The organism is Pseudomonas sp. D4002, assembly GCF_013385665.1.
Classification (GTDB): domain Bacteria; phylum Pseudomonadota; class Gammaproteobacteria; order Pseudomonadales; family Pseudomonadaceae; genus Aquipseudomonas.
Genome location: NZ_JACAPN010000003.1, coordinates 1 through 115,343, shown reverse-complemented (window position 1 = coordinate 115,343; position 115,343 = coordinate 1). Strand labels below are relative to the sequence as shown.

At 60.7% G+C, this 115,343-nt stretch carries 101 protein-coding genes (1 of these 101 running past the window's edge); 58 read left to right on the top strand and 43 right to left on the bottom strand.

Going from position 1 to position 115,343, the window contains the following annotated elements:
• On the bottom strand, positions 1-804 hold the 5' portion of the coding sequence (gene aroE, locus HX824_RS01510; RefSeq protein ID WP_177054057.1) for a shikimate dehydrogenase. 15 nt of this gene lie to the left of the window's left edge; the window shows 804 of its 819 coding nt (coding positions 1-804); it begins with the start codon at positions 802-804; its stop codon lies beyond the left edge, outside the window.
• Positions 804-1,733 (bottom strand): oxygen-dependent coproporphyrinogen oxidase, encoded by a 930-nt coding sequence (hemF, locus tag HX824_RS01505; protein WP_003213625.1) that lies wholly within the window; start codon positions 1,731-1,733, stop codon positions 804-806. Before hemF ends, aroE begins: the two co-directional genes overlap by 1 nt.
• A 158-nt stretch (positions 1,734-1,891) precedes the next feature.
• On the opposite strand from hemF, the gene HX824_RS01500 reads away from it, so the two are divergent.
• Positions 1,892-2,869 carry an NADPH:quinone reductase gene (locus HX824_RS01500; protein ID WP_076013283.1) on the top strand — a complete coding sequence of 326 codons (978 nt, stop codon included), beginning with the start codon at positions 1,892-1,894 and terminating at the stop codon, positions 2,867-2,869.
• A gap of 145 nt (positions 2,870-3,014) precedes the next feature.
• Here HX824_RS01500 and HX824_RS01495 read toward each other — a convergent pair whose 3' ends face one another.
• The 3 genes from HX824_RS01495 to HX824_RS01485 form a co-directional block, all read right to left on the bottom strand.
• Positions 3,015-3,572, bottom strand: coding sequence for an L-threonylcarbamoyladenylate synthase (locus HX824_RS01495; protein ID WP_003213622.1), 558 nt, complete (start codon positions 3,570-3,572; stop codon positions 3,015-3,017).
• 54 nt (positions 3,573-3,626) lie between these two features.
• A complete protein-coding gene (gene dprA / locus HX824_RS01490; protein ID WP_003213620.1) occupies positions 3,627-4,721 on the bottom strand; it encodes a DNA-processing protein DprA in 1,095 nt (364 codons plus the stop codon).
• A gap of 63 nt (positions 4,722-4,784) precedes the next feature.
• Positions 4,785-5,573 (bottom strand): hypothetical protein, encoded by a 789-nt coding sequence (locus tag HX824_RS01485; RefSeq protein WP_008439565.1) that lies wholly within the window; start codon positions 5,571-5,573, stop codon positions 4,785-4,787.
• A gap of 150 nt (positions 5,574-5,723) precedes the next feature.
• Here HX824_RS01485 and def point away from each other — a divergent pair, with 150 nt between their 5' ends.
• The 5 genes from def to HX824_RS01460 are packed head-to-tail and all read left to right on the top strand — an operon-like array spanning position 5,724 to position 10,280.
• Positions 5,724-6,230 (top strand): peptide deformylase, encoded by a 507-nt coding sequence (gene def, locus HX824_RS01480; protein WP_003213617.1) that lies wholly within the window; start codon positions 5,724-5,726, stop codon positions 6,228-6,230.
• Between the two features lie 57 nt (positions 6,231-6,287).
• A complete protein-coding gene (gene fmt, locus HX824_RS01475) occupies positions 6,288-7,247 on the top strand; it encodes a methionyl-tRNA formyltransferase (protein ID WP_177054056.1) in 960 nt (319 codons plus the stop codon).
• Positions 7,244-8,554: a 16S rRNA (cytosine(967)-C(5))-methyltransferase RsmB gene (gene rsmB / locus HX824_RS01470; RefSeq protein WP_102604438.1), complete on the top strand. Its 1,311-nt coding sequence runs from the start codon at positions 7,244-7,246 to the stop codon at positions 8,552-8,554. Before fmt ends, rsmB begins: the two co-directional genes overlap by 4 nt.
• Before the next feature lie 22 nt (positions 8,555-8,576).
• Entirely contained in the window at positions 8,577-9,950 is a 1,374-nt protein-coding gene (gene trkA, locus HX824_RS01465) for a Trk system potassium transporter TrkA (protein WP_003213611.1), read from the top strand.
• An 18-nt stretch (positions 9,951-9,968) separates the two neighbouring features.
• Positions 9,969-10,280 (top strand): lipopolysaccharide assembly protein LapB, encoded by a 312-nt coding sequence (locus HX824_RS01460; protein ID WP_134325483.1) that lies wholly within the window; start codon positions 9,969-9,971, stop codon positions 10,278-10,280.
• A gap of 134 nt (positions 10,281-10,414) precedes the next feature.
• On the opposite strand, the gene HX824_RS01455 is transcribed toward HX824_RS01460, so the two are convergent.
• The gene (locus HX824_RS01455) at positions 10,415-11,302 is read right to left on the bottom strand and encodes a lysophospholipid acyltransferase (RefSeq protein WP_003213605.1); all 888 of its coding nucleotides are present in this window, start codon (positions 11,300-11,302) and stop codon (positions 10,415-10,417) included.
• A gap of 40 nt (positions 11,303-11,342) precedes the next feature.
• Positions 11,343-11,900, bottom strand: a complete 558-nt coding sequence (locus HX824_RS01450; protein ID WP_087694571.1) for a DNA-3-methyladenine glycosylase I — start codon at positions 11,898-11,900, stop codon at positions 11,343-11,345.
• Positions 11,901-11,981: 81 nt separating this feature from the next.
• Between HX824_RS01450 and glyQ the strand changes: the two genes are divergently transcribed.
• The 4 genes from glyQ (at position 11,982) to HX824_RS01430 (ending at position 16,380) form a co-directional block, all read left to right on the top strand.
• On the top strand, positions 11,982-12,935 hold the full coding sequence (gene glyQ, locus HX824_RS01445; RefSeq protein WP_003213601.1) for a glycine--tRNA ligase subunit alpha: 954 nt from the start codon (positions 11,982-11,984) through the stop codon (positions 12,933-12,935).
• On the top strand, positions 12,932-14,986 hold the full coding sequence (gene glyS, locus HX824_RS01440) for a glycine--tRNA ligase subunit beta (RefSeq protein ID WP_003213599.1): 2,055 nt from the start codon (positions 12,932-12,934) through the stop codon (positions 14,984-14,986). The genes glyQ and glyS overlap by 4 nt, the downstream gene beginning before the upstream one ends.
• A gap of 2 nt (positions 14,987-14,988) precedes the next feature.
• The gene (gene gmhB / locus HX824_RS01435) at positions 14,989-15,525 is read left to right on the top strand and encodes a D-glycero-beta-D-manno-heptose 1,7-bisphosphate 7-phosphatase (protein WP_166742131.1); all 537 of its coding nucleotides are present in this window, start codon (positions 14,989-14,991) and stop codon (positions 15,523-15,525) included.
• Positions 15,526-15,609: 84 nt separating this feature from the next.
• Positions 15,610-16,380 (top strand): 1-acyl-sn-glycerol-3-phosphate acyltransferase, encoded by a 771-nt coding sequence (locus HX824_RS01430; RefSeq protein WP_087694572.1) that lies wholly within the window; start codon positions 15,610-15,612, stop codon positions 16,378-16,380.
• Between the two features lie 180 nt (positions 16,381-16,560).
• Here the strand turns inward: HX824_RS01430 and HX824_RS01425 are convergent, their stop codons facing one another.
• The 3 genes from HX824_RS01425 to HX824_RS01415 all read right to left on the bottom strand — a co-directional run bounded on the left by HX824_RS01425 (position 16,561) and on the right by HX824_RS01415 (position 20,387).
• On the bottom strand, positions 16,561-18,852 hold the full coding sequence (locus tag HX824_RS01425) for a CHASE2 domain-containing protein (protein ID WP_177054055.1): 2,292 nt from the start codon (positions 18,850-18,852) through the stop codon (positions 16,561-16,563).
• An 18-nt stretch (positions 18,853-18,870) separates the two neighbouring features.
• Positions 18,871-19,866: a FecR domain-containing protein gene (locus tag HX824_RS01420; protein WP_256343976.1), complete on the bottom strand. Its 996-nt coding sequence runs from the start codon at positions 19,864-19,866 to the stop codon at positions 18,871-18,873.
• Between the two features lie 269 nt (positions 19,867-20,135).
• The gene (locus tag HX824_RS01415; protein WP_003213590.1) at positions 20,136-20,387 is read right to left on the bottom strand and encodes a hypothetical protein; all 252 of its coding nucleotides are present in this window, start codon (positions 20,385-20,387) and stop codon (positions 20,136-20,138) included.
• Positions 20,388-20,560: 173 nt separating this feature from the next.
• Between HX824_RS01415 and HX824_RS01410 the strand changes: the two genes are divergently transcribed.
• Positions 20,561-21,283, top strand: coding sequence for a response regulator transcription factor (locus HX824_RS01410; protein ID WP_003213588.1), 723 nt, complete (start codon positions 20,561-20,563; stop codon positions 21,281-21,283).
• A gap of 98 nt (positions 21,284-21,381) precedes the next feature.
• Here the strand turns inward: HX824_RS01410 and gyrB are convergent, their stop codons facing one another.
• From gyrB to dnaA, 4 genes are read right to left on the bottom strand one after another with little or no spacing between them, the layout of a single operon-like run.
• Positions 21,382-23,805: a DNA topoisomerase (ATP-hydrolyzing) subunit B gene (gyrB, locus tag HX824_RS01405; RefSeq protein ID WP_003213587.1), complete on the bottom strand. Its 2,424-nt coding sequence runs from the start codon at positions 23,803-23,805 to the stop codon at positions 21,382-21,384.
• A gap of 4 nt (positions 23,806-23,809) precedes the next feature.
• Positions 23,810-24,913 carry a DNA replication/repair protein RecF gene (recF, locus tag HX824_RS01400; RefSeq protein ID WP_177054054.1) on the bottom strand — a complete coding sequence of 368 codons (1,104 nt, stop codon included), beginning with the start codon at positions 24,911-24,913 and terminating at the stop codon, positions 23,810-23,812.
• A 20-nt stretch (positions 24,914-24,933) separates the two neighbouring features.
• Positions 24,934-26,037, bottom strand: coding sequence for a DNA polymerase III subunit beta (dnaN, locus tag HX824_RS01395; protein WP_003213582.1), 1,104 nt, complete (start codon positions 26,035-26,037; stop codon positions 24,934-24,936).
• A 39-nt stretch (positions 26,038-26,076) separates the two neighbouring features.
• Entirely contained in the window at positions 26,077-27,597 is a 1,521-nt protein-coding gene (gene dnaA / locus HX824_RS01390; protein ID WP_032868695.1) for a chromosomal replication initiator protein DnaA, read from the bottom strand.
• A 585-nt stretch (positions 27,598-28,182) separates the two neighbouring features.
• On the opposite strand from dnaA, the gene rpmH reads away from it, so the two are divergent.
• The 5 genes from rpmH (at position 28,183) to mnmE (ending at position 32,112) form a co-directional block, all read left to right on the top strand.
• Entirely contained in the window at positions 28,183-28,317 is a 135-nt protein-coding gene (gene rpmH / locus HX824_RS01385) for a 50S ribosomal protein L34 (RefSeq protein ID WP_003213577.1), read from the top strand.
• 16 nt (positions 28,318-28,333) lie between these two features.
• Positions 28,334-28,738, top strand: a complete 405-nt coding sequence (gene rnpA, locus HX824_RS01380) for a ribonuclease P protein component (protein WP_010168490.1) — start codon at positions 28,334-28,336, stop codon at positions 28,736-28,738.
• Entirely contained in the window at positions 28,731-28,976 is a 246-nt protein-coding gene (yidD, locus tag HX824_RS01375) for a membrane protein insertion efficiency factor YidD (protein WP_003213574.1), read from the top strand. Before rnpA ends, yidD begins: the two co-directional genes overlap by 8 nt.
• A gap of 2 nt (positions 28,977-28,978) precedes the next feature.
• The gene (yidC, locus tag HX824_RS01370; protein ID WP_003213572.1) at positions 28,979-30,661 is read left to right on the top strand and encodes a membrane protein insertase YidC; all 1,683 of its coding nucleotides are present in this window, start codon (positions 28,979-28,981) and stop codon (positions 30,659-30,661) included.
• 80 nt (positions 30,662-30,741) lie between these two features.
• Positions 30,742-32,112: a tRNA uridine-5-carboxymethylaminomethyl(34) synthesis GTPase MnmE gene (gene mnmE / locus HX824_RS01365; protein ID WP_134327611.1), complete on the top strand. Its 1,371-nt coding sequence runs from the start codon at positions 30,742-30,744 to the stop codon at positions 32,110-32,112.
• Between the two features lie 22 nt (positions 32,113-32,134).
• On the opposite strand, the gene HX824_RS01360 is transcribed toward mnmE, so the two are convergent.
• From HX824_RS01360 to HX824_RS01350, 3 genes are all read right to left on the bottom strand, one after another.
• Positions 32,135-34,576 carry a TonB-dependent siderophore receptor gene (locus tag HX824_RS01360; protein WP_102370204.1) on the bottom strand — a complete coding sequence of 814 codons (2,442 nt, stop codon included), beginning with the start codon at positions 34,574-34,576 and terminating at the stop codon, positions 32,135-32,137.
• Positions 34,577-34,669: 93 nt separating this feature from the next.
• Positions 34,670-35,614, bottom strand: coding sequence for a FecR domain-containing protein (locus HX824_RS01355; RefSeq protein WP_087694576.1), 945 nt, complete (start codon positions 35,612-35,614; stop codon positions 34,670-34,672).
• Positions 35,614-36,120, bottom strand: coding sequence for a sigma-70 family RNA polymerase sigma factor (locus tag HX824_RS01350; protein WP_008439546.1), 507 nt, complete (start codon positions 36,118-36,120; stop codon positions 35,614-35,616). Before HX824_RS01350 ends, HX824_RS01355 begins: the two co-directional genes overlap by 1 nt.
• A 586-nt stretch (positions 36,121-36,706) precedes the next feature.
• Between HX824_RS01350 and mnmG the strand changes: the two genes are divergently transcribed.
• The 18 genes from mnmG (at position 36,707) to HX824_RS01260 (ending at position 54,429) form a co-directional block, all read left to right on the top strand.
• On the top strand, positions 36,707-38,599 hold the full coding sequence (gene mnmG, locus HX824_RS01345) for a tRNA uridine-5-carboxymethylaminomethyl(34) synthesis enzyme MnmG (protein WP_177054053.1): 1,893 nt from the start codon (positions 36,707-36,709) through the stop codon (positions 38,597-38,599).
• Positions 38,596-39,240, top strand: coding sequence for a 16S rRNA (guanine(527)-N(7))-methyltransferase RsmG (gene rsmG / locus HX824_RS01340; protein ID WP_003213561.1), 645 nt, complete (start codon positions 38,596-38,598; stop codon positions 39,238-39,240). The genes mnmG and rsmG overlap by 4 nt, the downstream gene beginning before the upstream one ends.
• An 18-nt stretch (positions 39,241-39,258) precedes the next feature.
• The gene (locus HX824_RS01335) at positions 39,259-40,056 is read left to right on the top strand and encodes a ParA family protein (RefSeq protein ID WP_003213559.1); all 798 of its coding nucleotides are present in this window, start codon (positions 39,259-39,261) and stop codon (positions 40,054-40,056) included.
• Between the two features lie 9 nt (positions 40,057-40,065).
• Positions 40,066-40,938 (top strand): ParB/RepB/Spo0J family partition protein, encoded by an 873-nt coding sequence (locus HX824_RS01330; protein WP_003213558.1) that lies wholly within the window; start codon positions 40,066-40,068, stop codon positions 40,936-40,938.
• 148 nt (positions 40,939-41,086) lie between these two features.
• Positions 41,087-41,494 (top strand): F0F1 ATP synthase subunit I, encoded by a 408-nt coding sequence (locus HX824_RS01325; RefSeq protein WP_003213556.1) that lies wholly within the window; start codon positions 41,087-41,089, stop codon positions 41,492-41,494.
• A gap of 16 nt (positions 41,495-41,510) precedes the next feature.
• Positions 41,511-42,380: a F0F1 ATP synthase subunit A gene (gene atpB / locus HX824_RS01320; RefSeq protein WP_003213554.1), complete on the top strand. Its 870-nt coding sequence runs from the start codon at positions 41,511-41,513 to the stop codon at positions 42,378-42,380.
• 133 nt (positions 42,381-42,513) lie between these two features.
• Positions 42,514-42,771, top strand: a complete 258-nt coding sequence (gene atpE, locus HX824_RS01315; protein ID WP_002555987.1) for a F0F1 ATP synthase subunit C — start codon at positions 42,514-42,516, stop codon at positions 42,769-42,771.
• A 56-nt stretch (positions 42,772-42,827) separates the two neighbouring features.
• Positions 42,828-43,298, top strand: coding sequence for a F0F1 ATP synthase subunit B (locus HX824_RS01310; RefSeq protein ID WP_008439543.1), 471 nt, complete (start codon positions 42,828-42,830; stop codon positions 43,296-43,298).
• A 12-nt stretch (positions 43,299-43,310) separates the two neighbouring features.
• Positions 43,311-43,847 carry a F0F1 ATP synthase subunit delta gene (locus HX824_RS01305; RefSeq protein ID WP_003213551.1) on the top strand — a complete coding sequence of 179 codons (537 nt, stop codon included), beginning with the start codon at positions 43,311-43,313 and terminating at the stop codon, positions 43,845-43,847.
• Between the two features lie 21 nt (positions 43,848-43,868).
• The gene (atpA, locus tag HX824_RS01300) at positions 43,869-45,413 is read left to right on the top strand and encodes a F0F1 ATP synthase subunit alpha (protein WP_003213549.1); all 1,545 of its coding nucleotides are present in this window, start codon (positions 43,869-43,871) and stop codon (positions 45,411-45,413) included.
• Positions 45,414-45,463: 50 nt separating this feature from the next.
• On the top strand, positions 45,464-46,324 hold the full coding sequence (gene atpG / locus HX824_RS01295) for a F0F1 ATP synthase subunit gamma (RefSeq protein WP_003213547.1): 861 nt from the start codon (positions 45,464-45,466) through the stop codon (positions 46,322-46,324).
• Positions 46,325-46,351: 27 nt separating this feature from the next.
• Positions 46,352-47,731, top strand: coding sequence for a F0F1 ATP synthase subunit beta (atpD, locus tag HX824_RS01290; RefSeq protein WP_003213545.1), 1,380 nt, complete (start codon positions 46,352-46,354; stop codon positions 47,729-47,731).
• A 44-nt stretch (positions 47,732-47,775) separates the two neighbouring features.
• The gene (locus HX824_RS01285) at positions 47,776-48,201 is read left to right on the top strand and encodes a F0F1 ATP synthase subunit epsilon (RefSeq protein WP_008439541.1); all 426 of its coding nucleotides are present in this window, start codon (positions 47,776-47,778) and stop codon (positions 48,199-48,201) included.
• A 115-nt stretch (positions 48,202-48,316) separates the two neighbouring features.
• The gene (gene glmU / locus HX824_RS01280) at positions 48,317-49,684 is read left to right on the top strand and encodes a bifunctional UDP-N-acetylglucosamine diphosphorylase/glucosamine-1-phosphate N-acetyltransferase GlmU (RefSeq protein WP_102370203.1); all 1,368 of its coding nucleotides are present in this window, start codon (positions 48,317-48,319) and stop codon (positions 49,682-49,684) included.
• A 225-nt stretch (positions 49,685-49,909) separates the two neighbouring features.
• Positions 49,910-50,680 carry a DeoR family transcriptional regulator gene (locus tag HX824_RS01275; protein ID WP_177054074.1) on the top strand — a complete coding sequence of 257 codons (771 nt, stop codon included), beginning with the start codon at positions 49,910-49,912 and terminating at the stop codon, positions 50,678-50,680.
• Positions 50,681-50,690: 10 nt separating this feature from the next.
• Positions 50,691-52,523, top strand: coding sequence for a glutamine--fructose-6-phosphate transaminase (isomerizing) (gene glmS / locus HX824_RS01270; protein ID WP_003213537.1), 1,833 nt, complete (start codon positions 50,691-50,693; stop codon positions 52,521-52,523).
• A 161-nt stretch (positions 52,524-52,684) separates the two neighbouring features.
• A complete protein-coding gene (locus HX824_RS01265; RefSeq protein WP_003213535.1) occupies positions 52,685-53,266 on the top strand; it encodes a LemA family protein in 582 nt (193 codons plus the stop codon).
• Positions 53,263-54,429 (top strand): hypothetical protein, encoded by a 1,167-nt coding sequence (locus HX824_RS01260; RefSeq protein ID WP_177054052.1) that lies wholly within the window; start codon positions 53,263-53,265, stop codon positions 54,427-54,429. The genes HX824_RS01265 and HX824_RS01260 overlap by 4 nt, the downstream gene beginning before the upstream one ends.
• On the opposite strand, the gene pbpC is transcribed toward HX824_RS01260, so the two are convergent.
• The 3 genes from pbpC to HX824_RS01245 form a co-directional block, all read right to left on the bottom strand.
• Entirely contained in the window at positions 54,430-56,727 is a 2,298-nt protein-coding gene (gene pbpC, locus HX824_RS01255; protein ID WP_177048270.1) for a penicillin-binding protein 1C, read from the bottom strand.
• Positions 56,708-62,551 (bottom strand): alpha-2-macroglobulin, encoded by a 5,844-nt coding sequence (locus HX824_RS01250; protein ID WP_177054051.1) that lies wholly within the window; start codon positions 62,549-62,551, stop codon positions 56,708-56,710. The genes pbpC and HX824_RS01250 overlap by 20 nt, the downstream gene beginning before the upstream one ends.
• 79 nt (positions 62,552-62,630) lie before the next feature.
• A complete protein-coding gene (locus HX824_RS01245) occupies positions 62,631-63,260 on the bottom strand; it encodes a LysE family translocator (RefSeq protein ID WP_177054050.1) in 630 nt (209 codons plus the stop codon).
• Between the two features lie 145 nt (positions 63,261-63,405).
• On the opposite strand from HX824_RS01245, the gene HX824_RS01240 reads away from it, so the two are divergent.
• Positions 63,406-63,879 carry an Lrp/AsnC family transcriptional regulator gene (locus HX824_RS01240; RefSeq protein ID WP_032899927.1) on the top strand — a complete coding sequence of 158 codons (474 nt, stop codon included), beginning with the start codon at positions 63,406-63,408 and terminating at the stop codon, positions 63,877-63,879.
• Positions 63,880-64,133: 254 nt separating this feature from the next.
• On the opposite strand, the gene HX824_RS01235 is transcribed toward HX824_RS01240, so the two are convergent.
• The 6 genes from HX824_RS01235 to HX824_RS01210 are packed head-to-tail and all read right to left on the bottom strand — an operon-like array spanning position 64,134 to position 69,821.
• A complete protein-coding gene (locus HX824_RS01235) occupies positions 64,134-65,066 on the bottom strand; it encodes a phosphatidate cytidylyltransferase (protein ID WP_003213523.1) in 933 nt (310 codons plus the stop codon).
• A 1-nt stretch (position 65,067) separates the two neighbouring features.
• The gene (locus HX824_RS01230) at positions 65,068-65,688 is read right to left on the bottom strand and encodes a 1-acyl-sn-glycerol-3-phosphate acyltransferase (RefSeq protein WP_003213522.1); all 621 of its coding nucleotides are present in this window, start codon (positions 65,686-65,688) and stop codon (positions 65,068-65,070) included.
• 9 nt (positions 65,689-65,697) lie between these two features.
• Positions 65,698-66,141, bottom strand: coding sequence for a hypothetical protein (locus HX824_RS01225; protein WP_003213520.1), 444 nt, complete (start codon positions 66,139-66,141; stop codon positions 65,698-65,700).
• Entirely contained in the window at positions 66,131-67,429 is a 1,299-nt protein-coding gene (locus tag HX824_RS01220) for a phosphatase PAP2/dual specificity phosphatase family protein (protein WP_177054049.1), read from the bottom strand. Before HX824_RS01220 ends, HX824_RS01225 begins: the two co-directional genes overlap by 11 nt.
• Before the next feature lie 3 nt (positions 67,430-67,432).
• Positions 67,433-69,187 carry a bifunctional alpha/beta hydrolase/class I SAM-dependent methyltransferase gene (locus tag HX824_RS01215; RefSeq protein WP_177054048.1) on the bottom strand — a complete coding sequence of 585 codons (1,755 nt, stop codon included), beginning with the start codon at positions 69,185-69,187 and terminating at the stop codon, positions 67,433-67,435.
• 10 nt (positions 69,188-69,197) lie between these two features.
• The gene (locus HX824_RS01210) at positions 69,198-69,821 is read right to left on the bottom strand and encodes a CDP-alcohol phosphatidyltransferase family protein (RefSeq protein ID WP_003213515.1); all 624 of its coding nucleotides are present in this window, start codon (positions 69,819-69,821) and stop codon (positions 69,198-69,200) included.
• 184 nt (positions 69,822-70,005) lie between these two features.
• Here HX824_RS01210 and hflK (HX824_RS01205) point away from each other — a divergent pair, with 184 nt between their 5' ends.
• From hflK (HX824_RS01205) to cfaB, 8 genes are all read left to right on the top strand, one after another.
• Positions 70,006-71,937, top strand: coding sequence for a protease modulator HflK (hflK, locus tag HX824_RS01205; RefSeq protein WP_177054047.1), 1,932 nt, complete (start codon positions 70,006-70,008; stop codon positions 71,935-71,937).
• Positions 71,938-71,946: 9 nt separating this feature from the next.
• Positions 71,947-72,945 (top strand): protease modulator HflC, encoded by a 999-nt coding sequence (gene hflC / locus HX824_RS01200; protein WP_177009123.1) that lies wholly within the window; start codon positions 71,947-71,949, stop codon positions 72,943-72,945.
• Positions 72,942-73,976 carry a protease modulator HflK gene (gene hflK, locus HX824_RS01195; protein ID WP_003213508.1) on the top strand — a complete coding sequence of 345 codons (1,035 nt, stop codon included), beginning with the start codon at positions 72,942-72,944 and terminating at the stop codon, positions 73,974-73,976. The genes hflC and hflK (HX824_RS01195) overlap by 4 nt, the downstream gene beginning before the upstream one ends.
• Positions 73,973-75,868 (top strand): cation-translocating P-type ATPase, encoded by a 1,896-nt coding sequence (locus HX824_RS01190; protein WP_177054046.1) that lies wholly within the window; start codon positions 73,973-73,975, stop codon positions 75,866-75,868. Before hflK (HX824_RS01195) ends, HX824_RS01190 begins: the two co-directional genes overlap by 4 nt.
• Positions 75,869-75,975: 107 nt before the next feature.
• Positions 75,976-76,227 (top strand): hypothetical protein, encoded by a 252-nt coding sequence (locus HX824_RS01185; protein ID WP_003213503.1) that lies wholly within the window; start codon positions 75,976-75,978, stop codon positions 76,225-76,227.
• A 66-nt stretch (positions 76,228-76,293) separates the two neighbouring features.
• Entirely contained in the window at positions 76,294-77,139 is an 846-nt protein-coding gene (locus HX824_RS01180) for a DUF692 domain-containing protein (RefSeq protein ID WP_177054045.1), read from the top strand.
• Complete coding sequence (locus HX824_RS01175) at positions 77,130-77,915, top strand: DNA-binding domain-containing protein (RefSeq protein WP_177054044.1); 786 nt, start codon at positions 77,130-77,132, stop codon at positions 77,913-77,915. Before HX824_RS01180 ends, HX824_RS01175 begins: the two co-directional genes overlap by 10 nt.
• Positions 77,916-78,002: 87 nt before the next feature.
• On the top strand, positions 78,003-79,187 hold the full coding sequence (cfaB, locus tag HX824_RS01170) for a C17 cyclopropane fatty acid synthase CfaB (protein ID WP_008439517.1): 1,185 nt from the start codon (positions 78,003-78,005) through the stop codon (positions 79,185-79,187).
• A gap of 145 nt (positions 79,188-79,332) precedes the next feature.
• Here the strand turns inward: cfaB and cls are convergent, their stop codons facing one another.
• A complete protein-coding gene (cls, locus tag HX824_RS01165) occupies positions 79,333-80,772 on the bottom strand; it encodes a cardiolipin synthase (RefSeq protein WP_134327562.1) in 1,440 nt (479 codons plus the stop codon).
• Between the two features lie 130 nt (positions 80,773-80,902).
• Between cls and HX824_RS01160 the strand changes: the two genes are divergently transcribed.
• On the top strand, positions 80,903-81,424 hold the full coding sequence (locus tag HX824_RS01160) for a DUF3617 domain-containing protein (protein ID WP_003213494.1): 522 nt from the start codon (positions 80,903-80,905) through the stop codon (positions 81,422-81,424).
• A gap of 142 nt (positions 81,425-81,566) precedes the next feature.
• Here the strand turns inward: HX824_RS01160 and HX824_RS01155 are convergent, their stop codons facing one another.
• The 7 genes from HX824_RS01155 to folE2 are packed head-to-tail and all read right to left on the bottom strand — an operon-like array spanning position 81,567 to position 87,209.
• Entirely contained in the window at positions 81,567-82,904 is a 1,338-nt protein-coding gene (locus tag HX824_RS01155; RefSeq protein ID WP_177054043.1) for a dihydroorotase, read from the bottom strand.
• A gap of 2 nt (positions 82,905-82,906) precedes the next feature.
• A complete protein-coding gene (locus HX824_RS01150) occupies positions 82,907-83,467 on the bottom strand; it encodes a carbonate dehydratase (RefSeq protein WP_177054042.1) in 561 nt (186 codons plus the stop codon).
• Positions 83,464-83,889: a phosphoribosyl-AMP cyclohydrolase gene (hisI, locus tag HX824_RS01145; protein ID WP_177009033.1), complete on the bottom strand. Its 426-nt coding sequence runs from the start codon at positions 83,887-83,889 to the stop codon at positions 83,464-83,466. Before hisI ends, HX824_RS01150 begins: the two co-directional genes overlap by 4 nt.
• Positions 83,886-84,770, bottom strand: a complete 885-nt coding sequence (locus tag HX824_RS01140; protein WP_003213485.1) for a metal ABC transporter substrate-binding protein — start codon at positions 84,768-84,770, stop codon at positions 83,886-83,888. Before HX824_RS01140 ends, hisI begins: the two co-directional genes overlap by 4 nt.
• 11 nt (positions 84,771-84,781) lie before the next feature.
• Positions 84,782-85,648, bottom strand: coding sequence for a metal ABC transporter permease (locus HX824_RS01135; protein WP_003213483.1), 867 nt, complete (start codon positions 85,646-85,648; stop codon positions 84,782-84,784).
• A complete protein-coding gene (locus HX824_RS01130; protein WP_177048288.1) occupies positions 85,648-86,316 on the bottom strand; it encodes a metal ABC transporter ATP-binding protein in 669 nt (222 codons plus the stop codon). Before HX824_RS01130 ends, HX824_RS01135 begins: the two co-directional genes overlap by 1 nt.
• On the bottom strand, positions 86,313-87,209 hold the full coding sequence (gene folE2 / locus HX824_RS01125; RefSeq protein ID WP_008439504.1) for a GTP cyclohydrolase FolE2: 897 nt from the start codon (positions 87,207-87,209) through the stop codon (positions 86,313-86,315). The genes HX824_RS01130 and folE2 overlap by 4 nt, the downstream gene beginning before the upstream one ends.
• A gap of 128 nt (positions 87,210-87,337) precedes the next feature.
• Here folE2 and HX824_RS01120 point away from each other — a divergent pair, with 128 nt between their 5' ends.
• On the top strand, positions 87,338-88,561 hold the full coding sequence (locus HX824_RS01120) for an N-acetylmuramoyl-L-alanine amidase (protein WP_003213478.1): 1,224 nt from the start codon (positions 87,338-87,340) through the stop codon (positions 88,559-88,561).
• Here the strand turns inward: HX824_RS01120 and HX824_RS01115 are convergent.
• Positions 88,558-88,926, bottom strand: a complete 369-nt coding sequence (locus tag HX824_RS01115) for a hypothetical protein (protein WP_003213476.1) — start codon at positions 88,924-88,926, stop codon at positions 88,558-88,560. The genes HX824_RS01120 and HX824_RS01115 overlap by 4 nt on opposite strands.
• A gap of 127 nt (positions 88,927-89,053) precedes the next feature.
• On the opposite strand from HX824_RS01115, the gene dksA reads away from it, so the two are divergent.
• The 4 genes from dksA to HX824_RS01095 are packed head-to-tail and all read left to right on the top strand — an operon-like array spanning position 89,054 to position 92,343.
• Complete coding sequence (gene dksA, locus HX824_RS01110; protein ID WP_003213474.1) at positions 89,054-89,458, top strand: RNA polymerase-binding protein DksA; 405 nt, start codon at positions 89,054-89,056, stop codon at positions 89,456-89,458.
• A gap of 27 nt (positions 89,459-89,485) precedes the next feature.
• Positions 89,486-90,691 carry a zinc metallochaperone GTPase ZigA gene (gene zigA / locus HX824_RS01105; protein WP_087694589.1) on the top strand — a complete coding sequence of 402 codons (1,206 nt, stop codon included), beginning with the start codon at positions 89,486-89,488 and terminating at the stop codon, positions 90,689-90,691.
• Positions 90,691-91,335, top strand: coding sequence for a DUF1826 domain-containing protein (locus HX824_RS01100; RefSeq protein ID WP_177054041.1), 645 nt, complete (start codon positions 90,691-90,693; stop codon positions 91,333-91,335). Before zigA ends, HX824_RS01100 begins: the two co-directional genes overlap by 1 nt.
• Positions 91,336-91,380: 45 nt before the next feature.
• Positions 91,381-92,343 (top strand): GTP-binding protein, encoded by a 963-nt coding sequence (locus HX824_RS01095; protein WP_102604035.1) that lies wholly within the window; start codon positions 91,381-91,383, stop codon positions 92,341-92,343.
• On the opposite strand, the gene HX824_RS01090 is transcribed toward HX824_RS01095, so the two are convergent.
• Positions 92,337-92,735 (bottom strand): DUF3301 domain-containing protein, encoded by a 399-nt coding sequence (locus tag HX824_RS01090; protein ID WP_003213466.1) that lies wholly within the window; start codon positions 92,733-92,735, stop codon positions 92,337-92,339. The genes HX824_RS01095 and HX824_RS01090 overlap by 7 nt on opposite strands.
• Positions 92,736-92,852: 117 nt before the next feature.
• On the opposite strand from HX824_RS01090, the gene pdxY reads away from it, so the two are divergent.
• Together pdxY and HX824_RS01080 are read left to right on the top strand one after the other, a co-directional pair.
• Positions 92,853-93,725 carry a pyridoxal kinase PdxY gene (pdxY, locus tag HX824_RS01085; RefSeq protein WP_003213465.1) on the top strand — a complete coding sequence of 291 codons (873 nt, stop codon included), beginning with the start codon at positions 92,853-92,855 and terminating at the stop codon, positions 93,723-93,725.
• 81 nt (positions 93,726-93,806) lie between these two features.
• Positions 93,807-94,853 (top strand): hypothetical protein, encoded by a 1,047-nt coding sequence (locus tag HX824_RS01080; protein ID WP_177050695.1) that lies wholly within the window; start codon positions 93,807-93,809, stop codon positions 94,851-94,853.
• Positions 94,854-94,880: 27 nt separating this feature from the next.
• Here HX824_RS01080 and HX824_RS01075 read toward each other — a convergent pair whose 3' ends face one another.
• Positions 94,881-95,366 (bottom strand): acyl-CoA thioesterase, encoded by a 486-nt coding sequence (locus HX824_RS01075; protein WP_003213461.1) that lies wholly within the window; start codon positions 95,364-95,366, stop codon positions 94,881-94,883.
• A gap of 295 nt (positions 95,367-95,661) precedes the next feature.
• On the opposite strand from HX824_RS01075, the gene HX824_RS01070 reads away from it, so the two are divergent.
• The gene (locus HX824_RS01070) at positions 95,662-97,425 is read left to right on the top strand and encodes a cation:proton antiporter (protein WP_177054040.1); all 1,764 of its coding nucleotides are present in this window, start codon (positions 95,662-95,664) and stop codon (positions 97,423-97,425) included.
• A gap of 80 nt (positions 97,426-97,505) precedes the next feature.
• Here HX824_RS01070 and HX824_RS01065 read toward each other — a convergent pair whose 3' ends face one another.
• From HX824_RS01065 to uvrD, 3 genes are all read right to left on the bottom strand, one after another.
• Positions 97,506-97,913, bottom strand: coding sequence for an SMI1/KNR4 family protein (locus HX824_RS01065; RefSeq protein WP_003213456.1), 408 nt, complete (start codon positions 97,911-97,913; stop codon positions 97,506-97,508).
• Positions 97,914-98,049: 136 nt separating this feature from the next.
• The gene (locus HX824_RS01060; protein WP_003213454.1) at positions 98,050-98,925 is read right to left on the bottom strand and encodes a Tim44 domain-containing protein; all 876 of its coding nucleotides are present in this window, start codon (positions 98,923-98,925) and stop codon (positions 98,050-98,052) included.
• 191 nt (positions 98,926-99,116) lie between these two features.
• Entirely contained in the window at positions 99,117-101,300 is a 2,184-nt protein-coding gene (gene uvrD, locus HX824_RS01055) for a DNA helicase II (RefSeq protein ID WP_177054039.1), read from the bottom strand.
• Positions 101,301-101,579: 279 nt separating this feature from the next.
• Between uvrD and HX824_RS01050 the strand changes: the two genes are divergently transcribed.
• The 3 genes from HX824_RS01050 to HX824_RS32470 all read left to right on the top strand — a co-directional run bounded on the left by HX824_RS01050 (position 101,580) and on the right by HX824_RS32470 (position 105,902).
• Complete coding sequence (locus tag HX824_RS01050; protein WP_008439498.1) at positions 101,580-104,453, top strand: GGDEF domain-containing phosphodiesterase; 2,874 nt, start codon at positions 101,580-101,582, stop codon at positions 104,451-104,453.
• Between the two features lie 162 nt (positions 104,454-104,615).
• Positions 104,616-105,482 (top strand): transcriptional regulator HexR, encoded by an 867-nt coding sequence (gene hexR / locus HX824_RS01045; RefSeq protein ID WP_003213447.1) that lies wholly within the window; start codon positions 104,616-104,618, stop codon positions 105,480-105,482.
• Positions 105,483-105,704: 222 nt separating this feature from the next.
• Positions 105,705-105,902: a PA3496 family putative envelope integrity protein gene (locus tag HX824_RS32470; RefSeq protein ID WP_003213445.1), complete on the top strand. Its 198-nt coding sequence runs from the start codon at positions 105,705-105,707 to the stop codon at positions 105,900-105,902.
• Here the strand turns inward: HX824_RS32470 and HX824_RS01040 are convergent.
• Positions 105,832-106,806: a LysR family transcriptional regulator gene (locus HX824_RS01040; RefSeq protein WP_003213443.1), complete on the bottom strand. Its 975-nt coding sequence runs from the start codon at positions 106,804-106,806 to the stop codon at positions 105,832-105,834. The genes HX824_RS32470 and HX824_RS01040 overlap by 71 nt on opposite strands.
• A gap of 194 nt (positions 106,807-107,000) precedes the next feature.
• Between HX824_RS01040 and HX824_RS01035 the strand changes: the two genes are divergently transcribed.
• The gene (locus HX824_RS01035; RefSeq protein ID WP_003213442.1) at positions 107,001-108,416 is read left to right on the top strand and encodes an acetyl-CoA carboxylase biotin carboxylase subunit; all 1,416 of its coding nucleotides are present in this window, start codon (positions 107,001-107,003) and stop codon (positions 108,414-108,416) included.
• Between the two features lie 11 nt (positions 108,417-108,427).
• Positions 108,428-110,236: a sodium-extruding oxaloacetate decarboxylase subunit alpha gene (gene oadA / locus HX824_RS01030; protein WP_003213440.1), complete on the top strand. Its 1,809-nt coding sequence runs from the start codon at positions 108,428-108,430 to the stop codon at positions 110,234-110,236.
• A gap of 69 nt (positions 110,237-110,305) precedes the next feature.
• Here oadA and HX824_RS01025 read toward each other — a convergent pair whose 3' ends face one another.
• The gene (locus HX824_RS01025) at positions 110,306-111,634 is read right to left on the bottom strand and encodes an autotransporter domain-containing protein (protein WP_177054038.1); all 1,329 of its coding nucleotides are present in this window, start codon (positions 111,632-111,634) and stop codon (positions 110,306-110,308) included.
• A gap of 111 nt (positions 111,635-111,745) precedes the next feature.
• Positions 111,746-114,718 carry an autotransporter domain-containing protein gene (locus tag HX824_RS01020; protein ID WP_177054037.1) on the bottom strand — a complete coding sequence of 991 codons (2,973 nt, stop codon included), beginning with the start codon at positions 114,716-114,718 and terminating at the stop codon, positions 111,746-111,748.
• A gap of 87 nt (positions 114,719-114,805) precedes the next feature.
• Between HX824_RS01020 and HX824_RS01015 the strand changes: the two genes are divergently transcribed.
• The gene (locus HX824_RS01015; protein WP_087694596.1) at positions 114,806-115,081 is read left to right on the top strand and encodes a helix-turn-helix domain-containing protein; all 276 of its coding nucleotides are present in this window, start codon (positions 114,806-114,808) and stop codon (positions 115,079-115,081) included.
• Positions 115,082-115,343: the final 262 nt, after the last annotated feature.

Sequence of the window (115,343 nt, the reverse complement as noted above, 5' to 3'; positions counted from 1 at the left end):
ACGCAATTCAGCCAGCACCGGCGCCGAATCCGGGCGCACACCGCGCCACAGGAAGAACGCTTCCGCGGCCTGTTCCACCAGCATCCCCAGGCCATCCATTGCCACCGCCGCGCCCTGCTCACTGGCCCAGCGGCAGAAAGCCGTAGGCTCTTTGCCGTACATCATGTCGTAGCAAAAAGTCTTTCCGGGTTCGATCAGGCTGCCGGCAATCGGCGGTACATCGCCTGACAGGCTGGCGGACGTGGCATTGATGATCAGGTCCACCGGTTCACGCAGCCAGTCGAAACCGCTGGCGGACACCGGGCCGAGATCGTCGAACAGCTCGGCGAGCAATTCCGCTTTTTCCACGGTGCGATTGGCAATGATCAGCGAAGCCGGCTGCTCAGCCAGCAATGGCTCCAACGCGCCGCGCACCGCACCACCGGCGCCCAGCAACAGGATGCGTTTGCCTTGCAGGCTGAACCCGGCATTCACCGTCAAATCCCGCACCAGGCCGGCGCCGTCGGTGTTGTCTCCCAACAGGCTGCCATCGCCGAGCTTGCTCAGGGTATTCACTGCGCCGGCCCGTTGGGCGCGTTCGGTCAGGGCGTTGGCCAGGCGATAGGCCTCTTCCTTGAACGGTACGGTGACGTTGGCGCCACGGCCTTGTGCGAAAAATGCTTTTGCACAGCCGGTGAAATCCTCCAACGGCGCGAGCAAGGTGCTGTAGTCCAGTTGCTCGCCGGTCTGTTCGGCGAACAGACGGTGAATCAGCGGCGACTTGCTGTGGCCGATGGGGTTGCCGAAGACGACATAACGATCCATCAGACCGCCGCCTTGGGCAGCACACCCAGCCAGTCGCGGTCTTGCAGGAAGTAGTCGGTTAGGCGCGCTTCTTCGCTGTCGGGGGCGGCTTTCCAGTCATAGCTCCAGCGCACTTGCGGTGGCAGCGACATCAGGATCGACTCGGTACGCCCGCCCGATTGCAGGCCAAACAAAGTGCCACGGTCGTAGACCAGGTTGAACTCGACGTAGCGGCCACGGCGGAATTCCTGGAATTCGCGCTGCTGCTCGGTATACGCCATGGCCTTGCGGCGCTGGACGATTGGCAGGTAGGCGTCAATGTAGGCGTCGCCGATGGCGCGCATGAAGGCGAAGCTGGTGTCGAAGTCCCACTCGTTCAAATCATCGAAGAACAAACCGCCGATGCCACGCGGTTCGTTGCGGTGCTTGATGTGGAAGTAGGTGTCGCACCAGGCCTTGTAGCGCGAATAAACGTCCGGGCCAAACGGCGCGCAGGCCTGTTCGGCGACGCGGTGCCAGTGGATGCAGTCTTCTTCGTTGCCGTAGTAGGGCGTCAGGTCGAAGCCGCCGCCAAACCACCACACCGGCTCTTCGCCTTCTTTTTCAGCGATGAAAAAACGCACATTGGCGTGGGAGGTCGGCACATGCGGGTTGTGCGGGTGGATCACCAGCGACACGCCGAGGGCTTCAAAACCGCGACCTGCCAATTCCGGGCGATGGGCACTGGCGGACGGTGGGAGGCCGCTGCCAAACACGTGGGAAAAGTTAACGCCGCCTTTCTCGATTACCGAACCGTTTTCGATCACACGGGTGCGACCGCCGCCGCCGGCAGGCCGGGTCCAGGCGTCTTCGATAAAGCGAGTGTCCGTCTCGAAGGTTTCCAGGGCGCTGCAAATGCGGTCTTGCAGGTCAAGCAGGTAGGCTTTGACAGCCTCGGTGCGGGTAGTCATGACATCACCTTGAATCGGGCAACGCTACACGAGGCCATTGGGCATCGGCGGCAAATGGGCGCACAGGATACCACTGCACCCACTGCTGCCACAGTTGACGAAGATCAAGCTTAGGAGTCCGATAGGGGGCTACGCGAAATGACTTAAGGAGAGTGCAGATGGCCAAACGTATCCAGTTCCGTGCCCATGGCGGCCCCGAAGTGCTTGAGTATGTGGACTACACCCCGGCAGAACCCGGCCCGCAGCAGGTTCGCGTGCAGAACAAGGCCATTGGCCTGAACTTCATCGACACCTATTTCCGCAGCGGCCTATATGCACCACCGGCCTTGCCGTCGGGCCTGGGCGCAGAAGGTGCCGGCGTGGTTGATGCGGTGGGCAGCGAAGTCACTCAATTCAAGGTCGGCGATCGCGTGGCCTACGGCAGCGGCCCGCTGGGCGCCTACAGCGAATTGCATGTGTTGCCGGCTGCCAACCTGGTGCACCTGCCGGACGACATCAGCTTCGAACAGGCCGCCGGCGCGATGCTCAAGGGCCTGACGGTGCAGTACCTGTTGCGCCAGACCTATGAGTTGAAGGGCGGCGAAACCATTCTGTTCCACGCCGCTGCCGGTGGCGTCGGCTCCCTGGCTTGCCAATGGGCCAAGGCCTTGGGCGTGAAGCTGATCGGTACCGTGAGTTCGCCGGAAAAAGCGGCGCTGGCCAAATCCCTCGGCGCCTGGGAAACCATCGACTACAGCAAGGAAAATGTCGCACAACGCGTGCTGGAACTGACTGACGGCAAGAAGTGCCCAGTGGTGTACGACGGCGTAGGCAAGGACACCTGGCTCACCTCCTTGGATAGCGTTGCGCCACGCGGATTGGTGGTGAGTTTTGGTAATGCTTCGGGGGCGGTGGATGGGGTCAACCTGGGGATTCTGGCGGCCAAGGGCTCGCTGTATGTGACCCGGCCGACATTGGCGACCTATGCCAACAACCCGGAAAACCTGCAGGCGATGGCGGATGATCTGTTTTCGATGATCATCAGCGGGAAGCTGCAGATTGATATTAACCAACGGTTTTCGTTGGGGGATGCGGCGAAGGCGCAAATTGAGTTGTCGGCGCGGCGGACGACTGGGTCGACCATTCTGCTGCCATAGGGCGTTGGATTTTCAGCGGCTTTGAGGGCCTCTTCGCGAGCAAGTCGAATCGTCGCACCGCCGCTCCCACATTTGACCGTGTTCCAAAAGTTGGACTCGGTCAAATGTGGGAGCGGGCTTGCTCGCGAAAGCAGGCGGCTCGGTCTCAGGAAGGCCGCACAACCTCACCCGTCGCCAGATCCCGAATCAGACTCGGGTTCTTGCGCCCCCCCAGATTCCCCCCCAATACCAGATCCACCTGCCCGCGGAAGTACTGCTCCACACGAATCCGCGTGCGCGCCGCCGGGCGGCCCTGCGGGTTGGCCGAGGTGGAAATCAGTGGCCCGACGAGCGAGCACAGATCCCGCACTTGCGGATGATCAGTCACCCGCAACGCCACCGTGTCATGCACCCCGGTAATCCACTCGGGCAGCAAGTCCTGATGGGGCACCAGCCACGTATTCGGACCAGGCCAGGTACTGGCCATGCGGTCCATCCACTCATCGGGAAAGTCTTCGAAGAGAAAATCGAACTGACGGATATTGTCGGCAATCAGGATCAGCCCCTTATCCACAGACCGGCCCTTGATCGCCAGCAACCGATCCACCGCTTCTTCGTTCCAAGGGTCACAGCCCAGGCCCCAGACCGCCTCGGTTGGATAGGCAATCACTGCGCCTGCGCGAATTTCTCGTGCGGCTTCTCGCACACGCCACCTGTTGACCATTACTCACTCTCCGGACTAAAGCTCTGCGCAGTTTACCGATCTTCGTTACAAAACCTAGCCGCGCGCAAGCCAGCGCCCGCTTTCGCAGATCACCCGGCCTTCCAGTTCCAGCTCCGTCAGGCTGGCCAGCACCTCGGACAAGGCCCTGCCACTGGCAATCGCCAGGGCTTCACTGGTGTGGGGCGCCGCGTGCAACAGCGCCACCAGCGGATGATTGACCGCAATCGGCGCCGGGCGGGAGAGGGCCTGCCAGCCACGCAGGTTTTCGAGAATGTGCTCGATGGTTTCCACCAGCACCGCGCCATCGCGGATCAGTTGATGGCAGCCTTTGGCCCCGGGGTGATGGATGGAGCCGGGGATGGCGTATACCTCGCGCCCTTGCTCCGCCGCCAGCCGCGCGGTGATCAGCGAACCGCTGGCCATGCTGGCCTCCACCACCAGTACCCCAAGCGACAGGCCACTGATAATACGGTTGCGGCGCGGGAAGTTGCCGGCCTGGGGCGCGGCGTCCAACGGAAACTCGGAAACCACGGCGCTGCCTTGGGCAATCATCGCCTCGGCCAAGCGTCGATGGCGCTGTGGATAAAAATTTTCGAGCCCGGTGCCCAGCACGCCGATTGTATGTCCACCAACATCCAAAGCCGCCTGGTGAGCAGCACCGTCGATACCCAGGGCAAGGCCACTGGTGATGACAAAACCGGCACTCGCCAGGCTGCGGGAAAACGCGGCGGCGGTATCCATTCCTGGCCTGGAGGCGCGACGGCTGCCGACCATCGCCAGCTGCGGTTTCTCCAGAATCGCCGGGTTGCCGGCGACGAATAATAGCGGGGGTGCGTCATCCAATTCTGCAAGCAATGCCGGGTAGTCGGGTTGGTCCCACATCAGCAAATGCTGGGCCGGACGCTCCAACCAGGCCAATGCCGCACTGGCACCATCACGTACTTCCTCGCAACGCCGGGCATCGGCGCTGGCCACCTTGAGCCCCAGGGAGCGCCAGGCACTGGCCGGTGCGCTGATGGCTTTTGACGCAGAACCAAAGGCCTCGATAAGTTTTTTAAAGCCCTTGGGACCCAGTTCCGGCAGCCTGTGCAAGCGTAGTCGGGCTTCCAGTTCTGCCGGGGAAATTTCACGGTCATTCGTCGGTAACATATGATCGTCCTTGATCGGAACAAGCTGTGGATAACTCTGTTGGTAACTTATTTAGCAACCTAATTATTGTCTTCGTTCAGGCGCCTCAAAACGGTCCATTACCGCCAGCGAACGCGACGCGCTGAGCACCAGGCCGTAGCTGAGCTTTTCGTAGGTGCGGAACACCAATAGCGTCCCGGCCGGCTCGTCGGGCATCTTCACCGGAGCACCGGTCACTCGGTCCCGAACGGTTTCCCCGGTTTTCACCACGGCCAGCAAATGGCCTTCCGTCAGGCCGTCACGACGGCCCTTGTTCAGCGTCACCGCGTCCAGCACGCCGATCTGCGTCACGCCCCGTGGCACGTCGATGATGTGCCCGGCAGTGGCGCGAGCAGGCATCTGAATCACCAGGCTGGCGAGGTCGGTGGGCGCTTGCTGGCTGAGCAAACGATCCCCGGGACGCACCTCCTGGGTGACGCGCCGCACACCCAACGTGCTGACATCGCCCACCGTCACAAAACGTGCGGTGCCAATGTCGTCGACGTTGATACCCAGCAATTCCTGGCTTTGCGGGTCGGTATAGGCCTTGCCGCGACGGAAGATCCCGTAGCTTTCGGCGGTAGGGTCCAGGGCACCTCGCGCATAAATACGCTCGCCATCGGCGCCCAATACTCGTCCGGCATCTGCTGCAACAATATAGGGAGCGTGCTCCAGTTCCTGGGGGGTATCGAGAATGCGGTTGTGCAGTAAAAAGCGCTGGATGGCCTGCTGCGTATGAAGCAGCAACGGTTGGCCGGCCTGTGGATAGCTCTCGGGAACCTGGCCAACAACGGCCTGGGCCCACAGCAGCAAGACGAGTAGCGATTTCCTCATGGGGTGAATCTCCTTTATTATGTGCATTCGCGTGAAACGCCTTGGCCTTCGCGGCTTTCGGACGTTTTCCCACGGCACTTATTCCGGCACATCAAGGGTCCATCCCCGGCGCCGACTTGCCTTTACCTCACATGTGCAGCAATTACGCTTATGGCTATTTTGAACATCCTCGAATTTCCGGACTCACGCCTGCGCACCATCGCCAAGCCAGTGGCCGTAGTGGACGCCAAGGTTCGTCAGTTGGTCGATGACATGTTTGAAACAATGTATGAAGCCCCGGGTATCGGCCTCGCCGCGACCCAGGTCGACGTGCATCAGCGCGTCGTGGTCATGGACCTGTCCGAAGACCGCAGCGAGCCCCTGGTGTTTATCAACCCTGAGTTCGAAACCCTGACCGACGAGATGGGCCAGTACCAGGAAGGCTGCCTGTCGGTGCCTGACTTCTACGAGAACGTCGACCGTCCCCAGCGCGTCAAGATCAAGGCCCTGGACCGTGACGGCAAGCCGTTCGAGATGATTGCCGAAGGCCTGCTGGCGGTGTGCATCCAACACGAGTGCGACCACCTCAACGGCAAGCTGTTTGTCGATTACCTGTCCACGCTTAAACGCGACCGGATCAAGAAGAAGCTGGAAAAGAAGCATCGCCAGCAAGCTTGATTCCCTTCTTTCAAAGGCTTGCTCCGGCAAGCCTTTTTCTTTTGTGAGACGTTTCCCATGACCGAGCCACTGCGCATCGTTTTTGCCGGCACCCCCGAATTCGCCGCCGAACACCTCAAGGCCCTGCTCGCCAGCCCGTATGAAATCGTGGCGGTCTACACCCAGCCCGATCGCCCGGCCGGTCGTGGGCAAAAGCTGATGCCCAGCCCGGTCAAGCAGCTTGCACTTGAGAACAACATTGTCGTGCTGCAGCCGCCAACCCTGCGCAACGCCGATGCCCAAGCCGAACTGGCTGCGCTGAAGCCGGACCTGCTGGTGGTAGTGGCTTATGGTTTGATCCTGCCTCAAGCCGTGCTGGATATCCCGCGCCTGGGCTGCATCAACAGCCACGCCTCGCTGCTGCCTCGCTGGCGCGGTGCGGCACCGATCCAACGGGCCGTTGAAGCCGGTGACGCCGAAAGTGGTGTGACCGTAATGCGCATGGAAGCGGGCCTGGACACCGGCCCGATGCTGTTGAAAGTCACCACCCCGATTACCGCTGAAGACACCGGTGGCAGCCTGCACGATCGCCTCGCCGAGATGGGCCCGCCGGCTGTCGTCCAGGCCATCGCCGGCCTGGCTGCTGGCACTCTGCAAGGCGAAGTGCAGGACGACAGCCTCGCCACCTACGCCCACAAATTGAACAAGGATGAAGCTCGCATCGACTGGAGCCGCCCGGCCGTTGAGCTGGAACGCCTGGTACGCGCCTTCAACCCGTGGCCAATCTGCCACAGCACCCTCAATGGCGAAGCCCTGAAAGTACTGGCCGCCACCCTGGCTGAAGGCAAGGGCGCCCCCGGCGAGATTATCGGCGCCAGCAAGGACGGCCTATTGGTAGCGTGCGGTGAACAGGCGCTGTGCCTGACCCGTCTGCAATTGCCCGGCGGCAAGGCGCTGAATTTCAGCGATTTGTTCAACAGCCGTCGTGAGAAATTTGCCGTGGGTATCGTCCTGGGCCAATCGGTGGACGCTCAATGAACCCACGTCTGGCCGCCGCCAAGGCCCTGGCCGCCGTACTCAACGGCAAGGCTTCCCTCAACAGTTCGTTGCCGACCCAGCTGGATAAAGTCGAAGACCGCGATCGCGGCTTCACCCAGGACCTGGCTTTCGGCACCGCCCGCTGGCAGCCGCGGTTATCGGCTCTGGCGGCCAAGCTGCTGCAAAAGCCATTCAAGGCGGCAGACGCCGATGTCGAGGCGCTGCTGCTGGTGGGCCTGTATCAACTGCTCTACACCCGCGTGCCGGCCCACGCAGCCATCGGCGAAACCGTCGGTTGCGCCGACAAGCTGAAAAAGCCTTGGGCCAAGGCCCTGCTCAACGCCGTGCTGCGCCGCGCCCAGCGCGAAAGCGAAGCGCTGCTGGCCGAGCTGGAACATGACCCGGTGGTGCGCACCGCCCACCCGCGCTGGCTGCAAAAATCCCTGAAGGCATTCTGGCCCGAGCAATGGGAAGCCATCTGCGCGGCCAACAACGCGCACCCGCCGATGATCCTGCGGGTCAATCGCCGTCATCACACCCGCGACGCTTATCTCACATTGCTTGGCGAAGCCGGTGTAGCGGCCACGGCCTGCGTCTACAGCCAGGACGGCATCGTTCTTACAGAACCGGGCGATGTACGTAACCTGCCCGGGTTCGCCGAAGGCTGGATCAGCGTGCAGGACGAAGCCGCTCAACTGGCCGCCGACCTGCTGGACCTGGCCCCGGGCCAACGCGTACTGGACGCCTGTTGCGCCCCCGGCGGCAAGACCTGCCACATCATGGAAGTGCAAGCAGACCTGGCCGGTGTCGTCGCCGTCGACCTGGAAGCCAAGCGCCTGGTGCGTGTGCGGGAAAACCTCGCCCGCCTGGGCCTCAGCGCCGAGCTGATCGCCGCTGACGGCCGCGACACCGCCACCTGGTGGGACGGCAAGCCGTTCCAGCGCATCCTGCTGGACGCACCGTGCTCCGCCACCGGCGTGATCCGCCGCCACCCGGACATAAAGCTGACCCGCCAACCCGACGACATCGCCGCCCTGGCCGTGCTGCAAGGCGAGTTGCTGGACGCGTTGTGGCCGACCCTCGAAGTAGGCGGCATCCTGCTGTACGCCACCTGCTCGACGCTGCCTACCGAAAACACTGAAGTCATCGAAGCCTTCCTTGCTCGCACCAGCGGCGCACGGGAACTGGACCTCGACATCCAGGCCGGGATCAAGCAGCCTCATGGCCGCCAGTTGCTGGCCCAGGAAGGCGGCCACGACGGGTTCTATTACGCCAAGCTGATCAAGATTGCCGCCGCTCGCGGCTGAATGGTTTTAAGGGAGTGACCGGATGAAAATCATCATCCTCGGCGCAGGGCAGGTTGGCGGTACGCTGGCCGAGCATTTGGCCAGCGAAGCCAACGACATCACCGTGGTCGACACCGACGCGGAGCGCCTGCGGGATTTGGGCGACCGTTTGGATATCCGTACCGTACAAGGCCGCGCCTCGTTTCCTACAGTGCTGCGCCAGGCCGGTGCCGACGATGCCGACATGCTGGTGGCAGTCACCAACAGTGACGAGACCAACATGGTTGCCTGCCAGGTCGCCCACACCCTGTTTCACACTCCGACCAAGATCGCCCGAGTGCGTGAGGCGGCCTACCTGACCCGCGCCGGACTGTTCGACAACGACGCGATCCCGGTCGATGTGCTGATCAGCCCGGAACAGGTGGTGACCCATTACATCAAGCGCCTGATCGAACACCCGGGCGCCTTGCAGGTGATCGACTTCGCCGAAGGCAAGGCACAGCTGGTGGCGGTCAAGGCCTACTACGGCGGGCCGTTGGTGGGCCAGCAACTGCGCCAGTTGCGCGAGCACATGCCCAACGTCGAGACGCGGGTGGCGGCGATCTTCCGTCGCGACCGGCCGATCCTGCCCCAGGGCGATACGGTGATCGAGGCTGACGACGAGGTGTTTTTCATCGCCGCCAAAGCGAACATTCGCGCGGTGATGAGCGAAATGCGCCGTCTGGATGAGACCTATAAACGCATCGTCATCGCCGGCGGCGGGCAGATCGGTGAGCGCTTGGCCGAGGCCATCGAAAGCCGCTACCAGGTGAAGATCATCGAGATGAATCCGGCACGCTGCCGGTATTTGTCCGACACCCTCGACAGCACCGTGGTCCTGCAGGGCAGCGCCTCGGATCGTGATCTGCTGCTGGAAGAAAACATCGCCGACGCCGATATCTTCCTGGCCCTGACCAACGATGACGAAGCCAACATCATGTCGTCGTTGCTGGCCAAGCGGCTGGGGGCGAAGAAGGTGATGACCATCATCAACAACCCGGCCTACGTCGACCTGATCCAGGGCGGCGATATCGACATCGCCATCAGCCCGCAACTGGCGACCATCGGCACCTTGCTGGCCCACGTGCGCCGCGGCGATATCGTCAGTGTGCACTCGTTGCGCCGGGGTGCGGCGGAAGCCATCGAGGCGATTGCCCACGGTGATTCAAAATCGAGCAAGGTGATTGGCAAGGCGATCCGCGATATCGGCCTGCCGCCGGGCACCACCATTGGTGCAATCATTCGCGATGAAGAAGTGATCATCGCCCACGACGACACGGTGATCGCCACGGGCGACCACGTGATTCTGTTCCTTGTGGATAAAAAACATATCCGCGATGTGGAGAAGCTGTTCCACGTGGGCCTGAGCTTTTTCTGATCAAACGGAGTGACCGACATGCTCGAATCCCTGGAAAAAATGCTCGCCAAGGGTGTGGATAACTCACTGCTGCGGTTTGGTTTGGGCAAGGGTTATCTTGATCTGAAGGACAACGCCAAGGCGGCCGAGCATTTGCAGAAATGCGTCGAGTTCGACCCGAAGTATTCGGCGGCGTGGAAGCTGTTGGGCAAGGCGCAGTTGGGGCAGGGTGATAACGCTGCAGCGCGGTTAGCTTGGGAGAAGGGTATTGAAGCGGCCCTGGCACATGGCGACAAGCAGGCCGAAAAGGAAATGACCGTATTCCTGAAGAAACTCGACCGCCAAGTTTAAGCAGAACCCAATGTGGGAGCGGGCTTGCTCGCGAAGGCGTCGTGTCAGTCACCGAATTTGTGTCTGATACACCGCCTTCGCGAGCAAGCCCGCTCCCACATTTTGTTTTGTGCCAACCTTGAGTCAGCCGTAAATCAATACCACCGCGCCTCACCCGGCGGGCGTTTCTTGAAGCGTTTCATGCTCCACATGTACTGGCTCGGGTAAGCCCCCACATAGCGCTCCACCACCTTGCTCATCGCCGCACACGAAGTGGCGGTGTCGGTGCTGTACATGTCTTCCGGCGCCGCTTCCAGGATCACTTTGTAGCCCGAGCCATCCGGCAGCCGCAGGGCATGCAGGAACACCCCGACCGCCTTGTGCCCCGCCAGCATGTTCGGCACGAACTTGCTGGTCAGCGCCTGGGTGGCGAAGAACGGCACGAAGATCCCGGCCGATTCCGCCGGCTCCGGATCCGCAGGAATGCCCACCTGGCCGCCTTTGCGCACTTCCTTGATGACACTGAGGATGCCTTCCTTGGTGGACGCCGCCACGCGGTTACCCAGTTGCACCCGCTGTTTGCGCAGCAAGTCATCCACCGCCTTGAGCTTCGGCGGGCGGTAGAAAATGATCGGTTTGCATTGGCTGCAATAGAAGTGGTTCAACACTTCCCAGTTGCCCAGGTGGCTGGTGATGCCGACCACGCCTTTGCCCGAGGCCAGGGCTTCGTGCAGCACTTCCAGGCCTTCGACCTCGCGCACCAGGTCGATGGAACGCTGGGCCGGCCAGATCCAGGCGCAGGCGCTTTCGGTCAGGGACTTGCCGATGTCCATCAGGCTGCGTCCAACGAGACGCTCGCGCTCGGCCGGATCCATGTCCGGGAAGCATTTGGACAGGTTGATCCGCACCGTCTCACGGGAACGGTTGGGGGTTTTCCACATGATCCAGCCAATTGCCGAACCGACCGCTTGCACCGCGCGCCAGGGCAGCAGGGCAAACAACCGAAGAGCGCCTACCAGCAAGGCGCCTTTAAACTTTTCCACAGGTCACTCCTGATCGTGTGTGGTGCGCAAAGCCGCCATTCTAACCGGCGTTGGCGAGGTCCGCGTAACGGTCGCAGTCCTGAGTGTGGTCCATGACCATGCCCGAGGCCTGCATGAACGCGTAGCAGATGGTCGGCCCGACGAAGGTGAAGCCGGCTTTTTTCAAGGCTTTGCTCATGGCCTCAGCCTCCGGCGTAATGGCCGGGACCTGGCTGCGGTCCTTGAAATGATTGACCTTGGGCACGCCGCCCACAAACGACCACAGAAACTCCACGGGGTCCTGCAGCGCCAGCCAGGCGGCGGCATTGCGCCGGGTGGCATTGAGTTTCAGGCGGTTACGCACGATGCCCGGATCGAGCATCAGCGCTTCGATCTCGGCATCGCTCAGTTGGGCCAGACGCTGCGCATCAAAGCCGAACAAGACCTTTCGATAATGCTCGCGTTTGCGTAAAACGGTGATCCAGGACAGGCCCGCCTGGAACCCTTCGAGCAAAAGCAACTCGAACAGTCCCTGCGCATCGCGCAGCGGCGTTCCCCACTCCTGATCGTGATAAGCCATGTACAGCGGATCTTCAGAACACCAAAAGCAGCGTGGCATAAGGCTCCAGGGGATGGTGGCGCGGCCGAATCGGGTATACTCCCGCTCTTTAAATCGCAGCCCAAGTAACAGGTGAATTTCGTGAGCCAGCCTACGCCAGCCGTGCGTACCTTCCAAGACTTGATCCTCGCCCTCCAGCAATACTGGGCCGAGCAAGGTTGTGTGGTACTTCAGCCCTACGATATGGAAGTAGGCGCCGGCACTTTCCACACCGCTACCTTCCTGCGGGCCATCGGCCCGGAAACCTGGAACGCCGCTTATGTGCAGCCCAGTCGTCGCCCGACTGACGGCCGCTACGGCGAAAACCCGAACCGCCTGCAGCACTACTACCAGTTCCAGGTGGTTCTGAAGCCAAACCCGGACAACTTCCAGGAGCTGTACCTGGGCTCGTTGAAACATGTCGGCCTGGACCCGCTGGTCCACGACATCCGTTTCGTCGAAGACAACTGGGAATCGCCAACCCTGGGCGCCTGGGGCCTGGGCTGGGAAGTCTGGCTCAACGGCATGGAAGTGACACAGTTCACTTACTTCCAGCAAGCCGGCGGCATCGAGTGCTACCCGGTGACCGGCGAGATCACCTACGGTCTCGAGCGCCTGGCCATGTACCTGCAAGGCGTGGACTCGGTCTACGACCTGGTGTGGGCTGACGGCCCGTTCGGCAAGGTGACCTACGGCGACGTGTTCCACCAGAACGAAGTGGAGCAGTCGACCTACAACTTCGAACACGCGAACGTCGAGAAGCTGTTCGAACTGTTCGACTTCTATGAAAGCGAAGCCAAGCGCCTGATCGAACTGGATCAGCCGCTGCCGTTGCCAAGCTATGAAATGGTTCTGAAGGCATCCCACACCTTCAACCTGCTGGACGCCCGTCGTGCCATCTCGGTAACTGCGCGCCAGCAATACATCCTGCGTGTACGCACCCTGGCGCGTTCCGTCGCCCAAGCCTACCTGTTGGCTCGCGCCAAGCTGGGCTTCCCGATGGCCACCCCGGACCTGCGTGATGAAGTGTTGGCTAAGCTGGAGGCTGCACAATGAGTGCTCAAGATTTCCTGGTTGAACTGGGCACCGAAGAGCTGCCACCCAAGGCACTGAATACCCTGGCCGACGCATTCCTGGCCGGTATCGAAAAAGGCCTGCAAACCGCTGGCCTGAAGTTCGCCGCAAAAAAAGTCTACGCCGCGCCGCGCCGACTGGCTGTGTTGCTCACCGCACTGGAAACCCAGCAGCCGGACCGCAGCATCAACCTCGACGGCCCGCCACGCCAGGCCGCCTTCGACGCCGAAGGCAACCCGACTCAAGCCGCCCTTGGTTTTGCCAAGAAGTGTGGCGTCGAGCTGAGCGAGATCGACCAGAGCGGCCCGAAGCTGCGTTTCAGCCAGGTCATCACCGGCAAGCCGACCGCCAGCCTGTTGCCGACCATCGTTGAAGACTCGCTGAACGACCTGCCGATTCCCAAGCGCATGCGCTGGGGTGCCCGCAAGGAAGAGTTCGTGCGCCCGACCCAATGGCTGGTGATGCTGCTCGGTGACCAGGTCATCGACTGCACCATCCTCGCCCAGAAGGCCGGCCGTGATTCACGTGGCCACCGCTTCCACCATCCTGAAGCCGTGCGCATCACCGCGCCCGCCAACTACCTCAATGACCTGCGTGCAGCCTATGTGCTGGCGGATGCCAATGAGCGCCGCGAGCTGATCAGCAAGCGTACCGAAGAGCTGGCCCGCCTGCAGGAAGGCACCGCCATCGTGCCGCCAAGCCTGCTGGACGAAGTGACCGCTTTGGTTGAATGGCCAGTGCCGCTGGTGTGCTCGTTCGAGGAGCGTTTCCTCGACGTGCCGCAGGAAGCGCTGATCACCACCATGCAGGACAACCAGAAGTATTTCTGCCTGCTGGACGTCGACGGCAAGCTGCTGCCGCGCTTCATCACCGTGGCCAACATCGAAAGCAAGGACCCGCAGCAGATCATCGCCGGTAACGAAAAAGTCGTTCGCCCGCGCCTGACTGACGCCGAGTTCTTCTTCAAGCAAGACAAGAAGCAGAAGCTCGAAGACTTCAACCTGCGCCTGCAGAACGTGGTGTTCCAGGAAAAACTCGGCAGCGTATACGACAAGGCCGTACGGGTTTCCAAGCTGGCGGCCTACATCGCGCCACGCATTGGTGGCGATGCTGCCTGGGCTGCGCGTGCCGGCCTGCTGTCCAAGTGCGACCTGGCCACCGAGATGGTCGGCGAGTTCCCGGAGATGCAAGGTGTTGCCGGTTACTACTACGCCCTGAATGATGGCGAGCCGCAGGACGTCGCCCTCGCGCTGAACGAGCAGTACATGCCGCGCGGTGCCGGCGCCGAGCTGCCGACCACCCTCACCGGTGCGGCCGTGGCCATCGCTGACAAGCTGGATACCCTCGTCGGTATCTTCGGTATCGGCATGTTGCCTACCGGCAGCAAAGACCCGTATGCGCTGCGCCGTGCGGCCCTGGGCGTGCTGCGCATCCTGATCGACAAGAAGCTCGACCTCGACCTGACCCAGGCCGTGGTGTTTGCGGTTGGCCAGTTCGGTGCCAAGGTCAAGCAAGCGGGCCTGGCCGAGCAAGTGCTGGAGTTCGTGTTCGACCGTCTGCGTGCGCGTTACGAAGACGAAGGTGTGGACGTTTCGGTGTACCTGTCGGTACGTGCCCTGCAACCAGGTTCGGCGCTGGACTTCGACCAGCGTGTGCAGGCCGTACAGGCCTTCCGCAAGCTGCCGGAAGCCGGTGCCCTGGCCGCCGTGAACAAGCGTGTGTCGAACCTGCTGAGCAAGGCCGACAACCTCGGCAATGCCGAAGTCGACCCGGGCCTGTTTGCCGATGCCAAGGAGTTCTCGCTGAACTCGGCCATCGCCAAGGCAGAAAATGCAGTGAAGCCGCTGATCGCCGAACGCAACTACGCCGAAGCCTTGGCGCGCCTGGCCACCTTGCGTGAGCCGGTGGATGCGTTCTTCGAAGCGGTGATGATCAATGCCGAAGACGCGGGCGTGCGGAAAAACCGCTACGCCATGCTGGCGCGCCTGCGCGGCCTGTTCATCAATATCGCTGACATTTCCGTACTGAGCTGACCATGTTGAAACTGCTAATTCTCGATCGGGACGGAGTGATCAATTACGACTCCGACGCTTACATCAAATCGGTGGCGGAATGGATTCCACTGCCCGGCTCGATCGAGGCCATCGCGCAGTTGAGCAAAGCGGGCTGGACAGTGGCCATCGCCACCAACCAGTCCGGCATCGCCCGCGGCTACTACGACATCGCCACCCTCGACGCCATGCACGCGCGCCTGCGCACGCTGGTGGCCGAGCAGGGCGGTGAAGTAGGGCTGGTGGTGTATTGCCCGCACGGCCCGGATGAAGGCTGCGATTGCCGCAAGCCCAAACCGGGTATGCTTAAAACTATTGCTGAACATTACAACGTGCCGTTGGCTGGGCTATGGTTTGTCGGGGACAGCCTCGGTGACCTGGAAGCCGCCAAAGCCGTCGACTCTCAGCCAGTTTTGGTAAAAACCGGGAAAGGCGAAAAGACCCAGGCTAAAACCCTGCCGGTAGGTACTTTGATTTTTGACGATCTGGCGGCGGTTGCCGCAGAACTTATCAACAACTAGCAGCCCTTCTGACTTCCTGACCAAGGACTGTTCGGGAGCGCGCTTTTAACAGGCGGGCGTTGTCCCGCAACGGTAAATGCCGCCATGTCGATTTTGCAGGCCATCAGAACCTTCTTCTTTTACCTGCTGTTGGGCACCAGCTCCTTTCTCTGGTGCACCCTGAGCTTTTTTATCGCGCCTTTCCTGCCGTTCAAGGCGCGCTATCGTTTCATCAACGTCTTTTGGTGCAACTGCGCGCTGTGGTTGACCAAGGTGTTCCTGAACATTCGTTTCGAGATCAAGGGCGCCGAAAACGTCCCGGACCAGCCTTGTGTGATTCTGTCGAACCACCAGAGCACCTGGGAAACCTTTTTCCTGTCTGCGTATTTCTCGCCCCTGAGCCAAGTGCTCAAGCGTGAGCTGCTGTACGTGCCATTCTTCGGCTGGGCCATGGCCATGCTGCGACCGATCGCCATCGACCGCGACAACCCCAAGGCCGCACTCAAGCATGTGGCCAAGAAGGGCGATGAGCTGTTGAAGGATGGGGTTTGGGTGCTGATCTTCCCTGAAGGCACACGCGTGCCCTACGGCACTGTGGGCAAGTTCTCACGTGGCGGTACGGCCCTGGCGGTGAACGCCGGGCTGCCGGTGCTGCCGATTGCCCACAACGCCGGCAAGTTCTGGCCAAAGACCGGCTGGGCCAAGCGTCAAGGCACCATCACTGTAATCATTGGCGAGCCCATGTATGCCGAGGGCGAAGGCCCACGTGCCATTGCAGCGCTGAACGACCGTGCCCAGGCATGGAATGAAGCGCAACAAAGGGCCATGGGTTCGTTGCCGCCGGAGCCGGTTGTGGTCGACACGCCGGTGATTTGAGTTTCTGTGGATAACCTGTGTACGGTTTGTTGGCGAATTGCTCTTTTTAGCTCATAGGCTGCTGATTTACTTACATATTTCCCAAGCTCATAAAACAGCGGAAAAGGTGCATAAGTTTTTCCCGCATTAAAAAACCGGTCCCTGAGACCGGTTTTTTATGCACAGGTGAAAAGCCGCGATTCAGTCTCGCCACAATGGCAGCTGAAGGATGAAGGTCGTACCTTTATCCACCTCGCTTTCGCAGCGAATTCTCCCACCGTGACGATCCACGACGGCCTTGACCATGGTCAGCCCCAACCCCAATCCTTCACTGCCCTGAGCCGAGGCGAAGCGCCGGTATTGAGCGAAGAGTTCGGGCAAATCCTGCGGGGAGATTCCTCGCCCCTGGTCGCTGATGCGGCACTCCAACGCGTCTTCATGGCGGGTCAGGCTTAACGTAACGGTGGTGCCCGATGGGCTGTATTTCACCGCATTTTCCAACAGGTTGAATAAGGCGCGGGTCAGCAGCGATTGATCCGCCCACACCATTTCTTCGCCGTCTTCATCCAGGTGATGGACCAGGCGAATGCCTTTCAACTGGGCGTGCACTGCGACTTGATCAAATGCGTCGAGCACCAACATGGCGAACAGGCTGGGCTGGAATTGGTAGCCATCGGATTCGGCTTTCGCCAACTGCACGAATGATTCGGTCAGGTTCAGGGCACGGCGGACTTGTTGTTCGATCTGCGCAAATATCGGCGCGGCGGTGTCCTGAACATCCAACAGGGCCAGGATCGCCGAATGCGGCGCACGCAAGTCATGGGACAGAAAGCGCAACAGGGTCTCCCGTTGCTGCTGGGCATCACGCTCAATGCTCAGGTCTGTGAGGCTCAGCAGCCAGCCCAGGGCCACGTCACCGTCTGCGGGCAGCAGCGGCGCCAGGTCGAGGCGCAGGCTGCGGTCAAGGGTGTCGCGGAACTCGACAATCTCCAGCGTCGACAGGGCAGGGCGAACACCGTCCTGCAGCGGTGGATAACCTAATGCGGCGAGCTGATCCAAGAGGTTTTCGGCCACCAGTTCATTGCCGAACACATCGCGGGCAATTCGATTGGCCAGCAGGATGTTGCCCTTGGGATCGGTAATCAAGGTTGCTACAGGCAAACATTCCAGCCCATCGGCCATGAAGCGACGAGTGTCCCGGGTACGGCTGACCGCTTGTTCGAGGGCGAAGATTCGTCCCTGCAATACATCACCCTGGCTGGCGGGCGCTCGACGGCGCTCCGGGAGCACTTTGGGCTCGTTGTCCAGGCGTGCCAGTTCCCAGCCGAAGTAGGCCAGGATCACGCTCAGGCGCCGCCAGTTCCAGATCAGATAACTGAGCAACATGCCAACCAGACTTGCTGCCGGCGACCACCAATGGCCCAGGCGCAACAGGCCCCAAGAACCCAGAAGCGCAGCCCCCATGCAACCGAGGGTCAGCCACAGTGCATAACGCGGGCGAAACAGCAGAAGGCCCAACAGCACCGCGACCATCGCGGTGGCCAGTAGCGTCGCCATCCACACGGGCAGATCGACAATACTGCGCCCTTGCAGCAAGCCATTGAGAATATTTGCCTGGATCTCCACGCCCGGGGTGGTGCCGACACTGGCCGAAAGCGGCGTAACATAACGGTCGCCCATGCCCGGTGCCGTAGCGCCAATCAGGATCAAGCGGTCGCGCAGCAACTCGGATGGCACCTCCCCGCGCAAGACACTGATATACGGCACGCTGGGAAAGCCGGCATGACTGGCAATAAAAGGAATTCGAATGGCATTTTCCCGCTGCCAGCTGGAGCTTTCCGACGGACCAGGTGCGCCCGGCATTCCGGATGGCTGGCCGCTCAGTTCAAACGCCAGCCAGGCTAACTGCGGTGTCAAATTACCGGGTGGACCTTCACGCAAATACAGGCTTCGAACGATGCCGTCGCTGTCCGCTTCCACGTTGATATGGCCGACGCTACGGGCGCAATCACGCAAGGGCAACACAGGCAGGATTTGCGCCACAGGCTGGCCGTAGCGCGGCGAACCTTCACGAATCAAAGGCAACAGGACGTTGCCAGCGTTGCACATAGCCTCGGCCAGGCGCAGGTCATTGGCTGGCTCCCGGGCGGGCTCGCTGAAGATCACATCAAACAGGATGCCGGCAGGCTTGGCGGCGCTCAGCCGATCAAGCAGGTCGGCATGCACACGTCGGGACCACGGCCATTGGCCGAGCTCCTTCAGGCTTCGGTCGTCGATCGTTACCAGCAGGATGCGTGGATCCACCGATAAAGGCGCCAGCCGGCGGAGGCTATCATACAGCAGGTTATTGAGGGCCAGGCCAGGGCTCAGGGACAGGAAGGCCGTGATGGGTAATAGCAACAGGCTGACCCACAGCCATTCGCGCACCAGGCCATTGAACAGCCGCTGAGCCTGAGTCGGTTGGCGCTTTTCAGCCCTGTGCCACAGCCTCACCGGCTCGCGTCCAGGGCACTACTGCACGCGGTTCGCGGGTGGGTAATAGAAAATGTCATAAACCCCGGTTTCTCCCTCAAGCCCGTGTTCATCATATGCCGACAAGCGAACGTGATAGAACGATGCTTTCAGCCCAGTGAAGCGCATTTGCGGCTTGTCGGAGAAGTTTTCCTGCTTGATGTTCAGAAACTCCTTATCGGTCGCGACCTGGGCCCGGTAGCGCTGGGCCCCGGCCAATGGCCGCAGGAACAGGGTCCAGACAGGCGCATCGCCCTTTTGGCCGTCCTGGCCGACCAACCGTGGCGCATCAAGCAGTTCCACGGGTTTGAGTTCGCCTTGTTTCTTGAAGGCCAGGCCCTGCCGCGCACCAACCTTTACTTCACCAGAGACTGGACCGGTAATGGGCTTCTTCTTGATAGGGCGCGGGCTCGGTGGAGCGTCATCACGATTGACCGCCACTTGCCCGTTGAGTACTTCCACCAGCGATTGTTCGCCATCGTTACGCACACGGAAATGCGTGCCGCGTACCCCCAGAACGCCCACCGGGGTCATGATCTGGAAACGGTCATAGTCGCTGGCACGCTTGATCACGTAAGCCTCGACCTGACCTTCTTCAAGAATCACCTGGGGAATGGATTGCTCCTCGACCAGATGCAATCGGACCTGGGAGCTGGAGGGCAAGACAATCCGCGAGCCGTCCCCTAGCATCAGGCTGACAAATGCGCCCGATGAGGTTTTCACGCTTTCTTGTTCATCGATGAACATGCCTTCTTCCAGAGCCGTGGACACACCCTTGGCATCCAGTTTCCAGGCTTCGCCCGTGAGGTGCTGCACCACCGCCGGAAGCGGTTGCGCGCGGCACATCCGGTTGTCGTCGATATAGGGTGCACGGGGAGGGGCAGGGCGTGCCAAGGCCGGAAGACTCACTACGCCAAGCGTAACGATCAGGCCCGAACTCAACAGCGTAGAAGCGGCAGAGCGGAATCGGCAGGGGAAAAAGGTCATGGCGCTCATCAAGATTCTAGTTCTAATGGGTCATCAGAAAGCACTTTCAGGCAGCGTCTTGCAGCGGGAAGACCTTGAGTACCGTCTACGATACTCGATGAGGTATCCAGTCGATAGCCGAAATATCTGGGGGCGTGAGATCCATTGCAGAAGATGACACGTCCCTGTGTCGGAGCACTTCCGTCGCTCCAATCCGTGTGTCATCCAGCGAGAGCGAATTTACCTACAACATAGGTGCATCGGACCGATTCGCAACATTTGTTCAGATTTGCGGGTACTTAAAATACCCAACGTTGGGTCTGCTGCTGTTCGCTGAGTTGCTGAAACGGTGAACGGGCGAAGCCCATGCCATTGCCGGGCTCACTCAAAGTCTGCCTTTCCTCGAACGGCATAGGTATCGCCGGCTTATTGGCCCCGACCGTTTCCGTGCCCAGCGTAGCAACCATCACCACCAATACCAGTCTTCCCCATACATCAACCTTCCCCAGAACGGCCATACGTCTCGAAACAGCATAAAACCAGATTGCCATTGATCCTTTTCCTGAAGGTCTCGAGCCGGTATCTTCCCAGCTTGGGTGTTGACGATTTCCAATGGCTTGCGGCCATTTGATATCAGCGTACCGAGAGATTCAGAGGGCCTGAGAATCTGGCCATAATTGTTCAGATTCGATGCCCGCATTCTTCAATAAGAAAGGACCCTGCCATGCGTGTCGCAATACTGGATGACGAACCTGCTGAACTGCGGCGGGTGGAACAGACACTGCGACAAATCCCCAGCGCTGCGGATCAGCCATGGACCCTGCACTGCTTCGAGCGTGGAGAAGACCTGCTGCGACAACTGCGCCGCGAGACCTTCGACTTGCTGATCCTTGACTGGCAACTGCCCGACCTCAGTGGCCTGGCATTGCTGCGCTGGACCCGCGAGCACATGGAAGCGCCGCCAGCCGCCATCATGCTTACCAGCCGCGATGCCGAGAGCGATATCGTCCAGGCGCTGAACAGTGGTGCCGATGATTACGTCAGCAAGCCGTTTCGTCCCAATGAGCTTAAGGCTCGGGTGAATGCCGTTCTGCGTCGCCACGGGTTGCAGAAGTCTGCAGCCAGTGAGGTGCATACCTTCAATGACCTGACCTTTGATGATGCTGAACTCACGGTGAGCAGGGCGGGAAAACCCATCAGCCTGACGGAGCGCGAATACCGCCTGGCGCGGTGCCTGTTTGAGAACCTGGCGCGGCCGCTGTCTCGAGAGTACCTGTATGAACGGTTCTGGACCCATGAGGAGATGGTGTCGTCGCGGCCGCTGGATACGCATATTTATCGGCTGCGGAATAAGCTCGGGCTGACGGCGGATCGGGGTTGGCAGTTGCTGACGATCTATGGGTACGGATATCGGTTGGAGAGTGTGACGGCGGCTTCCGAGGACTGAGATGTTCCACGTGGAGCATTTATAAAATGCTCATATCCAGCCCATAAAAAAGGCCAACGCTAAGCGTTGGCCTTTTTTTTTTTTGCGCTGCAACCTGATCAGAAGTCCAGGTTGGAAACCGCCAGGGCATTGCTCTCGATGAAGTCACGACGAGGCTCGACCGCATCACCCATCAGGGTGTTGAAGATCTGGTCCGCGCCAATGGCGTCTTCGATGGTCACGCGCAGCATGCGACGCTGGGCTGGGTCCATGGTGGTTTCCCACAGCTGATCCGGGTTCATTTCGCCCAGACCTTTGTATCGCTGAATGGTATGGCGCTTGGTGCTTTCCGCCATCAACCAGTCCAGGGCTTCCTTGAACTCTTTGACCGCTTTCTTGCGCTCGCCACGCTGAATGTAAGCACCGTCGTCCAGCAGGGTGCTCAGTTGCGCGCCGAGGGTAACAACCGTCTTGTAGTCGTTGCTGCCGAAGAAGTCGCGGTTGAAGGTGACGTAGTTCGACAGGCCGTGGGAGATCAGTTCGACCTCTGGCAGCCAGACGTTACGTTCACGGTCTTCACGCAGGCTGGCTTTGTAGACCAGGCCGGATTTTTCAACGGTACGCAGGCGGACTTCGTACTGGGCCAACCAAGCCTGCATGTGGGCATGATCACCCAACTGCTCCAGGCTGACGGATGGCAGGTAGATGAAGTGCTCGGTCAGCTCCTGGGGGTACAGGCGCGACAAACGCTTGAGGGTCTTCATCACCATGCGGAAGTCGTTTACCAGGCGCTCCAACGCTTCACCGGAGATGCCCGGGGCTTCGTCGTTCAAGTGCAGGCTCGCATCTTCCAGGGCCGACTGCGTCATGTACTCTTCCATGGCGTCGTCGTCTTTGATGTATTGCTCTTGCTTGCCTTTTTTCACTTTGTACAACGGCGGCTGGGCGATGTAGATGTAGCCACGCTCGATCAACTCCGGCAACTGACGGAAGAAGAACGTCAGCAGCAGGGTGCGGATGTGCGAACCGTCAACGTCAGCATCGGTCATGATGATGATGTTGTGGTAGCGCAGCTTGTCGATGTTGTACTCATCGCGGCCGATGCCACAGCCCAGGGCGGTGATCAAGGTGCCGACTTCCTGCGAGGAAATCATCTTGTCGAAACGCGCCTTCTCGACGTTGAGGATCTTACCCTTCAACGGCAGGATGGCCTGGGTGCGACGGTTGCGACCCTGCTTGGCGGAACCGCCAGCAGAGTCACCTTCCACCAGGTACAGTTCGGAGAGGGCAGGGTCTTTCTCCTGGCAGTCAGCCAGTTTGCCCGGCAGGCCGGCGATATCCAGCGCACCTTTACGACGCGTCATCTCACGGGCTTTACGCGCCGCTTCACGAGCCCGTGCTGCGTCGATCATCTTGCCGACAACCAGCTTGGCTTCGTTCGGGTTTTCCAGCAGGAAGTCGGAGAAGTACTTGCCCATTTCCTGTTCGACCGCTGTCTTCACTTCGGAGGACACCAGCTTGTCTTTGGTCTGGGAGCTGAACTTCGGATCCGGAACCTTGACCGAGATAATGGCGGTCAGGCCTTCGCGGGCATCGTCACCGGTGGTGGCGACTTTGTGTTTCTTCGCCAGGCCTTCCGCTTCGATGTAGGTGTTCAGGTTACGCGTCAGTGCAGAACGGAAACCCACCAGGTGAGTACCGCCATCGCGCTGAGGAATGTTGTTGGTGAAGCACAACAGGTTCTCGTTGAAGCTGTCGTTCCACTGCAGGGCGATTTCTACGCCGATGCCGTCTTCACGCTGGATGTTGAAGTGGAACACCTGATTGACCGCGGTCTTGTTGGTGTTCAGGTATTCAACGAACGCACGCAGGCCGCCTTCGTACTTGAACAGCTCTTCCTTGCCGCTGCGTTCGTCCTTGAGGACGATACCCACACCGGAGTTCAGGAAGGACAGTTCACGAATCCGCTTGGCCAGAATGTCCCAGCTGAAGTGGATGTTCTTGAAGGTTTCAGCCGAAGGCTTGAAGTGAATCTGCGTACCAGTGCTTTCGCTGTCACCGACGATTTTCATCGGTTCCTGTGGAACACCATGAACGTAAGTCTGTTCCCAGATCTTGCCGCTACGACGTACAGTCAGGATCAGCTCTTCAGAAAGGGCGTTTACTACCGAAACACCTACACCGTGCAAACCGCCGGATACTTTATAGGAGTTATCGTCGAACTTACCGCCGGCGTGGAGCACGGTCATGATGACCTCTGCCGCCGAAACGCCTTCTTCTTTATGCACATCTACCGGAATGCCGCGACCGTTGTCGCGTACGGTGATGGATTCGTCCGGGTGGATGATGATGCTGATGTCGTCGCAGTGACCGGCCAAAGCTTCGTCGATCGAGTTATCGACCACCTCGAACACCATGTGGTGCAGACCGCTGCCATCATCGGTATCACCGATGTACATACCGGGACGTTTGCGTACGGCATCCAAACCTTTAAGCACTTTAATGCTGGTCGAGTCGTACGTATTCGTATTTTCTTCGCTCATGCCTTCACTCCCGATGGTCGTGGGTCTGGGTGATACGGCCTTGTTCCACGTGGAACAAAGCGACTGGCGTTTCCGTCTGCCAGCCTTCCCTCAATAATTCGTGGTCTACACAGGTGATAAACACCTGGCAGCGTAAGTCTTCCAACAAGCGGCATAACGCGCGGCGGTGCTGCTCGTCCAGTTCGGACGGCAAGTCATCCACCAGATAAATACATTGCCCGCGCCGGGCCTGGCTAACCAGATGCCCCTGGGCGATACGCAAAGCGCAGACCACCAACTTCTGCTGACCGCGGGACAAGATATCCGCAGCATTATGTGCGCCCAATCTAAGGCGCAAATCAGCCCGTTGTGGTCCGGCCTGGGTGTGACCAATTTGCTGGTCCCGTTGCAAGGACGTCGCGAGCACTGCACTCAGTTCCCGGTCTTTGTCCCAACCACGGTAGTAGCTCAACGTCAGCCCCTCGAGTTCAAGTAACTCGCTCAAGGTCTGCTCAAAGACTGGTTTCAAGGCTTTGATATAGGCGCGGCGGTATTCATCTATTTCAGCGCTGGCCAGGCACAGTTCCCGGTCCCAAGCAGCTTGCGAAGCGGCGTCAAGTGTACCATGCCGCAGCCATGAGTTCCGCTGCCGCAGGGCCTTCTGCAGGCGCTGCCAAGTGGCCATGAAACGCGGTTCCACGTGGAACACTCCCCAATCGAGGAATTGCCTGCGGATTTTTGGCGTGCCTTCCAGCAAGCGGAAGCTGTCCGGGTTGATCAGTTGCAGCGGCAGGATTTCTGCCAGCTGCGCAGCACTACGAGCATTCTGCCCATCGATGCGGATTTGAAACTCCCCCTGACGATCACGAGAAATCCCCAGGCTGCTATGACCGCCTTCGGCCAATTCGACTTGGCCAAATACTGTGCACGCCAGTTGCTCGTACTGAATCACCGGCAACAAGCGGGCACTGCGAAAGGAACGAGCGAGCCCCAGCAGGTGAATGGCTTCCAGCACGCTGGTTTTGCCACTGCCGTTGGCGCCGTGGAGGATATTGATGCGGGGGGAGGGGGAGAAGGTCACCGGGTGCAAATTGCGCACCGCGGTGACCGAGACGCGACTGAGGGACATCTAGCTTCTGCTGAACATGATTACAGGCGCATCGGCATGACAACGTAAGCCGAGTCATCGTTGTCGGATTCTTGTACCAGGGCGCTGCTGTTGGAGTCAGACAGAATCAGGCGAACCTGTTCAGTGGTCATCACGCCCAGCACGTCCAACAGGTAGCTGACGTTGAAGCCGATTTCCAGGTTGCCGCCGTTGTAGTCGACGCCCACTTCTTCTTCCGCTTCTTCCTGCTCAGGGTTATTCGCCTGGATTTTCAGTTGGCCGTTGGCCAATTGCAGGCGGATACCACGGTATTTCTCGTTGGAAAGAATAGCGGTACGGCTGAACGCTTCACGCAGGGCCTGACGATCACCGATCACCAGCTTGTCGCCGCCTTTTGGCAGAACGCGCTCGTAATCCGGGAACTTGCCGTCAACCAGCTTGGAAGTGAAGGTGAACTCGCCAGTGGTCGCGCGGATGTGGTGCTGGCCCAGCACGATACTGACATTGCCATCCGGCTCGGTCAGCAGGCGCGCGAGTTCCAGAATACCTTTACGCGGCACGATCACCTGGTGGCGATCCGGCTGACCGATATCGGCCTTCATCGAGCACATGGCCAGACGGTGACCGTCGGTGGCTACGGCGCGGATGATGCCTTCGGAGACTTCCAGCAGCATGCCGTTAAGGTAATAACGCACGTCCTGCTGGGCCATGGCGAAGCTGGTGCGCTCGATCAAGCGGCGCAGTCGGCTTTGTTCCAGGCTGCAGGTCAGCGAGCCTGGGCCTTCTTCCACGGTCGGGAAGTCGTTGGCCGGCAAGGTCGACAGGGTGAAACGGCTGCGACCGGCCTTGACCACCAGCTTTTGCTCATCAACCTTGATGTCGATCAGCGCGTCGTTGGGCAGGCTTTTGCAGATGTCCATCAGCTTGCGCGCCGGCACGGTGATCTCGCCAGGTTCGGCGGGCTCTTCGAGCTGGACGCGACCGACCAGCTCGACTTCCAGGTCGGTACCGGTCAAGGACAATTGCTGGCCTTCGACAACCAGCAATACGTTGGAAAGCACCGGCAAGGTCTGTCGGCGCTCGACGACGCCTGCGACCAGTTGCAGGGGTTTCAACAGGGCTTCGCGTTGAATGGTGAAATGCATGGTCTAGTCCCTTGCCTTAATAAGCTGCGCTGGTGTTCATCAAGTAGTCAGTGTACGCAGCAGGTTCTTGTAGTCCTCGCGAATATCCGCGTCGGATTCCTTAAGTTCGTTGATCTTGCGGCACGCGTGCAAGACCGTGGTGTGGTCGCGACCGCCAAACACATCACCAATTTCCGGCAGGCTGTGGTTGGTCAGCTCTTTGGAGAGCGCCATCGCTACCTGGCGGGGACGTGCTACCGAGCGCGAACGGCGCTTGGACAGCAGGTCGGAAATCTTGATCTTGTAATACTCGGCCACGGTGCGCTGGATGTTATCCACACTCACCAGCTTGTCTTGCAACGCCAGCAGGTCTTTCAGGGATTCGCGAATCAGCTCGATGGTGATGTCACGCCCCATGAAGTGCGAGTGAGCGATGACCCGCTTGAGTGCGCCTTCCAGTTCACGCACGTTGGAGCGAATGCGCTGGGCGATAAAGAACGCGGCGTCGTGCGGCAGGTCGACTTTGGCCTGGTCGGCCTTTTTCATCAGGATCGCGACGCGGGTTTCAAGCTCCGGCGGTTCTACCGCTACGGTCAGGCCCCAGCCGAAGCGCGACTTCAGGCGCTCTTCCAGGCCTTCGATTTCCTTCGGATAACGGTCACTGGTCAGGATGACCTGCTGGCCACCTTCGAGCAACGCGTTGAACGTGTGGAAAAACTCTTCCTGGGAACGTTCCTTGCGGGCGAAGAATTGAATGTCATCGATCAGCAAGGCATCAACGGAACGGTAGAACCGCTTGAACTCGTTGATGGCGTTGAGCTGCAACGCCTTGACCATATCGGCCACGAAGCGCTCCGAGTGCAGGTACACGACCTTGGCATTCGGGTTCTTCTTTAATAGGTGGTTACCCACGGCGTGCATCAAGTGAGTTTTACCCAAGCCAACGCCACCATAAAGGAAGAGCGGGTTGTAACCGTGCTTGGGATTGTCGGCGACCTGCCAGGCAGCCGCGCGGGCCAGCTGGTTGGATTTACCTTCGACAAAGTTCTCAAAGGTGAACGTGCGGTTCAGATAGCTGGTGTGCTTGAGCGCACCCTCTACCTGGACGGTGCGCTGTTCGGCACGAACCGGGGCCTGTTGTGAGCTGGCGCCGGCCATTGGGTCAAAGCTGTCGCGGGACGGCTCTTCATTTATAGGCGCGTTTTTCTGCGACGAGGATTTCGAAGGCGTCTGGGCGACCGGGGCTGGCGAGTTATTAACAGGTGCCGCAGCGGCCTGAGCCTGGGAGGCACTGGCAGCCAACGGTGCATTCGGCGCAGCACGAGGTGCCGAGCTACGTTTGCTGCCTATTAATAAGGAGAGCACCGGAGCAAGCCCGTTGCCGTGTTCGTCGAGCAATTCGAGAACGCGGCTCAGGTATTTCTCGTTGACCCAGTCGAGAACAAAACGATTGGGTGCGTAGACACGCAACTCGTCGCCTTCGGCTTCGACCTGTAGCGGACGGATCCAGGTGTTGAATTGCTGGGCAGGCAGCTCATCGCGCAAAAGCTCCACGCACTGCTGCCAAAGTTCCACTGACACGGATATCCCCTAAGTTGAAAGCCGGTGAGGCAAAAACAGCCGCCATTGTAGCGGCCAGCCGCCCACTTATCCACATGTAGGTTGCTCACAGGGCGCCAAGAATCAATGCCTTAACCGTAAAAAAGGCGACAAATGGTCTGTGCATAAGCTCTGTGGATAAGCGCCCCTAAGCTCGTTGTACAAGTGGGGTCGAAAGTCTGTGGGTAACTGGCCTGTGGATAACTAGCCATTCCACACACAGCTTATCCGATAGCGCAGCACAGGCAGAGCACCGTTTCTCCCCCGTGTTGTCATTCTCTGTACAGCCCGTAGAATATGGCCTCAAGGCAGTTATCCACAGAAGATGGGGTGCCTAGCTTTTATAAGCTTTACAGAAAAGCTTTAAATAACTTCCTTCTTTATTTTTATATCTATGGCATTGCTCGTGAAAGGCGAATCGCCCGGATTCGGTCCGCAGGCCTCCAGATATCTAATTAAAGGAAAAGCTGGTTGGAAATTGACCTAGAGGCTTGCTTTCTCTAGAATCGCCGGTCTCTTAAAACGGGGGCCATTCCGGCCCGTTGTGGACGAACCAGGTAACACGCCATGAAACGTACTTTCCAACCAAGCACCATCAAACGCGCCCGTACTCACGGCTTCCGTGCTCGCATGGCCACCAAGAACGGCCGTGCTGTCCTGTCGCGTCGCCGCGCCAAAGGTCGTGCGCGTCTGGCAGTTTGATAATCCGGTACTGGTGGTGAGTCAGGACTTCAGTCGGGAAAAGCGTCTGCTAACCCCCCGGCATTTCAAGGCAGTCTTTGACTCCCCCACCGGCAAGGTTCCGGGGAAAAATCTCCTGCTCCTTGCGCGTAACAACGATCTGGATCACCCCCGTCTCGGGTTGGTGATCGGCAAGAAGAGCGTAAAGCTCTCCGTTGAGCGCAATCGCCTCAAGCGTCTGATGCGCGAATCGTTTCGCCTCCACCAGGAGACTCTGGTTGGTTGGGATATTGTTATCGTCGCGCGCAAAGGCTTGGGGGACGTAGAAAACCCCGAATTGATTCAGCATTTCGGCAAGCTCTGGAAACGTTTGGCTCGTACCAACAAGCCAGCACCAGCTGTCAGCACCGAAACTGTAGGGGTAGACAGTACTGATGCGTAAACTGGCCCTCGTTCCGATCCAGTTTTACCGCTATGCCATTAGTCCCCTGATGGCAAACCACTGTCGTTTCTACCCCAGTTGTTCCTGCTACGCGTTGGAAGCCATAGAAAATCATGGCCTTCTGCGCGGTGGCTGGCTGACCTTTCGTCGTTTAGGTCGCTGTCATCCGTGGAATCCCGGTGGTTATGACCCGGTTCCGCCTATCCCTACCTCCCGTTCTTCTTCGATGGCCGAGTAATCATGGATATTAAACGCACGATCCTGATCGTCGCCCTGGCAATCGTGTCCTACTCTATGGTTCTTAAGTGGAACCAGGATTATGGCCAAGCTGCCCTGCCGACTCAGAATGTTGCTACCAATCAGTCGGCGCCGGCTATTCCGGATACGCCACTGGGTAACAATGCTGCCGCCAGTGCCGATGTACCCAGCGCGAATGCCGATACCAGTACCCCGGTAGAAACCCCGGTCGTCACCAATAAAGACCTCATCCATGTAAAAACGGATGTACTGGACCTGGCAATCGACCCACAGGGTGGTGATATCGCCCAGCTGAAGCTGCCGCTGTATCCACGTCGCCAAGACCATCCGGACGTTCCGTTCCAACTGTTCGATAACGGTGGCGAACGTGTATATCTGGCGCAAAGTGGCCTGACCGGTACTGACGGTCCGGATGCTCGTGCTACCGGTCGTCCGGTTTATTCGACCGAACAGAAGACTTATCAACTGGCCGATGGCCAGAACCAGTTGAACGTCGACCTGAAATTCAGTCACGACGGCGTCAACTACATCAAGCGTTTCAGCTTCACCCGCGGTTTGTACGATCTGAAAGTCACTTACCTGATCGACAACGAAAGCGCGAAGCCGTGGACGGGCAACCTGTTTGCCCAGCTCAAGCGTGACAACAGCGCCGATCCTTCTTCCAGCACCGCCACCGGCACCGCGACGTACCTGGGCGCAGCCCTGTGGACAAGTAGCGAGCCGTACAAAAAAGTGTCGATGAAAGATATCGACAAGGGCGCGCTGAAAGAAACCGTTCAAGGTGGCTGGGTTGCCTGGTTGCAACACTACTTCGTGACCGCATGGATCCCGAACAAAGGTGATGCCAACCTGGTTCAAACCCGCAAAGACAGCCAAGGCAACTACATCATTGGCTTTACTGGCCCGACGTTGACCGTCGCGCCGGGTGCCAAGGCTGAAGCCAGCGCCACGTTGTACGCCGGTCCGAAGAGCCAGGCAGTCCTCAAAGAGTTATCCCCAGGTCTGGAACTGACTGTGGATTACGGCATTCTGTGGTTCATTGCCCAGCCGATTTTCTGGCTGCTGCAACATATCCACAGCATTGTGGGTAACTGGGGCTTCTCGATTATCCTGCTGACCATGCTGATCAAGGGGATCTTCTTCCCACTGTCGGCTGCCAGCTACAAGTCGATGGCGCGTATGCGTGCCGTGGCCCCGAAACTGGCCGCGCTGAAAGAACAACATGGCGATGACCGGCAGAAAATGTCCCAGGCCATGATGGAGCTGTACAAGAAAGAGAAGATCAACCCGTTGGGTGGATGCTTGCCGATTCTGGTGCAGATGCCGGTATTCCTGTCGCTGTACTGGGTACTCCTGGAAAGCGTGGAAATGCGCCAGGCTCCGTTCATGCTGTGGATAACTGACCTGTCGATCAAAGACCCGTTCTTTATCCTGCCGATCATCATGGGCGCGACCATGTTCATCCAGCAGCGTCTGAACCCGACTCCGCCGGACCCGATGCAGGCCAAGGTAATGAAAATGATGCCAATCATCTTCACCTTCTTCTTCCTGTGGTTCCCGGCTGGTCTGGTGCTGTACTGGGTGGTCAACAACTGCCTGTCGATCTCCCAACAGTGGTACATCACACGTAAAATCGAAGCGGCTACCAAAAAAGCCGAGGCGTAATTTACTCTGTGGATAACACCACTCAAGACGCCCCCTAGTGGGGCGTTTTGCTTTCTGTCACTTTTATCCGGGTACCCGCCATGAGCGCTCCTCGTGAAACCATCGCCGCTGTCGCCACCGCTCAAGGTCGTGGTGGTGTCGGTATCGTTCGTATTTCCGGGCCGCTCGCCAGCGTGGCGGCCCAGGCCATCAGCGGGCGGGAACTGAAGCCGAGGTATGCGCATTACGGGCCGTTTTTAGGTGCTGATGAAGAAGTGCTGGATGAAGGTATCGCCCTTTATTTCCCGGGGCCGAACTCCTTTACCGGCGAAGACGTCCTCGAGCTGCAAGGCCACGGCGGCCCGATCGTTCTGGACATGCTGCTGCAGCGTTGCCTGCAGTTGGGTTGCCGCCTGGCACGTCCGGGTGAATTCAGCGAACGCGCGTTCCTCAACGACAAACTCGACCTGGCCCAGGCCGAGGCGATTGCCGACCTGATCGAAGCCAGCTCTGCACAAGCTGCGCGCAATGCGTTGCGCTCGTTGCAGGGCGCGTTTTCCCTGCGTGTGCATAACCTCACCGAGCAATTGATCAGCTTGCGCATCTACGTGGAGGCCGCGATTGATTTCCCGGAGGAAGAAATCGACTTCCTTGCCGATGGCCATGTCCTGGCGATGCTGGATAAGGTTCGTGATGAGTTATCCACAGTGCTGCGCGAAGCCGGGCAAGGTGCCTTGCTGCGTGACGGTATGACCGTGGTGATTGCCGGCCGTCCCAACGCCGGCAAGTCGAGCCTGCTCAATGCCCTGGCCGGGCGAGAGGCCGCGATCGTCACCGAGATCGCCGGCACCACGCGGGATATCCTGCGCGAACATATCCACATCGATGGCATGCCCCTGCATGTGGTGGACACCGCTGGACTGCGTGACACCGATGACCAGGTGGAAAAGATCGGGGTGGAACGCGCGTTGAAGGCCATCACGGAAGCTGACCGCGTGTTGCTGGTGGTGGATGCCACCGCGCCAGAGGCTGCAGACCCGTTCGCACTGTGGCCGGAATTCCTCGAACAACGGCCGGACCCGGCCAAGGTCACGCTGATTCGCAACAAGGCTGACCTGACGGGCGAGGCAATAGCCCTGGAAGTCAGTGAAGATGGCCACGTGACAATCAGCTTGAGTGCCAAGGCTGCAGGAGAAGGGCTGGAACTGCTGCGCGATCATCTGAAAGCGTGCATGGGCTACGAGCAGACTTCGGAAAGCAGCTTCAGCGCTCGTCGCAGGCACCTGGAGGCACTGCGGCATGCCAGCGCCGCCCTCGAGCATGGCCGTGCGCAACTGACGCTGGCAGGAGCCGGTGAGCTGCTGGCTGAGGATTTACGCCAGGCGCAGCAGCTGTTGGGTGAGATCACCGGCGCATTCAGCTCCGATGATTTGTTGGGGCGGATCTTTTCAAGCTTCTGTATCGGGAAATAGGCGGTTATCCACAGCTGGCTGGTTACCAGTTGTAGGAAACAGTTCCGAGTAGCGTCCGGCTTTCACCCCAGTAGCAGCGGCCCGCATCGTTGCAGCCGGACACATACTCCTTGTCGAACAGGTTCTTCGCATTCACGTCTACCGACCAGTGCTGGTCAATCTGGTAACCAATGGCGGCATCCACCAACGTCACGCTTCCAGCATCCAGCTTCCCGTATAGAGAAGGCGCGGTGTAAGCGAAAGTGCTGTCGAAGTAGCGCACGCCGCCGCCGACGGACAAGCCCTTGAGCTGGCCATCAAGAAAGCGGTATTTGCCCCAGACCGAAGCCTGATTACGCGGAACACCGGTCATCTGGTGACCTTCCACGAGCGACGTTGCCGAATCCTTGGTAATCCGAGCATCGGTGTAGGTGTAGGCCGCAGTCACGTTCAAATTAGGTGTGAGGTTGCTGTTGACCTCCACTTCCACACCCTTGGCCCGGCTTTCGCCGACCTGGCGGTAGGTATTGGTCGTGGCGTCGAGGTACGTGTCGTCCTGCTTGCGCAAGTCATAGACCGACAACGTCATCGCCGTGTCCCAGCCGATCGGCTCGTACTTGAGGCCTACTTCATATTGACTGCTGGTGATCGGGTCCAGCGGTGTGCCGGCATTGGAGATCTGCTGTACCGGAACGAACGCGGTCGAGTAGCTGACATATGGCGTCAGGCCATTGTCGAACTGGTACATGATCCCGCCCTGATAGGTGAACTTGCGGTCTTCAGAGCTGATGTTGCCGGCCTTGGCCACCTTGTCGCGAAAATCACTGTCGACCCAGTCCTGCCGCCCGCCGAGCAAGAATAACCAGTGGTCATACTTGCTCTGAAGCTGTGCATAAACACCTTTCATCTGCTGTTCGAGCAACGTGTTTTGCACCGCGAGAGGCGTCAATGGGTCCCTCAGGTACACCGGGTTATACACATTGATCGTGCCTGCAAATCCGGCATTCCAATCCTGGCTGAACGAGGTACGGTCATAGCTGGCACCGAACAGCACGGTATTTTCCAGCCCGCCTACCTGGAATTTGCCTTCCAACTGGTTATCCAGCGAGTAGACCATCGATTTGTTGTAGCGGTCGTAGGCATTCATGTTCAGCTGTGTGCCGAACCCCGCATTATTCAGGTTGCCTGGCCAGGTTTCATGGCGGGTGATTCGCGACTGCATGTAGCGCGAGTTCTGCCGAAACTGCCAGTCGTCGTTGAAGCTGTGGCTGAACTCGTAGCCGGTGCTCCAGGTTTCCCGTTCGAAGGTGTTCCAATCCGGGTCACCGAGCATGGTGTGCTTTGAGAGCTTTCCGTTGGGGTTGGTCAGTAACGTGCCTGCTGCAGGTAGGCCAAGTTCAAGATTGGTGTGGTCTTTCTGGTAGTTGGCCAGCAGCGTCAGGGTGTTGTAATCGTCGAAATTGAGGGTCAGGGACGGTGCGATATACAGGCGGTCATCGGGAACGTGATCGGTCTGGGTGTCGGACTTCCTGCCGAGCATCACCACCCGTCCAAGGATATTGCCGCTGTCGTCCAAGGGACCGGAGATATCCACACCCACCTGGCGCCGGTTATTAGAACCGTAGGTCAGCTGAACTTCGCCTTGTGGTGTAGCTGTCGGGTGTTTACTCACCAGGTTGACCAGGCCACCGGGTGCGTTTTCGCCGTAGAGCAGGGAAGAAGGGCCACGGAATATCTCCACCCGTTCCAGGCCATAAGGTTCGCTGGTGGTGTCATACCGGTTGCCTTGGACTCGCAAGCCATCGCGCAGCAGGCCGTAGCCATAATCCGTAGCGTTGAAACCGCGAATGAAGAACAAGTCACCGGCCAGCCCGTCGCCCGCAGCGAAGGGAGGGGCAAAGATTCCCGGCACATAGCCCAGCACTTCTGTGAGCGTCTGGGATTTTTGATCCTTGATGCGCTGGCCGGTCACCACCGACACCGAGCGCGGGGTTTCCGACAATGGTGTGCTGGTCTTGGTACCGATTCGGCTGTTTTGCGCTTTGTAACCTACGTCCCCGGCAATTTCCTGATTGAACCCAGTCTGTTGATACGTGCTGACAGTAGTGGGGGCCAGCATGAGCTGTTCCCCGCTCGCAGCCGGCTGCAGCGCGTAGCTGCCGGGGCCTTGAACCGCCGCCTGCAATCCCGAGTTTTGCAGCAATAACGCAAACCCTTGCTCCACCGAGTAGTCACCCTCCAGCCCAGGACTTTGCAGGCGCGCCGTCTGCTGCGGCGAGAATGACAGAATCACATTGGCCTTCGACGCGAATTGGCTCAAGGCATTGTCGAGTGGCCCGGAGGCGATCACGTAATGTTGCACTGGGCTGGCAGCAATGGCCCGAGTGCATAGCAAGGTGCTGGCAGTCGCGGCCGTGGCCAGCAGCAAGCCATACGTGATGCCGTGATGGGAGAGACGCTGGCGAAGTTTTGTAGGAAGGCGCATGTGTGAGTAAGCCCTGAAGGTAGCATCGTGATTACCTGTAGGGCCGCGCCAGGTAAAAAAAAGATAACCCCCGTTGAGAGTATTTTTTCAGTATCAAGCGGTAAGCGTGACGGAGACCCAATAGCGCGTGAAATACTTCACGTGGATCGGCAGCGTGACCTGCAGGTTGGCCAATACGGCGTCGGTGGAATCCAGACGGAAAGTGCCGGACACCCGCAGCCGCGCTGATGCGGCATCGCACTGCATAACGCCCGGCCGATAGCGCGCCAGTTCGTCGATGACATCCCCCAGTCGCGCATCCAGAACGATCAGTTGGCCGTCGACCCATGCGGCTTGGTTCCCGCGATAGATATGGCTGGGGCCTACGTCTTGCGTGCCGAAGTCGACACTTTCACCAGGTCCGAGCACTCGGCTATGGGCCGGCTGGTCGACGGGTTGCACGCTGACCCGGTCTTCCAGCACACCAACCCGCGTCGACCCTTGCAGTTGGCGAACAGTGAACCGCGTACCCAAGGCTTGAACACGACCCTCATGGGTTTCGACATAAAACGGTGTTTGCCGGCCCGACTTTCCGGTGTGGATAAGTACTTCCCCCTCACGCAAACGGACCAGTCGCTGCTGCCCATCGAAAAGTACGTCGATAGCCGTGTTCGTATTGAGGTCAATTTGAGTGCCGTCGGCCAACCCGATTCGCCGTCGTTCGCCGACCTTGGTCCGATAGTCAGCCCAGAGGTTGCCCAGGGACGTGTGTTGTTGAACGTTCCACCCCAAGTACCCGGCGGCACCGAGCATCAGCATCAGCTTGAGCACTTGCCGCCGTTGTTGACTGGCCGAGAGCGCACGACGGGTGAAGTCCTTGGGTAGCGCACCGAGGCCACGTTGCAACTGCTCCATCTGGTTCCAGGCCGCCTGATGGGAGGGATCGCCGTTGAGCCATTGCTGCCAGGCACTTTGTTGCGCGGGTGTCGGTGGCTGCGATTGAAATTGCACGTACCAACTGGCGGCGGCTTCGAACGTCTTGCGATCCGGGGCAGCCATTACATGCCCGCCATGATCAAGGCGCATTCAGTCAGGGCCCGAACCATATGTTTCTTGACGGTGGTCAGCGAGACACGCAACTGATCGGCGATCTGTTGATAAGTCAGGCCTTCGACCTGGGACAGCATGAAAATTCGCCTGGCCCGCTCCCCCAGCCCACACAAGGCTTTATCCACAGCAACGAGGGTTTCAATGATGATGGCCTTGTCTTCTTCACTGATTGCGATCGCTTCGGGCCGGTCTGCCAGGGTTTGCAGATAGGCCTGCTCAATGGCGCGGCGGCGATAGCGGTCAATCACCAGTCCCCGGGCAACTGTGGCCAGATAGTCCCTGGGCTCGAGGATCTGCGTCGCATTGCGGCCGCCCAGGATCCGCACGAACGTATCGTGTGCCACGTCAGCTGCATCGCAGGCGTTATGCAACTTTCCCTTGAGCCAGCTGTGCAACCACGAATGGTGCTGCTCATAGATGTGCTGGACTGCAACGGTATGCGAGGGAAGGGCCATGAGAGGTGACGAGGCAGGTTAATGATAATAACTATTATTAACTGCCGTGGCGCTTTCTCACAATAGGCGTTCCATCAACCCGTTTCACAAATGCAAATGAACTGTTTCCTGCCTGACCGAGGATTTTCGGAGGCATCTGCCTGCCTGAAACTTATCGGGATCCGTATTTTCTGTGGATTAAGCCCTGTGAATAACCGCCCCTGTGCCCAGTTGATAACCAGGCTTGAAACCTGAGTAAAAACCCCTCTGTGGATAACCACCCGTTTAATCCACAGGCTTAAAGCACTTATCCAAGGGCCTCATTGGCACCTAACCACAGACTTTTGAATCTCTGTACATAACGTAAATAAAGGCCTGTAGAGATCTATCCACAGAAACATGCCTCAGTAGAAATAAACATAAAAACAAAGATTTAATAAATTTCTCTCTTTTAATTTCTATTGTTCGTGATTCATCCACAGCTGGTTAAATTTTGTGCAAAGGGTTCTTTAGGAAGGGCGAAGTCCCTATACTTGCCGACTCGTTCGAAAACCTGATCTCGAACGCTCATTCCTAATTACCTACAGAAGCAGGCACGAGGTGCGTGGTGGATTTCCCTTCCCGTTTTGAAGTGATCGTCATCGGCGGCGGTCATGCCGGTACCGAGGCAGCACTGGCGTCAGCACGCATGGGGGCAAAAACCCTGTTGCTGACGCATAACGTGGAAACCCTCGGCGCCATGAGCTGCAACCCCGCGATTGGCGGGATTGGCAAAAGCCATCTGGTCAAGGAAATCGATGCCCTGGGCGGCGCGATGGCCATGGCTACCGACAAAGGTGGTATTCAATTTCGCGTACTGAACAGTCGCAAAGGCCCGGCCGTACGAGCCACACGTGCTCAAGCCGACCGCATCCTGTACAAGGCCGCTGTCCGCGAAACCCTGGAAAACCAGCCGAACCTGTGGATATTTCAACAGGCAGCCGATGACCTGATCGTCGAACAAGACCAGGTACGCGGTGTTGTCACGCAAATGGGCCTGCGTTTCTTCGCAGAATCCGTGGTGTTGACCACCGGTACCTTCCTCGGCGGACTTATCCACATCGGTATGCAGAACTATTCCGGTGGCCGCGCCGGTGATCCACCGTCAATCGCCTTGGCTCAGCGCCTTCGCGAACTGCCACTGCGTGTTGGTCGCCTGAAAACCGGCACGCCGCCGCGAATTGATGGCCGGTCTGTGGATTTCTCGGTGATGACCGAGCAAGCCGGCGATACACCGATCCCGGTGATGTCGTTCATGGGCTCCAAGGAACAGCATCCGAAGCAGGTCAGTTGCTGGATTACCCATACCAACGCCCGCACCCACGAAATCATTGCTGCGAACCTCGACCGTTCGCCGATGTATTCCGGGGTGATCGAAGGTATTGGCCCGCGCTACTGCCCGTCGATCGAAGACAAGATCCACCGCTTTGCCGACAAGGAAAGCCACCAGGTTTTTATCGAACCGGAAGGTCTGACCACCCATGAGCTGTACCCGAACGGAATTTCCACGTCTCTGCCGTTCGACGTGCAAATCCAGATCGTGCAGTCGATTCGCGGTATGGAAAATGCGCACATCGTGCGTCCTGGCTACGCCATCGAGTACGACTACTTCGACCCGCGTGACCTGAAATACAGCCTGGAAACCAAGGTCATCGGCGGTTTGTTCTTTGCAGGGCAAATCAACGGCACCACCGGTTACGAAGAAGCTGGCGCCCAGGGTTTGCTGGCCGGAACCAACGCGGCACTGCGTGCAAAGGGCAAAGACAGCTGGTGTCCGCGTCGCGATGAGGCGTACATCGGTGTGTTGGTCGACGACCTGATCACCCTCGGAACCCAGGAACCGTACCGGATGTTTACGTCCCGGGCCGAATACCGCCTGATCCTGCGGGAAGACAACGCCGACCTGCGCTTGACCGAAAAAGGTCGCGAATTGGGCCTGGTCGACGACGTGCGTTGGGCGGCCTTCTGCAAAAAACGCGAAAGTATCGAGTTGGAAGAGCAACGCCTGAAAAGTACCTGGGTTCGCCCGGGCACCGAGCAAGGCGATGCGATTGCCGAAAAATTCGGCACGCCGCTGACTCACGAATACAACTTGCTGAACCTGCTGTCCCGGCCGGAAATCGACTACGCTGGTCTGATCTCGGTCACCGGCGCTGGCGCAGAAGATCCACAGGTTGCCGAGCAGGTCGAAATCAAGACCAAATACGCCGGTTACATTGACCGTCAGCAGGATGAGATCGCTCGTCTGCGGGCCAGCGAAGACACCAAGCTGCCTGTGGATATCGATTACACAAACATTGCCGGGCTGTCGAAAGAGATCCAAGGCAAGCTGGGGATAACTCGACCGGAGACCCTGGGCCAGGCGTCCCGTACCCCGGGCGTCACGCCGGCAGCCATTTCGCTGTTGATGATTCATTTGAAAAAACGCGGCGCGGGCCGTCAGTTGGAGCAAAGCGCTTGAGTTCGTTGGTCACCTCGCAACACGCCGAAGAGTTATCCACAGGTGCTCGCCAGCTTGGCGTCAACCTGACCGAAGCCCAGCACGAGTTGCTGCTGGGTTATCTGGCCCTGTTGATCAAATGGAACAAGGCTTACAACCTCACTGCGGTGCGTGACCCGGACGAAATGGTCTCCCGCCATCTGCTCGACAGTCTCAGTGTGATGCCGTTTATCGAAAACGGCCGCTGGCTCGACGTTGGCAGCGGCGGCGGCATGCCCGGCATCCCGCTGGCGATCCTGTTTCCGGAGTCGCAAGTGACCTGCCTGGACAGCAACGGCAAGAAAACCCGCTTCCTGACCCAGGTCAAACTCGAACTCAAGCTGGATAATCTGCAAGTTATCCACAGTCGCGTCGAAGCCTTTACGCCTGAACAGCCTTTCAACGGAATTGTTTCCCGGGCGTTCAGCAGCATGGAGAACTTCAGCAACTGGACCCGCCACCTCGGCGACCGCGATACCCGTTGGCTGGCAATGAAGGGCGTTCATCCAAGCGACGAGCTGTTAGCATTGCCGGCAGACTTCCACCTCGATAGCGAACACGCCTTGGCCGTACCCGGTTGCCAAGGCCAACGCCATCTGCTGATACTGCGCCGCACGGCATGATTGGGAACACAAGCAAGAATGGCTAAGGTATTCGCGATAGCGAACCAGAAAGGTGGCGTGGGCAAAACCACCACCTGCATCAACCTCGCAGCATCCCTGGTCGCTACCAAGCGTCGGGTGCTGTTGATCGATCTCGATCCACAGGGCAACGCCACCATGGGTAGCGGTGTGGATAAACACGGCCTGGAAAACTCGGTCTACGACTTGCTGATTGGCGAGTGCGACCTGGCCCAGGCCATGCACTTCTCCGAGCACGGCGGTTATCAACTGCTGCCGGCCAACCGCGATTTGACCGCGGCGGAAGTGGTGCTGCTGGAAATGCAGATGAAAGAAAGCCGTCTGCGCAGCGCCCTGGCGCCGATCCGCGAGAATTACGACTACATTTTGATCGACTGCCCGCCGTCGCTGTCGATGCTGACGTTGAACGCACTGGTTGCGGCCGACGGGGTGATTATCCCCATGCAGTGCGAGTACTTCGCGCTCGAAGGCTTGAGCGACCTTGTGGATAACATCAAGCGTATCGCCGAGTTGCTCAACCCGAACCTGCAAATCGAAGGCCTGCTGCGGACCATGTATGACCCGCGCCTGAGCCTGATGAACGATGTGTCGGCACAGCTCAAGGAACACTTCGGCGATCAGCTCTACGACACCGTGATTCCACGCAACATCCGCCTGGCCGAAGCGCCAAGCTATGGCATGCCCGCGCTGGCGTACGACAAGTCTTCCCGCGGCGCCATTGCCTATCTGGCGCTGGCCGGCGAGATGGTTCGCCGTCAACGCCGCAATTCACGCACCGCTGCAGCCCAGCCAACTTAAGGAATCCCCATGGCCGTCAAGAAACGAGGTCTCGGACGTGGACTGGATGCACTGCTGAGTGGTCCGACTGTCACGACCCTTGAAGAACAGGCAGTGCAGGCCGACGAGCGCGAGCTGCAGCACCTGCCGCTGGACCTGATCCAGCGCGGCAAATACCAGCCGCGCCGGGACATGGACCCGCAGGCGCTGGAGGAATTGGCGAATTCGATCAAGGCCCAGGGCGTGATGCAGCCGATCGTGGTGCGTCCGATTGGTGCAGGCCGCTTTGAAATCATCGCCGGCGAGCGCCGCTGGCGCGCCAGCCAGCAGGCCGGCAAGGAAACCATTCCGGCAATGGTGCGCGATGTGCCGGATGAAACCGCCATCGCCATGGCGTTGATCGAGAACATCCAGCGTGAAGACCTCAATCCGATCGAGGAAGCGATCGCCCTGCAGCGTTTGCAGCAGGAATTCAAACTGACTCAGCAGGAAGTCGCGGATGCGGTGGGCAAGTCCCGGGTTACCGTGTCCAACCTGTTGCGCCTGATCGCGCTGCCAGAAGTCATCAAAACCATGCTTTCCCATGGCGACCTGGAAATGGGTCATGCCCGTGCTTTGCTCGGTTTGCCGGAAAATCAACAGGTTGAGGGGGCGCGACACGTTGTCGCACGAGGCCTCACCGTTCGTCAGACCGAGGCCCTGGTTCGCCAGTGGCTCAGTGGCAAACCTGCACCGGTCGAAACCGCCAAACCTGATCCGGATATTGCACGCCTGGAGCAGCGCCTGGCCGAACGCCTAGGCTCTGCGGTGCAAATTCGTCATGGCAAGAAAGGCAAAGGGCAATTGGTCATCGGATATAACTCATTGGATGAGCTTCAGGGCGTCCTTGCCCACATCCGCTGAAACAATTGCTTCTGTAGCGCGCAGTCGGAAATCACTACCCGGCAGTTGAATAGGGGCAGAACCGCCCCTATACTCTGCGCGCATTTTGTCGGCACAAATTATGCCAAGTTATTGATTTCCGGCAGCCGACCATTGAGGAGCAAGAGTGATGGAAACCCGCACGCCAAACACGTTGCCGTTCCATCGCTTGGCCGTTTTCCCGGTTTTAGTGGCTCAATTTGTCATTTTACTGATCGCCTCTTTGGCGCTCTGGTATTGGTATGGAGTCGTAGCCGGATACTCGGGACTCTGCGGAGGCCTGATAGCCTTGCTGCCCAATATGTATTTTGCTCACAGGGCCTTTCGGTTTTCCGGCGCCCGAGCAGCCCAGGCTATCGTCCGGTCTTTTTATGCCGGCGAGGCGGGGAAATTGATTTTGACGGCAGTGCTGTTTGCACTGACCTTTGCAGGTGTGAAGCCATTGGCGCCGCTGGCTGTATTCGGCGTCTTCGTGTTGACCCAACTGGTCAGCTGGTTCGCTCCCCTGCTAATGAAAACAAGACTTTCGAAACCTTAGGGCGTTTGAGGCAACCATGGCAGAAACAACCGCTTCGGGCTATATCCAGCACCACTTGCAGAACCTGACCTTCGGTCAGCTTCCCAACGGCGGCTGGGGCTTTGCCCACTCCGCAGCAGAAGCCAAAGAAATGGGCTTCTGGGCATTCCACCTGGATACTCTGGGCTGGTCTGTCGCATTGGGTCTGATCTTCGTCCTGATTTTCCGCATGGCGGCAAAGAAGGCGACTTCCGGTCAGCCAGGTGCTTTGCAGAACTTCGTTGAAGTATTGGTCGAATTCGTCGATGGCAGCGTGCGGGACAGCTTCCATGGTCGTAGCGCGGTGATTGCACCGTTGGCACTGACCATCTTCGTCTGGGTGTTCCTGATGAACGCCGTCGACCTGATCCCGGTCGACTGGATTCCTCAGCTGGCCATCCTGATCTCCGGCGATCACCACATTCCATTCCGTGCGGTTTCGACCACGGACCCTAACGCCACCCTGGGCATGGCCCTGTCGGTGTTCGCGTTGATCATTTTCTACAGCATCAAGATCAAGGGCATCGGCGGCTTCATCGGCGAACTGACCCTGCACCCGTTCGGCAGCAAGAACATCTTCGTTCAAGCGCTGCTGATCCCGGTGAACTTCCTGCTGGAGTTCGTGACCCTGGTCGCCAAGCCGATTTCCCTGGCCCTGCGACTGTTCGGCAACATGTATGCCGGCGAGCTGGTGTTCATTCTGATCGCTGTGATGTTCGGCAGTGGTCTGCTCTGGCTTAGCGGCCTGGGCATTGTTCTGCAGTGGGCGTGGGCTGTGTTCCACATCCTGATCATCACCCTGCAGGCGTTTATCTTCATGATGCTGACCATCGTCTACCTGTCGATGGCGCACGAAGAGAACCATTAAGACCAGTCTCGACTAGTCTGATGTCCCTCCCGGTCAAACGGGAGGGTAGCCCTGAAGGGCTATGAAACGATTTGTTTTACCGCTTTAAAATCTAAAAAACCTAAACCATACGACGTAAAAGTCGGGAGGAAAGATGGAAACTGTAGTTGGTCTAACCGCTATCGCTGTTGCACTGTTGATCGGCCTGGGCGCCCTGGGTACTGCCATTGGTTTCGGCCTGCTGGGCGGCAAGTTCCTGGAAGGCGCAGCGCGTCAGCCAGAAATGGTTCCAATGCTGCAAGTTAAAATGTTCATCGTCGCCGGCCTGCTCGACGCCGTGACCATGATCGGTGTTGGTATCGCTCTGTTCTTCACCTTCGCGAACCCCTTCGTTGGTCAACTCGCCGGTTAATCACTCGTTTTTTCGAGTGATTGGTGTGTTGTGCAACGAACGAGCGAGGTATTGGCGTGAACATTAATGCAACCATTATTGGTCAGTCCTTAGCGTTCTTGATTTTTGTAGTTTTCTGCATGAAGTTCGTATGGCCTCCGGTCATCGCGGCTTTGCACGAACGTCAGAAGAAGATCGCAGACGGACTGGACGCTGCCGCACGAGCAGCTCGCGACCTGGAGTTGGCCCAAGATAAAGCGGGTCAACAACTGCGCGAAGCGAAAGCTCAGGCAGCTGAAATCATTGAGCAAGCCAAGAAACGCGGTAACCAGATCGTTGAAGAGGCTGTTGAAAAAGCCCGTATCGACGCTGACCGTGTGAAGGTTCAGGCTCAAGCCGAGATCGAGCAGGAACTGAACGGTGTCAAAGATGCGCTGCGTGCCCAACTGGGTGCTCTGGCCGTCGGCGGTGCTGAGAAGATCCTGGGTGCCACAATCGATCAAAACGCGCACGCGGAGCTGGTAAACAAACTGGCTGCTGAAATTTAAGCGAGGGCGATCATGGCAGAATTGACCACGTTGGCCCGACCTTACGCTAAGGCAGCCTTCGAGCACGCCCAGGCCCACCAGCAGCTGGCCTCTTGGTCAGCCATGCTCGGCCTGGCTGCAGCAGTGTCGCAAGACGACACCATGCAGCGCGTGCTCAAGGCCCCGCGACTGACGAGCGCAGACAAGGCCGCCACGTTTATTGACGTGTGCGGCGACAAGTTTGATGTAAAAGTGCAGAACTTCATCCACGTCGTTGCCGAAAACGACCGTCTCCCGCTTCTGCCGGAGATCGCCGCTCTGTTTGACCTGTACAAGGCCGAACAAGAGAAATCGGTAGATGTTGAAGTGACCAGTGCTTTTGCATTGAACCAAGAACAGCAAGACAAACTCGCCAAGGTTCTCAGTGCACGACTCGACCGGGAAGTGCGCCTGCAAGTTGCGGAGGATGCCACCCTGATTGGTGGTGTCATCATTCGCGCCGGCGACCTGGTTATCGATGGCTCGATTCGCGGCAAACTCGCGAATCTTGCCGAAGCATTGAAATCTTGAGTTTGAAGGGGCAGCAGAGCAATGCAGCAACTCAATCCTTCCGAAATAAGTGAAATTATCAAGGGCCGCATCGACAAGCTCGATGTGACCTCCCAAGCCCGTAACGAAGGCACTGTCGTCAGCGTATCTGACGGCATCGTGCGGATTCACGGTCTGGCCGACGTAATGTACGGCGAGATGATCGAGTTTCCGGGCGGCGTCTACGGTATGGCCCTCAACCTGGAGCAAGACTCTGTAGGTGCCGTTGTATTGGGCTCCTACCAGACTCTGGCCGAAGGCATGAGCGCCAAGTGCACAGGCCGCATCCTGGAAGTTCCGGTTGGTAAGGAACTGCTGGGTCGCGTTGTCGACGCACTGGGTAACCCAGTTGACGGCAAAGGTCCGCTGAACAACACCGAGACCGATGCGGTCGAGAAAGTTGCTCCAGGCGTGATCTGGCGTAAGTCGGTAGACCAGCCTGTACAGACTGGCTACAAGGCTGTCGATGCCATGATTCCTGTCGGCCGTGGCCAGCGTGAGCTGATCATCGGTGACCGTCAGATCGGTAAAACCGCTCTGGCGATCGACGCGATCATCAACCAGAAAGACAGCGGGATTTTCTGCGTCTACGTAGCCATCGGTCAGAAACAATCGACCATCGCCAACGTGGTTCGCAAGCTGGAAGAAAACGGCGCCCTGGCTAACACCATCGTCGTGGCCGCCAGTGCTTCGGAATCCGCTGCACTTCAGTTCCTGGCACCGTACTCCGGTTGCACCATGGGCGAATACTTCCGCGACCGCGGTGAAGACGCGCTGATCGTTTATGACGATCTGTCCAAGCAAGCAGTGGCTTACCGCCAGATTTCCCTGCTGCTGCGCCGTCCACCAGGCCGTGAAGCTTACCCAGGCGACGTGTTCTATCTCCACTCCCGTCTGCTGGAGCGCGCATCCCGCGTTTCGGAAGAATACGTAGAGAAGTTCACCAACGGCGCAGTGACCGGCAAAACCGGTTCCCTGACCGCACTGCCGATCATCGAAACCCAGGCTGGCGACGTTTCCGCGTTCGTTCCGACCAACGTGATTTCCATCACCGACGGTCAGATCTTCCTGGAATCGGCCATGTTCAACTCCGGGATCCGTCCTGCAGTGAACGCCGGTGTTTCGGTATCCCGTGTGGGTGGTGCCGCTCAGACCAAGATCATCAAGAAGCTCTCCGGTGGTATCCGTACCGCTCTGGCTCAGTACCGTGAACTGGCGGCATTCGCCCAGTTCGCTTCTGACCTGGACGAAGCGACCCGTAAGCAACTTGAGCATGGTCAGCGCGTTACCGAGCTGATGAAGCAGAAGCAATACGCACCAATGTCGATCGCTGACATGGCGCTGTCGCTGTATGCCGCTGAGCGTGGGTTCCTGACCGACGTTGAAATCACCAAGGTCGGCAGCTTCGAACAAGCGCTGATTGCTTACTTCAACCGCGATCACGCCGAATTGATGGCGAAGATCAACGTGAAGGGTGACTTCAATGACGACATCGACGCTGGCATCAAAGCCGGTATCGAGAAGTTCAAGGCCACCCAAACCTGGTAAGCCGCAGCGGGGGCCGCGAGGCTCCCGCTTGCTAACCTGATAGGTGTTACATGGCAGGCGCAAAAGAGATTCGCAGTAAGATTGCGAGCATCAAAAGCACGCAAAAGATCACCAGCGCCATGGAAAAAGTGGCGGTCAGCAAAATGCGCAAGGCACAAATGCGCATGGCTGCTAGCCGTCCCTACGCGGAGCGTATCCGCCAGGTTATTGGTCATCTGGCCAACGCCAACCCGGAATATCGCCACCCGTTCATGATCGATCGCGAAGTAAAGCGCGTCGGTTATGTCGTGGTGAGCAGTGACCGTGGTTTGTGCGGTGGTTTGAATACCAACCTGTTCAAGGCCCTGGTCAAGGACATGGCGGTAAACCGCGAAAAAGGCGTCGAGATCGATCTGTGTGTGGTCGGTAGCAAGGGTGCGGCCTTTTTCCGCAACTTCGGCGGTAACGTCGTTGCAGCTATCAGCCACCTGGGTGAAGAACCGTCGATCAATGATTTGATCGGCAGCGTCAAGGTGATGCTGGATGCATACCTGGAAGGCCGGATTGACCGCCTCTCCGTGGTATCCAACAAGTTCATCAACACCATGACGCAACAGCCTACCGTGGAGCAGTTGATTCCATTGGTGGCCGCCCCGGAACAAGAACTCAAGCACCACTGGGACTACCTCTACGAACCAGACGCCAAAGAGCTGCTTGACGGCTTGATGGTGCGCTACGTGGAGTCGCAGGTGTACCAGGCGGTGGTCGAGAACAACGCGGCTGAACAAGCTGCGCGGATGATCGCGATGAAGAACGCTACCGACAACGCCGGTGATTTGATCAGCGATTTGCAGCTGATCTACAACAAGGCGCGTCAGGCTGCGATCACCCAAGAGATCTCGGAAATCGTCGGCGGCGCTGCCGCGGTTTAACGGTTCAAATATTCAGAGGATCCAGCTATGAGTAGCGGACGTATCGTTCAAATCATCGGCGCCGTTATCGACGTGGAATTCCCACGCGACAGCGTACCGAGCATCTACAACGCTTTGAAAGTCAAAAGCGATGCAGGCACCACCCTGGAAGTTCAGCAGCAGCTGGGCGACGGCGTGGTTCGTACCATTGCAATGGGTTCCACCGAAGGCTTGAAGCGCGGTCTGGAAGTCACTGACTCTGGCGCAGCCATCTCCGTACCGGTCGGTAAAGCGACCCTGGGCCGGATCATGGACGTCCTCGGTAACCCGATCGACGAAGCCGGTCCAATCGACACCGAAGAGCGCTGGGGCATTCACCGTCCTGCGCCTTCCTTCGCGGAACAAGCGGGCGGCAACGACCTGCTGGAAACCGGCATCAAGGTTATCGACCTGGTTTGCCCGTTCGCCAAGGGCGGTAAAGTCGGTCTGTTCGGTGGTGCCGGTGTAGGCAAAACCGTAAACATGATGGAACTGATCCGTAACATCGCCATCGAGCACAGCGGTTATTCCGTGTTCGCCGGTGTGGGTGAGCGTACTCGTGAGGGTAACGACTTCTACCACGAGATGAAGGATTCCAACGTTCTGGACAAAGTGGCACTGGTTTACGGTCAGATGAACGAGCCGCCGGGTAACCGTCTGCGCGTAGCACTGACCGGCCTGACCATGGCCGAGAAGTTCCGTGACGAAGGTAACGACGTTCTGCTGTTCGTCGACAACATCTATCGTTACACCCTGGCCGGTACTGAAGTATCCGCACTGCTGGGCCGTATGCCTTCCGCAGTAGGTTACCAGCCGACCCTGGCCGAAGAGATGGGTACTCTGCAAGAGCGTATCACTTCGACCAAAAACGGTTCGATCACCTCGATCCAAGCGGTATACGTACCTGCGGATGACTTGACTGACCCGTCGCCAGCGACCACGTTCGCCCACTTGGACGCCACCGTCGTACTGTCCCGTGACATCGCCTCCCTGGGTATCTACCCAGCGGTCGATCCACTGGACTCGACTTCGCGCCAGCTGGACCCGAACGTCATCGGCCAGGAACACTACGACACCGCTCGCGGCGTCCAGTACGTTCTGCAGCGTTACAAAGAACTGAAGGACATCATTGCGATCCTGGGTATGGACGAGCTGTCGGAAACCGACAAGCAGTTGGTATCCCGCGCTCGTAAGATCCAGCGCTTCTTGTCGCAGCCGTTCTTCGTGGCTGAAGTCTTCACCGGTGCCTCGGGTAAATACGTTTCCCTGAAAGACACCATTGCTGGCTTCAAAGGCATCCTCAACGGTGACTACGACCACCTGCCAGAACAAGCGTTCTACATGGTCGGCGGCATCGAAGAAGCGATCGAGAAAGCCAAGAAACTGTAATTCCGGCGCCCGGTAACGGGCGCTAATCAGGTTGAGGCAAGCAGATGGCTATGACATTCCATTGCGATATCGTCAGCGCGGAAGGGGAAATCTTCTCCGGTCAGATCGAGAGTGTGATTGCACACGGCGAACTGGGCGACCTGGGTATTAACTTTGGCCACGCGCCATTGATTACATCCTTGAAGCCTGGTCCGATCACTCTGACCAAGCTGGGCGGGGAACGGGAGGTGTTTTACATCTCCGGTGGTTTCCTCGAGGTTCAGCCGAACATGGTCAAGGTACTTGCCGACACCGTGCAACGTGCTGCCGACCTGGATGAAGCCTCCGCTCAGGAAGCCGTCAAGGCTGCCGAGAAGGCCCTGAACGAAAAAGGCGCAGATTTCGACTACGGTTCTGCTGCTGCACGTCTGGCCGAGGCCGCAGCTCAGCTGCGCACCGTCCAGCAGATCCGCAAGAAGTTTGGCGGCTAAGCCGTCAAGCCTCATGCGTGATTGATTAAAAAGGGTAGCCTCGGCTACCCTTTTTCTTTTTTTGCAAAACACTTCTTTGGTCTGAAGTCTGACCGCCCAGGATTGGTAGCCATTCATGTCTCTCGAAATCGTAATTCTTGCCGCAGGCCAGGGCACCCGCATGCGTTCGGCCCTGCCCAAGGTGCTGCACCCGGTTGCCGGCAACTCCATGCTTGGCCATGTTATCCACAGCGCCCGGCAGCTGGATCCACAGCGCATTCATGTGGTGATCGGCCACGGTGCCGATGTGGTGCGTGAGCGGCTGGCGGCGGATGACCTGAATTTCGTATTGCAGGACAAGCAATTGGGTACCGGCCATGCCACCGCGCAGGCCGTGCCGTTCATCAAGGCCGACACCGTGCTGATCCTCTACGGTGACGTGCCGCTGATCGAAGTGGAAACCTTGCAGCGCCTGCTCAAGCACGTGGTGCCAGGCCAGATGGGCTTGCTCACTGTCGAGTTGGACGACCCGACCGGCTACGGTCGCATCGTGCGCAACGCTGACGGCAAGGTCGCCGCCATCGTCGAGCATAAAGACGCCAGCGAAGCCCAGCGCGCCATCACTGAAGGCAACACCGGCATCCTCGCTGTACCGGCTGACCGCCTGGCTGACTGGATGAGCCGCTTGTCCAACAACAACGCCCAGGGCGAGTACTACCTGACCGACGTCATCGAGATGGCCGTCAGCGATGGCCTGGTGGTCGCCACCGAACAGCCCCACGACCCGATGGAAGTGCAGGGCGCCAACGACCGCAAGCAACTGGCGGAGCTGGAGCGTCACTACCAACTGCGTGAAGGCCGCCGCCTGATGGCGCTGGGCGTGACGCTGCGTGATCCGGCACGTTTCGATGTGCGGGGTGACGTCACCGTTGGCCGCGACGTGCTGATCGATATCAACGTGATCCTCGAAGGCCGCGTGGTCATTGAAGACGACGTGGTGATCGGGCCGAACTGCGTGATCAAGGACAGCACCCTGCGCAAGGGTGTGGTGATCAAGGCCAACAGCCATATCGACGGTGCGGTGATGGGCGAGGGCAGTGATGCCGGTCCGTTCGCGCGTTTGCGTCCGGGCAGCGTGCTGGGCGCTCGCGCCCATGTGGGTAACTTTGTAGAACTGAAAAACGCCCGGATGGGTGACGACGCCAAGGCCGGCCATCTGGCTTACCTCGGCGATGCAGTGATCGGTGCCCGCAGCAATATCGGCGCAGGCGCCATCACCTGCAATTACGACGGCGCCAACAAGTACCAGACGACCATTGGCGAAGACGTGTTTATCGGCTCCAACAACTCGCTGATCGCCCCCGTCACTATCGGTGATGGTTCAAACACCGCCGCAGGTTCCACCATCAACCAGGATGTGGATAAGTCCCAGTTGGCCGTGGCCCGCGCCCGCCAGCGCAACATCGACGGCTGGAAACGCCCGGTCAAAATCAAAAAGACCTGAGTTATCCACAACCCTGAAACACTGCGGTACTTATGTGGGAGCGGGCTTGCTCGCGAAGGCGGTCTTTCGGTTGATACATGCGCCGACTGACACACCGCCTTCGCGAGCAAGCCCGCTCCCACATTTTTATCTGTGTTGATTCAAAAAACTCAGTCGCATGCTTGACCATTTTGAATGAATAGGTTTTGATTGCCTTCGTTATCTTTCGAAACGAAACTTATCATCATCATGTCGAAACGAAATACACCCCAACGTCGCCACAACATCCTTGCCATGCTCACCGAGCAAGGTGAAGTCAGCGTGGACGAATTGGCCAAGCGTTTCGAAACCTCGGAAGTCACCATCCGTAAGGACCTGGCGGCCCTCGAAAGTAACGGCCTGTTGCTGCGTCGCTACGGTGGCGCCATCACCATGCCTCAGGAACTGGTCGGTGATCCGGCACAGCCCATTTCGGCCTACAAGCGCGCCATCGCCCGTGCGGCCGTCCGGCGTTTGCGGGAACACGCGCGCATCATCATCGACAGCGGCAGCACCACCGCCGCCATGATCCCCGAACTGGGGCACCAGCCCGGCCTGGTGGTGATGACCAACTCCCTGCACGTGGCCAGCGCCTTGAGCGACCTGGAACACGAGCCGGTATTGTTGATGACCGGCGGCACCTGGGACCCGCATTCGGACTCGTTCCAGGGCCAGGTCGCCGAACAGGTACTGCGTTCCTACGATTTCGACCAGCTCTTTATTGGTGCCGATGGCATCGACCTGGAGCGCGGCACCACCACCTTCAACGAATTACTGGGGCTGAGCCGCGTCATGGCCGAAGTCGCCCGCGAAGTGGTGGTGATGGTCGAGTCCGACAAGATTGGCCGCAAGATCCCCAACCTGGAACTGCCCTGGAGCAGCGTCCATACCCTTATTACCGATGATCGCCTGCCACTTGAGGCCCGCGACCAGATTCAAGCCCGCGGCATCACGCTGATTTGCGCGGCAGTCATCTAGGAGAGAAACCATGTGTGGAATTGTTGGCGCAGTCGCTGAACGAAACGTCACTGCCATTTTGCTCGAAGGCCTCAAACGCCTGGAATACCGTGGCTACGACAGCGCCGGTGTGGCGCTCTTTACCAACGCCGGCAAGCTTGAGCGCATGCGTCGCCCGGGCAAGGTCAGCGAACTCGAACAAGCGTTGGCCGGTGAGCCGCTGGTAGGCCGCCTGGGTATCGCCCACACCCGTTGGGCCACCCACGGCGCGCCGTGCGAACGCAATGCTCACCCGCACTTCTCCGGTGACCTGGCGGTTGTGCACAACGGCATCATCGAAAACCACGAAGTGCTGCGTGAACAACTCAAGGGCCAGGGTTATGTCTTCACCTCGGACACCGACACCGAAGTCATCGCCCACCTGCTGAACCACAAGCTCAAGGACATCGGCGACCTGACCAATGCCCTCAAGGCTACCGTCAAGGAACTGCATGGCGCCTATGGCCTGGCCGTGATCAGCGCCAGCCAGCCTGACCGCCTGGTCGCCGCCCGCAGTGGCAGCCCGTTGGTGATCGGCCTGGGCCTGGGCGAGAACTTCCTCGCCTCCGACCAACTGGCCCTGCGCCAGGTGACTGACCGCTTCATGTACCTGGAAGAAGGCGACATCGCCGAAATCCGCCGTGAAAGCGTGCAGATCTGGGACGTTGACGGCCAGTCCGTGGAACGTGAGGCCGTGCAGTATCGTGACGGCGCCGAAGCCGCCGACAAGGGCGAGTTCCGCCACTTCATGCTCAAGGAAATCCACGAGCAACCGGCCGTGGTGCAACGCACCCTGGAAGGTCGCCTGAGCCAGAACCAGGTATTGGTGCAAGCCTTCGGCCCGCAAGCTGCCGAGCTGTTCGCCAAAGTGCGCAACGTGCAAATCGTCGCCTGCGGCACCAGCTACCACGCCGGTATGGTCGCCCGTTACTGGCTGGAAGAACTGGCCGGCATCCCGTGCCAGGTCGAAGTCGCCAGCGAATTCCGCTACCGCAAGGTGGTGGTGCAGCCCGACACTCTGTTCGTGACCATCTCCCAGTCCGGCGAAACCGCCGACACCCTGGCCGCCCTGCGCAACGCCAAGGAACTGGGCTTCCTCGGCAGCCTGGCGATCTGCAACGTCGGCATCAGCTCGCTGGTGCGCGAGTCCGACCTGACCCTGCTGACCCAGGCCGGTCGTGAAATCGGCGTGGCATCCACCAAGGCCTTCACCACCCAGTTGGTCGGCCTGTTGTTGCTGACCCTGTCCCTGGGCCAGGTTCGCGGCACGCTGGGCGAAGGCGTCGAGGCACACCTGGTCGAAGAACTGCGCCGCCTGCCGGCCCGCCTGGGTGAAGCCCTGGCCATGGACAGCACTGTGGAGAAAGTCGCTGAGCTGTTCGCCGACAAACACCACACCCTGTTCCTCGGCCGTGGTGCGCAATACCCGGTGGCAATGGAAGGTTCGCTCAAACTCAAGGAAATCTCCTATATCCACGCCGAAGCCTACCCGGCCGGTGAGCTCAAGCACGGTCCGCTGGCCCTGGTGGATGACGACATGCCAGTCGTTACCGTCGCGCCGAACAACGAACTGCTGGAGAAGCTCAAGTCCAACCTGCAGGAAGTGCGCGCCCGTGGCGGCCAACTGATCGTGTTCGCCGACGAGAAGGCCGGCATGACCAATGGCGAAGGCACCCACGTCATCAACATGCCGCACATCCACGACACCCTGTCGCCGATCCTCTACACCATCCCGCTGCAGCTGCTGTCGTATTACGTCGCTGTGCTGAAGGGCACCGACGTTGACCAGCCGCGTAACCTGGCGAAGTCGGTCACGGTGGAATAAGCCGCACCCGAACCACCAAAACCCCCGTTCTTCGGGGGTTTTGCTTTTTCAGGCTACCGGATATCGGGTCTTGCCGTTTCTGTGGACTAATTCCGGGAGTATTCCCCTGCTTTACCCCTAGAATGCGCCCTGTGGATAACTAGCCAGGGAATGCCGCCGCCATGAACATCGAACTGCTGATCGCCGGTATCGTCGTGCTGATTATTGTCGTCGGCCTGGTCGGCTGGCTGGTGGGGGTCTACAACGGCCTGGTGATGCGCCGCAACGATGTGGATAAAGCCTTCGCCAACATCGACGTGCTGCTCAAGCAGCGGGCAGACCAGATTCCCGACCTGATGCGCGTGGTGCAAACCGCCATGAACCATGAGAACGCGCTGTTCACCCGCCTCAGCGACGCCCGCACCGCGTACCTCAACGCCAGCAGCCTCACCGATAAAGTCGATGCCTCCAACCAGCTCAATACGGCGCTCAAGTCGGTGATTGCAGTGGCCGAGAATTATCCGACGCTGATCTCCGGCCCCAACATGGTCGAGTTGCAGCAGGCGATCTCGGCAGTGGAGGAACGCATCGCCGACCGTCGCGAGTTCTTCAATGAGTCGGTCAACCTCTACAACATCGCCATCGCGATTTTTCCTGATCTGTTCTTCGCCAAGATGCTCGGCTATCAGCGCATTCCGCTGCTGGCCATCAGCGCCGAAGAAACCCGCTACGACGGCGTGAAGCTTGAGGTGCCGGGGGCATGAAAACCACCCAGGCAGGGGTTGTCACAAAAAAAACAGTGTGGAAAACCCTGGTGGCACTGGTCTTTCTCGCCGGCTTTATTGGCCTGATGGTCTACGCCCCGACGATCCTGGTGGCGCTGTTTTTTCCTGTGTGCATCCTGATCGGACTGCTGGCCAGCTTCGGCCCCAATTTCTATCGCACCGAACAGCGCCTGGCCACCAGCCAGATACGCTCATTGGCCATGGGGCTGGTGGAGGTGAACGGCAAGGTGATCGTCGACTCGCCGCTGATCTCCCCGGTCCACGGCAAGCCTTGCGCGGGTTACGTGTGGGTCATCGAAGAAGGCACCAAAGACAAGGATGGCGATTGGAGCTGGAGCCAGGTCTCGGCCGAGGCTCGCTGCAATGACTTCCGCCTGCAGGACGCCACCGGTGAAGTGACAGTGATTGCCGAGGGTATCGACCTGTTCGGCAAGAAGCGCCCTGACGACCATGAATGGATCAGCAGCTCCCGCCGCCAGGGCGAACTGCTCCTCACCCAGGATATGCAGGTGATGCTGATTGGCGACGCCTGCGAGCGTGCGGGCAAGACGGTGATTGCCCAGGGCCGGCAACCTGACGCGGTGTTCGGCCTGGCCGAGACCAAGGAGGTGGAAAACCGCCGTGTGCTGGCGCCGCTGTGGCGCGCCGGTGGTTTCTACGCGGTGGTGGTGGGTTTGATCGGCGTCGGCATCATGGCCATGACGCCGGAACATTTTGCCCAACTGCATTTGCCGGGCCCCGCCACCTACCAGCAAATGGCAGAGCTGAATCCCGCCTATCGGTTTCTGGCCTGGTTGTACCGTGACAATGGCTTCGTGATTCCTTTCATGGCCGCGTTTGGCTTCTTGCTGACGATGTTTGTGGTGTTGCTCGCGCTGCGGCTCTTGCTGCCCACGGGCATGCGCCTGGCGGTAGGCCGCGTGCTGGGCGCCTGGATGGGCCTGGGCATGGTGATTGGCGGCGTAGTGACCTTGCTGCTGGTGGTGGCCCAGGTGGACACCATGAAGGTGTTCCTGGTGTGGATGATGATTCTGCTGGGCACCCTGGTGTTTTCGATCTTTGAGCAACGCAAGCTAGGGGTGGCGTACAAGCATTTCGCAAAAGATGCCGGCACTGCCGGTTTAGGCGACGAGGACGCCTGATCAGGGTACAAACTCAACCTTCAAGCCTCGGCTGGCGCTGCGGCCCTGATCGTCAGTCACCCGCAACCGGTACTCCCCCGACTTACCCGGCCGCCAGTTCAGCGTGGTTTGCGGCGGGCCCTGGCCGATCAGGGTCTGGTCGGCGAACCAATACAGCGTCAGTGCATCACTGGCCGCGTTGGCGTTCAGCGGGATGCTTTCCTGGGGCTGGGACAGGCGCAGGTGGTAGCTGACCTGGGTCAGCGGCGAGCGAATCTGTGGCGCTTCGCTTTGATCGCCGACACGGTTGGGTTGGCAGCTTTTCTGCACATTGGGCGGCGTACGCCGGGGCAGTCCGGCGGCGCGGAACAGCCGCTGCACATCGCTGGGCCAGAACTCGAAGACTTCTTCACGGGTGTACTGCGGGTCGAACGGCGGGCACGCGGCCTTGCCGGTGCGGGTGTCGATCAGCACCGGGCGGTGCAGGTTGGACACCCGAATCGGTGACACGCCGGGGATGTACCAGGTCTTGCGGGTACGTGGGCACCAACGGTTGGGCAAGTCACCAGAGGCCGCGCAGACGTCAATGCGGATCAGCCCGGCGGGCGGCTTGTCGGGTTTGATCACCACATTGGGCAAGGCCAGCGGCAGGGCGTCGGCGATACGGAAGAACAACGGTGCCGCAGTTTTCGCACCGATAAACTCAGGATTCGGACGGCCATCGAAGTTGCCCACCCACACCACCAGCACGTACGGGCCTACGAGGCCGGCGCTCCATGCATCATGAAAACCCCAGGACGTGCCGGTCTTCCAGGCCGTACGCCAGTGGCGCCCCGGCAGCCCGTCCGGGCGCGGGTTGCGCCGCAGCATGTCGCGCACCATAAACGCGGCCTGCGGCGTGAGTAGCTGGGCGCCAGTGGTTTGCGGCTGTTCCTGCAAATAGCGCAGCGGCCGCAAATGCCCGTCACCAGCCAGCATCACATACAGCCGCGCCAGCTCCTCGGGCGTCATCTCGCCGCCGCCCAAGGCCAGCGCCAAGCCGTAATGGCTTTCGCCGCGCAGGCCCTTGATCCCGGCCCGTTGCAGCAATCCGTAGAGTGACGGTGAGCGGGTTTGGCTGGCCAGCCACACCGCCGGAATATTGCGGCTGCGAATCAGCGCGTCGCGGGCTGTCACCGGACCGACAAAACTGCCGTCGAAATTTTCCGGCTGGAAGTAGCCGAAGTTACTCGGCATGTCCTTGAGGATGCTCATGGGGTGGATCACCCCTTGGTCCAGCGCCAGCCCATACAGGAATGGCTTGAGGGTGGAGCCCGGCGAGCGCCGCGACAACACGCCGTTGACCTGGCCGTGGATGCTTGTGGATAAGTAGTCTGCCGAGCCCACCAGGGCTTTTACGCTCTGGTCGCGGCTGTCGATCAGGATCGCCGTGGCGTTTTCCACACCGCTGCTGCGGCGCTCGGCGATGAAGCCGGTGATCAGCCGTTCCAGCAATTGTTGCAGCGCCAGGTTGAGGGTGCTGTTCAACTCATTGCCGGTTTGCGAGGCCAGCAACTGTTCGCTCAGGTGCGGCGCGAGAAACGGGATCTGCTGGCGGTTGCGGGCTTCCAGCGGCAGGTCCAGCAAACTGTCGTTACGCGGGTCCTGTGGATAAGTTTCCCGCCAGTCGGCCATCAGCCGTTGCCGGGCGGTTTGCAGGGAAGGCCCAAAGCGCGCCCGACGACCCGGTTGCTGGGGAATCACGGCCAGCGCGAGGGCTTCCGACAAGGACAACTGCGCCGCTGACTTGCCAAAATAGATCCGGCTGGCCGCTTCGGCACCTTCGATATTGCCGCCCATGGGCGCCAGGTTGAGGTAGGCCTCAAGGATGTCGTGCTTGCTGTAACGCGCCTCCAGCCACAGTGCCAGGGCCATCTGCTGCAGCTTGCCGGGCACTTGGCGAGTATTGAGATCCCACAAGCGCCTGGCCAGTTGCATGCTCAGGGTCGAACCGCCCTGACGCTGGCCGCCGCTATAGGTGGCCATGGCCGCCCGCAATAACGCCGGGGGATTGACACCGGGGTGCCAGTAGAAGTTGCGGTCTTCCTTGAGCAGCAACGCCTCCACCAGTGACGGAGAAATCCGTTCCAGGGGTAGCCACAGGCGATATTGCCCGTCAGCCGCCAGGGTCATGCGCAGCAGCGAACCGTCATCGGCCAAAACCACCCGTGAGGAGGTGGCTGCCTGTTCCAGCGGCGCGTGGGGCCACAACCGTAGCCCCGCCAGAATCAACGCCGCTGCCAGCAGCGGCGTCAGGCTTTTAAGGCTTGGTAATTTCAAGCTGGCCTACTTTGCCGCGTCCTTGCAGGGTGGTTTCGTACATGCCCTCGGCGTAGGCCGGTGGCGTATTGAAGGTACCGGCGTTGGTGGCGCGCACGCGGTACACGAAGGTGCCTACATCCCGCAGCGCGGTGCCGTACAACACCACTCGGTCATCACGCACGTCGACGTAGTCCGGCTGCCAGTTGCTCAAGTCGGTCTCGCCAATCGGCGCCTGCCAGGCGTCGGCTTCTTCGGTGTCTTCGCTGGTTTCAACGTACTCCGAATCGTCGCCTTCGCTTTCCTCGCTGCTGGCCGCTTCCGGCTCCGGCGGCAGGTTATACACAGGCTCGACACCGCCTGGCAGCAAGTCGACCACGGCCACTTGTTGCACCTGATCACGGTCAGTAGCCCGCAAGCGCAGGCGCACCAGGAACTCATCACCTACCGCGACCTTGCTGACTGGGTTGCCTTTGAGGTCGAGGTATTCGTGGATGATTTCCAGGCCGCTGTTGATTGGCTTGAGGTTGGCGCCCTTGTCGTAGCCGGCTTCGCTCAGCATGTAGAACGCCGCCGGGCCGTCGGATTTTTCCATCTGCAGTTTTTGCGTACCGGCAGGCACCGCCGCACGTGGCGGCTGGCCGGCCATCTGCAACAACTGTTGCTGCTTGTCGCTGAGCCATGCGGTGGCCTTGAGGTTCATGTCGCTTTGGGCGCGCTGGCCGTAATTGTCCAGGGCCCGCAGCAACAGTGCCGCCGACAGCGAGTTGTAGCGTTGCTCGTTGAGACGCTTGCCGAGTTTATCCAGCAGGCTTGTCGGCACATCGTCGAGCATTTCCGGGAAGTGCCGCGCGAGCAAATGCAGGTGCTCGGCGTCGTGCACCAGCGGGTCGTAATACAGGCCGTCGCTGTTCCATTTATCCGACAGGGAAAGCCACGGCACCTTGCGGAACAGGGTATCGGCCTGACGATCCTGCTTGAGCAGCTTGTAGCTGGCAGCCAGGTACGCCGCGCCAATGTCGTTCTGCCAGGTGTCCTTGAAGTAGCTTTCGTAGCGCTCGCGGATATCGCTCAAGGCGCCGCTCACCAGAATCCCCTGACGGCTCAGGAGGTAACTGGCGTAGGCGCGGTTGCGCAATTCCGACAGGCCTTCGCTCGGGCCGTTGGCCAGGTCGGTGAGGTACGCGTTGGAACGTTGCAGCAGGTCTTCCGGCACCGGCAGCCCGCGCTCCCTGGCTTCGATCAGGAAGTCGGTGGCGTACAGGCTGGCATACGGCGCCACATCCGGGTTGGCCGCCCACAAGCCGAAACCGCCGGCCTGGTTCTGCCGTTGACGCAGCATGCGCACCGCACCGCTGAAGGCCTGCTCGGCCTCCGGCGCGTTACCACCCCAGATCAACGCCGGCATGGCCTTGGACACCAATTGCTCGGTGCAGGCGTAGCCATAGTCATCCAGGTAATGCTTGAGGCCGTTGGCCCATACCAGCGGCGAAGCGGCGACGCCCAACTGCACATCGCGCAACTGGCTGAACAGCTCGCGGGTCGGTTTCAGCTCTTTGCTGGCGCTGTCGAAACGGCCCAGGCTCAGGGCCACCCGATGCTCGCTCAAGGGTCGGATCGAAGTGGTTTCCGCCACCTGGATACGCTTGCCATCCGGCAGCACCGCGACGAAGCGCAAGTCGGCCGAGCCTAGGGTTTCCCCAACCTTGATCTTGAACTCGGCAACACCTTCCTTGCGCGGTTGCAGGGCCAGGGTGCTGGCCTTGTCGCCTTGCACCTGCAGGCCATCGCTGGTCTGCACTTCAAACTTCACGTCCGCCGCCGCGTCCAGGTTGCTGAACACCCCGGCGCTGACGCTGAACACATCCCCCGGTGCGACAAAGGCCGGCACGTTCGGAGTGATCACCAGCGGCCCGCGCACTTCGGTGTTGGCCTCGCTGACGCCCACGCTGTCGCTGTCCACGGCCACCGCAAACAGGTGCAACTTGCCATTGAAGCTGTCCGGAACCTGGTAGTGCAGCACGGTTTCACCGGCCGGCAAGTCCACCAGGCCAGACCACCAGGCCACAGGTGGCTGATGTTTACGCTTGAACGGGTTGAGGTGGTTGGCCAGGGCGCCTTCCGTATCGCCACCCGGCGCTGCCCCACTGAGCAGGCGGCTGAATTCCGGCAGAATCAGGTCAAGAATCTGACTGGTACCGACCTCCAGCGCCCGCTTCTGGAAGAAGAAGCCCAACGGGTCCGGCGTCTGGTAGCGCGCCACTTGCAGGATGCCTTCGTCCACCGCGTAGACCACTGCGCGGCCAGGGCGGTCGGCGTTGACCTTGATATCCAGGGTCTGCCCCGGCTCGATCTTCGCCGGGCCTTCGACTTTCAGCGCCATGCGCCGCGCGTCGAGGTTGATGCTGAACGGCACTACGCCGTAGGACAGCGGGCTCATGTAGACCTCGGACGAACCAATGTCCCGTACGAACTGCACGTTGACGTAGGCATTGCCCTCAAGCCCCGCAGGAACGCGGATGTGTTGCACGCTGTTGGTGCTGTCGGCCTTGAACCACTGCTGGGTGTAGACCTTGTCCCGCTCGATGGTGATCAACCCGGCGCCGGTGTACGGCGCGCGAATGCTGATGGCGATCTCATCACCGGTGGCGTAGCTGCGTTTATCCAGGCGCAGTTGCAGTTCGGCGTTGCGCTCCAGGGAGCGCGAGGTGTTGCCCCGGCCGGCGACGCTGTAGTCGATCTGGTTCAGCAGGTTGCCGTTGGCGTCCTTGAGTTGCAGGGTGAAATCGCCCGGGGTGCCGGTGTTCAGGGTTTGCTTGGCGCCGTCCTTGGTCATCACCAGCGGCGAGGCCGGCTGGCTGATGTTCTTGATGCGCGACTCGTATTTGTAGGTGCCGTTGGATTGCTTCACCAGCACCGAGACGTAGCGGTGCTCGACCACTTCACTGGTCAGGCCGTCGACTGCGACTGGCGTAAGGTCTGGCGCCACGGCCAGCCATTGCACTTCACGCGGGGCGTCCTTGGCGACGAAAGACAGCGAATCCTTGCTCTTCACACCCACCAGGTACGGCGCCGCCGACACCAGCAATGCGCTTTGTGCGGCGACGTTGCGACCGCCTTCGGCTTCGTACACCTGGGTCATCACTTGCAGGCGGTAGGTGCTGTTGGCGAAGCGTTGCAGGTTCAGGTCCAGCACCGCCTGGCCATTGTCGTCGACGGTGGTTTCGGCCAGGTCTTCGGAGCTGGCTTCTTCCAGCGAGTCATTCAGGCGGAAGCGGTAATCCGGGTAGCGAGCAAAGGCCGCGAGCGTCGGGCTCAGAGACATTTTCGCCGTGATGCGACGACCCGCCGCCGGAGCGCCGAACAAGTGCATCGCGGTGACCTTGGCCACCACCTGGTCCGGCGGGATCCAGCCCAGCACCGGTGTATCGTGCAGGCTCAGGCTGACTTTCATCCGGTCCGGTTCAAAGTCGCGGACCTTGAAGCTGACGCTGCCCAGGTCGGTACGACGCTGCTTCTCACCGATCAGTTGCAGGGTCGCGGTGTAATCGCCGGATGGGGCTACTTCGCTGCTTGGGAAATCGAAGGTTTCAAAACCGCTGGCCGACAGTTTCAACGGCTGGCGAATCACCTCAAGGCCACGGGGGTCGGTGATCTGCAACTCAACCGGCAGGCCTTGCAGGGCGCCTTTCCAGTCGCCGCTGCGCACGATCATGCCCAGGTGCGCGGTCTCGCCGGGCCGGTACAGGCCGCGATCGGTAAACAGGTAGGCGCTGAGGCGATTGATCGCACCGTCCTCTTCCAGGCCGCCTACATCAAAGCGTGACAAATCCAGCTGTTGCGACTGACGGGCAATCGGCAGGAAGGATTGGTCATTGCCGCGACTGACCACATACATCAACGGCGTTTTCTCACGGCGCAGTTCATCCAGCTTGGCGAAGTGCGCGTGACCTTCGGCGTCGGTATGGCCGCTGGCGACCGGCAAACCGTTGCGGCCGATGATATCGACCTGGGCGTCGGACACCGGCGAGCCGTTGCCGATGGACTGCACGTACACATCGTGGCTGCCATCGCTGGAGCGCTTGGCGATGATGCCCAAGTCGGTGACCACGATGAAACGCAGGTCGCTGGTGGTGTTGCGCGAGTAGTCGAAGGTGCGATCAGCCGGGTCGTCCTGCGGGCTCAGCTTGAGCACAAAAATCCCCCGGCGGCCGCCGTTGGCCGTCAGGTAGCTGCTCAGGTCGACATTGTCGTAGACGGTTTTCGACGGGTCGCCAGCCGACAGCGGAATGTCCAGGCTCTGACGCTCCACCATCCGGTCGAAGTAGTCATTGGCAAAATTCGGTCGGGCAAAGCTGCCGCTGCTCTGGTCCACCAGGTGTTGCAACTGGTTGGGCAGCAGGCGCGCGATTTCCACATGGGCGCCGGGTACGCCACGGGCCATGAAGCCCAGGCGTTTTTCGCCGGTGAGGCTGAGCAGGGCGCCGTCGGACAGGAACTGCAGCGTGCGTGGATAAGCCGGCATGCTCACGAGAGAGGCTGTCGGATTTTTCGCCAGGTAGCCGCCGATGGCTTCCAGGTTGGCCGGCACCCGCACATACAGGGCGCGGCCCGGCGGGGCCTTGAACTTGAAGGCGTGCAGGGTATTCAGCGGTTCGACGCTCGGCACGTGGGTCAGCTTGACCTTGGTGCTGCTGGCCAGCAGTTTGTCGTCGATGTCTTGCAGGTTCCAGGGGCGGGTATCGTCCTCGGCTTTTTCCGGCAGCATCCAGGCCTGCACCTTGTTGGCGATGGTCTCGTCGGCCACGGCGCTGGAACTGCTGAACATCAACACCGGCTCGGGTTCGCCGCGCTCGTTGTCGACAAAGCTGACTTCGGCGCCGGTAAAGGTCAGGCGATAGCGGCCGGGCACGGTGACTTCGGCCACCAGCGGCGCCGAGCTGGGATTGCCGCCATCACGGGCCTTGAGGCCTTCATCGAGCTTGGCGCTGACCGGGGTGCTTTCCAGTGGTGTGGCCAGGGCGGCAGAGCGCACAAAGGCGTTGAGCTTGTGTTCGTCGAAGGTGATTTCCGGGCGATTGGGCAGTTGCGCATCGCGGTAGGCCAAGCCTTTGCCGAGGGTGACCGAGGCACGTTTGCGTACGCTGTCTTCGTCTACCGGGTGGGAAAAGTGGAAGGTCGCTACCAGCTGTTTCTGCGTCGGGTTGCTCGGGTCCTGGTACAGCTCGTTTTGCGTCAAGGTGGCGCGGAACGGCGGGGTGGAGAATTGGCTGGTGTATTGGCTGAGCAGTACGCCGTCGGCCAACAGGGTTTTCTTGGCCAGGTCGATGGTGTAGTGGGCGTCGACGGGCCAGTCTTTTTCCGGGGTGAACACCAGGCTGCGGTCATCCGCCCAGCGCCAGGCGCCGGCGATGGCAGGCTTGAGGGTGATGCCTTCGGTGACCGGCTTGCCGATGGCCGCCAGCGGGGCCACGGATTCGGCGAAGCGTACCTGCAAGTTATCCACAACCGGCTGCGGCTGGGTGTAATCCGTCAGGTTGGGCTTGTGCAGCGAATAACCCACGGTGTGGGGCTGTGGCAGGTGGGAATACCAGTGCCAGCCGTAAAAGCCCGCGGCCAGCACCAGTACCAGGGCCAGCGCGCCGCCCGCAGCCTGGCGCGGATAAGTCCGGGCCTTGTGGCCGACGTTGACCAGGCCGTTGCCTGTGGCTTGCAGCCAGCGCGGCGGCTGCCACTGGCCGAACAGGCTGCGCGCCAGCCATCGAACGGCGCTGAACAGAACACTCACCACTGAGATCAAGGCGCCGAAAAAACGGCGGCTGGTCGCTTTTAACGAATCAAACATGGTGAGCATCCCTGGCAATGTGTCGCGTATCTTACACGTCTCTTTGATACAAAAGATGACGGCAAATGCGCCGCAAAGCTCAGGCTTGCTGTACGAAGGTGAGGCGTATCGCAAAACCGATCAAAAGACTGCCAAACAGCCATTGCTGAAGGCGCTGGGCGGACGGGCTGCGTTCCAGCCAGCGGCCGATTCTTGCGCCGGCCAATCCATAGCAACTGTCGAATCCCAGGCCGACCGCCACCAGCATCGCCCCCAACAGCGCAAACTGCGCCGTCACCGATGCGCCATGTGGATCAATGAATTGCGGCAGCAGCACGGAGCAGAACAGCAGCGCCTTGGGGTTGAGCAGGTTGGTCAGCAAACCCCGCTGGAAGGCTTCGCGCCAGGCATGCGCCGGCGCCGTGCTGTGCTCGGCGTTCAGGTTGGGCAGCAGGTTTGAGCGCAGGCACTGCACGCCGATCCACAGCAGATATGCCGCACCGCCCAGGCGCACCACATCGAAGGTCCAGGGTGCGACCTTGAACAGGGTCGCCAGGCCCATCCCCGCCAGCGCCACGTGGCAGGCTCGCGCCAGGCCCAAGCCGCCTGCGGTTGCCAGTGCCATCGCCTTGCCCTGGCGGGCGCCGGTTTGCAGCAGCAGGATCATGTCCGGGCCGGGCAGCAGGTACACCACTGCCAACGCGACTAAAAACAACCAGAGTTCTGCCATGTGCCTGCCCCTTGCGGTAGGTGATTCGTAGGGCAATTTTAGGGGTGAAGGCCGGGGCAGGTGCTTGCGTAGTCAGCCGGAAAAGCGTCTAGTCCTGGCACAATCTGCCACTTTTTTCGGGCGAAACATTTCACTTATGCCAAATCTGAAGCTGGACGCATTTGACCGCAAGATTCTTGAAGCCCTGCAACGGGATGGCCGGCTGAGCAACGTGCAACTGGCGGACGAGATTGGCCTGTCGGCCTCGCCCTGCTTGCGGCGTGTGCGGCTGCTGGAAGAGGCCGGGGTGATTCGTGGTTACCAGGCAAGCCTGGACCGGGATGAAGTCGGGTTGGGGCTGACGGTGTTTGTCGGGGTGAAAGTGGAGCGGCATAACGACGAGCAGGCGGAGGCGTTTCGGTTGGCGGTGACGGCGCTGCCCCAGGTGATTTCGGCGTTTCTGGTGTCGGGGGAGTCGGATTTCCTGCTGCAAGTGGTGGTGCCGGACTTGCGCGGGTATGAACGGTTCCTGACCGGGAGCTTGTTGAAGTTGCCGGGGGTGAGTGATATCCGCAGCAACTTCGCGATTCAGACGGTGAAGACGCCCGGGGCATTGCCGCTGAGTCACCTTCCCGGCTAGATCGTTCCTACGCTCCGCGTGGGAATGCCGCCCTGGACGCTCCGCGTCCGCTTTAAAGTCGTGACGCGGAGCGTCACCGGATGCATTCCCACGCAGAGCGTGGGAACGATCAGATAAGGACGCTTGTTGTGGCGAGGGAGCTTGCTCCCGCTGGGCTGCGTAGCGGCCCCAAAATCTTGGGAGCGCTGCGCACTCCAGCGGGAGCAAGCTCCCTCGCCACTGGGGTTGTGTGGATTTGGGGAGGGAGGTGGTCGTCAGGTCCACCAGTAGCGCACGAGATGAAAGAAGATCGGCGCGGCAAAACACACCGAATCCAGCCGATCCAGCATCCCGCCGTGCCCTTCGATCATGTGCCCCCAATCTTTCACGCCGCGGTCGCGCTTGATCGCTGACATCACAATCCCGCCCGCAAACCCCAGCAGGTTGATCAACAGCGCAATCAGGAACGACTGCCAGGGGTTGAACGGCGTGGTCCACCACAGCGCCGCGCCAATCAGCGACGACAGCAAAATCCCGCCAACAAACCCTTCTACGGTTTTCGACGGCGACAAGTTGGGCGCGATCTTGTGTTTGCCGAACAGCTTCCCGCACACGTACTGCAGCACGTCCGACAGTTGCACCACGATCACCAGGTAGGCAATCAGCAGCAGGTTGCGGCCTTCGTAGCCGACGATATCCAGGGTCAGCAGCGCCGGCACGAAGGACACACAGAACACCGCGATCATCAGCCCCCATTGCACCTTCGACGCCCGTTCCAGGAAGTGCGTGCTGTCGCCGCCCAGTGACGCGAGGATCGGCAGCAGCAGGAACACGTACACCGGGATGAAGATCGAGAACAGCCCGTACCAGTCAAAGTAGATCAGCAGGTATTGCAGTGGCAGCGCCAGGTAGAAGGCCGCCACCAGCGCCGGGTAATCGCTTCGCCGGGTGGGTGTGAGCGTGAGGAATTCCCGCAGCGCATAGAACGACACGGCGTAAAACAGCAGGATCACCGCGCCGGTGCCGAGCCAGAACGCAATGCCAATCACCACCACCATCACCCACCACGCATTGATGCGGGCGTTGAGGTTGTCGATCACCGCGTTGGGTGTGCCACGGGTGCGCAGTTTGAGGATCAGGCCGATCAGCGAGGCGAGCACGAGGATCGCGCCGATCCCGCCGAACAACATCAGGGTTTGGCTATCCATCTCAGGAATGCTCCGGGGCAAGGGCGAGCAAGGCGTCGCGGGTGCGGGCCAGGAACAGCGCCTTGTCTTCGCCGTCCTCCAGTTGCAGCGGTGCGCCGAAGCTGGTGGTGCACAGCAAGGGCAGCGGCAGCACACGGCCCTTGGGCATGACCCGGTTGAGGTTGGCGATCCACACCGGGATCAATTCGGCTTGTGGATAACTCTTGGCCAGGTGATACAGCCCGCTTTTGAACGGCAACAGGCCGTCTTCCAGGTTGCGCGTGCCCTCGGGAAAGATGATCAGCGAGTCGCCGTTTTCCAGGGCCTGAAGCATCGGCGCCAGGGGGTTATCCACAGGGTCCTTGCGCTCGCGGTCGATCAGCACGCCGTTGAACACCCGGTTGATGATGTAGCGGCGCAGGGCGCTGGTGTTCCAGTAGTCGCTGCCGGCCACCGGGCGGGTGAATTTACGCAGGTTCTGCGGCAACGAGGCCCACAGCAGCACGAAATCGCCGTGGCTGCTGTGGTTGGCGTAGTAGATGCGTTGCACCGGCACCGGCGCGCAGCCAAGCCACAGGCTGCGGGCGCCGGTGACGGTGCGGGCCATGGAGGTAATCAGGGTGGCGACCACGGGTTCGAACATGGGGATTCCTTATCCGGCGAAGGGCAGCCAGGGGCTGGCCAGGATGACGGCCACGGTCAGCAGCACTTGCGCCGCCAGCAGGTAGGCTTGCTTGCGCAACAGTTTCAGGGCGCCGCGACGGCGCTCGGTCCAGGGGCGGCCTGCGCGTTTGGCGGATTGCAGGCCAAGGGTTTGCATGGCCTGGTCGAAGTCGGGCGTGCGGTCGGTGTCGCGGGCGAGCAGGGCGAACAGGTCGGCGTCGAAGGCCACCCGCAACGCCCAATATTTTTCCAGCAGCCCGAGCACAATCATCCACAGGCTGAGGATCAGGCAGACCGGCGTGATGCTGGCCATCAGCAGTTGAGCGAGGCCGAACAGTACGCCGAGCAAGGTCAGGCCTGTGGATAACTGATCCAGGGAACGGCCCCGCCGCAGCAGGCTGGCGACGACCTGTAATTCCATATCAGCGGGCATGGGCTAAACCCTCCAGGGCTTCACGGTGCGCGGAATGCAGGACCACACGTGGGCGTGCTGTACGAATAATAGCCACCGCCTCGTCGACATTGCCTGCGCGCCCGGTATGCAGCAGCCATGCAGCCACGGCGGTGGCGCTGCGTGAGTAACCGAGGGCGCAGCACACCAGCAAAGGTCCGGCTGAGCGTAGCCGCTCTATCGCTTGGGCGGCTTCCACGCATTGCGCTGCAGTGGGCGCCGTCAGGTCGAGCACTGGCAGGCTGTAGTAGGCGCGACCCTGTGGATTAATCGGCAATTCGGCGCACAGATCGACCACCGCCTTGAATGATCCCAGCTCACCGCTGGTGGGAATTCGCCCCAGCCAAATGTTATCCACAACCTGATCGGGCTGTGGATGTCTACGTGTCCACAGGCGGGAATTGATCCAGGCGGCCACCAGATAAGGCGCCAACAACCAGCGCGCCGCCGGAGTGAGTCGTCCGTCGGCGCGTTTCTGAAATCCCGAAACGCCCAGTACCAGGTAATTCGCCTTCATCAAGCCAAGGGATACCGCCGGCCAAAGCAGCCACAACCAGCCGCCGCCGAGGGAAAACGCCAGGATCAAACACACCAGCGACCCGAAGCCATAGCGCAGCCCCAGCCGCCAACGCTGGCGGTCCCTGGTCAGCTGGGCATTCAGCAGCGGGCTCGGATGTTCCAGCGGCCACAGCCACACGCACAGCCAGCCGGCGAGGGCGCCTGTGGGTAAGTCAATAAAGTGATGTTGATAAGTGGTCAGCACCGAAAGGCCGATCAACGCGAACCAGCCATGCACCAGCCAGCGCCACAGGCCCTGGCTATGCCGCTGATACATTATCCACAGCACCACCAGCAGCGCGATGTGCAATGACGGCGCCTGGTTGAACGGCTTGTCGAACCCGGCGAGTACCGCAAACAGCCAGCCAAACACGCCGTCCAGCGCCGGCCTTTCAAAGGTGAAGCGCAAGGGCCAGATCAGGAAGCAGGTGACGGCAATCACTTGGGCCGTCAGCAGGCGCAAGGCATGTTGTTTCAGTTCATGGCGGGTGCTTGGCAGTAGCAGGGAGAAACCGTAGAGCAGGTCGATCGACCAGTAGGGCACGATGGTCCAGGCCCAGAACGGGATATGGGTTTCCCAGCCGAACACCATCGTGCCCACATCGCTGCGCTGGCTGGTGACCCACGTGGCAAAGCCGTAGGTGCTGAAAAACAGCGGCGCTAACAGCAGCAGCCACAGCACCGCCGGTTTTAACAGGCCCGGTTCACGCATGGGTCAGACTCGCTGTGCCAGGGACACGCTGAAAATCCCCCACTCATCCACACGCTGGGTGATCTTGCGGAAACCGGCGGCTGCCACCAGTTGATCCATTTCCGCCTGGCTGCGCCGGCGCATTACCCAGGCCTGGCCCTGGCGGTGGCTGGTGAGGGCGCGGGCGATCAGTTCCAGTTGCGGGTGCCACGGTTGGCCGGTGTACACCAGATAACCACCGGGCTCCACGGCTTCGGCCAAGCCCGCGAGCGAGCCACCGACCATCGCGTTATCCGCGAACAGTTCATATAGCCCGGATACCACCGCCAGCGTCGGCTTGGGTTCCAGCGCCGCAAGGTCCGCCCGGTCAAATGCATCGCCTTTGACGAACTGGGCGATATCCCCCAGCCCTTTTTCACGAATCAGCGCGCCACCGTCGCGCACGTTGATGTCGCTGTAGTCCCGCAGCAGGATCGATTCCGGCAACGGCGAAACGCCCTGCAAGGCTTCCAGAATGTACCGACCATGCCCGGCGGCGATGTCGACGATTCGCACTTCCCGCTGCTCGTCCCGCAGCTTGGCCATCGCCAGGCGCAGCAGCTCTTCCACATTCAACTTGCGCTGACGAATACCGCGCCAGCCGATGGAGTTCAGGTAGTTGGTGTCGATCATCCGCCCCAGCCCGCCTTTGCCGGTGGGTTTGTTGCGGTACACGTAGTCCAGGGTGCTGCCGGAGTCGAAGCCGGTGTCGAAACCGAGCTTCACGCCATCCGACAGTTTGCTGCCCAGGCCCATGCTGGCGCGGGTCATGCGCCAGTACAGGTCGCGCAGGGAGTTGCGTGGCAACGGCGCGGCGAGGGATTCGGATTCGGCGCAGGTCAGGCCGATCTTGTCGGCGTCCAGCAAGTTGGCGCGGTCCAGCGGGCGTTCGAAATTCTGCAGGATAAAGCGCCGGGCGCTGCTCAAGGCCACGGCGCGGTCACGTTCACCGAGGGTGTCGTGGAAGAAGCCGGGGAGGATGTGCAGCTCTTTCTTCAAGCTGCCGAGGCGGTCGAAAAACTGCTGCTGGGGTTTGCGGTGCACCACAAAGTCCGAGCCGGAGATCAGCAGTTGGGTCGGTACCTGAATTGCCTGGGCATCGGCTACAACCCTGTCGGCCGCTTCGTACAGGCCCAACAGTACATTCACCGAGATGGCTTTGGTGATCAGCGGATCACTGTCGTAGGACGCCACGCGCTCCGGGTCATGGCTCAGGAACTTGGCCTTGACGTAGCTGTTGACGAAAAAGTTGCCGCGAAACTTGCGCATCAACGCCAGGCCCGGCCGGGCGAAGGGCACGTAGAGCTTGACCTTGAATGCGGGGGAGGCGAGTACCAGCGAGCGAATCTTCGGCGCGTAGTCGTGCACCCAGGTGGCCGCGATCACCGCGCCGACGCTTTGGGCGATCACTGCGAGGTGTTCTTCCTCGATGTTGTAGGCGCTGCCGATATGGTCAACGAAAGTCTGCACGTCCCGCGCACTGGTGGCGAAGCTCGGGCTGTCGCCGCGCGCGCCGGGGGATTGGCCGTGGCCACGGGCGTCCCAGGCGAAGAAGTCGAACTCCGGCAGGTTCAGCTCGTCCACCAGGTGGGCGATACGACCGGAATGCTCGTGGCCGCGATGGAACAGCAAGATCGCCTTGCGCGGCGCAAAGCCCGCGGGTGCGGTGGCGGGCCAATGACGGTAGAAAAGCTCCACCCCGTCATGGGTGCTGAAGGTGTGCTCTTGCTGTTCACGCATCGCAAAATCCTTATGCAGAAGGGGAGGTGTTCGTTTCTTCTTTCAAGCCTTGGCGCACGCGGTTGACCAGGGTGTAGGCCAGCAAGGCGGCGACCAGCCACATCACCGCTTCGACCCAACCGGCACCCAGCCAACCCAGCGCTACGCCGGTGGCCAGCACCCCGAGCACAAATGCCCGATCGCTCTTGCCCATCGGGCCGTCGTAGCGCCGCGAGGCCCCGACCATCGGCCCGAGCACGCCGGCGTATTCGCTGAACACCGCCAGCAGCGTCACCAGCAGCACCGGCGCCAGGCTGACCTCGGGGATCAGCGCAAACGGCAGGATCAGCGCGCTGTCGGCGATCACGTCGCACAGTTCATTGAGGTAGGCGCCGAGTCGCGACTGCTGGCCGAATTCCCGGGCGAGCATGCCGTCGATGGCATTGAGGGCCATGCGCAGGATCATCCACAGCGGGATCAGCGCAAACAGCCACACATGTTGTGCGAAGCCGGCAATCAGCAATCCCACCAGCAGGGAAACCACCCCGGCCAGCACGGTGATCTGGTTGGCGGTGGTGCCGTTGTCGTAGAGGCGCTGCACCAGCGGGCGCAGCAGGTTCTGAAAACGCGGTTTGAGCTGATAGATCGAAATCATGGGGAGTGACGCTTCCTTGTCCGTAAGCCCGCGAAAAACTCTGGGGAGTGTGCCGATTTATCACCGCTGAAACCAGTGATGGCTCGTGTTTCTGGGGCTTTCGTCACTATCTGTGTGAAACCAAACAAAAATTTCACGCTTCGGGTTATAGAGTAACTAATTGTTTCTGGGTGGGCGTTTGGGGATGCGAGTGGATCTAGACGCTGATGACGTGGCCATCGAAGGGCTGCCGCGTTTTCAGCAGGGGTTGTTTCATGCCCGCCGGTTAAGGCAGGCCGGCATTGGCCTGACGGTGCTGGCGGTCGGCGGCTGGATGCTGGCGCTGTTTGTGGCGCTGTTCGCCCCGCTGTCGATCTGGCCGGTGGTGCTGATCAACTGCGCCTCGGCGTTGCTGGTGCTGGTGGCTGGCTTGCAATCGGCGTGGTGGGTCGCGGATTGGCGGGCCATGGCGCTGGAGGAGCCGGCTGCACGGCTGATCGAACCGCCGCTGCCACAAGAAGAACCTGGCTGGCTAAACCGCCAGTTCGGTCGCGTCGGTAACGGCTTGCTGGTGCAGATTGGCGCACCGGTGTTCTGGCTGTGCGGCTGGTCGTTGCTGGCATTCTTCAGCGTTCTGGAATTCTGGAGCTTGACCTTGCCCGCCGCGGCGCTGGGCCAGGCTGCCAGTGTGGGCGCCGCCATTGCCTTGGCACTGGCGTTCGGCTTGCTGGTGTTTGAACGGCGCATGGCCCAGGAAAGCACCGCCCAATGGCCGGAAGCGGTGCAACTGGCGCAACTGAGCCGGGTGGCGATTATCTGCCTGGTGATCAGTGCGATTTGTCTGCTGTTTGCCGGTGAAGAGTCCGTGTGGCCATTGCGCCTGGCCGTGTTGATCGGTCTGTTGCCGGCCCTGGTGGCGCTGGAGTTTCTACTAAGAGGCCTGCTGTCGCTGTTCAGCCCGCGCCAGGGGCGGCTTGAACCGCGCCTGATGGCGCAAAGTTTTATCGCCGGGATGCTGCGCTGGCCGCCGCAACCGTTGCTCGCCTTGCAGCACGAACTGCACAACCGTTTCGGCATCGACCTGCGGCAGATCTGGGCCTTCACCTATATGCGCCGGGCATTCCTGCCAGTGCTGGTGGTGGTGCTGGCCGTAGGCTGGTTGCTGACCGGCGTGCATGAAGTCGCCCTGCAAAGCCGTGGGATCTATGAACGCTTTGGCAAGCCGGTGGAGGTCTTCGGGCCTGGCCTGCATGCCGGTTTGCCGTGGCCGCTGGGTCGCGTACTGAACGTGGAAAACGGCGTGGTCCATGAGCTGGCCACCAGCGTTGGCGAAGCGGCAAACACCGACGTCGCTCCGGCCGAGGGCCCGGCGCCGCTGATCGCCAATCGCCTGTGGGACGCCAGCCATGTAAATGACAAATCCCAGGTGATCGCCAGCAGCAGCGGCGACAAGCAGAGCTTCCAGATCGTCAATATGGACGTGCGCTTCGTGTACCGCATCGGCTTGACCGACCAGGCCGCACTCGCCGCCACCTATAACAGCACCGATGTGCCCACGCTGATCCGCAGCACCGCCAGCCGCATCCTGGTGCACGAGTTTGCCTCGCGAACCCTCGATGAATTGCTGGGTGAAGAACGCAACAGCCTCGCCGATGAAATTGGCAAGGCAGTGCAAGCGGACCTGAAGACACTCGACAGCGGCGTGGAAATTCTCGCCACCGTGGTGGAAGCCATTCACCCGCCCTCCGGTGCGGCGAATGCCTACCACGCGGTGCAAGCTGCGCAGATCGGCGCCCAGGCGCTGATTTCCCGGGAGCGCGGCGCTGCCAGTGAGCAGACCAACCAGGCGTTGCTGCAAGCCAGTACCGCCCGTGACCAGGCCCAGGCCACGGCCCATGAAGTCAGCGCCGGCGCCCAAGCGGCGGACCTGCGCTTCAGCGCCGAACAAAAGGCCTATCAACAAGCCGGCCAGGCCTTCGTGCTGGAGCAGTACCTGAGCCAACTGAGCCAGGGCCTGGCCCACGCCAAGTTACTCATTCTTGATCATCGCCTGGGCGCCAGTGGCGCACCGACCATCGATCTGCGTTCCTTTACCTTACCGGCCGACCCTGCGGTGCCGCGTAAAGCCGTTCAATAAGGAGTTCATCTGTTGAGCGCTCATTCTCACGATCACGCAGGCCATGGTCACCACCACGGCCACCATCATCACCATCATGGCGATGAGCACGAAGCCGGCCCGTTCCCCTGGCGGCGTATGAGCTGGGCGGTATTGCTCGTGCTGTTCGCGGTGGCCGCGGCGAGCCTGGTGCAGGTGCGTTCCGGTGAAGCCACGGTGATTACTCGCTTCGGCAACCCGTCGCGGGTATTGCTGGAGCCGGGCCTGGGATGGCGCTGGCCGGCGCCGTTCGAGGCGGCGATTCCGGTGGACCTGCGCCTGCGCACCACCTCCAGCGGTTTGCAGGATGTGGGCACCCGCGATGGCCTGCGGATCATCGTGCAGGCCTACGTGGCCTGGCAGGTGCAGGGCGATCCCGACAACGTGCAGCGCTTTATGCGTGCGGTGCAGAACCAGCCGGATGAAGCGGCGCGGCAGATTCGCACCTTTGTCGGCTCGGCGCTGGAAACCACCGCCGCCAGTTTCGACCTGGCCAACCTGGTGAACACCGATGCCAGCCAGGTGCGCATTGCCGATTTTGAAGCGCAGTTGCGCCAGCAGATTGATCAACAATTGCTCACCACCTATGGCGTGCGTGTGGTGCAGGTGGGCGTTGAACGGCTGACCTTGCCCTCGGTGACCCTCGCCGCCACCGTCGACCGCATGCGCGCCGAGCGCGAGACCATCGCCACGGAACGCACCGCCGTGGGCAAGCGTGAAGCGGCGCAGATTCGTTCGGCCGCCGAGCGTGATGCGCGGATCGTCCAGGCCGACGCCACGGTGAAAGCCGCCGACATCGAAGCGCAATCCCGAGTCGAAGCGGCGCAGATTTATGGCCGTGCCTACGCCGGCAATCCGCAGCTGTACAACCTGCTGCGTTCCCTCGACACCCTTGGCACAGTGGTCACGCCGGGCACCAAGATCATCCTGCGCACCGACGCCGCGCCTTTCCGCGCGCTGGTGGATGGGCCGAAGGATGTCCAGCCATGAGTGAGCGGGAAAGCCTCGACAGCCCGTGGATCCAGGCTGGACGGCTGACGTTCCTGGCGCTGTATGCGGTGACGGTATTGGCCGCGCTGGCGTGGGCGTTTTCCAACGTGCGCCAGATCGACCCGCAGAACCGCGCCGTGGTGTTGCACTTCGGTGCGCTGGACCGGATCCAGAATGCCGGGCTGCTGCTGGCCTGGCCGCGTCCGTTCGAGCAAGTGGTGCTGTTGCCCGCCGCGGACCGGGTGATTGAGCGCCGGGTGGAAAACCTGCTGCGTTCCGATGCGGCCACCCAAGCCGATCGCGTGGCCAGTTTTGCCACACCGCTGAGCGATGCCCTGGCCGGCTCCGGTTACCTGCTGACCGGCGATGCCGGCGTGGTGCAACTGGATGTGCGGGTCTTCTACAAGGTCACCGAACCCTATGCGTTTGTGTTGCAGGGCGATCACGTGCTGCCCGCGCTGGATCGACTGGTCACTCGCAGCGCCGTGGTGCTGACTGCGGCGCGGGATCTGGACACGATTCTGGTGGCGCGCCCCGAGTTGATCGGCGCCGACAACCAGGCCGCCGAACGCCGCGAACGGCTGCGTGGCGACCTGGTGCGCGGCATCAATCAACGCCTGGCTGACCTGGCGTCCACCGGCCTTGGCCTGGGCATCGAAGTCACCCGGGTCGACGTGCAATCGAGCTTGCCGGGCCCGGCGGTCAATGCCTTCAACGCAGTGCTGACCGCCAGCCAGCAAGCCGACAAGGCGGTGGCCAATGCGCGCACCGACGCCGAAAAACTTACCCAGACCGCCAACCAGGACGCCGACCGCGCCGTGCAAGTGGCTCACGCCCAGGCCAGCGAACGGCTGTCCAACGCCCAGGCGCAAACCGCTACCGTCGCCAGCCTGGCCCAGGTCCAAGACCCAGGCCTGTTGCTGCGCCTGTACCGCGAACGCCTGCCGAAGATTCTCGGGCAGGCCGGCTCCGTGACCACGGTTGACCCTAAAGACGATTCCCGCCTGATCATTCAGGGAGCCGAACAATGACCGCCCACGCAGCCCCGATGCTCTCGTCGGCCGAACAACGCAGCGCCGCCCGGCAACTGACCCTGGCGATGCTCGCCCTGGGCCTGCTCAGCCTGGGCCTGGTATGGCGCTGGCTGGCGCCGGACCAGACCGGCGTGAGCCAACTGCTGTTGGGCGTCGCCTCATTGCTGGTGGCCGTGCCCGTGATGCGCTCGGCCTGGTACAGCCTGCGGTATCCAAGTTTGCATGGCATCACCGACCAACTCATTGCGCTGGCGATGCTCGGCGCCTGGGCTACCGGTGACCTGCTGACCGCCGCGCTGCTGCCGATTATCATGATCTTCGGCCATGTGCTGGAAGAGCGCAGCGTCATCGGCTCCCAGGAAGCGATTCATGCCCTGGGCAAGCTGACCCGTAGCCACGCACGGTTGGTGCAGGCGGACGGGACGATCCTGGAAGTGGACAACGGCATCCTGAAGACCGGCGATATCGTCGAAGTGCGCGCCGGTGACCGCGTGCCCGCTGACGGCGTGGTGCTGTCGGGCCAGGCCAGCCTGGACACCGCGCCGATTACCGGTGAATCGGTGCCGCTGGAAGCGAGTGTCGGCGTGCAGGTGTTTGGTGGCGCGATCAACCTCGACGGTTTGCTGCGCCTGGAAGTGACCCGCACTGGCAATGAGTCGACGCTGGGCAAAGTCATCGCCCTGATGCAGAGCGCCGAACGTTCGAAGCCGCCGATCACCCGGTTGCTGGAGCGTTACGCCGGCAGCTACATGGTGCTGGTGCTGTTGCTGGCGGCGGTCACCTGGTTTGTCACCAATGACGCCCAGGCGATGCTCGCGGTGCTGGTGGCGGCGTGCCCGTGTGCTTTGGTGTTGTCGGCGCCGGCCACGGCGATTGCGGGCATTGCGGTGGCGGCGCGTCACGGCATTCTGATTCGCAGCTCGGCGTTTCTCGAAGAGCTGGCGGACCTGACGTCGCTGGTGGTCGACAAGACCGGCACCCTGACGTTTGGCACCCTGCGTTTGCAGTCCATCGACACCCGCGAGCCGGATCGGCAAGTGCTGCTCAACCTGGCGGCCAGCCTCGGCTCGGCCAGCAGCCACCCGGTCAGCCGGGCATTGGCGGGGCTGGCGACTCAAGAGCAGATGCTGGTGTTGTCGGATATTCGCGAGCGCCAGGGCCTCGGTGTGGTCGCGCAGACCGGGCAGGGCGAAGCCGCCCTCGGCCGGCCGGAATTGTTTGAGCAACTGGGCATCACGGCCACGGCGGTCCCCAATCACGACGGCCCCATTGCCGGGCTTGCGTTGAACGGGCAGTTCCTTGCCTGGCTGTTGCTGGCGGACAGCGTGAAACCTGAAGCGCGCCAGGCGATGAAAGAGCTGCGTGAATTGGGCCTGGGGCGCCAACTGCTGCTGACCGGCGACCGCCAGAGCGTGGCCGACAGCCTGGCGTTGGAAGTGGGCATCAGCGACGTCGAAGCCCAGGCTTTGCCGGAGGACAAACTCAATCGCGTGCTGGGGGAAATCGGCAGCGGTTTCCGGCCGATGGTGGTGGGCGACGGGATCAACGATTCGTTGGCGCTCAAGGCGGGTGTGGTCGGCGTGGCGATGGGCGCGGGCGGGGCGGATATCGCGCTGGCATCGGCGGACGTGGTGCTGATCGGCAGCGACCTGCGGCGCCTGGGCACGTGCGTACGCTTGAGCCGCCAGTGCCGGCACACGCTGCAGGTCAACGTGATCATCGGCCTGGGCTGGACGCTGGCCATCGTGGTGTTCGCCGCATTTGGCTGGCTGGGCGCGGCGGGCGCGATGATTGCGGCGGTGCTGCACAACCTCAGTACGCTGCTGGTGCTGGGCAATGCGGGGCGTCTGTTGCGGTTCCAGGAGCCGTTATTGAAACTCGAGGAATAAATTTTTCAGTCGTGCTGTAACGCCATGGGGGTACCTCACTCTAGTGCTATGTCGAGACTGAACAATCCGTTCAGACCGGCTCCACTACCGATCATGAGGAATACACAATGAACATCAAATCCGCTGCTGCTGGTGCCGCCCTCGCTATCGCCGCTGCTGGCATGTTTGCCGGTGTTGCCACTCAGGTACAGGCAGCAGACGCCCAGGTCCATTGCTATGGCGTCAACGCCTGCAAAGGCCAGAACGACTGCAAAACCAAAGACCACGCCTGCAAAGGCATGGGTTCTTGCAAAGGCCAGGGCTTCCTGTCGATGAGCAAGGCGATGTGCGATCAGAAAGGCGGCAAAGTCGGCGAATAACCGACAACCGAGTGCAACCGCAGCGGGCCCCCCTCCGCTGCGGACACTTTCCCCAGGAGTGTTTTTATGTCCGCTTCCCTTCCGAGTCTGGGTTACGGCCTGGGTCTACGCAGCGAGTACTACCAGCAGATCCTTGAACAATCGCCGGCTGTGGATTGGTTCGAAGTGATCTCCGAGAATTATCTGGTGCAGGGCGGCAAGGCCTTGTACTACCTGGATGCGATAGCCGAGCGTTATCCCCTGGTGATGCATGGCGTGTCCCTGTCTATCGGCGGGCCCCATGCCCTCGATACCGATTACCTGAAACAACTCAAGCAGCTTTCCGAGCGCATCCGGCCGGCGTGGATTTCCGATCACCTGTGCTGGAGCCGTGGCAACGCGCACCAGTTGCATGACTTGCTGCCGCTGCCCTACACCGAAGAAAGCCTGTACCACGTCGCCGCTCGCGTACGGCAGGTGCAGGATGTGTTGCAGCGTCCGTTCGTGCTGGAAAACGTCTCCAGCTACGTGCGCTCCAAGGCGGATGAGTTTACCGAGTGGGAATTTCTCAACGCCCTGACCCATCTCACCGGCTGCCAGTTGCTGCTGGACGTGAATAACGTCTACGTCAGCTCGCGCAATCACGGGTTCGACGCCTGGGAATTTATCCGCAACCTGCCGCCCGAAAGCATCCGCCAACTGCACCTGGCCGGGCATATGGATTACGGCGACTACGTGATCGACACCCATGACCATCCGGTATGCGATCCGGTGTGGGCGTTGTATCAGCGGACCCTGGAGCACCTCGGGCCAGTCTCGACCTTGCTCGAACGCGATGACCATTTCCCGCCTTTCCAGGAGATGCTCGACGAGTTGAACAAGGCCCGCGAACTGGGCGCGAGCGCGCTGGACAGGAGAGCGTTATGCGCCTGATCGATTGGCAATTGGCCTTTGAGCGGCATTTGCTGGCCGAGTCTTCCACTGCCAGCAACAGCTTCAGCGCCACCTTGATCGGCGGTCCGACCCTGGATGTCGAGACGGGCCTGGCGATTTACCACAACGCTTATCACGCCCGATTGCAGGAAGTGCTGCGCGATGACTTCAGCGCCGTCTGGTATTGGCTGGGGGACGAGGAGTTTGCAGCGTTGGGTTCGGCCTATATCTGCCGTTATCCCTCGGCCCATTACAGCCTGCGCTGGTTTGGCGAGCGGTTCCCCGGGTTTATCGTTGAGCATTATGGCGAGCAAGGTTTCGCGCCTGCCGAGCTGGCGCGGCTCGAATGGGCATTCACCCTGGCCTTTGATGCACCGCAGGGCGAGCCGTTGACCCTGCAAGACATGGCAACGCTGCCGCCCGAAGACTGGCCTGGGCTGCAGGTGCAGTTGGTGCCCTCGGTGCAGCAGGTGCTGTGTGATTTCAACAGCCTGGGCATCTGGCGTGCGAGCAAGGGCGAGTGGGACTTTCCCGGCAGCGAAGCCCTGCCATTGGCGCAGGTGTGCCTGGTCTGGCGCCATCAGAATGTCTGCCAATACCGCAGCGTTGAACCGGCGCAAGCCTGCGCGCTGACAGGCATGGTCGCCAACGGTTGGAGTTTTTCCGAACTGTGTGCCGAGTTGGCAGTCACTTACCAGGAGGGCGCGCCATTGCAAGCGGTTACCTGGCTGAAACAGTGGGTCCAGGAGGGTTTGCTCCAGCGGCGGGCACCATAGAAAGGCGCTATTGTTTCGATAGCCTGCTAATTTTTCCGTGGATGGTCTACCCTCATTTCAGACGTCTGAAACAAGGGGGGACTACTCATGCTCGCGCAACTTCCACCGGCCTTACAGAATCTCAAGCTACCGCTGCGTCTTCGACTCTGGGACGGCCATGAATTCAACCTGGGCCCGGATCCCAGCGTCACCATTGTGGTCAAGGACCCCATGATGGTTTCCAAGCTCAGCCATCCGACGCTCGACTCACTGGGCGAAGCTTTCGTCGAGGGCAAACTGGAGCTGGAAGGCTCCATTTCCGAAGTGATCAGGGTCGTTGACGAGTTGAGTCATGCCCTGGTTGATGACGACGAGGGGAGTCGTCCGGTGCGCTCGATCCACGACAAGGCCACCGACGCAGCGGCTATTTCCTACCATTACGACCTGTCCAACGAGTTCTACCAGCTGTGGCTGGACCGCGACATGGCCTATTCCTGCGGGTATTTCGAAACCGGCAGCGAATCTCTTGATCAAGCCCAACAAGACAAATTCCGTCACCTGTGCCGCAAATTGCGGCTGCAGCCGGGGGAGTACTTGCTCGACGTGGGCTGCGGTTGGGGTGGGCTGGCGCGGTATGCCGCGCGGGAATTCGGGGTCAAGGTGTTCGGTATCACCCTGAGCAAGGAACAGCTGGCGCTGGCCCAGGAGCGGGTGAAGGCCGAAGGCCTGGAAGACCAGGTAGAGCTGACGCTGCTCGACTACCGCGACTTGCCCCAGGATGGCCGGTTCGACAAGGTGGTGAGCGTGGGGATGTTTGAACACGTTGGCCACGCCAACCTGGCGGAGTATTGCAAGATTCTCTACGGCGCGGTGCGTGAGGGCGGCCTGGTGATGAACCACGGGATTACCGCCAAGCACATTGATGGCCGGCCCGTGGGCCGTGGCGCCGGGGATTTTATCGAGCGTTATGTGTTCCCCAACGGCGAGTTGCCGCATCTGTCGATGATGACCGCCGAGATCAGCGACGTGGGCCTGGAAGTAGTCGACGTCGAAAGCCTGCGCCTGCATTACGCGCGCACGCTGGATCACTGGAGCGAGCGCCTCGAAGACAACCTGGAAGCGGCGGGCAAGATGGTGCCGGAGCAAGCCTTGCGCATTTGGCGCCTGTACCTGGCCGGCTGTGCGTATGCGTTTGCCCGGGGCTGGATCAACCTGCATCAGATTCTGGCGGTGAAACCCCATGCCGATGGTAGCCATGAGCTGCCTTGGACGCGGGATGACCTGTACCAGTAAGCAATGGTACCGGTGATCTGAATGTGGGAGCGGGCTTGTGTGGGAGCGGGCTTGCTCGCGAGGGCGTTGGATCAGAAACACATTCAGTGACTGACACTCCGCTTTCGCGAGCAAGCCCGCTCCCACATTGGGTTCGGTGCAAGCCTTACAAGATTGGAGAAATCAGCCGCGCGATCCGCATGCCCAGTTGTTGCAGGCGGTGGGTCTGGCGGTTTTCTTCCTGGCTGATTTCATGGGCCAGGGCGAAGTCTTCCAGCAGCATGTGCTCCACCTGGCTGGCGAAAGTGTCATCTACCGTCAGCAACATCACTTCGAAATTCAGCCGGAACGAGCGGTTATCCAGGTTCGCACTGCCGATGGCGCTGATTTCACGGTCGACCAACACCACTTTCTGATGCAGGAACCCTGGCGTATAGCGAAATACCCGCACCCCGGCGCGCACGGCTTCGATCGCATACAGGCTGGAAGCGGCGTAGACGATGCGGTGATCCGGCCGTGACGGCAGCAGCAGGCGCACGTCGACACCGCGCAATACCGCCAACCTCAAAGCCGCAAACACCGCCTCATCGGGAATGAAATACGGGCTGGTGATCCATACCCGCTCGGTCGCCGCATGAATGGCCTCGACGAAAAACAGCGAGCAGGTTTCGTAGGGATCCGCCGGGCCGCTGGCCAGCAACTGGCAGAGCACGCCGTCGTCCGGGTAGGTATCCGGCAGCAGCAGCGGCGGCAACTCCCGCGCGGCCCAGAACCAGTCCTCGGCAAACGACTCCTGCAAGCACGCCACCACCGGGCCGCTGACTTGCACATGGGTGTCACGCCATGGCGCCAGCGGCGGTTTCTTGCCCAGGTACTCATCGCCGACGTTATGCCCACCGACGAACCCGGTAATGCCATCCACCACCACGATCTTGCGGTGGTTGCGGAAGTTGACCTGGAAGCGGTTGAGCCAGCCACTGCGGGTGGCGAATGCCTTGACCTGCACTCCGGCGTCCCGCAGTGACTGCACATAACGATGGGGCAGGGCATGGCTGCCGATACGGTCGTACAGCACGAAAATGGCTACGCCTTCGGCGGCTTTTTCCTTGAGCAAGGTGTGCAGTTGGCGGCCGAGTTCGTCGTCATGAATGATGAAGAACTGGAACAGCACAGCGGTCTTTGCCGAGCGAATCGCCTCGAAAATCGCGCTGAACGTAGCCTCGCCATTGATCAGCAAACGCACCTGATTATTCGCCAGGCACGGCATGCGCCCCAGCTTGGGCATGGCCCGTAGCGAAGCGTAGGCCTGGGAGTTGCGCGCGGCCAGCGCCTCTTCAACCCATGGGCGCCAGTTCAGCTCGGTGATCGCCTTGTGCATTTCCTGGTTGGCCTGGCGCCGCGCCTGAATGTAGGCGTCGAAGGTGCTCCGGCCAAAGATCAGGTAGGGAATCAGCGTCAGGTAGGGGATGAACATCAGCGACAATGCCCAGGCAATCGAGCCTTGGGCGGTCCTGACGGTCAGCACCGCATGGATGGCGGCGAGGGTGCCCAGAAAATGCAGGGTGGCAATGAAATAGGCGAGCAGGTGCGGGCCAAAGAAATCCATGGACAACGGTACTCCTGACGAACAAGTGCCTAACAGACCATGTTCGGCCACGAATGTCGCTATTTTATTTGCTGTGCAACACTGGCGCTTTTGCGGCGTCTAACGCCGACAATTGCCCAGGAGTTACCCGATGAATGCTCGTCTGCTTGGTTTGGCCATGGTTGTTGGTTTGACGCTGCCTGTGGCGGCGCAAGCGCAGATGTTGGCGCCGGGCTTGTGGGAGTTGACCACCAGCAACATGAAGGTCGATAACCAGGACCTGCCGGACTTGTCGCTGATCCTCGGTCAGCTCAAGCAACAGATGACCCCGGAACAACGCGCGATGCTTGAGAAGCAAGGCATCACCATGGCCGGCAAAGGCGTGCAGGTGTGCCTGACTCCGGCCCAGGTGGCGTCCGATTCCATCCCGCTGACCGATCCGCAATCGGGCTGCAAGCAGGAAGTGACGGACAAGACCGGCAACCAATGGAAATTCCGTTTCAGTTGCCCGAAAGCCCAGGGCACTGGCGTGGCGACGTTCCAGAGCCAGCAGGAATTCACCACTACGGTTAACGGTACCTTCAACGCCACCGGCGTACAGCAGAAGGGCAGCCTGGACACCCACGCGCAGTGGTTGGGCAGCAACTGCGGCACGGTCAAACCCCGCGCCTAACCTAAGACATACCCCGATCAAAATGTGGGAGCGGGCTTGCTCGCGAATGCGGTGAATCAGTCACAGGTGTATTGGCTGACCCACCGCATTCGCGAGCAAGCCCGCTCCCACATTTGATTGCATTGCCAGGTACAGAGTCTCTTCAACGCTGGAAATGCAGCGGCAACCCCTGGCAACTGTCGTGCACGCGCCCGTCGTGCCAGGCCAGGTGGCCGGACACAAGCGTGGTGCTGACGCTGTGCCGGAAGCTGCGCCCGGCAAAGGGCGTCCAGCCGCAGCGGGCCAGGATCGGCTGGCTGCTGACGGGTTTGCCGTGAGGCTCGGGTTGGATCAGCACCAGGTCGGCCCAATAGCCTTCGCGCAGGTAGCCACGGTCGGGGATCGCAAACAGGTCCGCGACCCGATGGCTGGTTTTCGCCACCAGCGTGGTCAGCGGCAGCAGGCCGTCGGCGACCAATTCCAGCAGCGCCGGCAGGGCGTGTTGCACCAGCGGCAAGCCTGACGGCGCTTCGCGGTACGGCAGCTGTTTTTGCGCCCAGGTGTGCGGCGCATGGTCACTGCCAATTACATCCAGACGATCACTCAACAATGCCAGGCGCAAGGCGTTGCGGTCGGCACGTGTCTTGATCGCCGGGTTGCATTTGATCTGGTGGCCGAGGCGGGCGTAGTCGCGGTCATCGAACAAGAGGTGATGCAGGCAGACTTCCGCCGTGATGTGTTTTTGCGCCAGGGGTTTGTCTTCGAACAGCACCAACTCCCGTGCGCTGGTGATGTGCAGCACATGCAGGCGCGTGCCGTGCCGCTTGGCCAGTTCCACCGCCAGGGACGAGGAGCGATAGCAGGCCTCGGCATCGCGGATCAGCGGGTGTGCTACGGCAGGAATGTGCTCACCGAAACGCTCGCGCATCCTTTGCTCGCGGGCCAGGATGCTGGGGGTGTGCTCGCAGTGGGCCAGGAGAATGGTCGGCACCTCGGCGAACAGACGCTCGAGGATCTTCGGATCATCCACCAGCATATTGCCGGTAGACGCACCCATGAACACTTTGACCCCGGCGACTTCCCGCGGGTCCAGCGCGGCGACGGTGTCGAGGTTGTCGTTGCTCACTCCGAAGTGAAAGCCATAGTTGGCCACCGAATGCAGCGCCGCGCGGCGCTTCTTGTCGGCCAGGGCATCCAGGTTCAGGGTCGCCGGGTTGGTGTTGGGCATGTCCATGAAACTGGTGATGCCACCCGCCACCGCCGCGCGGGACTCGCTGTAGAAGCTGCCTTTGTCCGGCACGCCGGGCTCTCGGAAGTGCACCTGGTCGTCGATCATTCCCGGCAGCAGCCACTGGCCTTGGGCGTCGATTTCCACGGTGGCGTTGGCGTTGTCGATGCTGCCGGCGATCTTCTCGATACGGCCATTGGCGACCAGCAGGTCAGCCTCGAATTCCTCGCCTTCGTTCACCAGGCGGGCGTTGCGGATCAGCAGGCGGCTCATGGTCAGAACTCGTTTTGCAGGGCTTTGTAACCCAGTACCAGGTCGACGTTGGTGCGCGCCACGTCTTCGGAAAACTCCGAAGCGCTGACACTCACCGGCGGGAACTGGGACAGGTCGGTGTTGGGGCCGATGCGGGTGGTGGAGGGCACGTAGAACGCGTCGGGCAAATCGCGGCCGTCGACTACAGAGTTGTGCCGCACCACGCAGCCATTGCCGACGACGCAATTGAACAGCACGCTGTTGAAGCCGATGAACACCCGGTCACCAACGGTGCAGGGCCCGTGGACGATGGAGCGGTGGGCGATGGAGGTGAACTCGCCGATGGTTACGGCGGCGCCGGATTTGGAGTGGATCACCACGCCGTCCTGGATATTCGAATTGGCACCGATGGTGATCGGGTCCATGTCACCGTTGGCGTCGACTTCGTCGGCGCGGATCACCGCGTAAGGGCCGACAAATACGTTTTCGCCGATGACCACCTTGCCGCAGATGATTGCAGTTTTGTCGACGTAGGCCGATTCGGCAATCACGGGCAGATCGCCGGAAGGGTTCTTGCGGATCATGGGTCAGGTTCCTTGAGAGGCGCGGTGATGATGTTTACGTGATGGCCGTCGATGGCGTTGTAGAAGCAGGTGGGCCGGCCGGTGTGGCAGGCCGGGCCTTGCTGGTCGACGATCAGCAATACCGCGTCGCCGTCGCAATCCAGGCGGGCCTCCACCAGCAGTTGCCGGTGGCCGGAGGTTTCGCCCTTGCGCCACAGTTGCTGGCGCGAACGGGACCAGTAGCAGACGTGCCTGGTGGCCAGGGTTTCGTCGAGGGCCTGGCGGTTCATCCAGGCCAGCATCAACACTTCGCCGCTGCCGTGTTGCTGGGCGATGGCGGCGATCAGGCCATCGCTGGTCCACGGCAGGGCGTCGAGCACGCTATCGAGTGGAAAGCGGCTGCCGATGGCAGCCTCTTCCAGGTCAAGCATGCTCAGGCTCACGGCTTGCTCAGGGCCGCGCACAGGGTGTTGAGGTTGTATTCGAACAGGCCGGTAAAGGTGCTGGCCGGACCTTCTGCAGCCAGGGCGTCCGAATACAGCGTGCCGCCGATCTGCGCGCCGCTCTCATCAGCGATCTGCTGGAGCAGACGCGAGTCCTTGATGTTTTCCATGAACACGGCCTTGACCTTGTCCTTGCGGATCTGGGTGATCAGCGTGGCGACTTCGGCGGCCGACGGTTCACGTTCGGTGGACAGGCCTTGAGGCGACAGGAACTCGATACCGTAGGCCTGGCCCAGGTAGCCGAAGGCGTCATGAGAGGTGACGATGCGACGGTTACCCGGTGGCAGCGCGCCGAACTTGGCCTTGGCTTCAGCCAGCAGGCGGTAGATTTCTTTCAGGTACACCTGGCTGTTGTGCTCGTAGTCGGCCTTGTTGGCCGGGTCGGCAGCGATCAGCGCCTTGGTGATGTTGTTCACGTAGATAACGGTGTTGGCCAGGTTGTGCCAGGCGTGCGGGTCGGGGATGGTTTCGCCGTCTTCTTCCATGGTGTGGGAGAGCACGCCTTTACTCGCAGTGACCACAGTGGCCTTGGTCTCGGTGCTGGTGACCAGGCGATCCAGCCACGGCTCGAAGCCCAGGCCGTTCTTGATGATCACCTTGGCCTTGAGCAGGGCCTTGGCATCGTCTGGTGTTGGTTCGTAGGTGTGGGCGTCGGCGTCGGGGCCGACCATGTTGCTGATCTGGATATGATCGCCACCGACCTGGTGGGTCATGTCGTCAAGAATACTGAAGCTGGTAACCACCTGAAGCTTGTCGGCAGCCTGGGCCGTCGCGAACGACAGCGGCAGCAACACACTGAACAGCACGAGTAGAGCGCGCATCGGGAAACACCTCATTGGGATGTAAGCAAAGGCGGGCGGCGCAGCAAGCCGTGCACCGGACCGAAGACCACGGACAGCAGGTACCAGCCGCCAGCCACCAGCACAATTGCCGGGCCGCTGGGCAGCGAGTAGTAGAACGACAGCAACAAGCCAAGCCATACCGACAGGCATCCCAGCACCGCTGATATGGCGATCAACACCGGCAGGCGCCGGCTCCAGAAACGTGAAGCAATCGCCGGCAACATCATCAGGCCGACCACCATCAACGCGCCGATGGCCTGGAAACCGATCACCAGGTTCAGCACCACCAGCGTCAGGAACAGGCCGTGGGCCAGCGGGCCGAGGCGGCTGACGGTTTGCAGGAACAGCGGGTCGAGGGTGTCCAGCAGCAGCGGTTTGTAGATCACCACCATGGCGATCAGGCTGAAGCCCGAGACCCAGAGCATGCCGGTGAGGGTCGGGCCGTCTACCGCCAGGGCCGAGCCGAACAGCAGGTGCAGCAGGTCCAGGCGTTTGCCGGCGAGGCCGAGGATCAGCACGCCGCTGGCCAGGGAGATCGGGTAGATGGCGGCGAGGCTGGCGTCTTCCTTCAGCCCGGTGCGACGGGTAATCCAGGCGGCGAGGCCGGCCATGCTCAGGCCGGCGCCCAGGCCGCCGATGGTCAGAGCGGGCAAACTCAGTCCGGCAAACCAGAAGCCCAGTGCGGCGCCGGGCAGGATGCCGTGGGACACCGCGTCACCGATCAGGCTCATGCGGCGCAGGATCAGGAACACCCCCAGCGGCGCGGTGCTGCATGCCAATACCAGACCGCCGACGAGCGCGCGGCGCATGAAAACGAAATCGAGAAACGGCATCCACAGGTGGGCGGCGAAGTGCATCAGGCCACCTGCATTTGCGGCTGCGGGCGGATCAGTTCTTTGCTGGAGCCGAACACGCAGCCACTGCTTTTGATCTGCACCACTTGCTGGGTGTGTTGGCGTACGGAGCCGAGGTCATGGCACACCACGACCACCGTGCGGCCTGCGTCGTGCCAGGCGTGGATGTGTTTCCAGCACAGCGCCTGGCCGTCTTCGTCGAGGGCGGCGTGGGGTTCGTCCAGCAGCAATATCGGCGACTCGGCCAAACTCATGCGGGCGAGCAGGGCGCGTTGCAGTTCGCCGCCCGACAAGGCCATCAACGGCCGATGCTCCAGGCCGCTGAGGCACCAGTCTTCGAGCACGGCGCTCAGGCGTTCGGTACGTTGTTGCGGGGTTTGCTTGCTGCCCCAAAAACCGGCGGCCACCAACTCTTCGAGGCTGATAGGAAACTGGCGATCGAGGTTCTGTTGCTGGGGCAAAAACGACAGGCCACCTCGGCGTGGAACATCGATCGTCACTTTCCCCGCCAGCGGCTTCTGTAAGCCGGCGATAACTTTCAGCAGGCTGCTTTTGCCGGTGCCGTTGGCGCCGATGATGCCGGTAAGGCTGCCTTTTTCCAGGGTGAAATCCACGGCGGGGGTCAGTGGTTGGCCGGGGGCGCCCCAGCGCAAAGCGGTGCAGGTGATCATTCGGAAGGTCTCGTCCAGCGGCTTTCGGCCACGGCATCGTGCGCGTGAAGGCTTTCGGCGTGGATCACTTTCAAGTGGAAGGCATTGACCGCATCCGAGCGTTTCAAGGCGAGGTTCAGGCGGCGGGCGGCGTCTTCGCAGAACATCAGGTTCTGCCCGTTGGCCAGGGCGAAGGCTTGTTCGTCTGCACGCTTTACGGCGGTTTGCACGGCAGTGCCGAGGGCGGCTTCGGTTTCGTCGATCAACTGGGTCAGCGGCAGTGTTGGCTGATCGTCCTGAAGCCGGACCTGCAACAGCGCGCTGCTGCGCTGGCTGTGGGGTGTGGCGACGATGCCGTTTGCGCTGCCGAGCCAGGTCAGTACGTCTTCGTGCTGCAGCGGTGTGCCGGCAAAGTCCTCGATAAATTGCTGCTGAATCAATTGCCTGGCGAGGGCAGCGGAGCAAGGGCAGGTTGAAGAGTAAGTAACGTCAATTTTTAGTTCCACGTGGAACATCTGGTTTTCCAGGCGCGCCTCGATGCTCACCGGGTAGCTTTTCCAGCCGGCCAACGGGCTGACCAGCGCCGGGCGTTTCAGCAGCAGACCTGCATGAATCCGCAGGTAGGCATTTGTGGATAAACCTTCATGACTGTCGAGAAAACGTTGCAATACACTGCGCAGCAGTGCTGGCGAAAGCGGTTGCTGTTCAAGCATTTCCAGCGCCAGGTAAAGCCGTGACATATGAATGCCACGGGCCTCACCGTCGTCCAGGCTGACGCCGGCATCAGCCGTGGCGCTAAGGCTTTGGCCGTCGATCAGAATGGGCAGGGCAATGCCGCACATGCCCACCCAATCGAGCGGCAAGGCTTGGCGTGAAGCCTGCGCGGCGATATCGGGCAGAGTCAGCGCGTTCATGAGCAGGTCCATCGTTGGAAATAAAAAGACATGTTATATTATTACAATTGAAACGACGAAAGTTTTTCTGTTCTGTCTTTTATTCAGTCATGTCGAGTACGGAAGCTCCTTTATTTGCGGTGTAAGTCATGCACAGACGTCAACTCCTCAACCTGCTGCTGGCCAGTGCGGTGTTCACCTTGCCCTTGGGCGTGTCTGCCGCGCAGATCCGCAATGCACGGCTGTGGCGGTCGGATAACAAGCTGCGGCTGGTGCTGGACCTCAGCGGCCCGGTGCAATACAAGACCTTCACCCTGACCGCGCCGGAGCGGTTGATCATCGATTTGAGCGGCGCGAAGCTGACCGGTGATTTCAGCCAACTGGCCCTGACCAACAGCGGCATTACCTCGATTCGCTCGGGGCATTTCGGGCAGGGCGATACGCGGATCGTGCTGGATTTGAAGGCGCCGATGCAGCTCAACAGCTTTCTCCTGCCGCCGCAGGATGGCCAGGGCCACCGCCTCGTGCTGGACCTGACAAGCGCCACTCATGCACCTATGCAAATCGCTGCGGCACCGGCCGCGTTGGCTGCACCCGTGCCGGCGCCGGTGGACAGGGCTCATCCGAAACGCGACATCATCGTCGTGGTCGACCCTGGGCACGGCGGCAAGGATCCCGGCGCGATTGGCTCAAAGGGCCAGCGCGAAAAAGACGTGGTGCTGTCCATCGCCCAATTGCTGGCCAAGCGTCTGAAGCGCGAGAAGGGCTTCGATGTGAAGCTGGTGCGCAACGACGACTTCTTCGTGCCGCTGCGTAAACGTGTGGACATCGCCCGTCAGCACAAAGCCGACATGTTTATCTCGGTACACGCCGATGCCGCGCCACGGCTTACGGCGTCCGGCGCCTCTGTCTATGCGCTGTCTGAAGGCGGCGCCACCTCCGCCACCGCACGGTTCATGGCGCAGCGGGAAAACGGCGCCGACCTCTTGGGCGCCACCACCTTGCTCAATCTCAAGGACAAGGACCCGATGCTCGCCGGGGTGATTCTCGACATGTCGATGAACGCCACCATCGCCTCCAGCCTGCAACTGGGCAGCTCGGTACTGGGCAGCCTGCAAAGCATCACCACGCTGCATCAAAAACGCGTGGAACAGGCCGGCTTTGCGGTGCTCAAGTCGCCGGACGTGCCGTCGATCCTGGTGGAAACCGGGTTTATCTCCAACACCCAGGACGCCCAGCGACTGGTCACCGCACGCCATCAACAGGCGGTGGCAGACGGTTTATTTGAAGGGTTGAAGAACTACTTCCAGAAGAACCCGCCGATGAACAGCTACATGGCCTGGGTTCAGGAACAGAAAACCGGCCAGGTCTAACAGCCGGTGATTCGACTACAGGTGAACTTGGCGCTGGCACCACCGGAACTGGAAAACCGGTTGAGGGTGGTCCAGCCCACTCGCCGCGTGTAGCCCACCCACGCCTCACCATCGGAAGCCAACCCGGTAAAGAACGTCAGTTGCCCGTAGCGGCTGCTGGTCTGTGCCCAATAGCGTTTTCCGATCACTTCAAAGCCCCGCAAATACGTAGTGCTGCCTGCCGTCGCGACGCTGTAGGCATTGCCCTGGGCGTCGACGCACGCCAGCAGGTTGGCGCTGCGGGTGCAGTTGGCCAGCAGGCTGGGCACCTGGGCGTTGGCCAGGCTCGCCAGCATCAGCAACACAGCACACAGCAGGTATTTCATAGAGGCTCTCGGGGCGTTATTCGGCTGCCAGCATTGCGCCCTTCGTCGTCACGAGCAAGGGGGATTGGCTTATTTGCATTGTTATACTATAACATTAAAAAACAGCCTGACCCGTGAACCACCTCCGATGACCGAACAAGACCTTCTCGCCCAACCCTGCGCCGACTACATGAATGAAGCCCAGCAAGGTTTCTTCCGCGAGCTGCTGCTGGCCCAGCGCAACGAGCTGCAAGCGCGTATCGACGCTGAATTCATGGTGCTGCGCGAACAGGAGCCCAACAGCGATCCCGCCGATGTCGGCAGCGCCGAAGAACAGCGCCAATGGCAACTGCGCCTGCTGGAGCGCGAAAAAAAGCTGTTGGACAAGATCGACGAAGCCCTGGAACGCCTGGCCCGCGGTGAATACGGCTGGTGCCGTGAAACCTGCGAACCCATCGGCCTCAAGCGCCTGCTGCTGCGCCCCACGGCCACCCTGTGTATCGAAGCCAAAGAACGTGAAGAGCTGCGCGAACGCCATCAACGGGCGATTTGACCGGCCAACCCTGATGAGGAATACCTGATGCCCAATCGTCTCCCCGTTACTGTGCTGTCCGGATTTCTCGGCGCCGGCAAAAGCACGCTGCTCAACTACGTCCTGCGCAACCGCGAAAACCTGCGGGTAGCGGTGATCGTCAACGACATGAGCGAAATCAACATCGATGGCAGTGAGGTCCAGCGCGACGTCACCCTCAATCGCGCCGAAGAAAAACTGGTGGAGATGAGCAACGGCTGCATCTGCTGCACCTTGCGCGAAGACTTGCTGGAAGAAGTCGGAAAGCTCGCCAAGGAAGGTCGGTTCGATTACCTGTTGATCGAGTCCACCGGTATCTCCGAGCCGCTGCCAGTGGCCGAAACCTTCACCTTCCGCGATGAAGAAGGCCAGAGCCTGGCGGACATTGCCCGGCTCGACACCATGGTCACCGTGGTCGACGGCATGAACTTCCTGCTCGACTACCAGGCTGCCGAAAGCCTGGCGTCCCGGGGCGAAACCCTCGGTGAAGAGGACGAGCGCTCGATCACCGACCTGCTGATCGAGCAGATCGAATTTGCGGATGTGATCCTCATCAGCAAGATCGACCTGATCAGCAGCAGTGAGCGCGAGGAGTTGATGGCGATCCTGGAGCGCTTGAACTCCCAGGCTGAAATCATCCCGATGGTCATGGGCGAAGTGCCGTTGGCGAAGATCCTCAACACCGGCCGTTTCGACTTCGAGCGTGCTTCCCAGGCGCCGGGCTGGTTGCAGGAACTGCGTGGCGAACACCTGCCGGAAACCGAAGAGTACGGCATCGCCTCCACCGCCTATCGCGCCCGCCGCCCGTTCCACCCGCAGCGGTTTTTCGACTTTATCGACCGGCCTTGGGTGAATGGAAAACTGCTGCGTTCCAAGGGCTTTTTCTGGCTGGCCAGCAAACACCAGGACGCCGGTAGCTGGTCCCAGGCTGGCGGCCTGATGCGCCATGGGTTTGCCGGGCGCTGGTGGCGTTTCGTGCCGAAAACCCAGTGGCCCCAGGACGAGGAAGGCATCGCCGCAATCATGAAAAACTGGCAACTGAGCACCGGCGATTGCCGGCAGGAGCTGGTGTTTATCGGCCAGAACATCGACTTCGCCCAGATGACCGCCGAGCTGGACGCTTGTTTGCTGACCGACGATGAAATGGCCACGGGTGTCGAAGGCTGGCGCTTGTTGGCCGATCCCTTTGGCCCTTGGTTCGAAGAGGCTGCCTGATGCTGGCACCGACCCTGAAACTGCGCCCGGTGGTTCGCCAGACCCACGGCGAAACCCCGGCCGTGCTCACCGATATCCTTGAGGACGGCGTGAACCTAGCGGTGTGGCAGCGTCAGTTGCCTCTGCACATCGCCGAGTTCGGCGCGTTACTGGTGGCACTCAATGAGCCATTGGCCGAGTCGCTGGTGGTTGAACTGAACAGCGAAGACGCCGAGCCAAACCTGCAGGACTTGGCATCAGGTTGCCGTGACCTTGAAGGCTACGAAGGCTTTATCGCCGATGTGTCGTGGTTGGTCAGCGCCTTTGCCTGTTTGCTCGGAGCCAAGCGTATCGGCGTGCGTTTGCGGCTATTGGACAAGGCCATGTGCCCGCGTTTTCATGTGGATCATGTGCCGGTGCGGCTGATCACCACCTACGCCGGCATCGGCAGCCAGTGGTTGCGCGAGGGGGTTATGGAGCGGCGACACCTGAGCCAGGCGAGTGCTGAGCCAGAAGAACGCATTGAGCAAATCCACTGCGGCGAAGTGGCCTTGCTCAAGGGCGAAAAATGGCACGGCAACGAAGGCTTTGGCCTGATCCACCGCTCGCCGCCGCTGCAAGCGGATCAACGACGGTTGATTCTGACGCTGGATTGGTTGGCGTAACCGGGTAGGATCGAACCTCTCTACACGGTCTGAATGATGTCCACCATGCTGCAGAACATTCCCACCCACGTGATTGCCGGGCCCCTGGGCGCCGGCAAGACCAGCCTGATCAAGCACCTGCTGGCCCAGCGCCCGGCCAACGAGCGTTGGGCGGTGTTGATCAATGAGTTCGGGCAGATTGGCCTGGATGCCGCGTTGCTCACCCGTGATGACGACGGGATTGCCCTCGGTGAAGTGGCGGGTGGCTGCCTGTGTTGCGTCAACGGGGCGCCGTTTCAGGTAGGACTGGGGCGTTTGTTGCGTAAGGCCAGGCCCGACCGGCTGTTTATCGAGCCGTCCGGGCTTGGGCACCCGGCTCAATTGCTCAAGCAGCTGCGGGAAGCACCCTGGCAGCAGGTATTGGCGGTGCAGCCGTGCGTACTCGTACTGGACGCCCAGGCGTTGGCGGCGGGTAAACCTTTACCCAATGCCCAACGGGAGGCATTAGCCAGCGCCGGGCTGTTGGTATTGAACAAGAATGAAGCCTTAAGTGATGCGCAGCGCCTGTTGATTCAAGGACAACTGCCCGACCGGCCGATCTATTGGACGCAGCAGGCGCAACTGCCCTTGGCCCGGTTACCGGGTGTGAATGCTCAAGCGGCAGCGGCTGTGGATAATTTCGAGTTGCCCAAAGGCCTGGGGCAAATGCCGGCCATCTGGACGGATCCGGCATCGCCGATCTGCCTCAGCCAGGGCCAGGAGGATGGCTGGAGCATTGGCTGGCGCTGGCATCCGAGTCAGCGATTCGACGCGCGGCGCATTCAGCAATGGCTGCAATCGTTGGACTGGCGACGGGCAAAACTGGTTATCCACAGCCTGGATGGCTGGGCATCGGCCAACGCTGTGGATAACGCAGCATTGGCCTGGCAGCCCAGCGAATGGCGGCGGGATTCGCGTATCGAATTGATCTTCAGCGAAGTGCAGGACGTTGCGCAGTTACAGGGTGGGTTAACCGCTTGCCGTCAGTGACGGGTCTTGCTGTTGCCATGCTCCTGGCGCCACTGGCTTAGCTCAATGATCTCGGCGCTGGGCAATGGCGTCTTGATCTCGAACGGGTAGGGCGCCAGCTCGATTTGTGCACTGTGGGCGCCGAATTGGGTGATGGTCCCCGGGTGCCGCGTTTCGCCGGTCACGGTGAATTCGAAGTTGTAGATCCGTGCCAGGCGCCGCCGCCCGCTGGCATCTTTCACAAAACCGATGCGCTTCAACGCCACGGCGCCATCCAGCAGCTCGATGTCGAGCTTGGCGCAGTGCTGCTTGACCCGTTCCAGCGCCCGCTCGCGCAGGCCGTGGTTGTGCCACAGCCAGGCGGCACCGGTCGCCAGCAGCATCAGCACGAAGATATTTCCGAGGGTCAGCATTCGATGAACTCCAACAAAGTAGGGCCAGCTTAACTGCGTCTCCGGTCTGTCGTACAGGCCGCGTTTAGTCGCATACTGCGCAGCCAGAATATCAACGGCTTTACGGAAATCCCCTGCATGAAACGTACGCCCCATCTGCTTGCGATCCAGTCTCATGTGGTCTTCGGCCACGCCGGAAACAGCGCCGCCGTGTTCCCCATGCAACGGGTCGGGGTGAACGTGTGGCCGCTCAATACGGTGCAGTTCTCCAACCACACTCAGTATGGTCAGTGGGCGGGAGAAGTGTTGGCGCCGCAGCAAATTCCTGCGCTGGTGGAAGGCATCGCGGCGATTGGCGAGCTGGGCAACTGTGATGCAGTGCTGTCGGGCTACCTGGGCAGTGCGGCCCAGGGCCGGGCGATCCTCACCGGCGTGGCGCGGATCAAGGCGATCAACCCCAAGGCTCTTTACCTGTGTGACCCGGTGATGGGGCATCCGGAAAAAGGCTGCATCGTGCCCCAGGAGGTCAGCGACTTCCTGCTGGAGGAAGCGGCGGCGATGGCCGACTTCCTGTGCCCCAACCAACTGGAGCTGGACAGCTTTGCCGGGCGCAAGCCGCAGTCGCTGTTCGATTGCCTGGGGATGGCCCGTGCGTTACTGGCCCGCGGGCCGAAAGCGGTGTTGGTCAAGCACCTGGATTATCCCGGCAAGCTGCCGGACGGCTTCGAAATGCTGTTGGTGACGGCTGAAGGCAGCTGGCACCTGCGTCGGCCACTGCTGGCATTCCCGCGTCAGCCGGTGGGCGTGGGCGACCTGACGTCGGGCTTGTTCCTGGCGCGGGTGTTGTTGGGCGATAGCCTGGTGGCGGCCTTTGAGTTCACTGCTGCAGCGGTGCATGAAGTACTGCTGGAAACCCAGGCGTGCGCCAGCTATGAGCTGGAACTGGTGCGCGCCCAGGACCGGATTGCCCATCCGCGAGTTCGCTTCGAGGCAACCCCAATCGGGCTGTAGGAATATTCCTGATTGAGCGAGGCAAAGGGCGTCCGTTACTATCGGCCGTCTTTTTGCCCTCTGCGTTCATCAAGGAAGATCATGTCGTTATCCCTGCTCCATTCGCCACGGGCATTTATCGCATTGGCCCTGGTTACGCTGCTCAGTGGTTGCAGCGTCCACGGTACCTATCCTGACGCAACCGAGCCCGATGCGGCGAAGCTGCGGTTCATCTCCAACACCACCAACAGCACCCTTTTTGTCTATGACGCACAGCACTGCATGGGTGAGACCACAGGCATTCTCAACAACATGTTCCTGGTGGACACCAAGCGGCGGGTAGACATGCTTGTGCCGCCACCGCCCACGGCTCGTGGGCTGCTGGAGATCAAGCTGGCGCCCGGAAAGGACACTATGTTGATGATCAACACCAACGGCAGCTCCTATGTCTGTGGCAAAGCGTTCAATCTAACGCCCAAGGCGGGTGAAGAGTACGAAGTGACCTTCGAATTGCAGGGCCGCCAATGCAGCACGCTGCTCCAGCGTCTTACGCGATTGGACGGCAAGGACGTGCGGATCCCGCAGCCGCTGTTCGAGACCGGCATGCCGTCTTGCGAGGGCAAAGGTCCGATATTCGGCAAGTTGTTACCGGATACTCCGCAGCGAATGGTGTTGATTGATCGCATTCTTGACGAGCGTGCGCAGTCGATCACGGCCATCGTGTCAGAGAATAAAGTCGACCGAATGCAAACCTCGCCTCAAGAGCTTGATGAGTTGATCAGCAAGCGCAAGGCGTTGATGGGCTCGTATACCTTGCCGCCGGATTATTGGAACCAGTTTCGGCAGAACTACGAACTGTCGAATCAAGAGTCTGCCGGTCGTCTGGCCCGGGCTCTGGGGTTTTACACTGAGGTGTACCGCCAGCGCCTGCGGGGAACTGAGGATGCCGTCCTGGAGCAATGGATGCAGCCTACGGACAGTGCGATCAAATCGCGCGTAGCGGAGAACGACAAGCTTATGGTGCAGTACTACGTGAATACCCGAAAGAGCGTGACGATGGAGGTGGTCAATCACCATATGGAGCGCATGGCCCAGTTGGACCAGCGCTTTGATGTGTGTGCGCACTTTGACAAGTGCTCGCGTTACTAAGCGGTCATCCAGAAACCTGGCGGGCTCTTACGGGCCGTCTGCCTTGATTTCCTGATAGCGCTTTTCCAGCTCCTGGCGAATCTGCCGGCGCTGTTGAGCCTGCACAAACCGGCGTTTGTCTTCGCTGTTCTGCGGTTGCAGCGGCGGCACGGCGGCCGGTTTGCGCTGGTCATCCACCGCGACCATCGTGAAGAAGCAGCTATTGGTGTGGCGTACCGAACGCTCACGGATGTTCTCGGTGACCACCTTGATCCCCACTTCCATCGACGTGTTGCCGGTGTAGTTGACCGAGGCCAGGAAGGTCACCAGCTCGCCGACATGGATCGGCTCGCGAAAAATCACCTGGTCCACCGACAACGTCACCACATAGCGCCCGGCATAACGGCTGGCGCAGGCGTAGGCCACTTCGTCGAGGTACTTGAGCAGCGTGCCGCCGTGCACATTGCCAGAGAAGTTGGCCATGTCAGGGGTCATCAATACTGTCATCGACAGCTGGGCGTTTCCGGGTTCCATAGCACACTCACGGGTTGTAGGCATTGGGTGGGGAGGCACCTCTGCGGGTGCTGGAATCTTTGCAGAGCCATTCATAACGGGACGCTGGGCCCCGGCTTGCCGTCACGCCTGGGGCGATCTGTTTCCATATATTGCACCGGCTTTCTGCCGCAAGTCGCGGTGTTACCCTTCAAAAGCCCGTCTCAAAGGCAATTCTTACGATCAAGGCAGACTTTTCTTTCCGTTCATTGCGACCTTTCGGGGTGCATGCGTGGAAATGGGAAAAGCGCCAGTACCCCTCAAGGAGCCCCTCGCCATGCACGCCATCAGCTTTATCCAGGACCTGGCCGTGATCATGCTGGTGGCCGGGGTGGTGACGATCCTGTTCCATCGGCTCAAGCAGCCGGTGGTGTTGGGGTATATCGTCGCCGGCTTCATCATCGGCCCGCACACCCCACCGTTTGGCCTGATCCACGACGAAGACACGATCAAGACCCTTGCCGAGCTTGGGGTGATCTTCCTGATGTTCTGCCTGGGCCTTGAGTTCAGCCTGCGCAAGCTGTTCAAGGTTGGCGCCACCGCATTTATCGCGGCGTTCCTCGAAATCATCCTGATGATCTGGATCGGCTACGAAATCGGCCGCTGGTTCGACTGGAACACCATGGACTCGCTGTTCCTGGGCGCGATCCTGGCGATTTCCTCGACCACCATCATCGTCAAGGCGCTCAATGACCTGAAGATGAAAAACCAGCGCTTTGCCCAGCTGATTTTCGGGGTGCTGATCGTCGAAGACATCCTCGGCATCGGCATCATCGCCTTGCTGTCGAGCATTGCCGTCAGCGGCACGGTCAGCTCCGGCGAGGTGTTCTCCACCGTCGGCAAGCTCTCGCTGTTCATGATTGTCGCACTGGTGATCGGGATTTTGCTGGTGCCACGCCTGCTGGGGTACGTGGCCAAATTCGAAAGCAACGAGATGCTGCTGATCACCGTGCTGGGTCTGTGTTTCGGTTTCTGTCTGCTGGTGGTCAAGCTGGAATACAGCATGGTGCTGGGGGCATTCCTGATCGGCGCGATCATGGCCGAATCCCGGCAATTGCTGAAGATTGAGCGCCTGATCGAACCGGTTCGCGACTTGTTCAGCGCGATCTTCTTTGTCGCCATTGGCTTGATGATCGACCCGCAGATCCTCCTGCAATACGCCTGGCCGATTGCGGTGATTACCGTGGCCGTGGTGCTGGGCAAGATGTTGTCCTGTGGGTTGGGGGCGTTTATTGCGGGTAACGATGGCCGCACTTCATTGCGAGTGGGGATGGGGCTGTCACAGATCGGCGAATTTTCATTCATCATCGCCGCGCTGGGGATGACGTTGCAGGTCACCAGCGACTTCCTGTATCCGGTGGCGGTGGCTGTTTCTGCGATTACCACACTGCTCACACCCTATCTGATCCGTGGCGCAGACCCGCTGTCGCTGAAGATTGCCGCAGTGATGCCCAAGCGCATGAGCCGGGTGTTCGGGATGTATGGCGAGTGGCTGCGCAGCATTCAGCCCCAGGGCGAGGGTGCGATGCTGGCGTCGATGATCCGCAAGATCATTCTGCAGGTGGGGGTGAACCTGGCGCTGGTGGTGGCGATCTTCTTTGCCGGCAGCTTTTTCGCGGCGCGTATTGGCAGCTACCTGGAAGGCTGGGTCAGCGATCCGAGCTGGCAGAAGGCATTGATCTGGGGTGGGGCGTTGCTGCTGTCGCTGCCGTTTTTGATTGCGGCGTACCGCAAGCTCAAGGCGCTGTCGATGCTGCTGGCGGAGATGAGCGTGAAGCCGGAAATGGCCGGGCGCCACACTCAGCGCGTGCGCCGGGTGATCGCCGAAGTGATCCCGATTCTTTCGCTGCTGGTGATTTTCCTGCTATTGGCAGCCTTGTCGGCCAGTATCCTGCCGACCAACAAGTTGCTGGTGCTGATCGCCGTGGTGACGGCCGCGGTGGCCGCCGTGCTCTGGCGCTGGTTCATCCGCGTGCATACGCGGATGCAGGTCGCCTTGCTGGAGACCCTGGATAACCATAAGGATACGCCGGAGCACTGAGTGGGTCGCAGAGGGCTGCTTCGCAGCCCAGCGCGAGCTAGCTCGCTCGCCACAACAAGCGCCCTCGGCACACAGGGGTCTCAGCTTTCCAGCCAGACGTCTCGTGCCCAGTGCCACACCGATTCCCAGGTTTCTTCGGTGACGAGCTCTTCTTCGCCGGACCACAGCACCACGGTGCCGTCTTCCTCGACGCAGTAGTAGTCGTCGCCGTCCTGGCAGATCGGGATCATGCTGCGGTCAACACCGGCATCCCAGGCGTTGGCGGCAACGTCCGGCAGGTAGGTGTGGGACTGTGGGTCGGTGACGGTCACCGGCTCCAGGCTGCCGTAGACCACATCGCTGACGGTCAGCAGAAATTCACGGAAGACGAACGGAATATCGATGAACAGTTGTTCCTCGATTTCCACCAGTTGATCTTCGTCAGGCAGCTCCAGAGGAACCGGTACCGGTTCGTTGGCTTCACGCAATTGTTCGATAACTTCTTCCACGGCCGGGATCCTCTTGCTAGATGGCGCGGTTTATAGGGGCGTTTTATACAGTAGCTCGCTATAAGTGCAACCGTGAAATAGAAAACCCCGGACAAGTCCGGGGTTTTTGTTACTGCGTACTCAAAGCGGGCAGGGATCAGCCGTTCTGGCGGATACCGGCGACCAGCCAAGGCTGGTTTTCGCCTTGTGGGCGTTCCATGTTCCAGCTTTCGCTGAACACTTCGCCCTGGTCGAAACGCGAGGTCTTCGACACACCGCTGAAGGTCAGGGTGGCGATGGTCTTGTCGGCGCGGTCATCCACACCTTCAAGCTGCACTTTCAGGTCGTCGATGTAGGTCGACTGGAAGCCGTCGCCCAGGTCGGCACGTTCGCGCTTGAGGAACTCCAGCAGTTGCGGGGTCACGAACTCGGCGATCTTGTCCATTTCGTTGGCGTCCCAGTGTTGCTGCAGGGACTGGAAGTGGCTGCGGGCCGCTTCGACGAAGCGCTCTTCGTTGAACCAGGCGGGTGCGTTGATCACCGGACGAGCGGCAGCAGGAGCAGCCGAACCGCCGAAGATCGAACCCATGGCAGCAGGCTTTTGCTCGAACACTTCACGCTGCATCGGCGCGCCGGCTGGAGCCATGTGCTCCTGTTGCTTGCGGCGACGGGCGGCGATAAAGCGGAAGATCAGGAAGGCGATGACCGCCATGATCAGGATGTCGAAGATCTGCATGCCCTGGAAGCCGCCGCCCATGAACATGGAGGCGAGCAGGCCGCCGGCCGCGATACCGGCCAGAGGGCCCAACCAGCGCGAAGCACCGCCAGCCTTGGCAGCAGCGCCTGCGGCACCGGCAGCGCCAGCGGTCGCAGCTGCGCCGCCCATGCCGCCGCCGGATGGGGCCATTTGGCTGGTCTGGTGGCTCGGCGCCGAGCCCATGGATTTGCCGCCACCGAAGCGCTTGGCGTTGGCGTCGAGGCTCATCGTCAGGCCGATGCACAACGCCATGGCGATGCTAAGAAAACGTTTCATAAAGGGAATTCCCATTTGTGGATTGCACGCGCGCCATGTTGCACAGGTGTGATGTCAGTGGCTAGCGGCATAGTGTTTCGGGCTTTTGCGTAGGGCCAATACCGAATCGTCTGTAGGACTTATTACAGATATTGGCCCCACCGCTGCCAAATACAAGGGTGGGGCAACATCCTTCATGTTCTACAGTTGTTTCAGATTGCTTCGAGCTTGGCGTAGCCCATCATCAGCCACTTGCTGCCTTCGGCGAAGTTCACCTGCACCCTGGCCTGGGCACCGGCGCCTTCGAAGTTGAGTATCACGCCTTCGCCGAAGATCGCGTGCTTGACCTGCTGGCCAAGGATGAACGGCGTCTCGGGGATTTCCGAACCAGCGAACATGCTGCTGGAGTTCTGCTGCTGGCCGCCGCCGAACGGTCGGCTGACGCTGTTGGACAGGCGCACTTCCTGAATCAGCCCTTTCGGCACTTCACGTACGAAGCGCGACACCTTGTTGTAGGTCTCACTGCCGTACAGGCGCCGGGTTTCGGCGTAGGTCATCACCAGGTTCTGCATCGCCCGGGTGATGCCCACGTAGGCCAGGCGGCGTTCCTCCTCAAGGCGGCCGGGTTCTTCCAGGCTCATCTTGTGGGGGAACAGGCCTTCTTCCATGCCCACCAGGAACACGTAGGGGAATTCCAGGCCCTTGGCACTGTGCAAGGTCATCAGCTGAATGCTGTCTTCATGCTCATCAGCCTGGGTGTCGCCGGCTTCCAGGGAAGCGTGGCCGAGGAATGCCGCCAATGGCGTCAGGTCTTCGTCTTCTTCGGTGTTTTCGAACGCGCGGGCGGCGCTGACCAGTTCCTCAAGGTTTTCTACCCGGGCCTGGCCTTTCTCACCTTTTTCCGCTTCGTGGTAGGCGATCAGGCCGGACTGCTCGATCACGGTCTGGGTCATCAGGTGCAGGGGCATTTCCATGCACTTGGCGGCCAGGTTCTCGATCAGCTCGACAAACACGCTCAAGGCACCGGCCGCACGGCCGGTCAGGCCCTTGTTGGCGATCAGCAGGCGCATCGCTTCCCACATCGACACATCGCTGTGGCGTGCGTGGTCGCGAATCGCCTCGACGGTCTTCTCGCCGATGCCGCGGGCCGGAATGTTGATCACCCGTTCCAGCGCCGCATCGTTGCCGCGACCTTCCAGCAAGCGCAGGTAGGCCATGGCGTTCTTGATTTCGGCACGTTCGAAGAAGCGCTGGCCACCATAGATGCGATACGGAATGCGCTCGCGCAGCAGGGCCTCTTCCAATACCCGTGATTGGGCGTTGGAGCGGTAGAGAATCGCGATATCGCTGCGGGCCAGGCCGGTTTTCAGGGCGCTTTCGATGGTTTCCACCACGTAGCGCGCTTCATCGTGTTCGTTGAAGGCGGCGTACAGGTTGATCGCTTCGCCTTCGCCGCCGTCGGTCCACAGCTCTTTGCCCAGGCGCCCGGTGTTGTTGGCGATCAAGGCGTTGGCGGCCTTGAGGATCCCGGCGGTGGAGCGGTAGTTCTGTTCCAGGCGGATGGTTTCGGCGTCCGGGAAGTCGTCGCTGTACTGGTAGATGTTCTCGATTTTCGCGCCGCGCCAGCCGTAGATCGACTGGTCGTCGTCGCCCACCACCATCAGGCTGTCGCCGCCCTTGGCCAGCAGGCGCAACCAGGCGTACTGCACGGCGTTGGTATCCTGGAACTCGTCCACCAGGATGTGGCGGAAGCGTTTCTGGTAGTGCGCCAGCAAGCCCGGGTTGTCGCGCCACAAGTCGAGGGCGCGCAGCAGCAGTTCGGAGAAGTCGATGACGCCGGCGCGCTGGCAGGCCACTTCATAGGCTTCATAAATGCTGCGCATGGTGGCCAGGAACAGGTCGCCGCTGGCCTGGATATGTTGCGGGCGCAGGCCTTCATCTTTCTGGCCATTGATGAACCACTGGGCCTGACGGACCGGCCAGCGTTGTTCATCCAGGCCCAGCTCGCGGATCACCCGCTTGACCAGGCGTTGCTGGTCGTCGCTGTCGAGAATCTGGAAGGTCTGGCTCAGGCCGGCTTCCTGCCAATGCGCCCGCAACAGGCGGTGCGCCAGGCCGTGGAAGGTGCCCACCCACATGCCGGCCGGGCTGATGCCCATCAACTGCTCGATGCGATGACGCATCTCGGCAGCGGCCTTGTTGGTGAAGGTCACCGACAGGATGGAATGCGGTGAGGCGTTCTCGACCTGGATCAACCAGGCGATACGGTGCACCAGCACTCGGGTTTTACCGGAGCCAGCACCGGCCAGGACCAACTGACGGCCAACGGGGGCCGCTACGGCCTGGCGTTGGGCATCGTTGAGGGAGTTCAGCAAAAGAGAGAGATCATCGCGCATCGGCGCATTCTAGGGTGCCCGGGGGAGTCGGGCAAATCCCAATGCCGGGTGGTCACGGGGAAACTTCTGCGTCGACACAGGATAAGGCAACAATCTATTCACGGTGATGACCGGTCGGTCATCGCCCACAGCCCGCGCCCTGTCTCACTCAAGCTGTCTGGCTCCAAGGTTTGCGCCTGATTGTCGCGCTGTTTTTATGACTTGGGGCAGTTTGGCCCGAGCGTTTGCTTGTGTATGCTCCGTCGACGTTTCGGGCTCACCATTATAAGAACACTGCCTATGACCCTTAGCATTGACCTGGCGGGACCCTCCGTGGCGCCGGCGCAGGTTATCCGCAAGCACTACGCCATGGAGATGGCGGTGGAGCGCACGCGCCTGCTTTACCAAGGCTCCCTGCTGCCTACTTTATTAATGCTGGTGAATGGACTGGTCTGCGCCTGGTTGCTCTGGAGCCCGCAGCGCTATCTGCTGGACAGCATTTGGCTGGTATGGCTGCTGGCGCTGGTGGCCTTGCGGGTAATTCAGGTGGCGGCGTTCGATTCCGCCATGCCCAGCCGCCAGGCGCAGCCGATCTGGCGACGCATGTTCATGCTGGGCTCGGCCGTCAGCGGCTTGACGCTGGCCAGTGCTGCCATCGCCCTGGTACCGGTGGACAGCTTTGCGCAACAGGCCTGGGTGTTCGGCCTGCTCGGCGCGGCGACCTTGTCCGCCAGTGTGGCCTATGCCGTCAGTCTGCCGGCTTTCCTGTCGTTTGCCGTGCCCTGCCTGGTGCCGGCCATCCTCTATTTATTCTGGAGCGGCGACCCGCAACAGCAAGGCTGGGGTTGCCTGGGCCTGATTCTGCTGGCATCCCTGAGCCTGGTGGCATGGCAGGTCAATCGCCTGATCCAGCGCGGGCTGCTCAGGCGCTTCCAGAACCAGGCGTTGATCGAGCATCTGCAGCAAGCGCAGCAACGCAGCGAGCAACTGAACCAGGAACTGGTGCGTGAGGTGGAGCAGCGGCGCCAGGTCGAACAAGAGTTGCGCGAAGCACAGATCGGCCTGCAGCAACGCGTCGATCAGCGCAGTCAGGAACTGGACGCGGCGAGCCTGGCCCTGAGCAAAAGCGAGGCGCGTCTGGCCATGGCGTTGCAGGCCAGCGAACTGGGGCTGTGGGACTGGAACCTGCAAACCGATGAGGTCCACCATACCCAGCTCAAGGAGTTGTTCGGCCTGGAGCCGGAATACGTCACGGCGATGCTCAGCCACCTCAAGCCACGCCTGCACCCGGACGACTTGCCGCTGCTCAAGCGCGCGCTGGTGGAGCACCTTAAAGGCCGCAGCGAGGACTACCTGGTGGAATACCGGGTGCGCCATGGCGATGGCCATTGGGTATGGATCCAGGACCGTGGCCGCGCCGTGGAGCGCTCGCCCAGTGGACGCGTCACGCGGATGCTCGGCACCCGCCGCGACATCAGCGCCGGCAAGGTCCTGGAAGAACAGCAGCGCCTGGCATCGACGGTGTTTGAGGCGGCCAGCGAAGGCATTGTGATCCTCGATCCGGACTACGTGCTGATAGCCGTCAACCAGGCATTCAGCCGCGTCACCGGCTTCGACATTGACGACATGATCGGGCGCAATGTCGTGGAGCTGCCCAGCAGCCGCGACGCACGGCGCCACTTCCCGGTGATCCGCCAGGCGTTGCTCAGCCACGGCACCTGGCAGGGCGAGCTCGTGGAAACCCGCAAGAACGGCGAACTCTACCCGCAATGGCTACAACTGAATGTAGTCCGGGATATTCGGGGAAATGTCAGCCATATCGTGGGTTTCTTCGCTGATCTGTCCGCGCGGCGCGAATCCGAGGAGCGCATGCGCTACCTCACGCACTACGACGAATTGACCGGGCTGGCCAACCGCTCGCTGTTCCGCGAGCGGTTGCGCGAAGCCCATCAGCGGGTGCGCCAGGGTGGCCGCAGCCTGGCTTTACTGCATATCAACCTGGACCGTTTCAAGCTGCTCAACGACAGCCTCGGGCATGAAGTGGCCGACCAGTTGTTGCAGAAAATGGCCCGCCGCTTGATCAACGCCTTGCCTGAGGCCGACACCATCGCGCGGCTCTCTGGCGATGAATTCGCCGTGCTGTTCGACGCCTACGGCAACCTGTCGAGCCTGGCGCGGGTGGCCACGCGGTTGCTGGCCAAGTTGCGGGTGCCGGTGACGGTGGAAGGGCACGAGCTGGTGGTCAGTGCCTCAATGGGCGTCAGCCTGTTGCCCGACAATGCGCGGGAAATATCCGCGCTGGTCAGCCAGTCGAACATGGCCATGCAGCACGCCAAGCACCTGGGCGGTAATAACTTCCAGTTCTACACCGACAGCCTGCAGGCCAGCACCCTGGAACGTTTGCAGCTGGAAAACCAGCTGCGCAAGGCGATTGATGAGCGCCAGCTTACGGTGTTCTACCAACCCAAACTGTGCCTGGCCAGTGGCAAGCTGAATGCGGCCGAAGCGTTGATTCGCTGGGAACATCCGCAGTGGGGCATGGTGCCGCCCGGCGATTTTATCGGGCTGGCCGAAGAAACCGGCCTGATCGTGCCGCTGGGGGAGTTCGTGTTGCGCCAGGCGTGCTGGCAGGCTTGTGAATGGCAACGCCAGGGGCTGGCGCCGATTCGGGTGTCGGTCAACCTGTCGGTGCACCAACTGCGCCAGGGCAAGCTGATCAGCCTGGTGCGCCAGGTGCTGGAAGAAACCGGGCTTGATCCGCAATACCTGGAGCTGGAACTGACCGAAAGCCAGCTGCTCGACAGCGTCGAGCACATCATCTCGACCTTCCAGCAACTGCGCGACCTGGGGGTGAAGCTGGCGATTGATGATTTCGGCACCGGTTACTCATCCCTCAGTTACCTCAAGCGCATCCCCGTGGACTACGTGAAGATCGACCAGACGTTCATTCGCGGCCTGGGCCAGGGACGCGAAGATGCCTCGATCACCCGCGCAATCATTGCCATGGCCCACGGGCTGTCGCTCAAGGTGGTGGCCGAGGGTGTGGAAGATCAGCAGCAGCTGGACTTTTTGCGGGATGAGCAGTGCGACGAGGTGCAGGGCTATTTGATCAGTCGGCCGGTGGAAGCGGATGGCTTGGCGGATTTGTTACGAAAAAATGCCGATTTTCCATAGTTGAGCCCAAGCCGCACGCGGGGCTACATCGAGCCTGCCCGCTGAATCAGCGGGCAGCAGCGTGATTAAGTGATGCATCGAACGGGCAAATCGGTAATTCTTGTAGTATAACTACAAGCTTGCTACATCCCTGGCGTCTGCCAATAACAAGAGTCCAGCCCTTTGAACCTGTTGCAACATATCGCCCAGTCGCGCCACCTGTTACGCAAATCGGAACTCAAGGTTGCCGATCACGTGCTGCTTGACCCTGCGGCCGTGATGCACAGTTCCATGGCCGACCTGGCCCACAGCGTGGGCATCAGCGAGCCGACCATCGTGCGCTTCTGCCGCGCCATCGGTTGCTCCGGTTTCCAGGACTTGAAGCTCAAGCTGGCCCAGAGCCTGGCAGCGGGTGCGAGCTTTGGCCAGTTTGCGATCCACGAAGACGATTCCGTCGCCGACTACAGCCTGAAAATCTTCGACACCACCCTGCACACCCTGATGGAGGTGCGCGAAAAGCTCGACCCGGTGGAGCTGCAAAAAGCCGTGACCGCCATGTCCCAGGCCCAGCGCGTGGAGTTCTATGGTTTCGGCGCGTCCGGCGCGGTGGCGGCGGATGCCCAGCACAAGTTCTTCCGTTTGCTGCTGACGGCGGCGGCCTACAGCGACCCGCACATGCAGGCGATGTCGGCGGTGACGTTGAAGCCCAGCGACGTGGCGATCTGCATTTCCCAGTCCGGCCGCTCCAAGGATTTGCTGATCACCGCCAACCTGGTGCGTGAAAGCGGCGCGACCCTGATTACGCTGTGCCCGAGCCAGACGCCATTGGCAGAGCTGTCGACCGTCAACCTGGCGATCGATGTACACGAGGACACCGAGATCTACACGCCGCTGACCTCGCGTATCGCCCACCTGGTGGTGATCGACGTGCTGGCGATGGGCGTGGCCATGGCGCGCGGCCCGAGCCTGGTCAACCACCTCAAGAGCGTGAAGCGCAGCTTGCGCAGCCTTCGGTTGTCACCCAAGTCCGTAAAAGCCCTCGACGACTGATAGTTTGTACGCGGACCAATTGTGGGAGCGGGCTTGCTCGCGAATGCGAAGTGTCAGTCACTGAATATGCTGGCTGGCCCACCGCATTCGCGAGCAAGCCCGCTCCCACATTTTGATTGGGTCCTGCCCCGCAAGATTCATCGTCCTGTCATCCCCATGCCGCTAAACCGTCATTGCCCGAGCCCATCCTGAACTCCCCTTACTCGCATTGGGAGACTCGAAATGGCTCGGCAATACGAAGAAAGCAACAGCACCGTCAAGACCCGCCGCCAGCAGGAAGACCAGCGCCGCATGGCCTTCCGTCGCGCAATTGAAGACCGCTGCGATCAGCGTCAATTGCAACAGAGCATCAGTGACTATCCGGAACTCCACTGGCAGGCACCCGCGGCTGCCCAGCGAAGCGTTCAGCCAGCGCGCTGATCTGCAGTCGCTCGCTGCGGATAAAGCCCAGGAATGCATGGGCCACCGGTGACAGGCGCTTGGCCTTGGCCTGCACCAGGCACCAACTGCGGTACAGCGGCAGTTCTTCCACCGGCAGCTCCCTGAGCCCGCCGGTGGCCAGTTCCAGGTTGACCGCGTGGCGCGTCAGCAGCGCCACGCCCAACCCGGCGGTCACGCACTCGCGCTGCGCCTCGGCCGAAGACACTTCCACCGTCTGGGTGAAGTGCACGCGCTTCTCCTTGAAATACTCTTCGCACGCCATCCGCGTCCCGGACCCCGGCTCGCGCAACAGCAGCGTGTAAGGCTCAAGGTCCTGCAGGCGCAACGGCCCTTGATGGCTCAGCGGATGATCGTGGGGCGCCACCGCGACAATCGGGTTGTTCAGGAACGGCAGGAATTCCAGGCCCATGTCCTGGGGCACCATCGACATGATCACCAGGTCGTCGCGGTTGTCTGAAAGCCGGCGAATCACCTGGGCGCGGTTGACCACCGTCAGGTGCAGGTTGACCTCCGGATGCTGGCGCTTGAAGGCGGCAAACAGGTGCGGCACGAAGTACTTGGCGCTGGATTCCACCGCCAGTTTCAGCTGGCCCTGCAACGAGCCCTGCATGTCGGAGAGCTGCATATCGAGGTTTTCCAGGCGTCCGAAAATGTCCCGGCTGGCCCGTTGCAAGGCTTCAGCAGCTTCAGTCATATAGAGCTTTTTGCCGACGTAATCGAACAATGGCTGGCCCAGCAGCTCCTCCAGCTGCTTGATTTGTAGGCTAACTGCCGGTTGCGTGAGGGACATTTCCTCGGCTGCGCGGCTGTAGGAACGCAAATCACAGACTTCATTGAAAATCTGCAATTGACGCAATGTCATACGCATCAATGACTTACGCATAGTTCAAGCACTCCCACCGACCCTTGATGCGACGACTATAAGTCTTTGCTTATACACAACCCAATAATTATTGATTTTTGTTAATCCCTGCAGGGGCATAGTGTGTGTCACGCGACTGCCATGAAACATTTGGTCACGCGCCGACCCGCTTCCAGGGTCGAAGTAGGTAGCAATCGGCTCAAGGGAATTTCCAAGTGATAAAAAAGATCCTGATCGCCAACCGTGGTGAGATTGCCGTACGTATCGTGCGTGCCTGCGCCGAGATGGGCATTCGTTCGGTCGCGGTCTATTCCGATGCCGATCGCCATGCCCTGCATGTAAAGCGTGCAGATGAAGCCCACAGCATCGGTGCCGAGCCATTGGCCGGTTACCTGAACCCGCGCAAGCTGGTGAACCTGGCGGTGGAAACCGGTTGCGACGCGCTGCACCCCGGCTACGGCTTCCTCTCGGAAAACGCTGAGCTGGCAGACATTTGCGCCGAACGTGGGATCAAGTTCATCGGCCCGTCCGCAGAAGTGATTCGCCGCATGGGCGACAAGACTGAAGCCCGCCGCAGCATGATCAAGGCCGGCGTACCGGTCACCCCGGGCACCGAAGGCAACGTTGCCGACATCGCTGAAGCCCTCACCGAAGGCGACCGCATTGGTTACCCGGTGATGCTCAAGGCCACCTCCGGTGGTGGCGGTCGCGGTATCCGTCGCTGCAACAGCCGTGAAGAACTCGAACAAGCCTTCCCCCGGGTAATTTCCGAAGCCACCAAGGCCTTCGGTTCGGCGGAAGTGTTCCTGGAAAAATGCATCGTCAATCCCAAGCACATCGAGGCGCAGATCCTCGGTGACAGCTTCGGCAATGTGGTGCACCTGTTCGAGCGCGATTGCTCGATCCAGCGCCGTAACCAGAAGCTGATTGAGATCGCCCCTAGCCCCCAGCTGACCCCTGAACAGCGTGCCTACATCGGCGACCTGTCGGTGCGCGCGGCCAAGGCCGTGGGCTACGAGAACGCCGGCACCGTGGAGTTCCTGCTCGCCGAGGGCGAGGTGTACTTCATGGAGATGAACACCCGGGTGCAGGTGGAACACACCATTACCGAAGAAATCACCGGCATCGACATTGTGCGTGAGCAGATCCGCATTGCGTCGGGCCTGCCGCTGTCGGTCAAGCAGGAAGACATTCAGCACCGGGGTTTTGCGTTGCAGTTCCGCATCAACGCCGAAGACCCGAAGAACAACTTCCTGCCCAGCTTCGGCAAGATCACCCGTTACTACGCACCCGGCGGTCCCGGCGTGCGTACCGACACGGCGATCTACACCGGCTACACCATCCCGCCGTTCTACGACTCGATGTGCCTGAAGCTGGTGGTGTGGGCGTTGACCTGGGAAGAAGCCATGGACCGCGGCCTGCGCGCCCTGGACGACATGCGCCTGCAAGGCGTGAAGACCACCGCCGCCTATTACCAGGAAATCCTGCGCAACCCGGAATTCCGCAGCGGCCAGTTCAACACCAGTTTTGTGGAAAGCCACCCTGAGCTGACCAACTACTCGATCAAGCGCAAACCCGAAGAGCTGGCCCTGGCCATCGCCGCCGCCATCGCCGCCCACGCAGGCCTGTGAGGAACATAAGAATGAGCAAGAAGATCTTCGTAACCGACACCATCCTGCGCGACGCCCACCAATCGTTGCTGGCGACCCGCATGCGCACCGACGACATGCTGCCGATCTGCGACAAGCTCGACAAAGTCGGCTACTGGTCCCTGGAAGTCTGGGGCGGCGCGACCTTCGACGCCTGCGTACGCTTCCTGAAAGAAGACCCGTGGGAGCGCCTGCGCAAACTGCGCGCGGCGTTGCCCAACACGCGCCTGCAAATGCTGCTGCGTGGCCAGAACCTGTTGGGCTACCGCCACTACAGCGACGATGTGGTCAAAGCCTTCGTAGCCAAGGCCGCCGTCAACGGCATCGACGTGTTCCGCATCTTCGACGCGATGAACGACGTGCGTAACCTGCGAGTGGCCATCGAAGCGGTAAAAGCCGCCGGCAAACATGCCCAGGGCACCATCGCCTACACCACCAGCCCGGTGCACACCATCGAGGCGTTCGTGGCCCAGGCCAAGCAAATGGAAGCCATGGGTTGCGACTCGGTGGCGATCAAGGACATGGCCGGCCTGCTGACACCATACGCCACCGGCGAGCTGGTCAAGGCGCTGAAGGCCGAGCAGAGCCTGCCGATCTTCATCCACTCCCACGACACTGCGGGCCTGGCTTCGATGTGCCAGCTCAAGGCCATCGAAAACGGTGCCGACCATATCGACACCGCCATTTCCAGCTTCGCCTGGGGCACCAGCCACCCGGGTACCGAGTCGATGGTCGCGGCCCTCAAAGGCAGCGAATTCGACACCGGCCTCAGCCTGGAACTGCTGCAGGAAATCGGTTTGTACTTCTACGCTGTGCGCAAGAAGTACCACCAGTTCGAAAGCGAATTCACCGCCGTCGACACCCGCGTGCAAGTCAACCAGGTACCGGGCGGGATGATTTCCAACCTGGCCAACCAGCTGAAAGAGCAGGGCGCGCTGAACCGCATGAGCGAAGTGCTGGCCGAAATCCCGCGGGTTCGTGAAGACCTTGGCTTCCCGCCGCTGGTCACCCCGACTTCGCAGATCGTCGGTACCCAGGCGTTCTTCAACGTCCTGGCCGGCGAGCGCTACAAGACCATCACCAACGAAGTGAAGTTGTACCTGCAAGGCGGCTACGGCAAGGCGCCGGGCATCGTGAATGAAAAACTGCGGCGCCAGGCCATCGGCAGCGAAGAGGTGATCGACCATCGCCCGGCAGATCTGCTGAAGCCGGAAATGACCAAGTTGCGCGGCGAAATCGGCGCGTTGGCCAAGTCCGAAGAAGACGTACTGACCTACGCGATGTTCCCGGACATCGGGCGCAAATTCCTTGAAGAGCGCGACGCTGGCACCTTGAGCCCTGAAGTGCTGTTGCCGATTCCTGAAGCCGGCGGCGTAGCCCGTGCCGGTGGTGAAGGTGTGCCGACCGAGTTCGTGATCGACGTGCACGGCGAAAGCTATCGCGTGGACATCACCGGGGTGGGCGTCAAGGCCGAAGGCAAGCGCCACTTCTACCTGTCCATCGACGGCATGCCGGAAGAAGTGGTGTTCGAGCCGCTCAACGAGTTTGTCAGCAGTGGCGGCAGCAAGCGCAAGCACGCCACCGCGCCAGGCCATGTCAGCACGGCGATGCCGGGCAACATCGTCGACGTGCTGGTCAAGGAAGGCGACGTGGTGAAGGCCGGCCAGGCTGTGTTGATCACTGAAGCGATGAAGATGGAGACCGAAGTACAGGCGTCGATCGCCGGCAAGGTCACCGCCGTACACGTGGCCAAGGGCGACCGGGTCAACCCGGGTGAAATTCTGATTGAAATCGAAGGCTGATCAACAGCCTTCGAAACTACCGCTTAAACCTCGGGGGGGCATGTGCCCCCTTTTTTTTGCCCGCAATAATCAGAACGCCAGGGTCCACTGGCCCAGCAAACCCTGGTTACGGCTGTGGGTGCCGACCTCGGCGGTATAGGCCAGGCCCACGGTGTGCCGAGTCGACAGCGCCAGGTCCACCCCGGTGTGCAGCGCCAGGCTGTCGCGGTCCAGGGAGGTGCCTTCGATGGTGAAGTCACTGTTGAAGCCCGGCCGTTTTACCCACGCGGAGGACTGGCGCACGGTGCTGCTCACGTCACCGTAGAGGTGCTTCCAGCCTGTGCTCAGGTGCGGCTTGAGGGCCATCTGGTTGTCCAGCATAAAGGCACTGGCCAGGCGCAAGCCGAAGGTGTTGCTGAGGTTTTCCTGGGTCTGGGCGCCGACATTCAGCGCTGTAAAGCCGCCTTTTTCCTTGTAGCGGTCGCGGTGATAGCGCTGGTAGCCGATCCCCGCATAGGGTTCGACGCTGAAACTGCCCTTGTCCAGTTGATAGCCGAGCTCGGCGAAAGCGTTCTGGCTTTGGGCGTTGTATTTGCCTTTGGACTGCTCGCGGCGCTCAACGAAATCAAAGTCTACGGTGCGTTGGGTTTGGCCGGCATGGCTGCTGTAGATCGCCCCCAGGCGCAGTGCAAGGGCGCCGTCCTGACGCACGGCGTAACCGCCGAGGTGCCAGCTGTCCAGTTCGCCTTTGAAGCGTTTGGCGTTCAGGTCGCTGGCGGACTTGGCGCCCATCACACCCACCCGCCAGGCATCGTCCACTGCCCAGTCGCCGCCCAGCATCAGGCCTTGGGTGTGTTGCTGCAGGCCCACGCTACCGTGCTGTCCTTCAAGCTTGCCAGCGTTGCCAAGGGCCTGGAGCCATACGTGGCCATTGCCTTCGGCATCCGTAAGGTTGCGTTCGTCGCCTGTCCGGCGCATGACTGAAAGCAGGCTGCTGTTGAGCTGTTTCATGCTGTCTTGAGTGGCGGCGCCAAGGTTGGCGTTCTGGCTGCCTGCCAGTTGCTCCAGAACTGCACCCACACGGCCCGGCGCCAGCCTGCCAAGCTCCCGGGCGATATTGTCCAGTTCGTACTCTTGCCACTCATTGAGTTCGCCCGACTTGATGAGGGTATCCACGGCAGAGTCCAGTACGCGGGCAACCTGCTGGCCGTTACGGGTGGTGGCGTGGTCGTTGAAGTAAAAGTCGGGAGTGGGCTTGGGTGGCTTGGGGCGCTGGTTGCCTTGCTGGCCGACCTCTGGCGCCGGGATGAACCACTCGCTGTCTGGATCGATGTCCCCTCGCGCCTGGACGAATTGAGCGTTGGTGGCACCCAGCGCGAAGGTGATGGCGAGTGCGAGTTGTTTCTGAAGGAGTGGCATGCAGGTCCGACCTCTTGATGTATGAGGTCGGGAAATCTAGCGGGGTAAAGGGCGGATAAATGTCAGGCCATCCACCCTTTGCCTGCCAGAGATGTCTCTAGTGGGCCGCGATTAAAAACTCATCTGCCATTGCCCGATCAGCCCGTGATTGCGGCTGTTACTGCCTATTTCGCCGCTGTAGCCCACGCCGAGGGTATGGCGTGCCGACAGGCCTATATCCAGCCCGGCTTCCAGCAACAGGCTGTCGCGGTCCAGGGCGCTGCCTTCGACGTTGAACGCGGTGCCGCCCATCAGGAAGGCCTGGCGGGTGCTGCTGTCCACGTCGCCGTAGGTGTGTTTCCAGCCGGCGCTGACCCGCGGTGTGAGACTGATGCCGTTGTCCAGCTGGCTCAAGTGCGCCAGGCGCAGGCCGAAGGTGCTGCTGAAATTGTCCTGGGTTTGCCCGTCGACATGCAGGGCGGCGGCGCCGCCTTTTTCGTTGTAGCTGTCGCGGTGGTAGCGCTGGTAGCCGAGGTTGGCGAACGGCTCGGCGCTCAGGCGCCCGCTGCCCATGGCATAACCCAGTTCGGCGAAGGCTTGTTGGCTGTTGGCGTCGTAGTCACCTTTGGGCCGATCGTTGAAACCGTCAAAGGCCACCGTACGTTTACTGTCTCCCTGGTGCCCGCTGTACGCAGCACCCAGGCGCAAGGCCAGCGGTCCGCTCTGGCGCATGGCGTAGACGCCGGCGTGCCAGCTGTCGACGCTGCCGTCGACGCCGGTGGTGTCCAGGTCGGTCTTCGAATAACCGCCCAGCACGCCCACGCGCCAGTCCGAATCGAGCGCCCAATCGGCCCCCAGCACGCTGCCTTTGGTGCGCTGGGTCAGGCCATTGCTGCCGTGGTCGCCGTCGAGCTTGCCGTAGCTGCCGATACCTTGCAGCCACAGGCGGCCCCGGGCGTTGGGGTCGTTGAGGTTGCGGGCTTCGGCGGGTACGCCGGTGGCGGCCAGTACGGGGGTGTCTTTTTGATCAAGGCCCACCAGCAGTCCGGCACCGCCGCCCAGTTGGTGCATGGCGTTCAACATGCTGTTGCCGACCTGGGCGCTGGCGCCGAGGGTGGCACTGGTCAGGTTGGCGGTGCTGCTGCCGGCCAATTGCTCGATGGCGGCACCGGCGCTGCTGTTGGTGGTGTTGAGCAAGGCGTTGTACAACGCGTTGTTCTTGCCCAGGCTCGCCAGGGCGTTGGCGGCGCGGGTGCCGTTGCCGGTGTTGGCGAACTGATTGAACGCCACGTCATTGCGGGAATAGGTCAGGCCGACCTGGGTAGGGCTGTAATCCAGGGTGGGGGTGAGGAAGGCATAGTCGCTGGTGACCTTGCCGAACGTGCCATTGATGCTGCCGGCCTGCAGTACCGTGTAGTGGCTCTGCCACGGGTAGGTGCCGGTGCCGGGATTGACCGCCAGGGTCGCGCCATTCAGGTACGCGGTGCCGCCGACCTGGACCGGTGCGCTGCTGCCGTCGGCATTCACGCCATAGGCCAGGGTCGAGCCGCTGGTCATCGTCAGGTCGCGGGTGATGCTGGCGGTGCCGAGGGCGGTGTTGGTCTGCAAGGTGCCTTTGACCAACAGGCTGCCGACACTACCGCCACCGGCATAAATACCGCCTTCATCGACGGTCAGGTTGCCAGCGATCCCGCCCTGGTTGATCAGCTTGGCGCCGCTGAAAATCTCGCCGCCGTCGCTGAAGTCGCCGCTGCCGGTGAGGGTCCAGGTGCCTTGCTTCACGTCCAGCCATTCGAAGTTGCGGCTGTCGCCAAAACTGCCGCCGGCGGCGTCGTCCATGATCACGCGGTCATATCCGGTGCCGCCATCCACCACGCCGACAAAGCGGCTGCCGCCGAGCAGGGTCAGCGTGTCATCGCCGCCGCCCAAATCCAGGGCCAGGCCGTTGCTGCCGCTGATCAAGCCGGCGTTGACCACCGTGTCGGCAAACTCGCCGACGAACTTCACGCCGAAGCCGTTCAGGCCCTGAATGGTGCCATGGTTGATCAGGGTGGTTGCAGCAAGTCCCGGGCCGTCGCTGCCGTCGTCCACCAGCACCGCGTTGTTGGCACCGCTTACCAATGCACCCACGCCGTTGAACACATAGCCACCACCGAGGGCGATGCCTTCGCTGCCGTTGGCAAAGCCGTTCTTGTCGACACCACCGGCGCCGACGCCCTGGATGACTCCGTAGTTTTCGATGTGGGCAATCTTGTCGATGTCCACGCCGTCACCATCGCCGTCCGGCTGCAGTCCGGAAAATGCGCCGGTAATAGTGCCGTGGTTGATCACCGTGCCATCGCCGTCGGAACCAAAGCCCGAGCCGTTGCGGCCGATTACCGTGCCGTAGTTGGTCAGCGTGGCGCCCAGGTCGGTGGTGATGCCGTGGCGGCCGCCGGAGATGAGGCCGTAGTTGGTGACGGTCACGCCAGTAGCGGAGTCGATGTCGACGCCGTCGAATTTGTCATCACGCGAGTGGGTATCGCCGGTGGAAATCTCGCCATAGTTGGTGATGCTGGCGTTGCCGCCGGTCTTCATACCGTCGCTGGCGTCGCCGCGAATCAGCCCGCCAAGACGGTTGATGATGGTGGTGCTGACGTTCGGGCTGCGGATCGCATCCAGGTCCAGCCCTTGGCCGGTGGCAGAGCGAATGGTGCCGCTGTTGTCGATCAGCAGGCTGCCGCTGGCGAAGTTGCTGTCGATGCGCAGCGCGTCGTTGGCGCCCTGGATCACACCGCCTGCGCGGTTGTAGATGGTGTAGTTGCGAGCGGCGGTGAGGTCGCCGCTGCTGTCGATCCCGCGGCCGCCAGTGGAGGCGATAGTGCCCGAGTTATCGATCCGCACGCCATTGCCGCTGGTGCCGTCTTTCAAGGTCACCGCGACTTTGGAAGTCGTAATGCTGCCCGGTGCCGAAATCGTCAACGAGTCACTGCCACCCAGGGTTTGCCCGGTGGTGGTGGGCGTGTCGATCTGCAGCGTCTTGGTTGGCGTGGGCGCCGCATCGACAAAACCGCTGCTGACCAGCAGGCCGAGAGTGAGCGCAAGGCGCTGGGGCGAAGGGGGCATGGCGGGCGACCTTGTTTTAGGAAAAGAGTCGACCTGTATAGCGGAGGTTTTTTACAGAATGATGGCGAGGAGGTGACGGGGATTGAAATGAGCCTGACGGTTGAAGAACGAACCCGGTTGATCGAAAGCATTCAGGATGCATTGGCCGAGGGAACGCTGGAAATAGCCGAGGCGGTACGCCGGCTGCGAACGGAAGTCACTGGGTTGCATCAGAGCCAGTTTGCCAAGATGTGCAAAATCTCCGTACGCACGCTGGTGCATATCGAACATGGCGAGGGCAATCAGACGCTGAAGTCGTTGAACGCAGTGTTCAGGCCGTTTGGGTTGAAGATGGGAGTGGTGAAGGTTCGCAGAAGCTTGTAGGAAAAGGCTATGGCGTGGTGTTTGATCGTGAGCAAGTATTTCAAGGTATAGATGCTCGCCTATTCGCCTCGGCTGAGCACAAGGCCCGGATACGCTGAAGATACAATGTGGGAGCCGGGCTTGCCTGCGATGACGGTGGGTCAGTTGATACATTTGTGACTGATACACCGCTTTCGCGAGCAAGCCCGCTTGTATGCTAGGACTTGAAGGGAGGAGGAGGGACAAAGCCCGATTCTGACTGTTGGCGCAGTACAGACCGTGG

Coding starts and splice junctions, on each gene's coding strand:
- HX824_RS01325 (WP_003213556.1), top strand. CDS start 41,087: ATGGAAACCCGCACGCCAAACACGTTGCCGTTCCATCGCTTGGCCGTT.
- atpE (WP_002555987.1), top strand. CDS start 42,514: ATGGAAACTGTAGTTGGTCTAACCGCTATCGCTGTTGCACTGTTGATC.
- HX824_RS01160 (WP_003213494.1), top strand. CDS start 80,903: ATGAATGCTCGTCTGCTTGGTTTGGCCATGGTTGTTGGTTTGACGCTG.
- mnmE (WP_134327611.1), top strand. CDS start 30,742: ATGAGCGCTCCTCGTGAAACCATCGCCGCTGTCGCCACCGCTCAAGGT.
- cfaB (WP_008439517.1), top strand. CDS start 78,003: ATGCTCGCGCAACTTCCACCGGCCTTACAGAATCTCAAGCTACCGCTG.
- HX824_RS01355 (WP_087694576.1), bottom strand. CDS start 35,614: ATGGCTGCCCCGGATCGCAAGACGTTCGAAGCCGCCGCCAGTTGGTAC.
- folE2 (WP_008439504.1), bottom strand. CDS start 87,209: ATGAACGCGCTGACTCTGCCCGATATCGCCGCGCAGGCTTCACGCCAA.
- HX824_RS01210 (WP_003213515.1), bottom strand. CDS start 69,821: ATGATTTCGATCTATCAGCTCAAACCGCGTTTTCAGAACCTGCTGCGC.
- HX824_RS01450 (WP_087694571.1), bottom strand. CDS start 11,900: ATGCCACGCTGCTTTTGGTGTTCTGAAGATCCGCTGTACATGGCTTAT.
- recF (WP_177054054.1), bottom strand. CDS start 24,913: ATGTCCCTCAGTCGCGTCTCGGTCACCGCGGTGCGCAATTTGCACCCG.
- glmU (WP_102370203.1), top strand. CDS start 48,317: ATGTCTCTCGAAATCGTAATTCTTGCCGCAGGCCAGGGCACCCGCATG.
- HX824_RS01175 (WP_177054044.1), top strand. CDS start 77,130: ATGCGCCTGATCGATTGGCAATTGGCCTTTGAGCGGCATTTGCTGGCC.
- oadA (WP_003213440.1), top strand. CDS start 108,428: ATGAGCAAGAAGATCTTCGTAACCGACACCATCCTGCGCGACGCCCAC.
- HX824_RS01060 (WP_003213454.1), bottom strand. CDS start 98,925: ATGAAACGTTTTCTTAGCATCGCCATGGCGTTGTGCATCGGCCTGACG.
- gmhB (WP_166742131.1), top strand. CDS start 14,989: ATGTTGAAACTGCTAATTCTCGATCGGGACGGAGTGATCAATTACGAC.
- atpD (WP_003213545.1), top strand. CDS start 46,352: ATGAGTAGCGGACGTATCGTTCAAATCATCGGCGCCGTTATCGACGTG.
- HX824_RS01130 (WP_177048288.1), bottom strand. CDS start 86,316: ATGATCACCTGCACCGCTTTGCGCTGGGGCGCCCCCGGCCAACCACTG.
- hflK (WP_177054047.1), top strand. CDS start 70,006: ATGCGAGTGGATCTAGACGCTGATGACGTGGCCATCGAAGGGCTGCCG.
- HX824_RS01420 (WP_256343976.1), bottom strand. CDS start 19,866: ATGAGCGCCATGACCTTTTTCCCCTGCCGATTCCGCTCTGCCGCTTCT.
- rsmB (WP_102604438.1), top strand. CDS start 7,244: ATGAACCCACGTCTGGCCGCCGCCAAGGCCCTGGCCGCCGTACTCAAC.
- HX824_RS01250 (WP_177054051.1), bottom strand. CDS start 62,551: ATGTTTGATTCGTTAAAAGCGACCAGCCGCCGTTTTTTCGGCGCCTTG.
- HX824_RS01430 (WP_087694572.1), top strand. CDS start 15,610: ATGTCGATTTTGCAGGCCATCAGAACCTTCTTCTTTTACCTGCTGTTG.
- HX824_RS01220 (WP_177054049.1), bottom strand. CDS start 67,429: ATGCGTGAACCGGGCCTGTTAAAACCGGCGGTGCTGTGGCTGCTGCTG.
- HX824_RS01460 (WP_134325483.1), top strand. CDS start 9,969: ATGCTCGAATCCCTGGAAAAAATGCTCGCCAAGGGTGTGGATAACTCA.
- glmS (WP_003213537.1), top strand. CDS start 50,691: ATGTGTGGAATTGTTGGCGCAGTCGCTGAACGAAACGTCACTGCCATT.
- dnaN (WP_003213582.1), bottom strand. CDS start 26,037: ATGCATTTCACCATTCAACGCGAAGCCCTGTTGAAACCCCTGCAACTG.
- HX824_RS01495 (WP_003213622.1), bottom strand. CDS start 3,572: ATGGTCAACAGGTGGCGTGTGCGAGAAGCCGCACGAGAAATTCGCGCA.
- HX824_RS01415 (WP_003213590.1), bottom strand. CDS start 20,387: ATGGCAATCTGGTTTTATGCTGTTTCGAGACGTATGGCCGTTCTGGGG.
- HX824_RS01020 (WP_177054037.1), bottom strand. CDS start 114,718: ATGCCCCCTTCGCCCCAGCGCCTTGCGCTCACTCTCGGCCTGCTGGTC.
- HX824_RS01050 (WP_008439498.1), top strand. CDS start 101,580: ATGACCCTTAGCATTGACCTGGCGGGACCCTCCGTGGCGCCGGCGCAG.
- dprA (WP_003213620.1), bottom strand. CDS start 4,721: ATGTTACCGACGAATGACCGTGAAATTTCCCCGGCAGAACTGGAAGCC.
- atpA (WP_003213549.1), top strand. CDS start 43,869: ATGCAGCAACTCAATCCTTCCGAAATAAGTGAAATTATCAAGGGCCGC.
- zigA (WP_087694589.1), top strand. CDS start 89,486: ATGCCCAATCGTCTCCCCGTTACTGTGCTGTCCGGATTTCTCGGCGCC.
- hflK (WP_003213508.1), top strand. CDS start 72,942: ATGAGTGAGCGGGAAAGCCTCGACAGCCCGTGGATCCAGGCTGGACGG.
- fmt (WP_177054056.1), top strand. CDS start 6,288: ATGACCGAGCCACTGCGCATCGTTTTTGCCGGCACCCCCGAATTCGCC.
- HX824_RS01330 (WP_003213558.1), top strand. CDS start 40,066: ATGGCCGTCAAGAAACGAGGTCTCGGACGTGGACTGGATGCACTGCTG.
- def (WP_003213617.1), top strand. CDS start 5,724: ATGGCTATTTTGAACATCCTCGAATTTCCGGACTCACGCCTGCGCACC.
- HX824_RS01215 (WP_177054048.1), bottom strand. CDS start 69,187: ATGCGTGAACAGCAAGAGCACACCTTCAGCACCCATGACGGGGTGGAG.
- HX824_RS01185 (WP_003213503.1), top strand. CDS start 75,976: ATGAACATCAAATCCGCTGCTGCTGGTGCCGCCCTCGCTATCGCCGCT.
- cls (WP_134327562.1), bottom strand. CDS start 80,772: ATGGATTTCTTTGGCCCGCACCTGCTCGCCTATTTCATTGCCACCCTG.
- HX824_RS01025 (WP_177054038.1), bottom strand. CDS start 111,634: ATGCCACTCCTTCAGAAACAACTCGCACTCGCCATCACCTTCGCGCTG.
- HX824_RS01410 (WP_003213588.1), top strand. CDS start 20,561: ATGCGTGTCGCAATACTGGATGACGAACCTGCTGAACTGCGGCGGGTG.
- HX824_RS01140 (WP_003213485.1), bottom strand. CDS start 84,770: ATGCGCGCTCTACTCGTGCTGTTCAGTGTGTTGCTGCCGCTGTCGTTC.
- HX824_RS01225 (WP_003213520.1), bottom strand. CDS start 66,141: ATGCCCGCTGATATGGAATTACAGGTCGTCGCCAGCCTGCTGCGGCGG.
- hemF (WP_003213625.1), bottom strand. CDS start 1,733: ATGACTACCCGCACCGAGGCTGTCAAAGCCTACCTGCTTGACCTGCAA.
- HX824_RS01235 (WP_003213523.1), bottom strand. CDS start 65,066: ATGGATAGCCAAACCCTGATGTTGTTCGGCGGGATCGGCGCGATCCTC.
- gyrB (WP_003213587.1), bottom strand. CDS start 23,805: ATGAGCGAAGAAAATACGAATACGTACGACTCGACCAGCATTAAAGTG.
- HX824_RS01335 (WP_003213559.1), top strand. CDS start 39,259: ATGGCTAAGGTATTCGCGATAGCGAACCAGAAAGGTGGCGTGGGCAAA.
- HX824_RS01180 (WP_177054045.1), top strand. CDS start 76,294: ATGTCCGCTTCCCTTCCGAGTCTGGGTTACGGCCTGGGTCTACGCAGC.
- HX824_RS01190 (WP_177054046.1), top strand. CDS start 73,973: ATGACCGCCCACGCAGCCCCGATGCTCTCGTCGGCCGAACAACGCAGC.
- dksA (WP_003213474.1), top strand. CDS start 89,054: ATGACCGAACAAGACCTTCTCGCCCAACCCTGCGCCGACTACATGAAT.
- HX824_RS01485 (WP_008439565.1), bottom strand. CDS start 5,573: ATGAGGAAATCGCTACTCGTCTTGCTGCTGTGGGCCCAGGCCGTTGTT.
- uvrD (WP_177054039.1), bottom strand. CDS start 101,300: ATGCGCGATGATCTCTCTCTTTTGCTGAACTCCCTCAACGATGCCCAA.
- HX824_RS01245 (WP_177054050.1), bottom strand. CDS start 63,260: ATGGCAGAACTCTGGTTGTTTTTAGTCGCGTTGGCAGTGGTGTACCTG.
- HX824_RS01070 (WP_177054040.1), top strand. CDS start 95,662: ATGCACGCCATCAGCTTTATCCAGGACCTGGCCGTGATCATGCTGGTG.
- HX824_RS01230 (WP_003213522.1), bottom strand. CDS start 65,688: ATGTTCGAACCCGTGGTCGCCACCCTGATTACCTCCATGGCCCGCACC.
- pdxY (WP_003213465.1), top strand. CDS start 92,853: ATGAAACGTACGCCCCATCTGCTTGCGATCCAGTCTCATGTGGTCTTC.
- yidC (WP_003213572.1), top strand. CDS start 28,979: ATGGATATTAAACGCACGATCCTGATCGTCGCCCTGGCAATCGTGTCC.
- HX824_RS01100 (WP_177054041.1), top strand. CDS start 90,691: ATGCTGGCACCGACCCTGAAACTGCGCCCGGTGGTTCGCCAGACCCAC.
- HX824_RS01115 (WP_003213476.1), bottom strand. CDS start 88,926: ATGAAATACCTGCTGTGTGCTGTGTTGCTGATGCTGGCGAGCCTGGCC.
- HX824_RS01120 (WP_003213478.1), top strand. CDS start 87,338: ATGCACAGACGTCAACTCCTCAACCTGCTGCTGGCCAGTGCGGTGTTC.
- HX824_RS01150 (WP_177054042.1), bottom strand. CDS start 83,467: ATGATCCGCAAGAACCCTTCCGGCGATCTGCCCGTGATTGCCGAATCG.
- HX824_RS01500 (WP_076013283.1), top strand. CDS start 1,892: ATGGCCAAACGTATCCAGTTCCGTGCCCATGGCGGCCCCGAAGTGCTT.
- HX824_RS01260 (WP_177054052.1), top strand. CDS start 53,263: ATGAAAACCACCCAGGCAGGGGTTGTCACAAAAAAAACAGTGTGGAAA.
- HX824_RS01075 (WP_003213461.1), bottom strand. CDS start 95,366: ATGGAACCCGGAAACGCCCAGCTGTCGATGACAGTATTGATGACCCCT.
- HX824_RS01155 (WP_177054043.1), bottom strand. CDS start 82,904: ATGAGCCGCCTGCTGATCCGCAACGCCCGCCTGGTGAACGAAGGCGAG.
- HX824_RS01080 (WP_177050695.1), top strand. CDS start 93,807: ATGTCGTTATCCCTGCTCCATTCGCCACGGGCATTTATCGCATTGGCC.
- HX824_RS01095 (WP_102604035.1), top strand. CDS start 91,381: ATGCTGCAGAACATTCCCACCCACGTGATTGCCGGGCCCCTGGGCGCC.
- HX824_RS01040 (WP_003213443.1), bottom strand. CDS start 106,806: ATGCGTAAGTCATTGATGCGTATGACATTGCGTCAATTGCAGATTTTC.
- HX824_RS01360 (WP_102370204.1), bottom strand. CDS start 34,576: ATGCGCCTTCCTACAAAACTTCGCCAGCGTCTCTCCCATCACGGCATC.
- HX824_RS01135 (WP_003213483.1), bottom strand. CDS start 85,648: ATGCACTTCGCCGCCCACCTGTGGATGCCGTTTCTCGATTTCGTTTTC.
- HX824_RS32470 (WP_003213445.1), top strand. CDS start 105,705: ATGGCTCGGCAATACGAAGAAAGCAACAGCACCGTCAAGACCCGCCGC.
- glyS (WP_003213599.1), top strand. CDS start 12,932: ATGAGTGCTCAAGATTTCCTGGTTGAACTGGGCACCGAAGAGCTGCCA.
- HX824_RS01015 (WP_087694596.1), top strand. CDS start 114,806: ATGAGCCTGACGGTTGAAGAACGAACCCGGTTGATCGAAAGCATTCAG.
- HX824_RS01090 (WP_003213466.1), bottom strand. CDS start 92,735: ATGCTGACCCTCGGAAATATCTTCGTGCTGATGCTGCTGGCGACCGGT.
- rpmH (WP_003213577.1), top strand. CDS start 28,183: ATGAAACGTACTTTCCAACCAAGCACCATCAAACGCGCCCGTACTCAC.
- HX824_RS01285 (WP_008439541.1), top strand. CDS start 47,776: ATGGCTATGACATTCCATTGCGATATCGTCAGCGCGGAAGGGGAAATC.
- atpG (WP_003213547.1), top strand. CDS start 45,464: ATGGCAGGCGCAAAAGAGATTCGCAGTAAGATTGCGAGCATCAAAAGC.
- HX824_RS01350 (WP_008439546.1), bottom strand. CDS start 36,120: ATGGCCCTTCCCTCGCATACCGTTGCAGTCCAGCACATCTATGAGCAG.
- atpB (WP_003213554.1), top strand. CDS start 41,511: ATGGCAGAAACAACCGCTTCGGGCTATATCCAGCACCACTTGCAGAAC.
- HX824_RS01265 (WP_003213535.1), top strand. CDS start 52,685: ATGAACATCGAACTGCTGATCGCCGGTATCGTCGTGCTGATTATTGTC.
- trkA (WP_003213611.1), top strand. CDS start 8,577: ATGAAAATCATCATCCTCGGCGCAGGGCAGGTTGGCGGTACGCTGGCC.
- HX824_RS01305 (WP_003213551.1), top strand. CDS start 43,311: ATGGCAGAATTGACCACGTTGGCCCGACCTTACGCTAAGGCAGCCTTC.
- yidD (WP_003213574.1), top strand. CDS start 28,731: ATGCGTAAACTGGCCCTCGTTCCGATCCAGTTTTACCGCTATGCCATT.